Source organism: Pelomonas dachongensis, from assembly GCF_043555865.1.
GTDB classification, from domain to species: Bacteria; Pseudomonadota; Gammaproteobacteria; order Burkholderiales; family Burkholderiaceae_C; genus Pelomonas; species Pelomonas dachongensis.
The window spans coordinates 937,864-1,038,579 of sequence record NZ_JBIGHY010000001.1; the positions used below are offsets into that span (position 1 = coordinate 937,864).

Genomic DNA, 100,716 nt, shown 5'->3' on the forward strand with positions numbered 1-100,716 from the left:
GCGCTTCATGCTGCAGAAGGCCGAGCCGGCCAAGGCCCTGACACCGTTCGGCGTCGGGCAGGCGCTGCGCTTGGTGGGCCGCTCGGCGGACGGCATCGAGAAGCGCGTCACCGTTACGCTGCTCGACGAACACCCCGGCGTGGCGCTGATGGACATCAGCTACACGAACACCGGTAGCAAGCCCGTCGCCGTGGATGCGTGGGTCACCGCGGCCCACCGTCTCGCGGCCGCGCCACGCCATGCCGGTGGCTACTGGACATACTCCGGCGCCAGCCATGCCGACCGCCGCGACTGGGTGCAGCCCGTCAGGCGTGGCTATGGGCAGCGCAACTTCATGGGCATGAATGCGTCGGACTACGGCGGCGGCACGCCCGTCGTCGACGTCTGGCGCCGTGATGTCGGCCTGGCCGTCGGCCACCTGGCCCTTCAAGCGCAGCTCGTCGCGCTGCCCGTGAAGGCCATCGGCGACCAGGTCGACATCTCGCTGCGTGGCGACACGCCGCAGACGCTGGCGCCCGGTGCCACTTTGACGACGCCGCGCAGCTTCATCGCCGTGCATCGTGGCGACTTCTACGTGCCGTTGGACCGCTACCGCCGCCTGATGGCCGCGCAGGGCCTGGTTGCGCCTGAGCCGCCTTCGAGCGCCTACGAGGCACAGTGGTGCGCGTGGGGCTACGAACGGGACTTCTCGCTGGAGTTTGTCCGCGCCACGCTGCCCAAGGTGCAGGAGCTGGGCTTCAAGTGGGCCGTGCTTGACGACGGCTGGCAAGTAAAGACTGGCGACTGGACGCCCGACCTCGCCAAGTTCCCGCGCGGTGCCGACGACATGAAGGCGCTGGTGGCCGACATCCACGCCCGCGGCATGAAGGCCCGGCTGTGGATCGCGCCGCTGGCCGTCGCACCGGGCAGCGATGAGCTGCACGACCACACCGACCTGCTGCTGCTGAATCAGGACGGTGCGGTGCAGGACGTGACCTGGTGGAACGCCTTCTACCTGTGCCCCGCGTACGAGAAAACGCAGACGCGCCTGGCCGCGACGATCAAGATGATCATCGGCGACTGGGGCTTCGATGGCCTAAAGGTCGATGGCCAACACCTGAACGGCGTGGCGCCGTGCTTCAACCCGAAGCACAAGCATGGGCGGCCGGAAGAATCCGTTGAAGCGGTCTCGGCGTTCTACAAGGTCATGCATGAAGTGGCCCACGCGGCCAACCCGGAAGCGGTGGTGGAGGTCTGCCCCTGCGGCACCAGCTACGCCTTCCACAACATGCCGTTCATGGACCAGGCGCCGTCGTCCGACCCCTTGTCCAGCTGGCAGGTGCGCCACAAGGGCAAGACGCTGAAGGCGCTGATGGGCCCGTGGTCTGCCTACGCGGGCGATCACGTGGAGCTGAGCACCGGCGGGCAGGACTTCGCGTCCAGCGTCGGCATCGGCGCCGTCGTGGCCACCAAGTTCACGTGGCCGGTGGACCCCAAGCCCAAGGACTCTTTCCTGTTGACGCCCGAGCGCGAAGCGCACTGGCGCCAGTGGGTGGACCTCTACAACAAGCAGCGCCTCGCCGAAGGCCGCTACCGCGGCGAGCTGTATGACCTGGGTTTCGACAAGCCCGAGACCCATGTCGTGGAGCGCAGCGGTGCGCTGCACTACGCCTTCTACGCCGAGCGCTGGGAAGGCCCGCTCACGCTGCGCGGCTTGGGCGCCGGAAGCTGGACGGTGCGCGAATCGCTGACAGGCAAGGCATTGGGCAAGGTGACCGCTGACAAGCCCACGCTGCCCGTGCGCTTCACGCACAGCCTGCTAATCGAGGCCCGGCCCGACGCCGCTGACACGCTGCCCGTCGCCTTCGCCGGCCAGGTCGCGCAGGTCGGCGCCGATGGCTTCCCGTTGGCGTCGCAATGGGCTGACGCACCCACCACCTTCTTCCGCCACGACTGGAAGGGCAATGCGCTGGGCGGGCCGCAGTCCACCCGCGTGCAACTGTTGCGCGGCGCGGGCCAGCTCTACCTGCGCTTCATCTGCAAGTACGAGGCGCTGCGCACCTACGAGCGCGCGGCTTCCGCGACCGACATCTGGCCGCTGTGGGAGCGCGACGTCGTCGAGGTTTTCCTGCAGGCGCCGGACCGCGTGGGGCTGAAGAGCTACCGCGAGGTGGAGGTGTCGCCCAACGGCCTGCTGCTGGAGATTGCCGTCGAGGCCTCTGGCAAGAAGCGAATCGCCGGTGAGAGCCGCGCGAAGGCGCACGTCGATGCGAAGAACAAGGTCTGGACTGCTGAGTTGGCGGTGCCCATGCGAGGTGAGGAAGACGGCTGGCGCCTGAACCTGTTCCGCGTTGAAGGGCAAGGCGCGGGCCGCGTCTACTCAGCCTGGAGCCCGACAAAGACCGCCGCTCCAGATTTCCACGTCCCGGCCGCCTTTGGCCGACTGCTGCCCGCCGCATGAAATTGCTCGCTCTTTCCCTGCTCGTCGCGTTCTCCGCGCAAGCCCAGCAATCGTTGAACGCTACGGGTCTCTGGCAGCACCAACCGGTCGGCACGTCGCCCACGCCGCCAATGGGCTGGTCGAGCTGGAACGCCTTCCGTGTCGACATCACCGAGCAGAAGGTGCTGGACTCGGCGCAGGTCATCGTCGACTCGGGCCTGGCCAAGGCCGGCTACCGCAACATCAACGTCGACGACGGCTGGTGGCTGAAGCGCCGCACCAGCGACGGCCGCTTGCTGGTGCGCACGGGGCTGTTTCCGAGCGCCAACGTCGGTGCGGGCAAGGACTCGTCGCTGCGGCCCTTCACCGACCGGATCCATGAGATGGGCCTGAAGGCGGGCCTGTACACCGACATCGGCCGCAACGCCTGTTCGCAGGCCTACGACGCCGACAGCCCCAACCTGCCCGAAGGCACACACGCCGAGCGCGAAGTGGGGCTGATGGGCTTCATGAAACTGGACGTTGAGCTGTTCTTCAAGGAGTGGAACTTCGACTACCTGAAGGTGGATGGCTGCGGGCTGTCGTCGTACGGCCGCGACCGGCCGCATGTCGCCTCGGGCCAATACCGCGAGTACAAGCCCACCATCGTCGAAGGCAGCATCAACCAGTCCGACATCGAGGGCGCCAAGAAGCTATACGGCGAGCTGAAACAGGCGCTGCGCGACGTGCGCCCGCGCGGCGACTACATGCTTTCGGTCTGCCTGTGGGGCACGGTCAATGTGCGCTCCTGGGGCCAGGACTACGGCACGCTGTGGCGCAGCAGCCGCGACATCTGGAAGGGTTTTGCTCAGATGGTGCACAACTTCGACACCGTCGCCACGCGCGAGTTCTACGCCGGCCCCGGCCGCTGGAACGACCCTGACATGCTGGAGATCGGCAACGGCGACTTCGGCGACAGCCACCTGCTGGAGGCGCGCACGCACATGGGCCTGTGGGCCATCATGGCCGCGCCGCTGATGATCGGCACCGACCTGTCCAAGGCGTCGCCCGCCATCATCGACATCCTGAAGGCGCCCGAGGTCGTCGCCATCAACCAGGACCCGGCCGGCCATCAAGGCGTGCTCGCCTATGCCGACAGCGACCGACAGATCGTCGTGAAGACACTGGCTGATGGCCGGAAGGCGGTGCTGCTGTTCAACCGCACCGGCGCAGCCGCGAAGTTCACGCTGACCGCCGAGCACCTGAAGATGGATGCAACCGCGCCCATCGTGCTGCGCGACGCGTGGGCGCGTACCGACGTGGGCAAGTTCACGGCCAAGCGCGAGTTCGAACTGAAGCCCCGCGAGGCGCTGCTGTTCACCGCGACCGGCAAGCATGTGCTGCCGCGCGGCTACTTCGTGTCCGAGCGGCCCGGCAGCGTCTACGTGGCGCGCGACGGCATCCGCGCGCTGGAGCAGGATCCCGTCGTCTACCGCGCGCTGGCGTCGTGGTCCACCACCGACAACGGCGGCACCCGCCCCGCCTATGCCGGCTGGGGTGGGCCGCGCGCCGATTCGACGCCCTACGACCAGGCCCTCAGCGTGCAGCGCCAGGCCTTCCGCCACGGCGTGGGCGTGCTGGCCGACTCGCGGCTGCAGGTCAAGGTGCCAGGCGGCTCGCAGCGCTTCACGGCTCGCGTGGGCGTAGACGACTCGACGCGCGGCAAGACCGCCGTCGTCAGCTTCGAGGTCTGGGGCGACGGCCGCAAGCTCGCGACCACCGCACCGATGAAGTTCAACCAGCCTGCGCGCGAGCTCAGCGCCGACCTGCGCGGCGCCACGCTGATCGAGCTGATTGCGCGCCAGCACGGGGCCGACACAGCAGGCCCCGTCGTCGTGACCTGGGGCGAGGCGCGCATCGAGTAGCGCCTGGCCTCCTGCGCCGTCCATCCCGATGGCACCGGTCGCGCCGGCGCCCTGGTCTCGTTCGCGCTGACGCGACCAGGTTCGTCTGCTCAGCGCGCTGTGCACATCCACCTGCGGGCCTGACGCCCGACTTCACAAGGAGAACCCGATGCTCTACATGCGTCCCTGCCCCTTGCCTCGCACCCTGGCCGGCGCCTTCGGTTCGATGCTGCTTGCCGCGCTGCCCGCCACCGCGACCGCGGTGCCGCTGGTGTCCAACCTGTCCGGCGCCTGTCTGGAGGCGAAGGTGGACACTTGGGACATCCGCCTGGCGACGTGTAACGCCAGCGCGCTGCAGGACTTCACGCTTACACCGGTCGGCTCGGGCGGCAACATCGTGACCCTCAAGAACGCGCAGGCCAATCTGTGCGTCGCCGCAACTGGCACCAGTGGCGGCTCGTTCGTGGAGCTGGGCACCTGCCAGTCCACGCAGACGGGCCAGCGCTTCCAGGCCGTGGCGCTGGCCGGCGGCGCGACGTCGCAGCTGAAGCTCGCCGCCAACAACTTGTGCCTGACCGCGCCGGCGACGGTCGGCCAGGTCGGCTTCTCGGTCGCGACCTGCAACACCGCCAACGCCAACCAGGCCTGGCGCCTCGGTGGCGCCACACCGCCGCCGGCGCCGCCCGCGGCGGGCACGGTGGAGACCAGCTTCACCGTCAGCACCGCCGAGATCGCCAACCCCGAGCGCGGCATGTACGTCTGGGCCGCCGACAACCTGCTGCTGTGGACGCAGGCCGAGGCCGACTCGCAGTTCCAGGAGGGCTATCGCGTCGTCTATGCGCCTGTGCGGCTGGATGCCTACGCCACCACCACGCTGCCCGCCAGCCTGTTGACGCAACTGTCGGAGCGCTTCGCGATCGCGCGCCGAGCCGGCCTGAAGCTGGTGCCGCGCTTCCTCTACAACTACCCCGAGAACGAGACCGAGTACCGCAACGTCAAGGACGCGCCGCTGGCCCGCGTGCTGAGCCACATCGACCAGCTCAAGCCCGTGCTGGCGGCGAACGCCGACGTCATCGCCTATCTGCAGGCAGGCTTCATCGGCGCCTGGGGCGAGTGGCACACATCGTCCAACAACCTGACCGCCGTTTCGCCGCGCACGCAGATCCGCGATGCACTGCTGGCCGCGCTGCCGACCGAACGCTTCCTGCAGCTGCGCTACCCGGCCTACCTGATGGCGTGGGCGCCGCAGGTGCCGAGCTGGCGCGACGGGTCGGCGGCGTCGCGTATCGGCGCGCACAACGACTGCTTCCTTGCGTCCACCACGGACGTCGGCACCTACAGCGACAACACCACGACGCGCCAGACCGAGCGCAACTACATCGCCGCGCTGTCGCGCGTGGCGCCGTTCGGCGGAGAGACCTGCAACCCGGCCGACGAGCAAAACCCGACGCCGCGTACCAGTTGCGCCGACATCCTGGCCGAGGGGCGCCAGTTCAACCTGACCTACCTGAACAACAGCTACTACCGCGAGATCTTCCACACCCGCTGGGAGCAGCAGGGCTGCCTGGCCGAGGTCAGGCGCAGCCTGGGCTACCGCTTCGAGCTGGCCACCCTGCGGCACACCGCAGCGGTGACGGCCGGGCAGTCGGGAGAACTGCTGCTGACGGTGAAGAACAGCGGCTGGGCACGCGCCTTCAACCCACGCGCGGTGCAGCTGCTGCTCAAGCACAAGACCAGCGGCGCGGTGGTGCGCATCGCGCTGCCGGCGGTCGACCCGCGCAGCTGGCTGCCCACCACCACCAGCACCGTGTCGGCCGGATTCACCGTGCCGGTGGGCACGCCGACCGGTGCTTACGACGTGCTGCTGGCACTGCCGGACGGCGCCGTCTCTCTGAGCGGCGACGTGCGCTACAGCGTTCGCCTTGCCAATGCAGACGACACGGCCAGGGCGCAGAACTGGGATGCGGCGCTCGGCGCCTTCCGCGCGGGCACGACGCTGACGGTGCGCTGAGCAGGCGCCGCACCAGCAGGCCGCATCGAGAGCGCCTTGCAAACGCAAGGCGCTCTCTGGGCGGTATCGGTCAGATCGGGTTAGGGATCAGCACCTTGTCGATCACGTGGATGACGCCGTTGCTGGCGCGCACGTCGGTCGCCGTGATGCGCGCGCTGACCGTCGTCGAATCGCGGATGGTGGGCGGCGTGCCGGCGTTGATCGTGATCTGCTGGCCCAGCACCGTCGGCACCGCCGTGCCGAACGGGATGCCCGCCGCCAGTACCTGGCCTGCCAGGACGTGATAGGTCAGCACGTTGGCCAGCTGCGCATTGCTCAGCGTGGCCGTGACCGACGCCACCGCGTTGAACGCGTCACGGGTGGGCGCGAAGACGGTGAACGGGCCGGCGCCGCTGAGCGTGCCCTGCAGGTTGGCCTTGACGACTGCGGCTACCAGCGGCTCGAACAGCGTGTTGACCTGCGCCATCTGCACGATGTTCAGCACGCCGGGCGGCACCAGCACCTTGTCGACGACGTGCACGACGCCGTTGCGTGCCTGCACATCCGCGGTAACGACGCGCGCGCTGGTCAGTGCCGCATCCTGCAGGGTTACGCCGCCGGTGGTGCCCACCGTCAGCGTCGCCGGTGCATTGCCGAAGCTGTAGAGCGTGGCCTGCGTGCCGGCCGACAGGTCCGCCGCCATCTTCTTGGAGCCCAGCACGTGGTAGCGCAGGAGGCTGGCGAGCGCATCGGCGGGCAGCGCGGTGACCATCGCGTCAGCGCTGGCAAAGCCCAGCTGCGTGGCCAGCGTGCCGAACGCGGCGTTGGTGGGGGCGAACACGGTGAGCTGCGCCGACGGGTCGGCCAGCGTGGTGGACAGGCCGGCCTTGGTAGAGGCCGCCAGCAACGCGGTGAAGCCCTGTTGCTGGGCCACTTCGGCGATGGTGGGTGGCGGCGGGTCGTCGTCATCGCCGCCGCCACAGGCGGCCAGGAGCAGCGACATCGTGGTGGCTCCGACGAGCCATTTCATCAGGCGAATCATCTGTGTCTCCAAAGCGGGGTGAAGGGGACCACTGGCGCGCCTGCAGCAGCAAGCGAGGCCGGCAGTGCAGCTCTTACGTGCCCGCCGCCACGGCGGATCAATGCCATCACGCGGTGTTACACGCCGCACGGCGCCGCTGCGCCAGATGACGTGTGGCTTCGGTCAGTGCGGGCGTCATGAGGCCCCAGCCGATGGCCAGCACGAGCAGCGCCCGCGAGTCATGTGGAAAGCTGCCCGCCCCCAGGCGAACGGCCGCGAGGTAGGACAGCGGCCCACCCACGGCGCCCATCAGCGCGGCCAGCAGTGGCCTGCCTTGCAGCCACGCCAGCGGCCCACTTAGCAGCGTTGCGAACAGCGCCCAAAGCGCCAGGATCCACGGCGGCGCCAGCGCCGGCAGCGGCCCGGGCGATGCGTAGACGAGCAGCCCCAGCTGCAGCATGGCTGTGTCCCAGACCAGGCCCAGCAGCAGCGCCAGCGCGGTCAGCCGCAGCTCGTCGCTGCGGGCGTTGCTGGCGGCCCAGGTCAGCGCGACCACTGCCGCCACGGCCAGCACGCCCCAGCGGCTGTGCCCGTGCGCTGCGCCCAGCACGCAGGCGAACCATGCGGCCTGGAACAGCGCGAACCAGGCCAGGCCCAGCAGCAACTGGCCCGCCTTGGAAGATGGAGAAAGCAGCGGCATGGAGGAGGGCGCGGTGGCGAAGCCTTCTTTTACGCAGCGCGGGCCGGCGCGGACCACTGCGGCATCGACGGCGACGGGCTTTCGTCGCCACAATGCCGCCGCCGATGAACCTGCGACCGCTTCTTGCTGCCCTGACCCTGGCCTGCGGGCTGGGCCTGCTGCTGTGGGCGTGGTGGCCCGAAGTCGCGCCGTCGGAGCAGCCCCAGCCCCAGTCCCAACCGGGGCCGGGCCTGAAGCCGCCGGTCTTGCTGGCGCTGGGCGGCGCGGCAGCCGAGGCCGGCGCAACGGCCGTGCAGCCGCTTGAGGCGGACACGACCTGTGCCGCCGCCGCGCCGCTGCCGCCGCATGAGGAGGCGCTGGCGATGCAGCGCGCCGGGGCCGCGCTGGCGAGCGCGTCGGGCGGCGACGCCGTGATCGCGCTGCTGCTGCAGAAGCCCGCCGCGCAGGACCGCGCCGCGCAGCCGGCGTGGGCCCTGCAGGTGCGCGACGCGGCGCTGCGCTCGGGCGACGTGACCGCGCTGCGCTGGGCCGCCGGCGCCTGCGCCGAGCTGCCTGACGCGACCGCCTGCCGCCGCGAGCTGTTGCAGCAGAGGCTGCGGCTGGAGCCGGACAACGGCCTGCACTGGCTGGAGTGGCTGCACGAGGACCCGGCCGCCGCCGACGAGGCCTGGGCAGGCCTGGCCGCGTCGCAGCACTGGCTGGAGCGCCCCGCCGCCTGGCGCGAGCGGCTGGACCGTGTGCTGCCGGCCACGCTGCCTGCGGCCCAGCGCCAGGTCTTGCTCGCGCGGCTGTCGGCGCAGCAGGCCGGCACGGTGCCGCCGCCGCCCGACGACCTCGGCCAGGTCTGCGGCCATTGGGGGCCAGGTCATGCCCGGGGCGCGGCCTGTCGCCACGCCATCACGCTGATGTTGACCGACGCCGATTCGCCGCGCGCGCGCCAGCAGGGCGAGCAGTTGGCGCAGTTGACCGGCCAGCACGTGCCGCCAGCGCCCGCCGCCGCGGCCCCGCCGCCGCCCCTGTCGGCCTGCATGCAATCAAGCCTCTGAGTGATTGCGCCGCCTAGGTAGCTCGCCTGAGTGCGTGCGCCGGCGCGCTTCCTAGACTGGTTGTCGACCGCACCGGGCAGCACAGGCGCGGCAGCGCGGAGCCTCTGCATCGCCCCGCGCATCCCAACGACTGGAGACAACCTCAATGTTCACTTCCCGTTCGAGCGGGCGCGCCAGCGCGCTCCGCCTGGCTGCGGCCGCCTGCCTGTCCCTCAGCTCTTCGGCCTGGGCCGCGTGGGGCATCACCGACGCCAGCGGCGTGCTGACCGTGGACAGCGGCGCCGGCCTCGTGTTCAAGGTCAACAAGAGCAGCGGCGACATCACGTCCATCAAGCTCAACAACGGCGCCGAACTGCAGGGCCAGACCAAGTTCTCCCACATCAGCTCTGGCCTGGGCGCGCCGGCCACTTACGCGTTCTCGCCGTCAGGCACCACGGCCATCATCACGATTACGGCGGCCACGCTGAAGCACTACCTGGTCGTGCGCCGCAACGAGAACACCATCTACATGGCCACGCACATCACGGCCGAGCCGGCGGTGGGCGAGCTGCGCTGGATCACGCGGCTGAACGGCAGCGTGTTCACTGGCGTGCCGACCGAGTCCAACCTGCGCAACAACACCGGGGCGATCGAGAGCAGCGACGTGTTCGGCATGAGCGGCGGCACCACGCGCTCCAAGTACTACGGCAACCAGCGCGCCAAGGACATGACCGTGCGCGGCGTGACCGGCAGCGGCGTGGGCGTGTTCATGGTCTACGGCAACCGCGAGAGCGCGTCGGGCGGCCCGTTCTTCCGTGACATCCAGAACCAGAGCGGTGCCGACACCGAGGTCTACAACTATATGAACTCGGGCCACAACCAGACCGAACCCTTCCGTATGGGCCTGCACGGCCCATACGCGCTGGTGTTCACGACCGGCTCCACGCCGGCCGCGCCTGACATGAGCTGGATGTCCGGCCTCGGGTTGCAGGGCTGGGTTGGCGGGCGCGGCAAGGTGGTGCTGAACGGCCTGTCGGGCATGGACTCCGCCTACGCCTACACGGTCGGCTTCGCGAACGCGACGGCGCAGTACTGGGGCACCACCTCCGGCAGCGGTGCGGTGACGGTGGCCAACATGAAGCCCGGCACCTACACGATGACGGTCTACAAGGGGGAGCTGGGCGTGTTCACCGAACAGGTTTCGGTCAGCAGCGGCGGCACGACGACGCTGAACACGCGCAGCATCACGGCCGACCCGGCGGCGCAGGGCGTGCTGTGGCGCGTGGGCCAATGGGACGGCACGCCGCTGGAGTTCCTGAACGGCCAGACGCTCAACGTGCGTCACCCGTCCGACACACGCAACCCGTCCTGGGGACCGGTCACCTACGCGGTCGGCAGCGCCACCAACCGCTTCCCCGGCGCCATCTGGAAAGGCGTCAACAGCGGCACCCAGATCACCTTCAACCTGACCAGCGCGCAGCTCGCAGCCCGCACCGTGCGCATCGGCATCACCGCGGCTTACGCCAATGCGCGGCCGCAGATCAGCGTGAACAGCTGGACCTCGGCCGTGCCCAGCCCGTCGGTCCAGCCGGACTCGCGCTCGCTGACCATCGGCACCTACCGCGGCAACAACACGACCTTCACCTATGCCGTGCCGGCCAGCGCGTTCGTGGTGGGAACCAACACGGTGACCATCAACGCTGCTTCGGGCAGCGGCAGCGCCGCCTACCTCAGCGCGGGGTTCGCGGTGGATGCTGTGGACATGTACTGACGAAGCATAGGGCGGGCGGCCAGGCCAGGCGCCGCCCTGTTTTACGTCCGGCTGTGCTGCGGCGCCTCTGCGCCGCATCGTCATCCCTTGGGCTTCTTCTTGGTGCCCGGCAGAACACCCAATGCGGTGCCGCCGATGGCCAGAATCAGCGCCCCAATCAGCAAATGACTGCTGTACTTCTGTGCAAACTCGGCGCCGGCCGTGTGGCCCGCTTCCTTGCCCAGGTCGAAGCCTTCCGACAGGCTGCTCGGCTTGACCTGGGCGCCGGCAATGCCGCCCGCGATGGCGCCGCCGATGATGACGCTGCCGAACCAGAACACGACGAACCAGACGATGCCGAAGATGGTGCGCTTCATGTATTCCTCCCTTGTTGCGCTTTGATGCTCGTGATTAGCGGGCCGCATGTTGCCGGGCCTACCTGTCAAGGCCAATGCCAGCAAACCCTGCGTGCCCGCGCCTGAACGTGAGCGCGCTGATTCAGCCCGTCAGTCCGACCAGGGCGTGCCGCACAGCGGACAGCCCATCGGCTTGTCGCCCAGCCGCAGGCGCAGGGTCACGTCGCCTTCACATGCCGTGCACAGACCGTCGTCGGGCACGTGGCCCAGCAGCGCGTCGCGACGCAGGATGCGCGCTCGCTGGGCTGCGGTCCGGCGGGTCTTGGACGCGGCCTCGTCTTCCAGAAGTTTCAGCGTCGGACGCTTGAGCGACCGCAGCTCGCGCAGCGCCTCCTGCTCCAACCCCGGGCTGCCGAAATACAGGTGGCCGCTGGAAGGCGACGTCACCTCGATGACCAACTGGTTTTTGCGCGCGTCGTCGTCGACATCCACGCGGTACAGGCCGCGGCAGGTCACAGCTGCAGCATGCTCAGCGGCGAGGCTGCGGGGCTTGGTGGCCAGGTCGTTGAAGAAGCGCTCCAGATCGCGCCGGGCCAGGCGCAGCCTGCCGATGCAGCCCTGCTGCCCTGTGGCGCGAATGACGACGATGCCGGCCTCCAGCGCGATGACGAAGCATTTGCCGATCACGGCGCCGGGCGCGGGCAGCCCCGCGGTCTCGAACAGGTCGGCATAGATGCCGCCGGGCTTGCGCGCCGCGGCCCGGGACTGGGCGCCGCCGGTGTCCTGATCGGCCGCGACGTAGGCGTCCAGCAGCTGGCCGAGAAATTCGCCGTGGCCCTGCAGCAGCGGAGCCAGCCCCTGCGATTCCCTGAGCAGGCCCGGCGCATGACGGTGGATCAGCTCGGCGACTTCGCGCGTGTCCGCCAGCTGCTTGCCCACGCCGCCCTGCTGGCCGTGCAGCAACTGCTCGTAGGCCGTCATGCGCGCCATCTTCTGGGCGTACAGGGCCTTGGCCTGGGCCTGGCCGTGCGCATGCCCCAGCCGCCAGGATTGCGCGCTCGCCTGGGCCTGGGACTGGCGCTGCAACACCAGCAACAGCGCCAGCAAGGCGCACAGCATCAGCAGCGCCGCGTACACCGCGATCTCAAACATTCACCTTCCTGGATTCGGGTCGGGTTCTCACGTGCGCGGATTCTGGGGGCCGGCCGGCGTGGCACCGCCCGGGTTTGCGGGGTCCGAGTGAACGATGCCACGTTGCCTGCGTTTGACTTGGAATAAGGCCTGGCAACCCGTCGGGTTGCCAGGCCTGCGCGCCCGAGGGCTCAGGCGGCCAACATCACGCGAGCCGGCCTCTCGGCGTGGTGGTCCAGCTGCATCGTGAACTGGGCCCGACCCGAGCTGAGCGCACGCAGCTGGCCGATGTAGCCGAACATCCGCTCCAGCGGCACATGCGCCGTCACGACGACCGCGTTGCCGCGTGCGTCCTGGCCCTGCACCTGGCCGCGTCGGCGCAGCAGGTCGCCGATGACGTCGCCCAGCGCTTCAGCCGGCGTGATGACCTCGACGGCCATCACCGGCTCCAGCACCACGGGCGCCGCCTTCAGCACGGCCTCGCGCAGTGCGGTTGCCGCGGCCAGCTCGAAGGCCAGCGCAGACGAGTCGCGCACGTGGGCGCTGCCGTCCACCACCTGGGCCTCGAAGTCGACCAGCGGGTGGCCCGCGAACGGGCCGGCCTGCGCGGCCTTGCGGATGCCGGCCTCCACCGCCGGGATGAACTCGCGCGGGATGGCGCCGCCCACCACGGTGTTTGTGAAACGGAAGCCCTCGCCGCGCGGCAGCGGCGCGATGCGCAGCGTCAGCTCGGCGAACTGGCCGGGGCCGCCGCTCTGCTTCCTGTGCACGTGGCGCAGCTCGGCCGGGACCGTGATGGTTTCACGGTAGGCCACCTGCGGGCGGCCGACCTGCACGTTGACGCCGAAGCGTGTGCGCAGCTTCTCCACGGCCACTTCCAGCTGCAGCTCGCCCATGCCGGACAGCAGCGTCTGGCCCGAGTCGGCGTCCTGACGCAGACGCAACGACGGGTCTTCGCGCACGAGCACGCCCAAGCCCTTCGCGAGGGCCGTGGCATCGGCCTGCTGACGCGGCTCGATGGCGACGTCGATGACGGCCTCGGGCACGACGATGTTTTCCAGGACGGCCGCGTCCCTGGTGGCCGCCAGCGTGTGGCCGGTCAGCACGTCTTTCAGGCCCACGACGCCCGCGATGTCGCCCGCGACGAGTTCGTCGCGCTCGACGCGCCGGTCGGCGTGGATCTCGTACAGCCGCGACACGCGCTCCGGCTTGCCGGTGCTGGCGTTGAAGACCGTGTCGCCGCGCCTGAGCGTGCCGCTGTAGACGCGCACGAACACCATCGCGCCGTGGTCGTCGGCGGTCAGCTTGAACGCGAGGGCAGACAGCGGGGCGTCCGTGGAGACGGCGCCGGGCGCTTCACCCGGCGCGGGAAGATAGGCCACGACAGCGTCCAGCAGCGGCTCCACGCCGCGGTTGCGGAAGGCGGAGCCGGCCAGCACGGGCACGAAGGCGCCCGAGAGCGTGCCGCGCCGCAGTGCCGCACGCAGGTCGTCCAGCGACGGCTCATCGGCGCGCAGCCAGGCCTCCAGCAGCGCGTCGTCCTGTTCGGCGGCGGCTTCCAGCAGGCGCGCACGGGCGGCCTGGGCGGCGGGCAGCAGCTCGGGAGGGATGGCGTCCAGGCGCGGCGGCGCCTTGGCGTCGTCGCGGTCCCAGACGAGGGCCTGCATCGTCAGCAAGTCCACCATGCCGCGGAAGTCGCCTTCCGCGCCGATGGGTAGCTGCAGCGGCAGTGCGCGCACGCCCAGGCGGTCTTGCAGGGACGAGACTACACGGCCGAAGTCCGCGCCCGTGCGGTCCAGCTTGTTGACGAAGGCGAGGCGGGGCACGCGGTATTCGTCTGCGAGGCGCCAGTTGGTCTCAGTCTGCGGCTCCACGCCGGCCACGCCGTCGAACACGACGACGGCGCCGTCCAGCACGCGCAGAGAACGGCGCACCTCGAGGTTGAAGTCGATGTGTCCGGGCGTGTCGATCAGGTTGATCTGCGTGCCGCGCCAGTGCACGGTGGTCGCCGCGCTGTGGATGGTGATGCCGCGCGCGCGTTCCTGCGGGTCGAAGTCCATCGTCGTGGCGCCGTCGTGGACTTCGCCGATGCGGTGGTTCTCGCCCGTGTAGAACAGGATGCGTTCGGTGGTGGTGGTCTTGCCGGCGTCGACGTGTGCGATGACGCCGATGTTGCGCAGCTTGCGGAAGGTGGGGGTGTTCGAGTTCATGGCGATTCCTGATAGGGGTGCAATTGCCAACCCCGGCGGAATCGCAGGGGTCAGCGCAAGGGCAGGACGCCGAAGCGCAGACGCGACAAAGCCGCGCTCCGGCGCTCGGGAATCGTGGCGATCAGCTTGTCGAAGGTGCGGGTGCGCATGGTTGAACTCAGGTCAGCAAAAACAAAACCCCGGGAGGGACGAGCCTGCCGGGGTTGGGTTTGACCGGAAGGCGGGGCGCCTCCCGAACACGGTCGAGGGGCGATCAGCGGTTGAGGCGGGCTTGGATCGTGTGGTTGATCTTCATGATGGGCGTGATTGTGGGCTGTCGCGTAATCTAGGGCGGGCCGTGGGGCTTTCAACGCTAGGCTGACGGATGAAGGAGAGACGCATGGAGCGATTCACCGGTGGCTGCCTGTGCGGCGCCGTTCGCATCGAAGCCGCGGGCCGTCCCTGGCGCGTGGGGCTGTGCCACTGCCTGGACTGCCGCAAGCACCACGGTGCGCTGTTCCATGCTTCGGCGATCTTTGCGCAGGATGCCGTGTGCATCACCGGCGAGACGCGCGACTACCGCGGCCGTTATTTTTGCCCGCGCTGCGGCTCGCCAGTGTTCGGGCGAAGCGGCGACGAGGTGGAGGTGAATCTGGGCGCTCTGGACGCGCCGGACCAGCTCACGCCGACCTACGAGCTGTGGACCGTGCGCCGCGAGTCCTGGCTGCCGCCGTTTCCGCACGCCAAGCGCTACGAGCGTGACCGGGAAGGCGGCGGGCGGACCGAACCCTAGATCTTCAGTGGCGTGGCCGCCAGCTGCGCCGTCGTCGCGTGGCGGTAGGGCGCGCACAGCTGCTCCACGTAGGCCTGGTGCGACGGCAGCGCCGCCACGGTGCGGGCGACCTTCAGGTGGATGTCGCCGAGGAAGTTGCCCAGCTCGGCCTGGCCCATCAGGTCGGCCACGGGGTGGTAGCTCTGCGGCGTGATGCCCTGGCCCATCATGACCTGGATCCACGAGTTCAGCGCGAACAGCTCGTCGCTCTGGTGGAACACGCGCGCGCTCTCGCGGAACAGCGCAATGCGGTGCTGCAGCGAGGCCGGCACGTCCATCGTGCGCACGTGGTTCCACAGCGCGGAGTCGCGCCGCTCCGTCACGTGGTAGTGCAGGATGACGAAGTCGCGGATGTGGGCCAGTTCGCGTTCGCACTGCTGGTTGAACTCGTCCACGTCGGCCGGGTTGATGCCGCGGCTGGGGAACAGCTGCATCAGCCGGATGGCCGAGCGCTGGATGAGGTGGATGCTGGTGGACTCCAGCGGCTCGATGAAGCCGCTGGCCAGGCCCAAGGCGATGCAGTTGCGGTGCCAGACCTTGTGGCGCTGGCCCGGCGTGAACTTGATGACGCGGGGCTGGATCAGCAACTCGCCCTCGACGTTGGCCTTCAGCACCTCGGGCGCGTCGGCATCGGCCAGTTCCTTGCTGCTGTAGACCAGGCCGTTGCCGACGCGGTGTTGCAGCGGGATGCGCCACTGCCAACCGAAGGGGTGGGCAATGGAGCGGGTGTAGGGCCATGCCTCGCGCACGGACGCGGTCTGCACGGCGACGGCGCGGTCGCAGGGCAGCCAGTGAGTCCAGTCCTCGTAGCCCACGCCCAGCGCCTCGCCGAGCAGCAGCGAACGGAAGCCCGTGCAGTCTATGAACAGGTCGCCGTCGATGCGCGTGCCGTCCTGCATCTGCAGCGCGGTGATGTCGCCGTCACGCCCCGCGGGGCCGTCCATCAGCACAGTGCCGATCTTGCCCTCGATGCGCTGCACGCCGTGCTGCTCGCTCATCGCGCGCAGAAACTTGGCATAGCGGCCGGCGTCCAGGTGGTAGGCGTAGTTCAGCCCGTTGCGCGGCAGGTGGGCGAAGCGGTCCGCATAGGCGGCGACCGTCTCGGTGTTGTAGTCGGTGTAGGTCTTGGCGATGCCTTCTGCCTGCCCCTTCAGCCAGAAGTGCTGGAAGCCGGCGCTCCAGTGGTCGGTGCCGGTGGTGCCGAACGAGTGGAAGTAGTCCAGCCCGACTTCTTTCCAGCCCTCGAACTTGATGCCCAGCTTGAAGGTCGCGTTGGTCGCGGCCATGAACTCGGCTTCGTTGATGCCCAGCAGGTTGTGGAAGGTGTGCAGCGCGGGAATGGTGGCCTCGCCCACGCCTACGGTGCCGATCTCCTCGGACTCGACCAGCTGGATGTCCAGCTGCCGGCCCATCAGCTTGCTCATCAGCGCGGCCATCATCCAGCCGGCCGTGCCGCCGCCGGCAATGACGACGCGGCGGATGGGGGTGGGGGAGGTCGTGTTCATCATCGTTTCAGTTGGGTCAGCAGTTGGGCACGGGCTTTACGCATCGTGACTTCGTCACCCGGCTCCAGCAGGCCGCGGGCGGCCTCCGGGAGGTGGGCCCAGGTGTCGGCATCGGCCTCGAAGACGAAGTGCTGGAAGTGGTGCTGCCAGATGCGGCGCTCCTGCGCCGGCAGGCTGCGGATGGTCATCAGCGCCAGGTGCAGCGCGCTGACGGGCGAGTCCATGTACGCGGGCGTCTGGCGCCACCAGGCGTTGATCAGCAGGTTGACCGGCGACAGGCCCTCGATGTGGTGCAACCACATGCTGGGGATGAACAGCGCGTCGCCGGGGGCCAGCTCGGCCACGAAGCCTGCGTCCAGCGCCTGGCGGAAGCGCGGGAAGCGCTCGAAATCCGGCGCAGTGAAGTCGACGAGGCTGATGGGCTGGCCGGCCGGCGTCGGGTCCAGCGGGCCCATGTAGAGGTTGTCGATCTGCTCGGGTGGGAACAGCGTGAAGCGGCGGCGCCCGGCGGCCACCACGGCCAGGTTGTCCGGCAGGTCGTAGTGCGCGGCCACGCGGCTGCGGTTGCCCAGCCACAGGCTGACCAGCGCATCGCGCTCGCCCATGCCCAGGCGGTTCGCGTCCAGAAAGCCCGGCAACACGGCGTCCACCGTGGTGGAGCCGACGTACAGCGACGGCGCCACGTCGGCGCCGGCCAATCCCAGCAGGCCGGCCAGCACCTGGTCCAGCGTCGCGTGGTGGCGCGTGAAGTTGAAGCGGGTGAGCGTGTCGTCCGCGTAGAACGCGCGGCCGCCAGCTTCCGGCGGGATCTGGAACAGGCCGATGCCCATGCCGCGGTAGAAGCCCATCAGGTAGCGCGCCAGCGCGTCGTCGGACTGCTGCGCAGCCTGCACCACCGGCCAGCGCGCGAAGCCGCCGCGCACGACCACTGGCCGCTCGCCGGCCAGCAGCTCGGCGGGCAGCGCGTCAGGGTCGAACGCGCCAGACCAGACCGGGATCTCGCGCATGGTCAGCGGCCCTGGCGCGTGTGCCGCTCCAGCAGCGTCGGCAGCTGCGCCAGCGACGCCAGCTGCATGTAGATGGGCAGCAGGTGGCCTTCGCGCTGCAGCGCCTCCAGTGCGGCGCCGGACAGCGCGGCCAGGCGTTCCTCGTGGATGGTGTACAGGCCCGAGATGCGGCCCTGCTCGCCGCCGGGCAGCTCGATGTCCAGCGCGAACGGCTCCAGCAGTTGGTGACGCGTCAGCGCGCCGATGAAGGAAGGCAGCTGCTGGGCCTGCGCGTGCAGGTGCTCCAGCAGGCTGACGACATGGTCCAGATAGTCGCTGTGGCCGCCGTGCGGCATGAAAATCGCCGTGCCGGATTCGGTGTCGCCCTCGGCCACGATGCGCGGGCTGTCCAGGTCGATGTGCAGCTGCAGGTCGTCGCCGTGGCGGCCGATCATGAACGGGTCGCGTTGCAGCGCCATCGGCACCACAGGGGCGTCCCAGCCGTGTTCGGTCAGGTACAGGTTCTGGCCTTCCTCCAAACCCATCAACGCGATGGGCTGGAATCCAGCGTCGCCGTCGACATGCTGGAACACGAGGGGAAAGTGCGCCTGCAGCTGGCGGAACTCGGCCGGCAGGGCCAGCACGGACTGGCGCGCATCGCCCAAGGCGGCAGCGCGCTCGGTGCGCACGCGCAGGTGGCGGTGTTGGACGTTGTTGAGGGCGGTGGGGCGGGTCATGTCGGCAGGCCGTGCTGGAGGATGTGCTGGATCAGCGCGCGGTGGCTGGGCAGGGCGGGCACGAGGCGGCGCACTTGGCGGGCGGCCTCGTCGAAACAGGCGCGGCCCGCCTGCAGTGTGGCGGCGGCGGCCGGGGCCGCGTCAGGGCGAAAACCCATACCGTAGAGGATGTACTGGTAGCTGGCGGCGGGGAAGACCTCGTCGATGCGGCCGAAGTCGTGCCGCGCGGGTGGGCGCAGCCGCCACAGCGGCAACTGGTCGCGCAGGCTCTGCGGCCACGAGGCCGGATCGCGGTGCGCGCGCCAGTAGTCGCTGTCGTCCCTTTGGCTGAGCGCGTAGTGCAGCTTCAGGAAGTCGATGACGCGGCCCCAGCGGTAGCCGAAGTCGTCGTTGAACCGGCGGGCGACGGCGTCCATGCCCGCGCGTGTCATGGGCAGCTCGTCGCACAGGCGCTGGGCAGACAGTTCCACCAGCGCCAGCGCCGACGCTTCCAGCGGCTCGATGAAACCCGAGGACAGGCCGATGGCCAGGCAGTTGCGCACCCAGAAGCGCTCGCGGTAGCCCGGGTCGAAGCAGATGGGCCGCGGCGTGCCGCGCTCGGCCGGCGCGCCGGTGCGGTCCAGGTAGGCCTGCAGCGCGGCGTGCGCCTCGTCGTCGCTGGCGTGGGCGCGCGAGTAGACGGCGCCAACGCCGCGGCGACTCGGCAGGCCGATGTCCCAGATCCAGCCCTTGGCCCAGGCGGTGGCGATGGTGACAGGGGCCAGCGGCGCTTCGGGCTGCGCGTAGGGCACCTGCAGCGCCAGCGCGGCGTCGTTGAACAGCACGGCGCGCTCGCTCTTCAGCGGCACCCCGAAATGCTGGCCGATCAGGCGCGAGGCGATGCCGGAGCAGTCGATGAACAGGTCGGCCGAGACGGCGCCGTGGTCGCGCGTCTGCAGGGACACGATGTCGCCGTTGTCCTGGGTCAGCACCGCCTCGACATGGTCCGCGATGTGGCGCACGCCCAGCTTCTGCACGGCGTGTTCGCGCAGCGCCTGCCCGAACAGGCCGGCGTCGAAGTGGTACGCGTAGTTGGCGACGGCGCCGAACTCGGGCGTCTGCGGCTGCTTGGGTGCGCGGCCCGCATCGCACAGCTGCGGCGACGGGCTTACGGCATCGGCGAACGCGATGGCCGGCTCGGCGGCCAGCCAGGCTGGCACGGGGTCGACGTCGCCATGGCCTACCGGCAGCATGAAGGGGTGATAGTAGTGCTCGCCGGCCGCACCGGTCGCCCAGCCGTCGAAGCGCGAGCCCTGTTTGAACGACATCTGGCAGCGGCGCACGAACTCGGTCTCGGACAGCCCGATGCGGCGCAGCGTGTCGCGCATGGACGGCCACGTGCCTTCGCCGACGCCGATGGGCGGCTGCTCGCTCGACTCGATCAGCGTGATGTGCAGCCCGGGGTGCTCGGCCGCCAGCAGCGCCGCCACCAGCCAGCCGGCGGAGCCGCCGCCGAGCACGAGGATGTGTTGCAGTCGGTCGTTCATCGCGTGTCTTTCAGCCTGGGGAGTGGCCGAGCGCCGGGCCGCTCCCAAGCCGGCCTCTGGGGGAACGACCAGCTTAGCCCGCGTTCCGCGGTGCTGAGCTGGACGAGGGGCCAACAAAAAAAGCCGCTTGCGCGGCCTCGCCCATCGGCGAACAAAGAGCGGCGCCCCAACAGAACGCGAGCGCCGCCGAACCAGACTTCAGAACTTGTAGCGCGCGCCCAGCATGAAGCGGCGGCCCAGCTGGGTCACGCCACCCAGTTGTTGCTCGGTCCGCATGTGGGTGCGGGTGTACTCGTCCGTCGCGTTGACGACCTCGACCTGGAAGCGCAGGTGCTTGTTGAAGTTGTACCCCGCGCTCAGATCCCACTGGCCGTAAGCCTCCACATACAGCGGCTGCGCGCCTTCCGCGCCACCGAAGTTGGCAACGAGGAACTTGCCGCGCCAGTTGTAGGCCGCACGGACATTGAAGGTCTCGTTCTCGTAGAAGCCCACCAAGTTGCCCGAGTCGCCCATGCCTACCAGCACGTCCGTCTGGCCGCCCTTCTTGGCGAGGTCGTAGTCCAGGTCGGAGCGCACCTTGGTGAAGTTGGCCGACACGCCGAAGCCGTTGCTGAACGTGTGCTGCGCGTTCAGCTCGATGCCGTTGATGGTCGCGCGGCGCGTGTTGTTGACGTAGTTGGCGCGCTTGAAAACCAGCAGCGGATCGGTGGCCTGCGCGGTGATGGTGCCGGCGGACGGGCTGAGGTCGGGCCGTGCGGCAACGCCAGGGGCATTGGCCCGGTTGGCGAAGATCCAGCGGCGGATGCAGTCCGTGTTGTTCGCGCAGCTACCTGCCGTGTTGGCTTCGTTGTACAGCGCGCCGCCGATGGGGGTGCGCAGGTCGAACAGCGAGATGTTCTCGACGACGCCCTCGTTGTAGTCCTTCAGGTTCTTGCGGAAGTAGCTGGCGGCGACGTAGCTGCTCTTGGCGTAGTAGTGCTCCGCCGAGAAGTCCAGATTTCGTGAATGCAGCGGCCGCAGGTTGGGGTTGCCGACGGAGGCTTCGCCGCCGTCCACGCGCGCCAGCTGGTTGATGCGCTGACCGCCCTGGATGGCGTTCCAGCCAGGGCGGCCGATAGAGTGGCCGTAACTGAGGCGCAGCTTGGTGTCGCTGGTCACATCGGCGCTCAGGTCGATGGAGGGCAGCACGTAGTCGTACTTTCCGTCCTTGGACGCGGAGCGGGTGCCAGAGAAGCTGATCGGTACTTCGTTGTCCGCCACCCAGGCGACCGAGACGGGGATCTTCTCGATGGACGGCGAGTTCACCTTGGTGCGCTCGTAGCGCACGCCGACGGCGGCGTCCATCGGCACGCCCCATTCCCAGGCCAGGTTGTACTGGCCGAACACGGCTTCCGACTTCTCTTTCGTGCGGAAGTCGTCGTTGAAGTCCCACGAGGCCTTCAGCAGCGCGTCGGAGCCCAGTTGCTTGATGGCCGCGGTGCGCAGGTCCTCGAAGTTGAAGTTGAACATCTGGTTGAACATCCGCGAGTCCCCCGAGCCCGGAATGCGGCCGAAGTACTGGCTGATGGAGTCCAGCTTGAAGATGTCGTCCGGCATCGCGGCGGGACCGCCGGCGATGTTGGAGCCCCAAGTGTCGCGTTGCACGTTGGAGAAGGCCGAGCGGTTGTTCACCTCGGTCAGCGTCAGCCCGAAATCCAGGCTGCTGTCGTCGTTGATCTTCCAGTTGCCGCGGGCCTGGGCCTGCGTGACCTGGTTGCGGTGGTAGCTGTTGCCGAACACCGAGCCTTGCAGTTCCATGCTGGCCGGGTTCAGCGTGCCGGTGCCGGCGATGTTCATCACCGGGAACTTGTTGCTGAAGTCGACGTAGGTGTTGCCGCGCACGAAGGCGGCGGTGCCCAGCGTGACGGCCGTGCCGAGGTCGTCCGCCGCGCCCGAGGTGGCGGTGGAACGATGGGCGTCGAAATCGAAGCTCAGCGCGTTGCTGGCCTTCCACTTCAGGTTCAGACCGACAGAGCGGTTCTTGTTCTTGGTGTTGATGCGCGAGGCACCCATCGCCAGGTCGGCGTTGTTGAACGGCTCGCCATAGATCAGCGGCGACGACGGCGAGCCCTGGCTGAATTCGCCGAACTGGCCGCCGTAGTTGAACCAGGCCGAGATGTCGTTGCGGCGCTGCGTGAACTTCTGCTCCGACATGACGAAGTCCAGCGTTGCGGTCAGGTCCTTCACGGGCCGGGCCTGCAGCACCAACTGGCCGTTCAGGCGCTCGCGATGGATGCCGGTGAACGAGTAGTTGATGTTCTGCGGAACGCTGTACAGGTCGGTCGGACCCGGGCGGTTCTTGATGGTGGTCGACGGGCCGGCGGGCAGCGCGCCCCAGCCGCCTTCGTCGCCGACAAAGCTCTTCCAGCCGTCCGGCACGCGGGCCTGGGTGTAGCCGGAGTCGCGCTCCTGGTACGTGCCGATCAGCGCCACGCCGAACATGCCATCGGCGGTCTGCGTGCTATAGATGCCGTTCAGCTCTGGCGTGGCGGTCTTGCCCTTCTGCTCGCCCGGCAGGCGGCGAGCGGAGTCGTCGCTGACCATCTTCACGCCGATCTGGGCAATGGTCTCGCGCGTGTCGAACGGGCGGGGCGTGCGCACGTTGATGGTCGCGCCCATGCCGCCGGTGGGGCTGGCGGCGCGGCTGGTCTTGTAAACCTCCAGTGCAGCAACGCCGTCGGAGGCGAGGTTGGAGAAGTCGAACGAGCGCGAGGCCGGTGCGCTGCTGTCGATGCTGGCGCCGGGCATCTGGCGGCCGTTCAGCAGCACCAGGTTGAAGTCGGGGCCCATGCCGCGCACGGTGATCTTGGTGCCTTCGCCGTTGTTGCGTTCGATGGACACGCCGCTGATGCGGCTCAGCGATTCAGCGAGGTTGGTGTCGGGGAACTTGCCGATGTCCTCGGCCACGATGCCGTCAACCAGTCCGGAGGCCTGGCGCTTCAGGTTGACGGACGTTTCCAGCGAACGGCGGATGCCGGTGACGACCACCGTTTCCAGCTGCGTGGTGCTGGCCATCGCTTGCGGCGCGACCGTGCCGACGGTCGGCGCGTTCTGGGCGGGGGCGGCGCCGGCGAACAGCAGGCCGCTGGCAGCGGCCAGGCCCGTGAGGCGCAGGGCGGGGCGACGTTGTTTCATTCACTGTCTCCTGAGTTGTGATCTTGTCGTGATGTCCTCAATGGGACTGAAAGCGCTTTCAACAATACTTGAATGGCAGCGCTTTCAAACTAGGCAACACCCTTGGTCCGAGGTCTGCAGGCAACAGTCAGGGACCGGCAGCTCGCGCGATACAGCAGTGACGCACAGCGGCTTCCACATGGGGCGAAACCTCGTTCCAGTCATCTGCCGAGCGACGCGCAGCCAGGCGAAAAGCGAGCTCTTATGAAAGCGCTTTCAGTAAATCATGGCAACGAACGCGTCTGGCGACCACATGGTTTTCCCCAGCCGCACGACAGCGGTGATCGGGGGCGTCGCTCCCGCGTCGGAGCCGCGATGCGTGCGCGCTCAGCGCAGCAGGCGCCGCGTGCTCTCGCGCACGATGAGCTCGGGGCCGGGCGGCTGGGCGCTGGGCTTGTCGCCACGCAGCATTGCCAGCATGGCCGTCGCGGCCTCGCTGCCGATCTCGTACACCGACTGCCGCACGGTGGTCAGCGGGGGCATGGTGTAGCGCGCCATGACGACATCGTCGAAGCCGACCAGGGAGACGTCGTCCGGTACGCGCAGGTTGCGGCGGTGCAGGCCCAGGCAGGCGCCCATCGCCATCTCGTCGTTGGAGATGAACAGCGCCGTGAACGACGCGTTGCGCTCCAGCAGCCGGCTGACGGCCAGCATGCCACCGGCCGCCGTGAAGTCGCTCTGCACGATGAGGTCGGGGTCCACCGGTAGGCCGGCCGCAGCCATCGCGTCCAGAAAGCCGTTCTGGCGCTCGACGGCGTCGTCGTGCATCAGGTCGCCGGCGATGAACGCTATGCGCCGGTGGCCCTGCTCGATCAGGTGCTGCGTGGCCAGACGGGCGCCCAGCCGGTTGTCGAAGCCGAAGCTGTAGAGCTGTGGCCCGGTGACCTGGCGGCCCACGACGACCGTGGGCAGGCCGCCCGCCAGTCTGACCAGCTGCTCGTCCGGCAGGCGGCCGGCCAGCACGATGATGCCGTCTACGCGGCGCGACAGCAGCGCCTCGATGGCCTTGCGCTCGTCGTCCTCATGCCAGTTTCCCGACACGAACAGCGGCACGTAGCCGGCCCGCTCCAGCTCGCGCTCGATGCCCAGCAGCGCCTCGCCGTAGAACGGGCTGGAGATGATCTGCGTGACGACGCCGATGGACATCGTGCGCCCCCCGGCCAGGCCGCGCGCCACCGGGTTGGGGCGGAAGCCCAGCGTCTGGATGGCGGTCTGCACCGCCTCCTTCTTGGCCTCGCTGACCGCAGCCGTGCCGTTCAGGATGCGCGACACGGTGCTGGGCGACACGCCGGCCAGCTCCGCCACCTGTTCCAGCGTGACGACGCCGTCAGGGCGGCTTGAATGCGCTTTCTTGGCGGGGGGCGTCTTGTCTTTCATCGGCGGTCCGGCGGGGGTGGCCGAGTGTAGGCGCGCTCCGGCACGGCTCTTCGCGCGGGCTGCGCGCACGGCCGCTCCCCATACGCCCTGCGGGTAGTGGGCGCGTGGCGCCATGCCACGCGCATCGTCGAGCGCCGGGAGCCAAAGCGCTCAGAGCTTGGTGAACTTGATCCAGTTGATGTTCCAGCCGCCCTGGGCGGCGAAAACACCGACGTTGTAGGTGCCGGCTGTGAGGTTCACCGTGTGCGACACCGTGGCCCAGTTCTGCCAGCCGCCGGTGTTGGGCACACCGACCTGGCCCAGCGGGACGCTGCCGGCGTTCAGGTCCAGCGACAGCGTGCCTCCGCCCGGGCTGGCCACGCGGTACTCGACGCGGTAGCTGCCGCTGGTGGGGAAGCTGATGCCGTTGTAGGCCATCCAGTCGCCGGTCTCGATCCAGCCGACGTTCTGGCCGCCCTCGGTGCTGGCCTCAGTCTGCACGCCAGCCTGGGCGCTGAAGGCCTCGGCCTCGACCTGACGCGACCAGCCTGCGCCAGCTCGGGAGACGACGAGCGATGTGGCGCGGTCGTTGAAGCCCTGGTCCACCAAACAGCCGCTGTCGGCCGTGCGCGTCACGCTGGCGCCGCCGAAGTTGTCGCTGTCGAACAGCTGCACCTGCCAGCCTGCGCTCACGCGCAGCGACGACAGGTCGTTGTCGCCGACGCCCCGGGCCTGCAGCTGGGCGCGCGTGTAGCTGCCCTCGGGCAGGGACGCCGCATAGCCGCCGTAGTTGCAGTGCTGGTAGGCCGTGGCGACGCCGCCGGCCGCGGGGGCATACACCCGCACATAGTCCACGTGCATCTTGGCCGGCAGCGCGGCGGTGTTGACGTTGAAGCCCGGCCAGTTGCCACCGATGGCAAAGTTCAGCAGCAGGAAGAAGTCGTTGTGGAACTCGCTGGTGCCGTTGACGCCGTTGGCGATGCTGGCCTCGTGGTACTTGACGCCGTCCACGTACCAGCGGATGGCGCTGGCGTCCCACTCCACGGCGTAGACGTGCCAGTCGGTCACGCTGGTGGCCACGTTGCCGCTGTACTGCGCGTACTGGCCGGTGTGGTCCTGCCAGTGGATGGTGCCGTAGACCTTCTGCTCGTCGTTGATCTTCTCCATCACGTCGATCTCGCCGGAGGCCGGCCAGCCCACCTGCGGCAGGTTGGCGCCGAGCATCCAGAAGGCCGGCCACGCGCCGAGGAAGCTGGGGAGCTTCATGCGGGCCTCGATGCGGCCGTACTTGAAGGTCTTGACGCCTTGCGTCTTCATGCGGGCGGAGGTGTAGGCCATGCCGCCGAAGTTCTCGCGCCGCGCCGTGATGACCAGCGCGTTGTTCTCGATGCTGGCGTTCTCGCGCCGGTAGTACTGCAGCTCGTTGTTGCCCCAGCCATTGGCGCCGGTGCCAGTCTCGAAGACCCACTCGGGGCCGATGCTGCCGTTGAACTCGTCGCTCCAGACGAGTTGCCACTGCGCATGGGCCAGACCGGCTGCCGTGGCCAGCAATGCCGCCAGCGCGGGGCGAAAGAGGGATCTGAACAGTTTCATTGGTGTCTCCAACAGGGTGATGCCCGCCGCCTGTATCGGCGACTTGAAAGCGCTTTCAGTTTTGCGTGCTTGAAAGCCCCGAGCAACGGGTGGCTGTGGCCGAAGTGAGGGACGGGCGGACCCGCACCCCTGCGAGCGATCGACCAGATGCGCGAGCCATGCCGCCGGCAGGGGAGCGTCGCCAACCCGGCCGATGGCTGGGCTGGCGGCGGTGATGAACGCTCGAAGGGCGGCCGGTGCGGGGCAACCGGCGACCTTCAGCGCACGCTGCGAGTCAGCAGTCGCTCACTTCCAGGGCGCGTTCTGCAGCGCCGGGTCGTCCACCAGACCCAGGCTGCCCGCAGCCTTGCGGCCGATGGTGCCCGGCGAGGCCAGCGTCGCGCTGCCGCAGGCGCCGTTGGCGGTCTTCAGCGCCTGCCACAGCATCGCGCCGTCACGTGGGTTGCGGTTCGCCAGCGTGCTGGTGGTGACGGCGTTCAGGTAGCGCTCGACCGAGTAGGGCTGGTTGATGGTCTGGCCGTAGCTGTTCTTCAGGATGACCGAGCCCGTGCACTGCGCATCGGCGTTGTTCACCACCAGCTGGCCACCCGCCCAGCCCTCCGGCGCAGTCTCGAAACCGATGGACACGATGGTGCTGCTCGGGAACAGCTGGCGGTACTGCTTCCAGGCCGTCACGCCGTCGTAGTTCTCGTAGCGCGCGTCGTAGCTCATGATGTTGACGAGGTTGAACGCGGTCTTCAGCGCGGGGTAGGCGTTGACCAGCTGGCGCTCCAGGCCGGCCTTGCCACCCCAGTAGCTGACGCCGACGCCCGTGCACTGCGGATCGTTCTGCGTGGCGCCGGTGCAGTCCGCGCCGGTGGACCAGCCGGCCACGCTGAGGATGCGGCCTCCGCCGGCCAGGTCCACGGCCTTGCGCATCGCCTTCACGGCACCCGCGTAGCCGTCCAGCCCTTCGATTTCGTAGTCCACGTCCAGGCCGTCGAAGCCGACGTCCTTCATCAGGGTGGCCAGCGCCGTGATGGTCGGCCCGCTGCCGGCATGGCCCTCGGCTGACAGCTGGCTCCAGCTGTTGTAGGTGGCGCCGCCCACGGCCAGGATGACCTTGATGTTCCGGGCGTGCAGCACGTCGATGGCGGCCTTGATGTCTGACGGCCGGCCGTTGAAGTTGATGCCCGTGCCGGACCAGTTGTTGGCCGCCATGCCGCCCCAGGTGAAGTTGGGCTGCGCGAACGCGACGACCACATGCGTGTAGTTGGCCGGAATGCGCGCGAAGTTGCTGACCTGGAAGACCTGGTTCAGCGTCTTGCCGCTGGCATCGAACCAGTTGTCGCTCCAGGTCGGGTAATAGACCGTGTAGGCGCGGCCGTTCTGCGTGGCGGAGCGCGCGGCCGGGTCGGTCAGGTCGGGCGACGGCGCCGGACCCGGCGAGGGTGCCGGGCCAGGCGAGGGCGCTGGGCCGGGGGAGGGAGCCGGGCCCGTGTTGCAGGCGCCCTGCGACGTCCACGGCTGGCCGCTGCCGACTGGGCCGCTGTTGCTGGCGGGGTCGTTGCCCTGCGTCCACCAGTTGGCCTTGTAGTTGGTGCTGCCCTTGCTGGCGATGGCGCCGCCGCCGTAGGCGGTGGCGGCGACCCAGGTCGGCGCACAGCTGCCGCTGGGCGCGGGGGCAGGTGTCGGCGCCGGCGTGGGAGATGGCGTCGGTGAGGGTGTCGGAGCAGGCGTCGGCGCGGGCGATGGTGACGGGCCCGACGAGGTGCCGATGTCGGTCCACAGCGACGCGTTGGTTGGGTTCCAGCCCGTGGACGCGTAGTCGGTCTGGTTGACCGTCGCGCGGTAGAGGCGGCCCTGGTAGGTCACGACGGTGCCCGCCGTGTAGTAGGTGTCCGGCGTCCAGGCGGGATAGGTCTGGGCGTGCGCGCCGAGTGCGAAGGCGGCGGCCGTGATGACCGCCAAGCGGCGCAGCTGGTGCGCCGTAATGCCGTGTGAGGCTTGCTTCATGGGAGAAGTCCTGTGTTTTGAGTGCTCGTGGTGGGCGCCGGCCGCCCGGGTGTGCTGCGGCCACGCCGGCGATGGGCCTGCCGCTCCGTGCAGGCTCTGGAGCTGGCTTCAACTGGTATTCATCCAGTTTGCGACTTCTGCCACCTCCTAAATACCACTTTGCAAACCGGCGACGGTGGCGTCACGGGTGGAAACCCAGGGTTCGGGTCACAAAACGTTGCGGCCCTCGGCCATCCTTCGTGTCCGGTGGGCCTAGGGTTTGTGCGGCTTGGGGTCGGGGGTGGCGTTGGCACACAATCTTGAAAGCGCTTTCAAACCATGTCAGTTCCCAACGATCTCTCTCGCCGACACCTGCTAGCAGCTGCTATGGGCGGTGCGTCAGCATCCTGGTTGGGCGTCAGCCCGGCCCAGGCCGGCGCCGTCGGCCAGCCGCTCACGGTGGCGGCCTTCCCGCTGGTGGACGTCATCGCCAAAGATCTGCTGAAGGACTGGCAGCGCAGTCACCCCGGCGTGCGCACCCAGGTCATCAGCCGCCAATACGACGACCACCACACCGCCATGACGACGGCGCTGTCCACCTCGGGTCACCTGCCCGACGTCATCGCGCTGGAAACCAGCTATCTGGGCCGCTTCTCGCTGGGCGCGGGGCTGGAAGACCTGTCCGCGCCGGCGTTTGGCGCCGAGCGCTTCAAGGATCGCTTCGTGCCGTTCGCCATCGAGACCGCGCGCAACCGCCAGGGCGTCATCGTGGCCATGCCCAGCGACATCGGTCCCGGCTCGCTGTTCTACCGCTCCGACCTGCTGGCCCAGGCGGGCCTGAAGGAAGACGACCTGACGCGCTCCTGGGACAGCTATGTCGATGCCGGTCGGCAGCTCAAGGCCAGGACCGGCGCCTACCTGATCGGCGACGTGCGGCTGCTGAAGGACATCATCGTGCGCGCCGGCACGCCGCCGGGCGAGGGGCAGTTCTTCGACCAGCAGCAGCGCCCGCAGATCACGTCGCCGCGCTTCGTGCGCGCGTTCGAGCTGGCACGCCAGGTGCGCCAGCGGGGCCTGGACGCGCGCGTGGAGGTCTGGCAGAACGACTGGGCCGAGATGCTCAAGCGCGGCCGCCTGGCCACCGAAATGTCGGGTGCTTGGATGGCCGGCCAGATGGCCAACTGGGTGGCGCCCGGTACGGCCGGCAAGTGGCGCGTGGCGCAGTTGCCGGAGAACAGCTACTGCTCCTACGGCGGCACCTACTACGCCATCCCGCGCCGCTCGGCGCCCGAACGCAAGCAGCTGGCCTGGCAGCTCATCCAGGAACTGACGCTCAGCCCGCAGCGCCAGTTCGAGGCCTTCAAGTCGCAGGACGCGTTTCCGGCGCTGCTGGCCGCGCAGCAGGGCGACTTCTTCGACCAGCCGCTGCCCTTCCTCGGCGGTCAGAAGGCCCGTCAGCTGTGGCGCGACGCGGCCCGGCGAATCCCCGTCGTCAAGATGCACAAGCAGCAGAAGTTCGCCGACGAAGTCATCAACGCGGAGCTGGACAACGTGCTGGAGTACGGCAAGCCCATCCCCAAGGCGCTGGAAGACGCGCAAGCCCTGCTGCTGCACCGCGCCAACCGCTGATCATGAAATACCGCATCCCCGCCCGCTGGGCGCCCTACCTGCTGGTCAGCCCGTTCCTGATCCTGTTCGCGGTGTTCGGGCTGTTCCCGCTGTTGTTTTCCGCGTGGCTGGCGTTCCAGTCGTGGGAGCCCACCAGCGGCATCGAGTCCATGACGTTCGTGGGTGTCGACAACTTCGTCTTCGCGCTGACCGACCGCTGGTTCTGGAAGTCGCTCTACAACACGATGTGGCTGGCCGTCGTGGCGGGCCTGCCGCAGCACTTGGTGGCGTTGCCGCTGGCGGTGTTCCTGCACCAGGCCTTCGGCCGCTGGCGCGGGCTGTTCTCGGGCGCGTACTTCCTGCCCTACATCACGTCCACGGTGGCCATCTCGATGCTGTTCGGCTCGCTGTTCTCCACGGACTACGGCCTCGTCAACCAGGCGCTGCACGCGCTGTTCGGCACCGAGAACATCAACTGGATGCGATCGCCGGACGCCATCAAGCCGGCCGTCGCAATGGTGGTGTTCTGGCGCTACGTGGGCTTCAACCTCGTGCTGTACCTGGCCGCGCTGCAGACCCTTCCCAAGGATCTCTACCAAGCCGCCACGCTGGACGGCGCCGGCCCCTGGCAGCAGTTCTGGCGCATCACGCTGCCAGGCATCAAGCCCATGATCCTGTTCGGCGTGACGCTGTCCATCATCGGCGGGCTGCAGCTGTTCGAGGAGCCCTTCATCCTGACCAACGGCAAGGGCGGTGCCGACCAGGCGGCGATGACGGTGGGCATGTACCTCTACCGCCTGGCCTTCGACTTCAGCGACTTCGGTGGCGCCAGCGCCCTGGCCTGGATCATGTTCGGCGTCATCGCGCTGCTGACCTGGCTGACCAACCAGGCGTTCGCTGACCGGCAGGTGAAGGCATGAACAAGACCTCCAAGCTGCTGGCCTACGCCATCGTGGGCATCGGTGCGTTGATCATGCTGGCGCCGTTCTATTTCATGTTCGTGTTCGCGACGCAGTCGCGCACGGACATCTTCAACGTGCCGCCGCCGCTGTTCTTCAGCACGGAGCTGCTGAACAACCTGCAGATCCTGACGACGCGGCTGCCGTTCTGGAAGAACGTCGGCTGGAGCCTGTACGTGGGCCTGATGTCCACGGGTCTCACGCTGCTGTTCTGCTCCATGGCCGGCTATGCGTTCGCGATGCTGGAGTTTCGCTTCAAGAAGACGCTGTTCGCGCTCGTCATGGGGACCATGATGGTGCCGGCGTTCATGAACATGATCCCCAGCTTCATGGTGATGGACGCGCTGGGCTGGATCGACACGCACCGCGCGCTGTACCTGCCCGGCGCGGCCAGCGCGTTCGGCATCTTCCTGATGCGCCAGTTCGCGGCCAGCACGGTGCCCAAGGAGCTGCTGAGCGCCGCGCGCATCGACGGCGCCAGCGAGCTGGGCATCTACTGGCGCATCGCGCTGCCGCTGATGAAGCCGGCGCTGGGCACGCTGGGCCTCATCACCTTCATCAGTTCATGGAACAACTTCATGAACCCGCTGATCGTCATGCGCACGGCCGAGAACTACACGCTGCCCCTGGCGCTGCGCAGCCTGTTCAGCACCACGTCCACCGAGTGGGGGGCACTGATGGCCGGCTCAGCCATCGCCACGCTGCCGCTCATCGTCCTGTTCGTCATCTCCTCGCGCCAGCTGATCGCGGGCCTCACCGCCGGCGCGGTCAAGTAAAGCAACAACAGCCCTGCTCATGTCACAAGTTCCCCTGCACCGCCCGCTGCATCAGCACTTTGCGCCCGACTTCGTCTGGGGTGTGGCCACCAGTAGCTTCCAGATCGAGGGCGCTGCCTTCGAGGACGGCAAGGGCGAGTCCATCTGGGACCGGTTCTGCCAGCAGCCCGGTGCCATCGCCGACGCCAGCAACGGCCACGTCGCCTGCGACCATTACCACCGGCTCGACGAAGACCTGGACCTGATCGCGTCGCTGGGCGTCAACGCCTACCGCTTCTCCATCGCCTGGCCGCGCGTGCAGCCCGCTGGCCATGGCGAGTTCAACCCCCAGGGCCTGGACTTCTACGAGCGCCTGGTCGATGGCTTGAAGCGCCGGGGCATCCAGGCCTGGGCCACGTTGAACCACTGGGACCTGCCGCAAGGGCTGCAGGACCGTGGCGGCTGGAACGACCGCGACACGGTGCACCGCTTCGTCGACTACGCGCGCCACGTGCAGGCGCGCCTCGGTGACCGCATCGACGGCCTGACCACGCACAACGAGCCCTGGGTCGTCGCCACGCTGGGCCATGAACAGGGCGTCTTCGCGCCCGGCATCAAGAACCGAAAGATCGCCACGCAGGTGGCGCACCACCTGCTGCTGAGCCACGGCCTGGCCCTGCAGGCGCTGCGGGCCGACGGCGCGCAACGTTCGAACAAGTGCCAGCTGGGCATCGTGCTCAACCTCAGCTCCTGGGTACCGGCCACCGCCATGCCGGCCGACATCGCTGCCGCTCGCCTGGCCGACGCGCATGGCCGCCGCTGGTACACCGACCCGCTGTTCAAGGGCAGCTATCCCGACGATGCGCTGGCCGACCTGGGCGCCGACGCGCCGGTCGTGCAGGCCGGCGACATGCAGGCCATCGCGCAGCCCATGGACTACCTGGGCGTCAATTACTACACCCGCGCCGTCATGTCGGCCAGCGGCGAGGCCTGGGATGCGAAGGCGCGCGGCCTTCCCGTGTCGGACATGGACTGGGAGATCTACCCCCAGGGCCTGACCGACCTGTTGGTGGGCCTGAAGCACGACTACGCCGACCTGCCGCCGGTCTACATCACCGAGAACGGCGGCGCCTTCAAGGACGACCAGCTGCAGGCCGGCCGCGTGCAGGATGATGACCGCATCGCCTACCTGCGCGAGCACATCGCCGCCGTGGCCAGTGCCATGCAACTGGGCGTGCCGATGGCCGGCTACATGGTGTGGAGCCTGCTGGACAACTTCGAGTGGGCCAGCGGCTACCTGAAGCGCTTCGGTATCGTGCATGTGGATTACGACACGCAGGTCCGCACCCCCAAGGCCAGCGCCGACTGGTACCGCCAGTTCCTGCGCGACTGGCGAGGCTGATCCCATAGCGACAACCGGAGACGACGACATGAAAGACATCACCCCCGCACCCAGTCCCTGGCGAGGCCTGCTGCCCGTCATCGCCGCCGCACTGACCGCCTGCGGCGGGGGCGGCGCTGCCGTCGCCGCACCCACTTCCGCCCCCGCGTCGGCAACGGCTGCCGGCAAGTGGACGCTGGTCTGGAGCGACGAGTTCAACGACGCGGCCGGCACCGTGCCCAAGGCCGCGACCTGGAACTACGACCTTGGCAACGCCGAGAACAACGGCTGGGGCAACCGCGAGTTCCAGTACTACACGAAGGATGCGCGCAACGCGCAGACCGACGGCAATGGCTTGCTGGTCATCAGCGCCGAGAAGGCCACCAACCCCGGCCCGTGCTGGAACGGCAAGCCGTGCGAGTACACGTCGGCACGCATCCACACCAACAACAAGGTCAGCTTCACCTACGGCAAGGTCGAGGCGCGCATGAAGCTGCCCACCGGCAAGGGCGTCTGGCCGGCCTTCTGGACGCTGGGCACCGACATCGCCACCAACCCGTGGCCGGCGTCGGGTGAGATCGACATCATGGAGTTCGTGCCGCAGACGCCGAACTCGACCTACGGCACGCTGCACGGCCCCGGCTATTCGGGCGCGAAGGGCATCGGCAAGCCGGTCGACCTCGGCGCGCCGGTGGTCAACGACTTCCACACCTACACCATCATCAAACGGCCCAACGAGATCGTTTGGTACGTCGATGGCAAGGAGTACCACCGCCTGACGCCGGCCCAGCTGCCGGCGGGCGGCACCTGGGTGTTCGAGAAGCCCTTCTTCGTCATCCTGAACCTGGCCATCGGCGGGGACTGGCCCGGTGCGCCGGATGCGACCACCCCGCTGCCCGCCAAGATGCTCGTGGACTGGGTGCGGATCTACAAGGAAAACTGAGCCCTCGTTCGGGATTCGGGCCGAGCACCGGGCCGCTCCCCGGCCGGCCCGCTTGGGCGATGCTTGCGGCTCGATGCCGCAAGCATCGCCGGCCCCTTGGGGGCGCAGATCAGGCCCGCCGCGTTAAGCGCGGCAGACCTGGGCGAGGGGCACGTCGTCAGACGCCGTCCAGCTTCACCGTCACGCCGTTGGCCCTATATGTCGTCGTGACCTTGCTGTAGCCGCTCACCGTCACCGTTACGAAGCGACCACCGCGCTGGCCGCTGGTGGATAGCACCGTCAGCGTGTCGCCCACGGCGGGCTTGAAGCCGGGCGCGAACGCGATGTTCAGCGCGCCGTTCACGATGACCGCGTTACCGCTGACCTTCAGGCTGCCGTTCGTCGCGCTGCCCATCACCAGCTGCAGCGCGCCGCCGTTGAGCGTGAACGCACCGCCGATGTTCAGCGTGCCGGGCGCGGCACTCTCCAGCGTGCCACCCTTCACGTAGACGTCGCCGTTGCCGAAAGCGCTCGCCGAGTCGGCCGCCAGCGTGCCTGCCGACACCAGCGTGCCGCCGCTGTACGTGTTGGCGCCGGCGAGCCGCAGCATGCCCGTGCCGAGCTTGTTGAGCCGGCCCTTGCCGGCGATGTCGTTGCGCCAGCTGTCGCGCGCCGCGAAGCCGCCCAGGGCCGCGTCCATCGTCACGGCCACGTCGCCGTTGAATGCGCCGTAGCCGTCAGCCGCGGCGAACAGGTTCAGGCGGCCCCAGCCTTCGCCGTCGTTGCCCAGCGGATAGCCGGAGTCCAACGCGGTGGTCTTCAGCACCACGCGGCGCTGCTCGGCGCTGAGGTAGGGCAGGCGCGTTTCCAGAAGCACCTCCGCACCCTTGGGCACGGTGGCCGCCACGCCGGCGGCCCCGGTGCGCGGCAGGCCGTAGCTCAGGCGCTGCGTGTAGGCCGTCTTGTTGGCCGCGCGGTCGGCGAAACGGTCGAAGTCCGCGTTGGCCGCGTCCGTCGTCTTCACGGTGTGGGCGTAGGTGTTCAGCGCGTTGAAGTCGCTGACGCCGGCCTGCTTCGTCAGCCACGCCTGCGCCTGCTGGTAGGCCGAGTTCTTCACGGCCGGCGTGTAATAGGCGGCGCTGTTCAGGCTGTAGGCGACTACGGCGGTGGCCTGCACGCGGCCGCCCATCACGTCTAGCGGCGAGTGCATGCCCGCCAAGATGCGGTTCTCGCCCATCTCCATCGCGCGGGTGATGAGTTCCTGGTAGCGCTGCGGCACCAAGTAGGCCATGGCCAGCGTGTTGCGCCAGGCCTCGGCTGTGTGGCCGCTCGGGAAGCCGCCGTCGGTCGTGGGTGTGCCGCTCTTGGCCGACTCCAGCGCCGGCACCACCTTCACGTCCGTGCTCCAGCGGTAGGGCCGGGCGTACTTGTAGAAGCGCTTGGCCGGCTCGGTGGAGCCGTCGGCGATGTTGGCGACGAAGTCCACCGCCAGGCCCAGGTTCGCGTTGGCGGCGCTGCCCACGCCGAGGTTGTTGCCGCCCTCGTTGACCGCTGTGGGCAGCAGCTGGTTGGCATCGATGCTGGCGATGGTGCTCGCCTGCTGAGCGCCGGCGCGCCAGGCGCTGGTCAGCGGGCCCATGCCGTCAGCCACGCTGTAGCCCTTGCCGCGGCGGTCGTCCAGGTAGGCGGCCAGCGCCTGCGCGGCGGTGCGCGACTGCGTCACCGTCTTCACGTAACCGATGTTGCCCGCATGCACGGCGGCGTTCTTGACCTGGCCGTCCGTCGCGTCACCGGGGATGCCGCTCCAAGTCGATGCGGTGACGGCGGCGCAGCCATTGGCAGCGGCCAGCGTCACGCCCGCGTCGACCTTCTGCGTGGACGGCGTCCACACATCCAGGAAACCCTGCAGTACCCGCACGCCTGCGTTGGCGTCCAGCGTCACCTGGCAGGGGTTGTTGCGCTGGTTGCTTGCGCCGGTGTCCACGTAGGCCGCGGTGGCCGGCGGCGCGGCGCTGTCCGTCTGCCCCAGGCCGGCGGGCTCGGCGGCGGCGGGAACGATGGGGTCGGTGTCGTCGCCACCACCGCAGCCCGGCAAAGCCAGGGCCGTCAGGACGGCCAGCGTGAGTGAACTGAGCGAAAAATGGAGGGAACTGCGCATGGAAGGAATCCGGGGGACTGCAAAAAAGCCGCGATTCTTCGCAGCGCAGGTGACGCTGGCGTGTCAATGCGTGCCGCCGCGTGGGGACAATGGCCGCCTCTCACCGCCCCGGAGTCTGGCCATGTCGCCATCCACCGCTTCCAGCTTCGTGCCGTTCGATGGCACGCCGCAGGACTGTGAGGCCTGCGCCCGTGGCGAACGGCTGGGCTTCCTGTTCGACTTCGCCTACCAGCCCATCGTGGACCTGGCTCAGCGCCGCCTCTACGGTCACGAGGCCCTGGTGCGCGGCCCGGCCGGCGAGTCGGCCGGCCAGGTGCTGGCCCAGGTCAACGAGGCCAGCCGCTACCGCTTCGACCAGGCCTGCCGCGTCAAGGCCATCAAGGGCGCTGCCGAACTGGGCCTCGCGGAGCGGCTGTCGATCAACTTTCTGCCCAACGCGATCTACCGGCCCGAGATCTGCATTCGCACCACGCTGGAAGCGGCGCGCACGCATGGTTTTCCGGTGGAGCGCATCATCTTCGAGGTGACCGAAGGCGAGCGGGTGGAGGACGGCCCGTGGTTCGCGGCCATCCTGCGCGAGTACCAGCGCATCGGCTTCCTGACCGCCATCGACGACTTCGGGGCCGGCTATGCGGGGCTCAAGCTGCTGTCGGACTTCCAGCCCGACCTGATCAAGCTCGACATGGATCTGATCCGCGGCATCGATGCGGACGCACCGCGCCGCCACATCGTCAACCACCTGGTGCGCCTGTGCGCCGACCTCGGCGTCACCGTCATCGCCGAGGGCGTGGAGACCGTGCTTGAGCGCGATGCGCTGATTGATCTCGGCATCACGCTGATGCAGGGCTATCTGTTCGCCCGGCCACAGTTCCGCGGCGGTGCGGCGGTGGACTGGGCCACCGCGAGCCGCTGACGCGCGCGGAGGGCCATGCGCGCGCACGCCGTTGCTCGCGCACCTGGCCGAGCCGGTGGCTGAGGCAGCCGCGGGCTGATCGAAAAAAGACCCACCCCGGCGGGGTGGGCCAAGAGGAACGCGGCGGGATGGTTCCGCGCACCTAGGAGCGTTGTCGCGGGCTCAGAAGCTGTGGCGGATGCCGGCCACGAACTCGGTCAGGTTGCGGTCGTTCGCGTCGGTCAGGCCCACCGGGATGGTGCCGGCCGCGCGGCTGACGTAGCCCACGCCGTCGTTCTTGAAGCGCGTCACCGAGCTGTACAGCGCGGTGCGCTTGGACAGGTCGTACTGGTAGCCCACGCCGAAGGCCTGGGTCTTGCCGTCCACCAGCGCGCCGTCGTTCTTGCTTTCGACGTACTGGCCCTTGAACTGGTGCTGGCCCAGGCGGTAACTGGCGCCCAGCCAGTAGCCCTGACCGTCGCGATCGCCGATGCCGCGGTCGTCGACCTGCATCACGCCGCCGTTGAAGCGCAAGTTGTTCCAGTCGTAGACCGCTGCGGCCGACACGGTGCGCAGGTGCTGGCCCAGCGCGTCAGCCTTGTCGTCGACGACGGACACCATCGCATCCACACCGTGGCCGGTGTAGCGGCCGTAGATGTCGGCGACACGGTTGTCGGCGGTGCCGCCGGCCACTTCGCCCATGCCCCACAGCGCGCCGGCGCTGAAGCCGCCGTAGCTGGCGCTCTCCAGCTTCACCGAGTTGTTGACGCGCGCCGGACCGCCGTTGCCGGTGGCCGAGCCGTCGCTGCCGCGCACGGGCTCATAGCCGCCGAAGCCGCCGATGACGGCCGTGCTGGCGCCGCTGCCCACGTTGGAGAACTGGCTGAACTCATTCGTCAGCGTGTAGACGCTGCCGTACTGGCGGCCCAGCGAGACCTTGCCGTAGGGCGTGGCGAGGCCAACGAAGGCCTGGCGACCCCAGAACGCGTTCTGGCCGTAGGTGCCATCGTCGACGTTGATGCCGGACTCCAGCGTGAAGAAGGCCTTCAGGCCACCGCCGAGGTCTTCGCTGCCACGCAGGCCGAAGCGCGAACCGGACAGGCCGCCGGACTGAACGCGGGTCTGGCGCGCAGCGCCGTCGAGCACCTGCACGTTGGCATCAAGGATGCCGTACAGCGTCACCTGCGAGCCCGAGGAAGGGGCTGCGGATTGGGCGAACACTGCGGAGCTGGCGGCCAGCGCCAGTGCGGAGAGAGCAAAGGTCTTGTACTTCATGGTCTCGTCTTTCGATGTCTGTCGGGCCGCCGGTGGGGCCCCCGGTGTGCTGGCGTCCTCTGATGGCCTTCGCACAGGACGACACATCAGGGTTCACACGGAGATCAAAAGACGCAGACGATGGAACGGACTGTTCCAGATTTATCTTCAATGGGGCCGTGGCGGCGCGGTAAGTTCCAAGCGTCCCGCCACGCGGGCTCAATCGCTGCGAAAGGCGATGTCCACGTCCGCCGTGCGTGCCTGCGGCAGCGGTGCGAACTGCCATTGCAGGATGGCCTCGGTGGCAGGTCTTGCCAGGCGGCGCGGCACGCCTGCCGCTGCTTCGGCGCCGCTGACGCTGCCGTCGGGGCGGACCGTAAGGCGCACTCGCACATGGCGCGAGCCCGCGCCAAGCGTGGCCTGCACGGCAGGCGGCAGCACCGGGGGCACGAAATGCTGCAGCGTCAGCGGCGCCTCCTCCGGCTCGTCAGGCTCTTCGCCGCCGGCATCGGTTTCCACCGGCGCCGCCGGCATCGTGGCAGGTCCCTCGCTCGGTGCCGCGGTGGGCGGTGCCTGCCAGGCGCTGGGTGCGGTCTGCGGGGCGAGTGGCGTAGGGGTGCTCGCGTCCGCGAGGGTGGGGCGAGGCGCGGCGGGCTCGGCGCCTTGCGTGGCAACGGCGGGCTCTACCGGTGCAGCGGCAGCGGGGCGATTCGCGCGCGCAGCAGGTGTCGCGGGCGCCGTGACCGGTGTGAGCCGGCGGGGCTTGCTGGTGCCCGCCTCAGCCGCCGGCTTGCTACGAATGGTGTGGAACCTGATGACGCTGAACACCCGCTCCGCTTCGCGCTGCGCCCGCTCCTGCGCGGCCGCGAGGTCGGCGGGGCTGATCTGTGCCAGTGCCGTCAGTGGCAGGGTCAGGCACAGGGCGGCCAGCAGGTGCGAGGCGAGGGTAGGGCGTCGGGGCATGGGCTTGGTGTTCGGCCGGGGCGGCGATTGCAGCAGCTTTTCATGACAGCCTTGCAAGTGCCGTGCCGGCCGCGCGCCTCAAGCCTCCAGGCGGCCTCCGGCGGCGTCGAACCACAAGGTCTTCGCCGCGTCGAAGCCGAACTCGACCCGGGCGCCGTCCGTCACCTCGGGCTGGCCCGGCAGCACGGCGGACACCGTCGTGCCGGCGCAGTTCATCCAGACGACGTGCTGGTTGCCCAGCGGCTCCACCAGCTGGATCTCGGCCGTGAAGGGCAGGCCGGTGCCCAGCTGCACGTTCTCTGGCCGCACTGCCAGCGTCAGCACCTCGCCCTGCGGGCGCGCCGCCAGCGCGGCGGGCAGCGGCAGCGTCAACGTTGGTGACACGAAGCGCCCGCCTTCGCCCACCTGACCCTCGATGCGGTTGATTGCCGGCGAACCGACGAAGCCCGCCACCAGCAGGTTCTTCGGCCGCTCGTAGACCTCGGCCGGCGTGCCGATCTGCTGGATGACGCCCTGGTGCATGACGACGATGCGCGTGGCCAGCGTCATCGCCTCGACCTGGTCGTGCGTCACGTAAATCATCGTGTTGCCCAGCCGCGTGTGCAGCAGCTTCAGCTCACGGCGCAGGTCGGTGCGCAGCTTGGCGTCGAGATTGGACAGCGGCTCGTCCAGCAGCAGCACCTTGGCTTCGCGCACCACCGCCCGGCCGATGGCGACGCGCTGGCGCTGGCCGCCGGACAGCTGGCTGGGCCGGCGGTCCAGCAAGGGGGCCAGTTGCAACATGTCGGCCGCGGCGGCCACGCGTTTCTCCAGCTCGGCCTTGGGCGTCTTGGCCATCTTCAGCGGGAAGGCGAGGTTCTCCTTCACCGTCATCGTCGGGTACAGCGCATAGCTCTGGAACACCATGCCCACGCCGCGCTGGCTGGGCTCGGCGTGCGTCGCGTCCTGTTCGCCGATGTAGATGCTGCCGCCGCTGACCGGGTTCAGCCCCGCGATGGTGTGCAGCAGCGTGGACTTGCCGCAGCCCGACGGCCCCAGCAGCACGAGGAACTCGCCGCTGTGGACGTCCAGGTCGAGGTGCTTGATGACGTCGTGCGTGCCGAAGCGGATGCTGAGGTCCTGGATGTGAACGCGGGTCAAGGGAGTCTCCTTTGTTGCTTGTCGAGCAGGATGCCGGCGAGCGACTGCTGCGCCGTCTGTGCGGGGATGTCGCGATTCCAGTAGTCGCTGACGGCACGTTCGAGCGCCGTCAGCTGCTCGGGCGTCAGCAGCATCTCGGTGTTGGCGACCAGCCGGCCGGCGTCGCGCAGCGCCGCAGCACCAAGCTGCGCGCAGGCGTCGAGCGTGCGCGTGTCCAGGTCGGTGCGCACCGGCACCGAACCCTTGCGTGCGCTGAAGGCGAGCTGCGTGGCCGGCGCGGTGGCCACGCGGGCGAGCAGTTGCTGCGCCGGCGTGGCGCTGTCGTCGTGGTCGGCGCTGGATTTCGGGAACACCAGCACGTCGCCGTCGACGATGTAGGGCGAGCGTGGTGACAGACCCGGCAGGCAGCCAAAGTCGCGGCCAGGCTGCTGGCCGGCCTGCAGGAACTCGCCCTTGGCCCAGTCGCCCATGAACTGCAGGCCGGCGCGGCCGCTGGTAAGCAGCGCGGTGCTGGCAGCCCAGCTGCGGCCCGGTGAAGCGGCATCGACATAACGGCGCAGCTTCTTGTAGTCGACCAGCACCTGGCGCAGCGCGTCGCCGTGCAGCGCTGCGGCGTCGCGGTCGCGCAGCACGGCCAGGTATAGCTCGCGGCCGCCGTGGTTGGCGAGGATGGCGGTGAACAGGTTCAGGTCCTGCCAGGGCTGGCCGCCGTGCGCCAGCGGGATCAGCCCCGCGGCCTGCAGCTTTTCGAGCGCCGCGAACAGCTCGTCCATGCTGCGCGGCTCCTGCTTCACGCCAGCGCGGGCCAGCGCGGCCTTGGAGCTCCACAGCCAGGCCGACATGTGCAGGCTGACAGGCGCGCCGTAGATGTGGCCGTCCACGCGCACCGCGTCCAGCAGCACGGCGGGCAGCACCTGCGCCCAGCGGCCGGCGCGTGCCACCTCGTCCAGCGCGTTGAGCCGGCCGTTCCGCGCCAGCTGCTGGAGGCGGCGCGACGGGTTGAACTGCGCCGCCATCGGCGGGTTGCCTGCGGCGATGCGCTGCTGCACCGCGTCGCGCGCCTGCTCGCTCGCGGTGACGGCCAGGTCGCGCCACTCGCCACCTGCGGCGCGGTAGGCGTCGGCCAGTGCGCGCATGGCGGCGGTCTCGCCGGGCGAGGTCCACCAGTGCACGACGTCCGCAGGCGGCCCGGCCTGCGCCGTGGCCGCAGCGAACAGGACGGGAACCAGCAGGCGCGCACGGAGCATGCCCGCATCATTACCGATTATTAAAAATATTAATATCGGATTAACCATGAGCGCCGCCAACGCAAAATCGCGCCCATGAACCTGCTGCTTGCCGAAGACGATCCCGTGTTGGCTGACGCGTTGCAGCAGCAATTGCTTAAGGCCGCGTTTAAGGTGGAGTGGGCCGAGAACGGCGCCGTGGCGGAGTACCTGCTGCGCAAGCAGGATTTCGACGTCGCCATCCTGGACCTGGGCCTGCCGCTGGTGGACGGCATGACCGTGCTGAAGCGCGTGCGCGAGGCCGGCCGCACGCTGCCCATCCTGGTGTTGACGGCGCTGGACGCGCTGGAGCACCGCGTGGCGGGGCTGCAGGCCGGTGCCGACGACTACCTGACCAAGCCTTTCGACTTTCCCGAGCTGGAGGCGCGGCTGCAGGCGCTGCTGCGCCGCAGCCGGCCGGCCTCGCAGACGCAGCAGTTGCGCCAGCTGACGCTGGACCGCGCCGCGCGCCGCGCCAGCGTGGCCGGCCAGGCGCTGGAGCTGAGCCCGCGCGAATGGGCATTGCTGGAGCTGCTGGTGGCCGAGCGCGACCGCGTCGTCACCAAGGCGCAGATCGTGCAGACCTGGAGCGGCGACGGCGACGAGGCTGGCGGCGGCTCCATCGAGGTCTACATCCACCGCCTGCGCAAGAAGCTCGAGGGCTCGGGCCTGGCCGTGCGCACGGTGCGCGGGCTGGGTTACCTGCTCGAAGCTGCCGCGTCGTGAGCGCCCTGGCCGGGCGTTCACTGCACCGCCAGCTGCTGCTGTGGCTGCTGCTGCCGCAACTGGTGCTGTGGGGCGTGGCCGCGTTCGGCGCCTACCGGCTGGCCGCCACGCATGCCGACGAGCTGGTGGACGCCAGCCTGCTGCAGGCCGCACGTGCGCTGGCGCGGCAGATCAAGCCCACCGCCAGCGGCCTGTTCGTGGACCTGCCGCCGTCGGCGCAGGACATCCTGGCTGCCGATCCCGAGGATCGCGTGATGTACATGGTCAGCTCGCCGCCGGGCCAGTTGCTGCTGGGCGACGCGCGCATGCCGCCCGAGCCCAACAGCGCGCCGCTGGGCGAGCCGCTGTTCTTCGACGCCACTGTGCCGGAGCCCATGCGCGTCGTGTCGCTGGACCTCCACCTGGCCGCGGCCGGCGCGACCGACGCGACGCTGCGCGTGCAGATCGCCCGCTCCAGCGCGCCGCGTGAGCTGCTGGCGCGGCGCATGCTGCTGGACACGGCGCTGCCGCTGTCGCTGCTCGTCGCGGCGATGAGCTGGGTCGTCTGGGTCGGGATCCGCCGGGGCCTGCGGCCACTGGCCGAGCTGCAGGCGCAGATGCAGGGCCGCCGGGCCGACGCGCTGGACCCCGTGCAGCTGCAGGCCGCGCCGCCCGAGGTGGGCGCGCTGGCCGGCGCCGTCAACGAGCTGCTGGCGCAGGTGCAGCAGAACCTGAGCGCGCAGCGCCGCTTCATCAGCGACGCGGCTCACCAGCTGCGCACACCGCTGGCCGGCCTGAAGAGCCAGACTGAGCTGGCGCTTGAAGAGACGGCCGACCCGGCGCTGCGCCAGCGGCTGGCGCGCGTGCACGAGAGCGCCGTGCGTGGCGCACGGCTGGTGTCGCAGCTGCTGGTGCTGGCGCGCGCCGAGCCCGAGGCTGTCGCCGCGCAAGGCTGGGCGGCGGTCGACTGCGCGCAGCTGGTGCAGGAAGTGGCGGCCGACCAAGTGCCGCGTGCGCTGGCCGCCGGCAGCGACCTGGGCGTGGACATCGCCGACGACGGACTGCAGGTGCAGGGCGTCGAGCTGCTGCTGCGCGAGGCGCTGGTCAACCTGATCGACAACGCGGTGCGCTACGCCGGCGCGGGCGCCACCCTCACGGTGCGGCTGCGCCGAGCGGGCGACGACGTGTGGCTGGACGTGGAGGACAACGGCCCCGGCCTGCTGCCCGACCTGCGCGAGCGCGCGTTCGAGCGCTTCGTGCGCGGCGCCGCGCACGGCGAAGGCTGCGGCCTGGGCCTGGCCATCGTGCGCGAGATCGCCGAGCGCCACGGTGGCAGCGCGCAGCTGCTGCCGGCCGCGCCGCGCGGTTGCATCGCGCGGCTGACGCTGCCAGCCGCGTGACCCGTCAGCGCATCAGCGCCTGGTAGGTCAGGTTGCGCACGCGGAAGTTCAGCGTCGAGCCGCCGGCCGGGCGCAGCTGCGTCATCAGCAGGATGACCAGGCGCTCCTTCGGGTCCACCGTGTATTGCGGGAAGTAGGCGCTGCCCCAGCCGAACGCGCCTTCGCTGCCCAGCTCCTTGAAGCCGCCGGTCTTCACGTTGACCCAGAAGCCCAGGCCGAAGCCGTCGCCGTCGCCGCGGTACTTGTCGCCCAGGTGGTTGGCCGTCATCAGCGCCACCGTCTTGGGCGCCAGCAGACGCTGGCCGTCCAGTTCGCCCTGGTTCAGAAGCATCTGCAGGAAGCGCGCGTAGTCGCCCGCGGTGCTCAGTAGGCCGGCGCCGCCTGAGAACAGCTTGCGCGGGCCGTTGACGAAATCGCTCCTGGCCGGCGTCTCCATCAGCTTCAGCTGGCCGCCCTCCAGGCCGTAGACATTGGCCAGCCGGCCGGCCTTCTCGGGCGGCAGGAAGAAGCTGGTGTCCGGCATGCGCAGCGGGTCGGTGATGCGCGTTTTGATGAACTGGTCCAGCGGCTGGCCCGAGATCACCTCCACCAGCCGGCCCAGCACGTCGGTGGCATATCCGTAGGTGAAGGACTCGCCGGGTTGGCCCTGCAGCGGCAGCGCGGCCAGGCGGTCGGTCCAAGCGCTGAGCGTCTCGTCATGGCCCACCAGGTACCAGTCCTTCATCCCCGCGGCGGCGTAGGCGGCCTTTGCCGGGCCGGCACCGTAGCTCATGCCGGCGGTGTGGGTCAGCAGGTCGTGGATGGTCAGCGGGCGGCGCGCTTTCTCGGTGCCGCCATCGGCCGTGGCCACCTGCAGGTTGGCGAACGCCGGCAGGTACCTGGCGACCGGGTCCTTCAGCTGGAAGCGGCCTTCCTCGTACAGCATCATGACCGCTACCGAGGTCAGCGCCTTGGTCATGGACGCGATGCGGAAGATCGTGTCCGTGCGCATGGGCTTGCCGGCCTCGATGTCCTGCTGGCCGTAGGCCTTGAACACCACCGGCTTGCCGTCGCGCATGACGACCATGACGCCGCCGGCCAGCTGCTGGCGAGCGATCTCGTCGTTGATGACGTGGTCCAGCCGCTGCAGGCGCTCGGCCGAGAAACCGGCGACCAGCGCGGGCTTGGGCGGGGCCGCCGTCGTGATGGGAGCGTGGAAGAGCGCGGCGCAGGCCAGCGCCACGGCAAGAGCGGTTGTTTTCATGTGGGATTCAGTCGCCGAGGGGGCGTTGCTGCGTGAAGCCGGGGCTGGTTGCGACGCGGAACTGCTCCGGCGCGGGCGGTTGCGCTGGCGAGATGGTGCCCAGATCGTCGCGCAGCTGCGCGGCCACCGGCACGCGGGCTTCCCGGAGACCCAGTGCAATCAAACGGGCCAACTGCATGGCGCCGTAGTTGTTGTGGTGGGTGTTGTCCAGCTTGCCGTTGTTCATCGGGTGCGCGGCCTGTGAGCGCTCGGGGCCCAGCGCCTCGTAGAACTGGATGCTCATGGCGTTCAGGTCGATGAAGGCCAGCTTCATGTCCTGCGCCACGGCGCGGGCCGCGTTCGAGTACTCGGTCAGGCTGGGTCGCAGCTTGGCCGTGGCCGGGTCGAAGTTGCGGCGCTCCATGGACGACACGACGACCGGCACGCCGCCGCGCGCCAGGACGCGCTCGGCGTGTGTGCGCAGCTCGGCCTGGTAGGTCTCGGCGTTGCCGCTGCCGTCCTTCTGCTGCTTCTGGTCGTTGTGGCCGAACTGCAGCAGCACCGTGTCGCCGGGTTGCAGCGCGGACAGGATCTTGTCGATGCGCCGGCGGGCCAGCGAGTCGCGGAACGTCTCGCCGGACTCGGCGTGGTTGGACACGGCCACCGTGTTCTTGAACAGCACGGGCAGCATCTGGCCCCAGCTGGCGTAGGGCTCTCCGTGCTGGTCGGCCACCGTGGAGTCGCCCAGCAGGTAGACGGTGGGCACCTTGACGGGCTCGATCACCAGGTGCGTCAGCGCGGGCTGCGCGCCGTTGATCTCCAGCGTCAGGCGACGGTCCCAGGCCCAGGCCTCGCTGACGATCTCGCGCTCCTTCAGCTTGACCCGGCCGGCCTCGATTCCGGGTGCAGCCGCGATGTTGGCCGTGCGCACGTTGACGATGAAGCTGTGCGTCTCGCGCTTGCCGGCGGGCAGCTTGACGCTGTCCAGCACCAGGCGGCGCAACTCGGCCTTGACGGTCGTGTCGCTGGCCGCCGCGCCGCCCAGCGTGGCGGTGACGCGGTAGTTGCCATCGGGCAGGTCCACCGAGAAGAAGTAGGGCTGGCCGGCCGCGTTGCGCTTGTCGTCGGCCTCGAAGCCGTAGGTGCGCTCGCGGGAGTAGGCGGTATCGGTGGACACGGCCACCTCGCCGGCAGCAGGCTTGCCGTCGAAGGCAAAGCGCAGCGGTTGTTGCGCCCAGGCGGGGGCGGCCAGCAGGCTCGCGGCCAGCAGCAGATACTTCATGTTCAGTCCTTCAGATGCTCGCCCACCAGGGCCAGGTTCTGGATGGCCGCCAGGCCCCATTGCGCGGTGTCGTTGGTGCTGATCCACGGCGCTTCTTCCACCGGGTTCAACACCAGCGGGCCGGCGATGCGCGTGGTCTTCAACGGCCGGGCGCCGAAGCGTTGGTCGGCCAGGAATTCGCCCCAGGCGCGCTTGGCGAGGGCCCGGTCCTGCTTCTGCGCCGCGGCGTAGGCGCTCAGGCGCGAGTGGCCCACGCTCAGCACCGTGCCGCCGCCGTGCGGCGCGCCCAGCGCCTTGACTTGCTCGTCGCGCGGCGCGTTGTACAGCTCGCAGTACTGCACCCAGGCCGCCTTGAAAGCCGGCTCGTCGATCAGCTCCACCAGCTCCGTCATCATCTCCATGCCGCCGAAGACAGCGCTGAGGTGGCTGGCCGACAGCTTGTTGCCGCTGACGTTGTGCAGTGCGCCTTCGTTGGGGCCGGTGGGCTCGTAGCCGCCACTGCCGGTGAAGAAGCCGTGCGGCATGGCCGCGATGCCCTTCATGCCGCGCAGCAGCTTGTTGCGCCAGCGGACGTCGCCAGTGCGCTCCCACTCGGTCATGAAGTTGGCGACCAGCGAGCCCCAGTCGGTGCCGAAGCCGATGCGCGCGGGCCAGGGGCCCTTGTCGACACGGCCGGCGATCTTGCGCACGGGATCGACCTTGTCGAGCTTCTGGTCGACGTCCAGCACCTCGCGCATGACGTCGCCGATGCGCTCATCGCCGGTCAGGTAGTAGTAGAAGCGGCGGTTGGCCGACGTGGAGATGCGCGCCTGCTTGGCGCTGCAGCCCCAGTGCTGCACGTTGTGCCGCGTGCCCAGGCCTTTGAAGCGGCCGGCGTGATAGATGTCCACCTCGGCCGTGTGGCGCACCATGGCCTCGGCAAAGCGGAAGATGTCGGCACGGCCACTGCGCAGGAAGCTGTACCAGAGCCAGATGTCGGGTGACAGCTCAGAGTTGTCCCAGGCATAACCGCCGACGTCGTAGCGCCACTCATGGCGGTCGGCGTCATAGGTGTGGCGGATGTCGCCGTAGTCCCAGAAGCCGTACCAGTGGCGCTGCTCGACCTCACGCGCATAGAACGCGAACAGGAAGTCCAGCCGGTCCTCGATCTTCTGGCGCGTGGGCGTGCTGCGGTCGGGCAGGCTCCACAGCTTGCCGAACACGCCGGCCTGCAGATAACGCGACGGGTGTGCGGCCAGCTGCGGCGGCGTCTGCACGGCCGCGGCCATCTGCACGAGGCGTTCGCGCGTCGGCGTGGCGGCCAGCACCCACAGCGTGATCTCGCTGCTGCGCGCGATGCCCGCCGGCGTGCCAAAGCCCTTCTCGTAGTCCTCGTACGTGATCTCCAGGCCTTCCAGCTCCTGCTGGTGGGTCTCCATGCCCAGGCCATCGTGATAGAAGCGCAGGTCCATGGCGGGCGCTTCAGGCGAGTGCATCCACAGCGTGACCTGCGCCGCGTCGGTGTGCGCGTTGCGGATGTCCAGCTGTGTCGGGTGGCGCTGCCAGAAGTCGCGCAGGCCGAAGGCCACGCCGCCGGTGGCGCCGCCGATGTAGCCCGAGCCCGGCGCGCGGCGGCCGAAGGCGGCCGGGATCCAGCCGTGGCCGGCCTTGGTGCGCTTCCTGATCTGGAAACCGTCGGCGCTGAGCTGGCTCAGCGTGTAGTCGCCCCAGGCCGGGATGCGGTGTTGCAGCTTGCACACCTGTGGGCCCCATTGCTCCAGCGGCGGCGTGGCGCGGCCGGCCAGCTGTGCCTCGCGCACGGCGGCGCCAGGCTCGCGGCGCAGGCCTGTCAGGTTGCGCACGCCCTCGGCCCACAGGCCGCGGCTGCCGCCTTCCGCCTCGCCGGCGAAGCGCACGTGGCGGTCATACAGCTCGTCGCGCATCGGCACGTCGAAGCGCAGGCCGATGCCGCGCAGGAAGTCCTGCTGGTCGTCACCGTCGAACACGAAGGTGTGCATGACGCGCACGGACTCGGCGCCGGCGTAGAAGTACAAGCGCACCGAGAACGGCAGCCATTCGCGGCCGGCCGCGCTGCGGTGCTGGCCATCGACCTTGACGACGGCGCGCACGGGGCCGGTCTGCTCGACGGTGAGCTGGGTCGTGCGGCTCTGGAAATGCGTGTGCGTGATGGCGCCGCCCGACTCGGCATCGGGCTTGTCGTCGGTCTGCGCGACGAGCGTGCACGAGCTCAGCAGCTCGCGGCCGTCGCGTTCGATGCTGTGGATGAGCTGGGCGCCCTGGCGCGGCAGGCGCGCGCGGATGATGCCGGTGTCGACCTCGATGAAGTCGGGCTGCTCCTTGACGCTGACCTTCATGCTCGCCACCGCCGCGCCCTTGCCGGGGTGCACGACAGGCGCGGTGCCGATGTCGACGCCGGCAGGTAAGGCATGCGCCGTCCACTTCAGCGAACCGTCGGGCCAAGTGGCCAGCGGCCAGGTCTGCAGCGGCAGCGGTCGACCTTGCGTGTCGACCGCGTGGAAGTCCTGGGTCTTCTGGTGCTGGCCTCGGGGCCAGGGCAGGCCCAGCGTCGCGCCCAGCTGCAGCGCGGGGGCGTCACCATCCAGCCAGCGCAGCGCCGCGGTGTTGGTGCTGGTCGCCGCCGCGGGCTTCGCCACCGTTTCCGTCGCGCCGGCCAGGCCGGCCAGGCCACCGATGCCACCGACCGGCAGCGCGGCGGTCTTGAAGAAGCTGCGGCGGCTGAAGTCTGTCATGACCGTGCGATGTTGTCAGGCGGCGTGTGCAGCGTGGAGTCGGCCGCATGGCCGCTGCCGCGGCCCCACAACTGGTCGTAGGACCAGCCGGTCAGGTCTTCGACGACCTGGCGGTTTTCGTCGCTCTCGGCCTCGGTCGCGCCATTGCGCAGGCGCTCGACCTCGTGCACCAGCACGGCATGCGTCTTCGCATTGAGGCGGAAGTTCCAGGCCGCGATGAGGCCGAACAGCATCATCAGCAGCGGCCCGCCCACCATCAGCAGCGTGATGGTCTGGATGGCCTCGGGGCTTTGCACGATGACCTCGCCGGGGCGGGTCTTGGGCGAGATGTAGCCGCCCAGGTCGATGATCCAGCCGGTGGCGATGATGGCGCCGGACTGCGCGACCTTGCGCACCAGCGTCATCACGCCGGCGAAGATGCCTTCGCGGCGCTGGCCGGTGACGGCCTCGTCGATGTCGGGCAGGTAGTTGTAGACCGACCAGGGCACGAAATTCAGCGTGCCGCGGCCCAGGCCCGCCAGGATGATGGGCGCGAAGATCCAGAATAGCAGCGCCGGGCTGAACTCGGTGCGGGTCGGGTCGAAGGCCGAGAACAGGTTGGCGCCCAGCGCCTGGAAGCCGGCCTGGAAGCCTTCGGGCTGCGCCGCGTAGAAGCCGAAGTACAGCAGCAGCGCGGCGCCGAACAGCGAGATCGCGATGCGGTAGGCCAGCACGGGGCCAGTCTTGATGACGATCTGGATGGCGATCATCACGGAGATCAGCTGGGCCACGTACATGACCGTCATCAGCTGCGAGATGACGAGCGTGGCGCCCATCAGCACCGTCGCCACGAAGATCGGGAAGGCGGTGTTGAAGATGTCCTGCGACAGGTAGCCACCCAGGTAGATGGACAGGTGCTGACGGAACGCGCGGATCTTCAGCGTGGAAAACAGGTCACGGAACATCTTGACTGGGATGCTCAGGATGACCGACCACTTCACGCCGCCGTAGGTCTGCGACAGCACGGCCTGCTCGCGCGGGCCGTAGGGCCGCTCCCAGCTCGTCAGCACGACGATGGTGACCACCACCGAGAAGATGACGCCGAAGATGGCCGCCATCCAGAAGAAGGTGTCGGGCGAGTCCTTGCCGCCGAACTGGTTGATCAGCAGCGTGGGCAGGTAGGACGCCAGGATGGCCGAGCTCTGCGCGACGATCATGCGCGCGCCGGCGAACTTGGCCTTCTCCTTGTAGTCCTTCGTCATCTCGGCCGCCAGCGTCTCCCAGGGGATGAGAAACATCGTGTACAGCAGCTCGAAGAAGATGAACGTGAGCAGGTAGTACGTGAAGTCGTGGCCGGTGCGGAAGATCAGCGCGAAGCTGGGCAGCAGCGGGATGGTGATCAGCAGGAAGAGCTTGCGCCGGCCGATCTTGCGGCCCACCCAGGTGTGTCGCAGGTTGTCCGACACGTAGCCGATCAGCGGGCAGGTGATGGCTTCCAGCAGACGCGGCAGACCGAGGATCAGGCCCGCCTCCACGGCCGAAAGGCCGCAGAAAGTCGTGAAAAAATAGAACAGCCAGCCGGTGATGACGGCCTGCGCGCCGGCGCCGAGCATGTCGCCCGAGCCCCAGCCCCAGTAGTTGATCCAGGTCGGCTGCCGCGCGGCGGGGTGCAAGTTCTTCTGCATCGCCGGGCCTTAGATGAAGCGGACCAGCAGCTCGCCCATGGCCAGCAGCGCCATCGCCTGGCCGAAGGGCATGGACGTCAGCGGGATGTCCTTGTATTCCTGCAGCGTGTTGAACACCGGCGTGCCGAAGCTCACCTGCGTCAGCTCGCCGGCGTCGTTGATGTGCTTGCGCACCGCCAGTGCGGCCTTCACGCCGAAGGCCTCGTACTCCTTGGAGATGTAGCCCTTGCGAACAGCCTTCAGGATGCCGTAGGCGAAGCCGGCCGAAGCGGCAGCCTCGTCGTAGGAGGTCGGGTCGTCCAGCAGCGTGGGCCACAGGCCGGACGGCGATTGGAATTGCGCCAGGGCCTTGACCTGCGCCTCCAGCGTGGACACCAGGTGCTGGCGGAAAGCATCGCCCTCGGGCAGGTTCAGCAGTTCGAGGAACTCGGGGATGACGATGGTGACCCACGAGTTGCCGCGCGCCCACAGGGCGTTGGCGAAGTTGTGGCGGCCGTCGAAGGTCCAGCCGTGGAACCACAGGCCGGTCTTGCGATCCGTCAGGTACTTGATGTGGACGAGGAATTGGCGCTTGGCTTCCTCGACGTAGTGCGGGCGGTTCAGCAACAGCCCGAACTTGGCCAGCGGCAGCACCGACATCATCAGCGTGTCGTCCCACAGCTGCTGGTTGTTGACGCTGTTGTAGACGATGTGCTGGAAGCCGCCTTCCTCGGTGCGCGGCATGTCGTTGTAGACCCACTCGGCCCAGCGGTCGATGTAGGGCAGGTACCGGCGGTCGCCGGTGCGGTCGAACAGGTAGGCCAGCGTCAGGAAGGGCGCCACCGTGTTGATGTTGCGGCTGGGCATGCCTTCCTTGAAGCGCGCCTCGAACCAGCTGGTCATGATGTCCCAGGCCTTGGGGTCGCCCGTCAACTCCCAGACCTTGTAGACGCCGTACAGGCCCACGCCGTGTGTCCACTCGAAGCCGTTCCAGCCCTTGGTGTCCAGCACGCGGCCGTCGTCCAGGCGCAGCAGGAACTTGCCGTCCTTGTCCTCGATGTTGATCAGGTTATGGATCAGCCGGTCGATGGCGCCGCGGATGTCGTCACGGTCCGCGCCGAGGTGGGCCGTGTGGTGGGCCAGCAGCGGGTGGATCTTGGAGGAGTCGACGGGCTTGAGGATCTGGTTGGACATGGTGTTGTCTCTCTCGGGTACTGCTTGGGTAAAGAGGATCAGCGTGCCAGGGTGCGTGGCTGCGGCACCGGTTCGAGCGGCACGCCGCCGCGCGCCACGGCCAGCGGCACCAGCTTCACGGGCTCGAGCGCGTTGGCGGCGTCGCCATCAGTCGTGACGGCCAGCGTCAGCGTGTTGTCGCCGTTGGGGTTCAGGATGCCCGGCGGCAGCACGAACACGCGCTGCGGGCCGATGTGGGCGATGAACTGGCCCAGGTTCCAGCCGTTCACGAAGATCAGCGCGCGGTTCTCGCGGTCCGAGCGCGGCTTGGTGGTGTCGCCGAACGCCAGGCCTAGTTGCACGTCGTGGCCTTGCGGCATGTCCAGCTTGAAGTTGGTGCGCAGCCAGTAGGTGCCGGGGGCCGACGGGGCGGCGCCAGGTTGCGTCGCGTCCCACCCAGCCTGCGGCTTGCTCGCATCGACCGGCAGGTGCCAGCCCATGCGCTCGCCGTGCAGGCCGCCGTTGTTCATCGGACCGCGCACCAGGTCGGCGATGTCCTCGCCGCCCTTGTTTCCCTGGATCTTCCACGCGATGGGCGTGCCGAAGCGCTGGCCGCCCTTGGGCGTGAGGGACGCCGAGATCAGCCCGCGCGCTTCCTTGTGCACGTCATCGGCGAACAGGTCCCAGTTGTGCGAGTTGTTGCGCACGACGACGGCGATGACGTGCTCACCAGCGCTCAGGCCTTGCAGCGTGCGGTGGAAGGTGTCGGTGGTCTCGGGGAAGGGGCGGCCGGTGTCTAGGTCCTGCTGGCCGATGAACTTGCCATCGACCCAGACCTGGATGACGCCCGCACCGCCGCCGCCAAAGAACAGCTCCAGCTTCAGCGGCTGGGCATCCGTCGTCGTGAAGCGGCCGCGATACCAGACGTCGCCGTGATGGAAGCCGTAGTCGCTCATCGCCAGCACCGGCTGGCCCTTGTCGGTGGCGGTGTAGACGTTGGCGGCGGACACCGGCGCGTCGGTCTTGCGCCAGGCGCTGTCGTCGAACTTGGGGTCGGCTTCCAGCGAGTCGAAGCGGCGCGTCCACATGGCCTTCATCAGGTCGGGCAGCTGGACGGCCTCGGGGCCGGGCAGCGTGGCGCGGGCGACAAGGCTGTTGTCCTGCGCGCTGGCGGCGAGGGCCTGGCCGTTGAAGCTCAGCGCGCTGATGCCGTCCGGCACCCAGGCGCGCAGCGAGCTGGGCGCGGTGGTGTCACCGGTCAGCGCCAGCGTCTTGCCGTTGACGGCTGCGGTGCGCACCAGTGCCGGGCTGCGCACCAGCACAGTCTGGTCGCCGGCCTTCAGGCGCCAGAACTCCCAGCCGGTCTTCTCGTCGGCCAGCAGCAGCAACAGCGGGGCGCGGCTACCGCCGCTGATGAGCACCTCGATCAAGCCCTTGTGCGCGTAGTTCAGGCGAAGGTCGCCGCTCTTGGCGTCCCAGGTCACTTGCGCGCTGCCGCGCAGGAACTTCACGGTCGGCTGGGTCGAATAGCGCAGCACGGTCTCGCCGTCGTCGCCGTCGCGGCCGTACAGCAGCGCCACGTCGCGCGCGCCCTGCTGCAGCTGCGATTGCAGCTCGCTGGTGCTGTAGACCAGGTGCTGGCGCTCCAGCGCATACGAGGCCAGCAGCATCTTGGCGTCCTGGCCCGTCAGCGTCAGCTTGCCGGCCTGCGGGATCTGGTAGCTGCCGTCCTTGGTCTGCAGCTTGAAGCCGAACTGGGCCGTGCCCGACAGGTGGTTGTGCTGGGCCAGCAGCACGTGGCTGCCCAGCGCCTTGTTGACGTTGTGATAGAGCCGGATCTTGGCATTACCCGGATCGATGACCTCGCCCTTGTCCTGCGCCGCCAGTACTGCGTTGGCGGACTGCACGAGGCCGCCCATTTGCTTGAGCACCATCGCCTTGTCGCGCAGCGCGCGGCTTTCGTTGATGGGCGAGCCGTAGTCGTAGCTGGTGTAGACCACCGGCCCCGCCAGCCAGCCCCAGCTGGTGCCGCCAAACGCCATGTAGATGGAATGGATGGTCAGCGAGTTGATCAGGCTGGAGCCGTAGAACACGCGCTGGTAGCCCGGGCCCTGGCGCTTGGCCGTGCACTCATACGTGCCGTTGGAGCCCCAGTAGTCGAACCAGCCCGCGCCGATCTCGGCGACGAAGCCCGGCGTGTTGGGCGAGGCAAGAGACCCGACCTTGGGGAAGTTCTTGCCGTAGATGCCCCAGTCCGGCGCCGGTGCCGGCGTGCCCGGCTGGCCGAACACGTCGCAGACGCCGCCGGGATAGCCGTCGAACGCGTAGATGTCCGTCGGGCCGGGATTGGCGAAGGGTGCGGTGGAGGTCTTGGGCGTCCAGTCAGGCAGGCGCGACGCGGCGTTGTGGAACAGCGGCACGGTGATGCCGTCGGCGCGCGCCTTGTCCGCCAAGTGCTGCATGTGGCGGATGTTCTTGGGGTTCACCGCGAACAGCTCGTTCTCCAGCTGGTAGGCGATGACGTTGCCGCCGCCGTTGGTCAACTGGTGGCGCGCCAGGATGGCGTTGATCTGCGTCATCCACTCGTCGGTGGCCGCCTGGTACTCGGCGGCATCGGTGCGCGCCTCGGCGCGTTGGCGCAGCAGCCAGCCGGGGAAGCCGCCGGCCGTCAGTTCGGCGTTCACGTACGGGCCCATGCGCGCGATCACGTACATGCCCTCTTCCTTGGCGATCTCCAGCGCGCGCTCGACGTTGCGGATGCCCGTGAAGTCGTAGTGGCCCGGCTTGGCCGAGTGGTAGCCCCAGGCAAAGTAGAAGGCCACGGTATTCAGGCCGGACGCCTTCATCTTCTGCAGCACGTCGCGCCACAGCGCCGGCGAGGGCAGGCGGAACGGGTGGAATTCGCCGCCGAAGATCATCTCGCGCTTGCCGTCGATGATCAGCGAATGGCGGTCCCAGGCGATGGTCTTGGGCTTGCTCTTCGGTGCGGTGGCGCGCTCCAGCTGCGCGGTGTCTTCCGAGATGACGGTGAAGTGACGCACCGTGCCCGACACGCCGCCCAGCTCCTTCTTGGGCGTCCAGGTCTGGAAGTCGTCGAAGCTGTCGGAGTACCAGTAGCGCTTGGTCGTGTATTCGTCGAAGTAGATGCGCCAGCCCGGCTTGCCGTCCGCGCCCTTGATGGGCACCAGCGCCTGGCCTTCCGTCCAGTTGCCCCAGCCGGCCCAATCGCCGGTCTTCTGCAGCGTCCAGGGGCCGTTCAGCGACGGGGCGGTGGCCAGCTCGATGACCTTGGTGGTCTCGTTCTTGACGAACGCGGTATAGCGGCCGCCGTCGAGCACGACGAAGGTGTCGATGTAGTTTTTGTCCAGGCCGGCCATGGGCACGGGGTCGGCGAACTTGGTGAAGCCGGCGTCCAGCGCCTTCACGGTGTAGGCCGCGAACGGTCCCTTGGTGCCGCCCTTGGACAGGCTCATCACCAGATGCAGGCTGCCATCGGCGTCGCGGAACCATTCGGGCGCCCAGACGTTCGTCACGCCGGGCAGCTTGACCGTCACGTCGCCCACGTGCGACCACGTCTTCAGGTCGGCCGACTTGGCGATGCCGAAGGTCGAGCCGTCCCAGTTGGTGGTGTAGGCGATGTAGTAGAGGCCGTCCGCCCCGCGGATGATGGAAGGGTCGCGCAGCAGGTCTTTCGGCGGCTGGTAGGCCTCCGACGCCAGCGACGTGAACGTAACGCCATCGGTGGACGAGAACAGGCTCAGCTTGTTCTGCGACGTGGCCATGAAGGCCGACATCAGGAAGGTCTTCTCGCCCTTGACGACGGGCTTCACCGGCAGTGACGGCGTGCTGACGGCGGTGGGCGCCTGCTGGCCCGGCAGGTCCTGAGCGCCGGCGGTGGCGCACATCAGCAGCGCGGCGAACCAGACGGCGGTTCGGTTCGTCAGGGCGGGAGGCAGGACAGCAGACATGGGCAGACCGGGAGTGCGTGGATCCTCGGTCAGTGTCCCCTTGTTTATGGACGGCAAACGATCACGCGATTGCGAGAAGTTCGCGAGAAAGGGGGCGGCGCCAGTCCCGGCGAAAATGCCGCTCATGTTCAGTTTCTTCAAGAAGTCGGCCCCGGCCCCCGCGCCCGCCGAAGGGCCCACACTGTTGTCAGAGGGGTGGACCGTCAAGCCGGCCAGTTCACCCGTGCCAGCGCCCGTGCCCGCGCCCGCCCCCGAAGCGTCCGCGAGTCTGCCTGCGCCGGTGCCTCCGCAGGCTGCAGCGCCCCTGGCGACAGTGGCGGCCCCGACGCCGGCGCCGGTGGTGGTGCGGCCAGCGGTGCCCGCGCCGCCGCCGCCACCGGCTCCAGCGACCGCACCTGCGGCCGCTCCGGTGGCTGTCACCATGCCACCGCCTGCCGCGCCGCCGCGCCAGAGCTGGATGGAGCGCCTGCGCGCCGGCCTGCGCAAGACCGGCGGCAGCATCGCCGGTGTCTTCACCGGCACCAAAATCGACGACCAGCTCTACGACGAGCTGGAAGAGGTGCTGCTGCTGGCCGACACCGGTGTGAAGGCCACCCAGTTCCTGCTGGATGACCTGAGGCGCCGCGTCAAGGAGGCCAAGGCCACCGACCCGCAAGCCGTGCGCGGCCTGCTCGTGGACGCGTTGGCCGAGCTGCTCAAGCCGCTGGAGAAGGGCCTGGAGGTGGGCCGCTACACGCCCACCGTGGTGATGGTCGTGGGCGTCAATGGCGCCGGCAAGACCACCAGCATCGGCAAGCTGACCCGGCACCTCGCCGAGGCCAACCAGAAGGTGCTGCTGGCTGCGGCCGACACCTTCCGCGCCGCCGCGCGCGAGCAGCTGGGCGTGTGGGCCGACCGCGCGCAGGTCGAGATCATCAGCCAGGAGGGCGGCGACCCGGCGGCCGTGTCCTTCGATGCGGTGAACGCGGGCCGTGCGCGCGGTGCCGACGTGGTCATCGCCGACACGGCGGGCCGGCTGCCGACGCAGATCCACCTGATGGAGGAGCTGAAGAAGATCAAGCGCGTCATCACCAAGGCGCAGGCCGACGGGCCGCACGAGGTGCTGCTGGTGGTGGACGGCAACACCGGCCAGAACGCGCTGAACCAGGTCCGTGCCTTTGACGACGCGCTGGGGCTGACCGGCCTCATCGTCACCAAGCTGGACGGCACGGCCAAGGGCGGCGTGCTGGCCGCCATCGCGCGCGAGCGGCCGGTGCCGGTCTATTTCATCGGTGTGGGCGAGAAGCTGGAAGACCTGGAGACCTTCAGCGCGCGCGAGTTCGCGCGGGCGCTGCTGGAATAAACGCCGGGCCCGGCGAGGCGTCAATGCGCCTGCGGCGTGTCGCTGTAGTAGCCGGCGCCGCGCGGCTTGGGGAACACCGCGGCGCGCAGCTTGCCGATGTCATCGCCATGCCAGTCGCGCTCCCACAGCGCCACCGGCAGGTCGGTCGCGGCCAGCACGCGCAGCAGCCGCTCGCGCTTGATCTGCTGACGCGGCTGGTCGTCCGGCACCGGCATCAGCACCACCGCTCGCACATAGCCGTGCTCGTCGCACAGCGCGAAGTCCGCGGTCAGCAGGCCGGTGCGCGACAGCCACTCGCGGTAGGAGTGCTTGCGCGGCACGCGCACGACCCGGTGCAGTGGCAGCTGGGCCAGCAGGAAACCCTTGGGGTGCTCCAGTGCCAGCGCCTGGGCCAGCGATTTGTAGGCATGCCGCTCCGCGCTCGCCAGCACGCGCGCCGGCGTGGGCGGCCAGCGCATCACGGTGTCCGAGATGTCCGTTGGCGGATCGATGTCCTGGCCGGCCAGGCGGTTCAGCCAAGCGCCCATGGCGCGGGGGAGGTGAAGATTCAGCATGCGCTGCACACTAGCGGCGGCGCCGGGTCTTGACCATGCGCGCGTGTCCCACGAACCTGGGGGTAAGTGTGTACGCATGTGTCGCGCTCCGCAGCAACCCTTAAGGGCAGTCCTTGGTGCGCGCACCCTGACCGATGGCATGGGCCGCGGGACTGCCTATGCTGCGGGTCTTTCCATTCGACCGAGGCCCGCATGTCACGCCCCCCGCTCCTGCTTCCGCTGACCCTGGCGCTCGCCGCCGTGTTGCCGACCGCCGCGCATGCTGCCGATGCCCGCAAGGCGGCCATCACCGTTGGCGACACGCCGTTGATCCCGCGCACCGCGCTGTTCGGCAACCCGGTCAAGGCGGGCGCGCAGCTGAGCCCGGACGGCCAATGGCTGTCGTGGATGGCGCCGGTGAACGGCGTGATGAACGTCTGGGTGGCGCCGGCCGACAAGCCCGACGCCGCCAAGGCCGTCACGGACTCCAAGGACCGCCCCATCCCTGGCCATTTCTGGTCGGGCAACAGCGAGCAACTGCTGTTCGTCAAGGACAACGCGGGCGACGAGAACTTCCGCCTCTACGGCGTGGACGTTAAGACCGGTGCGCAGCGCGACTACACACCGTTCGACAAGGTGCGCGTGCGCATGATCGGCGGTTCGCGCAAGCGCGTGGACGAAGTGCTGGTAGGCATCAACAACCGCGATCCGCGCTGGCACGACGTGCACCAGCTGAACCTGAAGACCGGCGAGCTGAAGCTGGTCATGAAGGGCGACGGCTTCGCCGGTTTCGAGACCGACGACGACCTGCAGGTGCGCCTGGGCGCGCGCCCCAACGCCGCTGGCGGCACTGACTATTTCCAGGTCAAGGACGGCGCGGTCGCCGACAAGCCGTTCCTGAGCACCAGTCTGGAAGACAACGCGACCGGCCCCATCGGCTACACCGCCGACGGCAAGACCTTGTACTGGCGCGACTCGCGCGACCGCGACACCACGGCCGTGTTTGCCGAAGACACCGCCACCGGCAAGCGCACGCTGATCGCACAGGACGCCCGCGCCGACCTCGGGCAGACGCTGCGCAACACCGCCACCGGCGAGGTGCAGGCCTATGCGGTCGACTACCTGACCACGGAGTGGCACTTCGTCGACAAGACCTTGAAGGCCGACTTCGACTGGTTGCAGAAGCAACTGGGCAAGGGCGAGGTTTTCGTCAGCAGCCGCACGCGCGCCGACGACAAGTGGATCGTCGGCATCGACCCGGTGTCCAAGGTCTCCGCCACCTACCTGTACGACCGCAAAGCCAAGAAGCTGTCGCCGCTGTACGTCGCGCGGCCCGAGCTGCAGAACGCGCCGCTGGTGCCGATGCACGCGGTCGAGATCACGTCGCGCGACGGCCTGACGCTGCCCAGCTACCTGACGCTGCCGTCAGGCGCCGACAAGAACGCCGACGGCAAGGCCGAGCAGGCCGTGCCGATGGTGCTGCTGGTGCACGGCGGACCCTGGGGACGCGACGGCTACGGCTACAACGGCACGCACCAGTGGCTGGCCAACCGCGGCTACGCGGTGCTGTCGGTGAACTTCCGCGCCTCCACGGGCTTCGGCAAGAAATTCCTGAATGCGGGCAACAAGCAGTGGGGCCTGGCCATGCACGACGACCTGATCGACGCCGTGAACTGGGCGGTCAAGCAGGGCGTCACCAGCGCCGACAAGGTTGCCATCATGGGCGGCAGCTACGGCGGCTACGCGGCGCTGGCCGGGCTGACCTTCACACCCACCACCTTCGCCTGCGCGGTGGACATCGTCGGCCCGTCCAACCTGGAGACGCTGCTGGGCACCATCCCGCCGTACTGGGAGGCCGGCAAGAAGCAGATGTACAGCCGCATGGGCGACCCGACGACGGACGATGGCAAGGCCATCCTGCGCGCCGCGTCGCCGCTGTACAAGGCCGACCAGATCGTGCGCCCGCTGCTGATCGGCCAGGGCGCCAACGACCCGCGCGTGAAGCAGGCGGAAAGTGACCAGATCGTGCAGGCCATGCAGGCCAAGAACATCCCGGTCACCTACGTGCTGTACCCGGACGAGGGCCACGGCTTTGCCAAGCCGAACAACCGCATCGGCTTCAACGCAATCGCCGAGACCTTCCTGGGCAACTGCCTGGGCGGCCGCGTCGAACCGCTGGGCGAAACGGTGCGGGCGTCGACGGCGCAGATCGCGCACGGCGCCGACTTCCTGCCGGGCCTGAAGGCAGCGGCCGAGAAGAAGTAGGCATCCCATCGGATGACAGAGGCCGCAAGGCCGACTCATCCAGCAGCAGCCGTGGAACCGGCTTTGCCTGGCCACTGGCTGCGCCCCCTTTAGGGGGGGCGCATCAAGCGCCTCGGCGGTGGGCTACATCCCGGGCAGGCCGCCCTTCATGCCGCCGAGCTTCTTCATCATCTTCATGAGGCCGCCGCCCTTCATCTTCTTCATCATGCCCTGCATCTGGTCGTACTGGTTCAGCAGGCGGTTCACCTCCTGGACCTGCACGCCGGCGCCAGCGGCAATGCGGCGCTTGCGGCTGGCCTTGGTCTTGCCGTCCATCAGCAGGGCAGGGTGGGCGCGCTCCTTGGCACTCATCGCGCGCAGGATGCCTTCCATGCGCTTCATGTCGCGCTCGGCGCGGTCCATGTCGGCCTGGCCGGGCTGCTTGTTGCCCATCATGTTGGTGGGCAGCTTGTCCATCAGGCCACCCAGGCCGCCCATCTTCTTCATCTGCGCAATCTGCTGCAGGAAGTCGTTCAGGTCGAAGCCGCTGCCGTCCTTCAGCTTCTGAGCAAAGGCCTGCGCGTCCGCCAGGTCCACGCTCTGCGTGACCTGCTCCACCAGTGCGACGATGTCGCCCATGCCCAGCACGCGGCCGGCATGGCGCTCGGCGTCGAACACCTCCAGGCCGTCGATCTTTTCTGACACGCCGGCGAACTTGATCGGCGCGCCAGTGATCTGGCGCACCGACAGCGCCGCGCCGCCGCGCGAGTCGCCGTCCAGCTTGGTCAGGATGACGCCGGTCAGCGGCAGCGCTTCCTTGAACGCCTTGGCCGTGTTGATCGCATCCTGGCCCTGCATCGCGTCGACGACGAACAGCGTCTCGACCGGGTTGATGGCCGCGTGCAGCTCCTTGATCTCGGCCATCAAGGCCTCGTCGATGGCCAGGCGGCCGGCGGTGTCGACCAGCAGCACGTCGAAGTAGTGACGGCGGGCGTGGTCCAGTGCGGCCAGCGCGATGTCGCGCGGCTTCTGGCCGGGGTCGGATGGGAACCACTCGCCGCCGGCCTGCTTGGTCACCGTCTTCAACTGCTCGATGGCGGCCGGGCGGTAGACGTCGGCGGAGACCGTCAGCACCTTCTTCTTGCGCTTATCGATCAGGTGCTTGGTCAGCTTGGCGGTCGTGGTCGTCTTGCCGGCGCCTTGCAAGCCGGCCATGAGGATGACGGCGGGCGGCTGGGCGGCCAGGTTGATGTCGGCCACACCCTCGCCCATGGTGGCGGCGAGTTCCTTGTGGACGACCGAGACCAGCACCTGGCCCGGGTTCAGCGACCCGACGACCTCCTGGCCTAGCGCCTTGTCCTTCACGCGGGCGATGAAGTCGCGCACCACGGGCAGGGCCACGTCCGCTTCGAGCAGAGCCATGCGCACCTCGCGCAGCATGTCCTGGACGTTGCTCTCGGTGATGCGGGCCTGGCCGCGCATCGTCTTGACGAGGCGACTCAGGCGGTCGGTGAGGTTGGATGCCATGGGTTTCGGAGGGGCCGGGTCGCCAGAACGGCGTGAGGCCAAAAGTACACTGCGTGCCATGAGTTTATCGCCCGCCCCCCTCGGAGACGCCGTTGCCTTTGCTGGCAGCCCCGGGCCGAGCGTGGCGCTCGCGGTGGCCAGCGGGCTGGCGCTGCTGGGCTATGTGTGGGTGGGCCTGTTGCGCGCCCGCGCGTCCGAGGGCGATGCCATCGTGCGCCGCCCGCTGCGCTCCGTGCCGCCGATGGCGCTGGCCTGGACTGCGCATTTCATCGCGCTGTTCATCGACATCAGTGGCTATGGCCTGGCCACGCCTGGCGCGCGCTTCGGCTTTGCGCCGGCGCTGTCGATGACGGCCTGGCTGGTGCTGACCGTCTATCTGATCGAAAGCCGCTTCCTGCCACTGCACAGCGTGCGCCGCGTGCTGGCCTGGCTGGCGGCGGTGGCCGTGCTGCTGGCCTGGAGTTTTCCCGGCGAGAGCCGGCCACAGGCGGCCTCGCCCTGGGCGCCGCTGCACTGGGTGCTGGGTCTAGCGTCCTACGGCCTGTTCGGCGTGGCCGTGCTGCATGCGGCCCTGATGAACCGTGCCGAGCTGCAGCTGCGCCGCAAGCAGTCCACGCCCGGCGGGTTGCCGCTGCTGCAGCTGGAGCGGCTGACCTTCAATTTCGTCGCGGCCGGCGTGGGCGTGCTGTCGCTTGCCATCGTGCTGGGGTGGTGGTTCACGCCGCACTGGAAGTGGGATCACAAGAACCTGCTGGCGGTGCTGGGCTGGCTGGTGCTGGCCGGGCTGCTGGTGGGCCGGCGCATCTACGGCTGGCGCGGCCGGCGCGCGACACGCTGGCTGTACGCCGGCGCTGCGCTGTTGCTGCTGTCCTATGCCGGGTCGCGCTTCGTGCTGGAAGTAGTGCTGCAGCGGGGAGCTGGCGCATGAAGTACGTGCTGCTGCTGGCGGTGCTCGCAATTCTCTTCTTCGTGCTGGGCGCCAAGCGCGCCAGGGGCGCGAAGGAGCGTGAGCCCGAGGCCCGCAGGCCCGCCGAACCGGCGCGGCCGAAGGCGATGCTTAGCTGTGCCGAATGCGGCATGCACCTGCCGGCCGACGAGACGCTGCCGGGCAAGGGCGGCGTGTTCTGCAGCGCGGCGCACCGGGCCAGCTTCGAGTCCCGCCAGGGGCCTGCTTGAGCCCGGACTCGACGCTGAACTCCCAGCTCGATCCGGCCTCCGGGCGCGACAGCTGGTTCGTCGAGTCGGCGCCGGCGGAGCATGCTGACAGCAGCACGACCTTCGAGCGGCTTTACCGCGCCTTTCTCGCGGCCCGGGCCGCGCTGGGCCTGGCGCTGATCGCGGCCCAGTTGGTGGCCGCTGCGCTGGGCACGCCGCCGGCCTCGTCGACGCTGACGCTGAGCGCGTCGTATGCGTTCGCGGCCGTGGCGTTGTGGTTGTTGCCGCCGCTGCGCCGCGGCGTGACGGCGCGCAGCATGGCGCGTGTCAGCAGCCCGCACTGGTGGGCTGCCATCGGCGTGGACCTGGTGCTGTTCGGCGTGCTGCAGGCGTTGGACCCGAGCGGCGTGAACTACGGCGCGCTGTTCGTCATGCCGGTGCTGATGGCGGCGGTGCTGAGCCCGCGCTTGCTGGCGCTGGCGACGGCGGCGGTGGCGACGCTGGCGCTGTTGGCGGCGTCGAGCTGGTCGCTGCTGCTGCTCGGCGTGGATGTTGGCCTGAAGACGACGCAGGCCGGGCTGGTGGGCGGCGGCCTGTTCGCCGTCAGCCTGCTGGCCGGCGAGCTGAGCGCGCGGCTGGCCCGCGAGGAACGGGCCGCGCGCGGCAGCCTGGCGCTGGCCCGCCAGCAGGAGCAGCTGAACCGCCTGGTCATCGACGAGATGCAGGAAGGCGTGCTGGTGGTAGACCGCCGTGGCCGCGTGCGCGCCAGCAACCCGGCGTCGCGAACCTTGCTGGGCGCGGATGGCGGTGAGTTGAGCTGGCAACTGCGTGGCCGGCCCGACTGGCAGCCGCTGGCGCTGGCGCTGGAGGAGGCCTACGCCGGCGGCCGCGGTGCCGAGCTGGACGTGGCGCTGCCGCTGCCTGGCGGCATCAGCCGAAGCCTGCGCCTGCGGCTGCGCTTCACCCGCCAGCGTGAGGGCAGCGAGGAGCTATGCGTGATGTTCGTGGAGGACAACCGCGAGCTGCTGGCTCGCACGCGCCAGGAGAAGCTGGCCGCGATGGGCCGCGTGTCGGCCGGCATCGCGCACGAGATCCGCAACCCGCTGGCGGCGATTGCCCAGGCCAATGCGCTGATCGCCGAGGACGTGGCGGGCATGCGCGCCGAGGAGCTGACGCGGATGGTGGCGTCCAACGTGCAGCGGCTCAAGCGCCTTGTGGACGACGTGACCGAGGTGGCGCCCGGCGTGCAGCCCGACACGCTGGCGCTGGACGCCAGCGCGCTGGTGCACGAAACCTGCGTGGACTGGGCGCTGGTCAACGGCATCGAGGCCGGTCCGCAGAGCCGCTTCAGGCTGCAGGTGGCCGCGCCCGATTTGGTCGCGCTGTTCGACGCCGAGCACCTGCGCCGCATCCTGGTCAACCTGCTGGACAACGCGCTGCGGCACGCGCAGGACGGGCCCGACACGGTTGGCGTGCGGCTGGCGCGCCAGGGCGATGCGCTGGAGCTGACGGTGCGCAGCGCCGGCCTGCCGGTGGCGCCCGAGGTCGAGCGCCACCTGTTCGAGCCGTTCTTCTCGACGCGCAGCCGTGGCACGGGGCTGGGCCTCTATATTTGCCGTGAGCTGTGCGAGCGCCACGGCGCGCGCATCGATTTCCGCCGCGCCAGCGATGCGGCGGCCAACGAGTTCTGCGTGCGTCTGCGCATGCCCGGCATCTGACCCCGCCCGAGATGAGCAAATCCCCCACCGAGCGCCTGCTGGTCATCGACGACGAGCCGGACCTGCGCACGCTCTACGAGCTGACCCTGATGCGCGAGGGCTACGAGATCGACAGTGCCGGCTCCGTGGCCGAGGCGCTGGAGCATCTGCAGGGGCGCAGTTATGGCGCCGTCATCACCGACATGAAGCTGCCCGACGGGTCGGGTCTCGCGGTGCTGCGCTGGCTGGAGCAGGCGGCGCGACCGGAGCGGGCGATCGTCATCACGGCCTTTGGTTCCGCCGAGAACGCGGTGGAGGCTTTGAAGGCCGGCGCGTTTGATTACCTGACCAAGCCGGTCGACCTGCGCCAGTTCCGCCAGGTGGTCGGTTCCGCGCTGGGCCGCCAGCCAGCGAGCAGGGCGCCCGAGCCGCAGGCGCGTGCGGCGGCCAGCGTCGTGGCGGCGGTGGCCGCGACAGCGTTGCGCCTGGTGGGTGAGTCGCCCGCCATCCGCGCGGTGCGCGCGCTGATCGACAAGGTCGCGCGCAGCATGGCGCCGGTGCTGGTGCACGGCGAGTCGGGCACCGGCAAGGAGTTGGTGGCGCGCGCCATCCACGACCACGGCACGCGCGCCAGCCAGCGTTTCGTCGCCGTGAACTGCGGCGCCATTCCCGAGAACCTGTTGGAGGCCGAGTTCTTTGGCTACCGCAAGGGCGCGTTCACCGGCGCGAACGAAGACCGGGAGGGATTCTTCCAGGCGGCCGACGGCGGCACGCTGTTCCTCGACGAGATCGGCGACCTGCCGCTGGCGATGCAGAGCAAGCTGCTGCGCGTGATCCAGGAGCGCTCGGTGCGCCCGGTCGGCGCGACGGCCGAGACGCCGATCAACGTGCGCATCCTCAGCGCCACGCACAAGGATTTGAGCGCGGAGGTCGCGGCGGGGCGCTTCCGGCAGGATTTGTTCTACCGGCTCAATGTCATCCAGATCCGCGTGCCGCCGCTGCGCGAGCGGCTGGAGGATCTGGGTCTGATCAGCGACCGCGTGCTCGCCCGCATCGCGCAAGACGCCGGCGTGTCGCCCACGCCGCGACTGACGCCCGGCGCGCTGCAGACGCTGTCGCGCTATGCCTTCCCCGGCAATGTGCGTGAGCTGGAGAACCTGCTGCACCGCGCGCTGGCGCTGGCCGGCGGTGAATGGATAGGCGCCGAGGACCTGGGGCTGCCCGACACGCTGCTGGACGATGGCGGCAGCGTGTCGCAGTTCGGCACGCTGGAAACGGCGGACGAGGCGCCAGGTCCGGGGGCGTCGGTCGTCGAAGGGCTGTCGTTGCCCGAGCAGCTACCTGACGACCTGGCGCTCTATCTCGACGAGGTCGAGCGCGCCATCCTGTTGCGGGCGCTGGAGCAGCACCGCTTCAACCGCACGGCGGCGGCGGCGAGCCTGGGGCTGTCGCTGCGGCAGATCCGCTACCGCATGGCACGGCTGGCGATTGCAGACCCGGCGCCCGGCGCGCCACGCTGAGGCTCGGCCTCGGGATTTGCCCTGCTTGAATCCCGCGCGCAGCGCGCTGCGGTCACCGACGCCGCCGCGCAAACCCAGCAACGGTGCGGGCTGGCGCGGCCTTCCGGCGCGCTGCCCAATGCTCATGCGGGTTGCGGTGCGCGTGACCCGTGTTGATCGGGCTCGGCGCCGGAATGGCCGTTTTCTAGGGGGTGCGAGTCACGGGTTTTCACACTATCTGTAGTGCTTGAGGGGGCGGGGTGCCACATATATAGTGTTCTCTCGTGTTATTCTGCCGACCCAGTCGATACCCCATGAACCCCTCCCTGGAAGCGCTGTTTGACGTGGCTTGCTGCCAGTTGCGTCACCCCCAGCGACACCCCAGCGAGCCGCGCCGCGAAGCCGGCCTCGTCATGGTGAGACCGGGACGCGATTCCGCTTTGGAAACCGCGTGGTCCCCGTTTGAAACCCCTCACGATGCGCTGACCCTCCGCCGCCAGGTCGGAGTCGCGCATCGCATTGCAGTCTCTCGATAAAGGATTCCGTCATGCAACAAACCGTCTCCGGCCAGGCACCCGCCACCGCCGCACCGGTCGCGTTTGAATCCGGCGCGCCCACCACCAAGGTTGCCCAGCCGTCGCCGTCGACCTACCAGGCTTACCAGATCCTGCGCCGCAACGGCGCCGTGGTCTCGTTCGAGCCGAGCAAGATCGCCGTGGCGTTGATGAAGGCGTTCCTGGCGGTGCACGGCACGAGCGGTGCGGCTTCGGCCAGCGTGCGCGAGACGGTCGAGCAGCTGACGCAGAACGTCGTGCGTGCGCTGCTGCGCTCGCGCCCGAGCGGCGGCACCTTCCACATCGAGGATGTGCAGGACCAGGTCGAGCTGGGCCTGATGCGCAGCGGTCAGCATGACGTGGCCCGCGCCTACGTGCTGTACCGCGAGCGCCGTGCGCAGGAACGCGCGTCGCAGGGGGAAGCCGCGCGTGTGGCCGAGCCGTCGCTGATGGTCATCGACGGTGGCGAGCGCCGCCCGCTGGACCTGGGCCAGCTGAAGTCGCTGATCGCCTCGGCCTGCGAGAACCTCGGCGCCGACGTGAAGCCGGATCCCGTGCTGGCCGAGACCCAGCGCAACCTGTACGACGGCGTGCCCATCGACGAGGTCTACAAGGCTGCCATCCTGGCCGCGCGCACGCTGATCGAGAAGGACCCCGGCTACAGCCGCGCCACGGCCCGGCTGCTGCTGCACACCATCCGCCGCGAGATCATCGGTGGCGAGGTCATGCAGTCTGAAATGCAGACGCGCTACGCCGAGTACTTCCCCGGCTACATCAAGAAGGGCATCGCGGCCGAGCTGCTGGACGAGAAGCTGGGCCAGTTCGACCTGGTCCGCCTCGGCGCCGCGCTGAAGGCCGAACGCGACCTGCAGTTCGACTACCTCGGCCTGCAGACGCTGTATGACCGCTACTTCCTGCACATCGAAGACACCCGCATCGAGATGCCGCAGGCGTTCTTCATGCGAGTGGCCATGGGCCTGGCGCTGGGCGAGATCGACCGCGAGGCGCGCGCCATCGAGTTCTACGAAGTGCTGTCCAGCTTCGACTTCATGTCCAGCACGCCGACGCTGTTCAACGCCGGCACGCGCCGCTCGCAGCTGTCCAGCTGCTACCTGACGACGGTCAGCGACGACCTGGACGGCATCTACGAGGCGCTGAAGGAAAACGCGCTGCTGAGCAAGTTCGCCGGCGGCCTGGGCAACGATTGGACGCCGGTGCGTGCGCTGGGCTCACACATCAAGGGCACCAACGGCAAGAGCCAAGGCGTCGTGCCCTTCCTGAAGGTCGTCAACGACACGGCCGTGGCCGTGAACCAGGGTGGCAAGCGCAAGGGCGCCGTCTGCGCCTACCTGGAAACCTGGCACCTGGACATCGAAGAGTTCTTGGACCTGCGCAAGAACACCGGCGACGACCGCCGCCGCACGCACGACATGAACACCGCGAACTGGATTCCCGACCTGTTCATGCGCCGTGTGCTGGAAGGCGGCGACTGGACGCTGTTCAGCCCGTCCACCTGCCCGGACCTGCACGACAAGTTCGGCAAGGCTTTCGAGGAAGCCTATGTGGGTTATGAGCGCAAGGCGGATCGCGGCGAGCTGAAGCTATTCAAGCGCATGCCCGCCAAGGACCTGTGGCGCAAGATGCTGTCGATGCTGTTCGAGACGGGCCACCCCTGGATCACGTTCAAGGACGCCTGCAACGTGCGCAGTCCGCAGCAGCACGTCGGCGTGGTGCACTCGTCCAACCTGTGCACCGAGATCACGCTGAACACCAACGACAGCGAGATCGCCGTCTGCAATCTGGGCTCGGTCAACCTGGCTCAGCACATCAAGGATGGCGAGATCGACCAGGTCAAGCTGAAGAGGACCACGCGCACCGCGATGCGGATGCTCGACAACGTCATCGACATCAACTACTACGCCGTCAAGAAGGCGCGTGACTCCAACCTGCGCCACCGCCCGGTGGGCCTGGGCATCATGGGCTTCCAGGACGCGCTGTACCAGCTGCGCACGCCGTATGCGTCGCAGGCTGCTGTCGAGTTCGCCGACCGCTCGATGGAGGCCGTCTGCTACCACGCCTACTGGGCCTCGACCGAACTGGCCGAAGAGCGTGGCCGCTATTCCTCGTACAAGGGCTCGCTGTGGGATCGCGGCATCCTGCCGATCGATTCGCTGGATCTGCTTGCCGAAGCCCGCGGTGGCTATGTCGACGTGGACCGCTCGACGACGCTGGACTGGGACGCGCTGCGCGGGCGCATCGCCGCGCACGGCATGCGCAACAGCAACTGCGTCGCCATCGCCCCGACCGCGACCATCTCCAACATCATCGGCGTGGACGCGTCCATCGAGCCCTGCTTCGGCAACCTGTCGGTCAAGTCCAACCTGTCCGGCGAGTTCACCGTCATCAACGAATCCCTGGTGCGTGACCTGAAGGCGCTGGGCCTGTGGGACGACGTGATGGTCATGGACCTCAAGCACTTCGACGGTTCGCTGCGCCGCATCGACCGCGTGCCCGAGGACATCAAGGCGCTGTATGCGACCGCCTTCGAGGTGGATACGTCGTGGCTGATCGAAGCCGGCGCGCGCCGCCAGAAGTGGATCGACCAGGCGCAGAGCCTGAACATCTACATGGCCGGTGCGTCGGGCAAGAAGCTGGACGAGACCTACAAGCTCGCATGGCAGCGCGGCCTGAAGACGACCTACTACCTGCGCACCATCAGCGCGACGCAGGCGGAGAAGAGCACGGTCACGCGCTCTGGCCAGCTGAACGCGGTGTCGTCCGGCGTTGCGCCGGTGATGGCTGCACCGGCTGCGCCTGTCGCTGCCGTGGAGCCCGAACTTCCGGCCACCGACATGAAGTTCTGCGCCATCGACGACCCCGGTTGCGAGGCCTGCCAGTAAATGAAGCAGCAGCGCGCACTTGTATAGACAAGTGCGCGCTGCTTGTTTTCGATGCCCTCGCGCAACAAAGTTCGCGCGATTGATGCAAATAGCAGTGGCGGGTTCTTGTTGAACCCCGCAAGCACTGCCGATAATTCGAAGCGATAGGAAGCACACCATGCTGGATTGGGACGAAGACCTGAAGTCCACTGATACCCAAGCCGCGAACACTCTCGCGGCCCTGCCATCGACATCACTTTCGGCGACGTCTGCTTCGGTGTCTGTGCGCGAAGCTGCCAGCGTCTCCATTCCTGCGCCCCAGTTGTCTGGCGAAGCCACCACGGCACGTCGCGTGAAGGCGGCCGACAAGCGCATCATCAACGGCCAGACCGACGTCAATCAGCTGGTGCCGTTCAAGTACAAGTGGGCGTGGGAGAAGTACCTCGCCACCTGCGCCAACCACTGGATGCCGCAGGAAGTGAACATGAGCCGCGACATCGCGCTCTGGAAAGATCCCAACGGCCTGACCGACGACGAGCGCCGCATCATCAAGCGCAACCTCGGCTTCTTCGTCACTGCCGACTCGCTGGCCGCCAACAACATCGTGCTGGGCACCTACCGCCACATCACGGCGCCCGAGGCCCGCCAGTTCCTGCTGCGCCAGGCCTTCGAGGAGGCGATCCACACGCACGCCTACCAGTACATCGTGGAGTCGCTGGGTCTCGACGAGAGCGAGATCTTCAACGCCTACAACGAGGTGCAGTCGATCCGCGACAAGGACGAGTTCCTGATCCCCTTCATCGAGGCGATCATGAAGCCGGACTTCGTCACCGGCACACCCGCGGCCGACCAGACGCTGCTGAAGTCGCTGATCGTGTTCGCGTGCCTGATGGAAGGCCTGTTCTTCTACGTCGGCTTCACGCAGATCCTGGCGATGGGCCGCCAGAACAAGATGACCGGTGCGGCCGAGCAGTACCAGTACATCCTGCGCGACGAGTCCATGCACTGCAACTTCGGCATCGACCTGATCAACCAGATCAAGCTCGAGAACCCGCACCTGTGGACTGCCGAGTTCAAGGCCGAGATCAAGGCGCTGTTCCTGAAGGCCGTCGAGCTCGAGTACCGCTACGCCGAGGACACCATGCCGCGTGGCGTGCTGGGCCTTAACGCGTCGATGTTCAAGGGCTACCTGCGCTTCATCGCAAACCGCCGTGCGGTGCAGATCGGCCTTGAAGCGCTGTTCCCGAACGAAGAAAACCCCTTCCCGTGGATGAGCGAGATGATCGACTTGAAGAAGGAACGCAACTTCTTCGAGACTCGCGTCATCGAGTACCAGTCGGGCGGGGCACTGAGCTGGGACTGAAGTCCCAGCCACCACCCGATCAAGACCTGGCCAATGCAGTCACCGAGCGAAACCCGCATCAACACGCAAGACGTGGCGGGACTGCATGGCGATCCCATTCACCGTACCGAGGCGTTCCTCCTGAGCGACTCTCGGACGGTGAATAGCCGTATCTGCACGGACCGGTCCGTGCAGGGCGGCGTTTCTGTCCCTTGATCAAGGAGAAAACCATGGCAACTGCGAAGAAAGCTCCGGCCAAGAAGGCCGCTGCAACCCCGGTGAAGAAGGCTGCCGCCAAGAAGGCTGCTGCTCCGGCGAAGAAGGCCGCTCCGGCCAAGAAGGCCGCTGCTCCGGCGAAGAAGGCCGCTCCGGCCAAGAAGGCCGCTGCTCCGGCGAAGAAGGCCGCTCCGGCCAAGAAGGCTGCTGCTCCGGCGAAGAAGGCCGCTCCGGCCAAAAAGGCCGCTGCTCCGGCGAAGAAGGCCGCTCCGGCCAAGAAGGCTGCTGCTCCGGCGAAGAAGGCCGCTCCGGCCAAGAAGGCTGCTGCTCCTAAGAAGGCTGCCGCTCCGGCCAAGAAGGCTGCTGCTCCTAAGAAGGCTGCCGCTCCTGCCAAGAAGGCTGCTGCGCCCAAGAAGGCCGCTGCTCCGGCAAAGAAGGCTGCTGCCCCCAAGAAGGCCGCTGCCAAGCCCGCGGCGAAGCCTGCTGCCAAGCCGGCCGCGAAGAAGGCTGCAGCGCCGAAGAAGGCGGCTGCCAAGCCTGCCCCTGCGGCCAAGCCTGCTGCTGCTGCACCCGCCCCCGCGGCCAAGACCGCGCTGAGCCCGCAAGCCGCCTGGCCCTTCCCCACCGGCAACAAGCCCTAAGCGCTTGTCTGAGCGGGCGGTACGCCGCCCGTTTCGAGCAAACGCAAAACCCGGCCCGCTCACGCGGTGCCGGGTTTTTTCTTGTCAGGCGCGCATTCGCCCTGCGGGCCGGATCAGGGGTAGAAGACGTTGACGCTGTAGCCGCTGACCCGCTTGCCGCCGGTGCTGAAGCTGAATGACAGCGCATGCTCCGACTCCGCGCCGACCTGCTTCAACTGCGGCTGCAGCGCCTCGGGCGCGACGACACGGCGCGCGAATGGCGCGCCGTTGGCGTCGGTCAGGCTGAGTTCTATCCACGGGGCCGCCACACTCACGCCGGTTTTGTTGCGCAGGGACAGGTTGAGCTTGTAGCCGCTGCCGCCGCCCATCAGACTCAGCGATGTGGCTTCGATGCTGATGGCTTCGATGCGCCGCCAGGGCTGCACCTCGCAGCCCAGCGCGCTGCACAAACCTTGCAGCGCGCCGCGCAACGGCGGATGCAGTGCGGCCAGCGCATCGCGGAAGTGCAGCGTGACCTGCAGCAGCAACAGTAGCGCGAGAAGCAGCGACGATGCACTGAGCATCACCCGCATGCCCGGGCGATTCCAACGGGCGCTGTTCTGCGCCATGCGCATGAACTCGGGCACGACGGGAGTCGAGGGCGAAGTCGGCTCGGCGACCAACGTTGGTGCCGGTTCGATGACGGGCTGGGGTACGGGTGCGGGGGGCAGGTGGGCCAGGGGCTCGTCCTCCACCCAGCGCGGTTCCTGCCGCGCGGGAGCGGCCGTGGCGGTGAAGCGCGGCGGCGTTTCCAGCTGCGGTTCGGGATCGGCGACCGGCTGCGGAATCCAGGCCGGCTCGGGTTCCGGCTCGGGTTCCGGCTCGGGCGCCGGCGCCGGGGGCGGCAGCGGGTGCGGTGTGGGGGGCGATGGCGGTTCATCCGCGAACCCCGGTGCCGGCGTGAACGCTGCTGGCCACGGTGGCGGTGCCTCACGCTCAATGTCGAACAGCAGCTCGCGCGCGTCAAAAATCTCGGAACACCGGCCGCAGCGCACCCAACCGTCGGACACGCGCAACTGGTCTTCCACGATTCTGAAGACCGTGCCGCAGGCGGTGCAGCGCGTCGCGAGGCTCATGGGTGCACCCTTCGGCCTTCAGCCTTGCCTGTCCGACGGATCGGCCAGGCGCTCACCAGTCTTGAGATGCCCTCATCGCCTCTCAAGTCCGGACTCACTCCCGCCAGGCGGGAGCGAGCTTGTTGGGGGCGGCCCGACACTGCGCTCATGCGGGCCGCTGCGCCGTCATGAGGATCCAGCCGTCTTCTTCATCGCCGACCGACAGCGACAGCCACGGCTCATAGGCCGCTTTCAGCTCGTCGGCCTGGCGCGACAGGATGCCCGCCAGGATCAGATGGCCGCCGGCCGCGACGTGCGCGCACAGCAGCGGCGCCAGCAGCTTCAGCGGCGTTGCCAGGATGTTAGCGATGACCAGTGGGTACTGGCCCTGGGCCAGCTCGGGCATGCCGGTGTTCAGCGTCACGCCGTTGGCGGCCGCATTGTCCCGTGACGAGGTGATCGCGGCCGGGTCGATGTCCACCGCGTCGATGCTGCGGGCGCCGTGCAGTGCCGCACCGATGGCCAGGATGCCGGAGCCGCAGCCGTAGTCCAGCACGCGATCCCACGACTGGTTGCGGGTCGCGATCCAGCGCAGGCACATGCGTGTGGTCGGGTGGGTGCCGGTGCCGAACGCCAGTCCGGGGTCCAGCCGCATGACGCGCTGGGCCTGCGGCGGCGCCTCGTGCCAGCTCGGCACGATCCAGAACTCGGGCGTGATCTCGACCGGCGCGAACTGGCTTTGCGTGAGGCGCACCCAGTCCTGCTCGGGCACCGCCTGGATGGCCTGCACGTGCACGTCCGCAGCCCACTGCTGGGCCAGGATCAGCGTCGCGGCTTCGGTGGCTTCAGGCTCGGAAGGGAAGAGCGCCTTCACCACCGAGCGCTCCCAGCCCGCGGCCGGGGCGGGCATGCCGGGCTCGCCGAACAGCGCGTGTTCGGCCTCGGTGTCGGCATCGGCGTCTTCGACGGACACCGCGAGGGCGTCGATCTCCATCAGCGCATCGCTGACGGTCTCGACGTCGGCCTCGCGGCAGACCAGGGCCAGTTCAAAAAGATGACTCATGCCCGCATTGTCCTGCGTCATGAGGCGCCTTCAGCGCTTGTGCGCCGCCATCCAGCCTTCCAGGTAATGAATGCTGGTGCCGCCCTCGATGAACTTGGCATCCGCCATCAGCTCGCGATGCAGCGGGATGTTGGTCTGGATGCCTTCGACCACCGTCTCGCTTAGCGCGATGCGCATGCGCGCTAGCGCCTGCTCGCGCGTGTCGCCATGGACGATGATCTTGCCGATCATGGAGTCGTAATTGGGCGGCACGAAGTAGTTCGTGTACGCATGCGAGTCCACACGCACGCCGGGGCCGCCGGGTGCGTGCCACATCGTGATGCGGCCGGGCGACGGGATGAACTTGACCGGGTCTTCCGCGTTGATGCGGCACTCGATCGCGTGGCCGCGCATCTCGATCTGGCGCTGCGTGAACGGCAGCTTCTCGCCAGCCGCAATCTTGATCTGCTGCTGCACGATGTCGATGCCCGTCACCATCTCCGTGACCGGGTGCTCCACCTGCACGCGCGTGTTCATCTCGATGAAGTAGAACTCGCCGTTCTCGTACAGGAACTCGAACGTGCCGGCGCCGCGGTAGCCCATCTTCTTGCAGGCGGCGGCGCAGCGGTCGCCCACCTTTTCAATGGCGCGACGCGGAATGCCGGGGGCCGGAGCTTCCTCGATGATCTTCTGATGGCGGCGCTGCATGGAGCAATCGCGCTCGCCCAGCCACACGGCATTCTTGTGCGTGTCAGCCAGGATCTGGATCTCCACATGGCGCGGGTTCTCGAGGAACTTCTCCATGTAGACCTCGGGGTTGCCGAAGGCTGCACCGGCTTCGGCGCGCGTGGTCTGCACCGCGTGCACCAGGGCCGCCTCCGTGTGCACGACGCGCATGCCGCGCCCGCCGCCGCCGCCTGCCGCCTTGATGATGACCGGGTAGCCGACCGAGCGGGCGATCTTGATGATCTCCTTCGGGTCTTCGGGCAGCGCGCCCTCGGAGCCGGGCACGCAGGGCACGCCGGCACGGATCATGGCCTGCTTGGCCGAGACCTTGTCGCCCATCAGGCGAATCGATTCGGGCGTCGGGCCGATGAAGGTGAAGCCGCTGCGCTCCACGCGTTCGGCGAAGTCGGCGTTCTCGCTGAGGAAGCCGTAGCCCGGGTGAATGGCCTCGGCGTCAGTCACCTCGGCCGTCGCGATGATGGCCGGCATGCTGAGATAGCTCTGCGCGGAAGGCGCCGGCCCGATGCAGACGGCCTCGTCGGCCAGGCGCACGTACTTAGCGTCGCGGTCGGCCTCGGAATAAACGACGACGGACTTGATGCCGAGCTCTCGGCATGCCCTTTGAATCCGGAGCGCGATCTCGCCCCGGTTGGCGATGAGGACCTTCTTGAACATCAGAAGTCCTTGTTTACTCGATGACGAAAAGCGGCTGTCCGAACTCGACGGCCTGGCCGTTCTCGCACAGGATCTTCGTGATCGTGCCGGACTTGTCGGCCTCGATCTCGTTCATGATCTTCATGGCCTCGATGATGCAGATGGCCTCGCCCTCCTTGATTGGCTGGCCCACCTCGGCAAAAGCCTTGGCGTTGGGGCTGGAGGCGCGGTAGAACGTGCCCACCATGGGCGACTTCACGACGTGGCCGGTCTCGACCGCGGGGGCTGGCGCCGCTACAGGCCCCGCTGCGGCGGCCACCGGCGCGGCGGCGGCCGTCACCGGCGCTGCCGGGGCGGCGTAGACCGGCTGGGCGGCCAGCGCCGCCGCAGGGTCGGCCTTGACGATGCGGACCTTGCCGTCCGCCTCGGTGATTTCCAGTTCGGAGATATTGGATTCCGAGACCAGGTCGATCAGGGTTTTGAGCTTGCGCAGGTCCATGATGGGTGGCTCCAGGCGATGTAGTTGTTGTGAGTGAGGACGGGCAAGACCGGTGCCTGTCAGGCGCCGGTCCCCAACGATTCGAGGGCGTGACGCAGCGCCAGCCGGTAGCCGTTGGCGCCGAGCCCGCAGATGACACCCACCGCCAGATCGCTCAGGTAGCTGTGGTGGCGGAAGGCCTCGCGGCGGTGGATGTTGGATAGGTGGACTTCGATGAAGGGCAGGGCGACGCCGGCCAGGGCGTCGCGGATAGCGACGCTGGTGTGGGTGTAGGCCGCCGGATTGATGATGATGACGCGCGTGCCGTCGCTGCGCGCGGCCTGGATGCGGTCGACCAGCGCACCTTCGTGATTGCTTTGGAAGGTGATCAGAGTCGCGCCGGCTTCAGTCGCGATCGTGCTCAGTTCGGCATCGATCTGAGCCAGGGTCTGCGTGCCATAGACCTCGGGCTCGCGGGTGCCGAGCAGATTGAGGTTGGGGCCATGCAGGACGAGAACTTGCATCAAACGCGCGACGGGTCCGCATCCCTGAAGGTCTAGGGAGCCGTCACTAAATTGAGGAAGGGCGAACTTTACGCGTTTTGGGGCCGATTTCCCGCGCGATTGGGGAAATTCTGGGGATCATCCCCCGGCGCGGCCCGTTGAGCTCAGCTTCGCGCCAGATCTCGCAGTTCCTGCAGGTGCGTGACCCCCATGCGCCGCCAGCTGATCTCGCCACGTTCGTCAAAGATGACGGAAAACGGCAGCCCCCCGGCCGCGTTGCCCAGGTCACGCACCAGCGCCAGGCCGTCGGGCCCGCCCAGCGCCACCGGAAAGTCCAGTGGCGTCTTCTGCAGAAAGGCCTTCACCGGCTCGGCCTTGTCGATGGCCAGGCCCAGCACCTGCCAGCCCTTGCTGCGGGCTTCGTTGTAGAACTGGTTGATCTCCGGGAGTTCCTTCACGCAGGGCGGGCACCACGTGGCCCAGAAGTTGACGAGTAGCGGCTGGCCGCGCCAACGGGCAACGTCCAGTTCGGCGCCGTCCAGGCCGGGAAAGCGGCGCGCCCAGAACGCCTGGGCGACCGGGGACGGGGCAGGCGCAGATGCAGGTGCAGGTGCAGGCTGCCGGCGCCAGGCGAACGAGGCGCCCAGCGCGGCAGCGCCGAGGCCGGCGCCGGTGAGAAGGAGACGACGGGAAAGAGGTTTCATGCGGGGGGCAATTCTTCCAGCAACGCCTGCAGCGCGCTCAGGTCACCGCGATCCGTCCTGCCGCGGGCATCGGGTTTCAGGGCGCCGCGCAGGTCGTCGAAGTCCAGCACGCTCAGGCACAGCGTGACCCGTTCCTGCAACGCCGGGCAGGGCACGTCCAGCACCAGCATGTCCACGGCGCGCCCGCGCGGGCCGGTGGTCTCGGCGACGTCGAAGTCCAGCCCGCGGTCCAGCAGCGCGATCTCGGCGGCCTTGCTGTCGTCGCAGTAGAGCTGCAGGTGGACGTTGGACAGCTTGGTGGCCGTGCCGCGCCAGACGGCGCCGGTCAGGTGCGGCCGGAAGTCGGCAAGCCGCGCCATCCACTGCGCCGCCAGCTCGCGCAGGGCGCGCAGCTCGCCCGGTTGCGTGTCGGCGTGAAAGATCGCGATGTGCTCGCGCACGGCTTCTTCCACCTCGTCATTGCCGGGCAGCGCGGCGCGCGCCGCGCCCGCATCGCGCGCGGCGCGCTGCTTGGCGGCGCCCCAGTCCATGCCCTCTTCGACGATGAGGCGGGCCGCGGCGGCGGCGATCTCTTCGGTGATGTCGCTCATGGCAACTGCGCGCTGGGCATGCGGCCGACGATGAGGGCGGCGCGACCCATCACATAGGCCGAGCCGGGCTGGCGTTCAAAGCGCTTGGGCGCCGGCAGCATGACGGCCAGCCGCGCGGCTTCAAACGCGCCCAGCCGCGACGCATCGGTGCGGAAGTAGTGCCGTGCCGCCGCCTGAGCGCCGAACAGGCCCTCGCCCCACTCCACGCTGTTCAGGTAGATCTCCAGGATGCGCTGCTTGCTCAGCAGGCCTTCCAGCATCAGCGTCAGCACCAGCTCCTGACCTTTGCGCAGCAGCGTGCGCTCGCCGGACAGGAACAGGTTCTTGGCCAACTGCTGGGTGATCGTCGAGCCGCCGATGACCTTGGGGGGCTTCTTGGTCTTGCGGGCCTCGGCGCGCGCCTGCGCCTTCTCGTTCTTCTGCCAGGCGCCCTTGAGCGCATCCCAATCGACGCCGCCGTGCTCGGCGAAGCCGTCGTCCTCGCTGGCGATGACTGCGCGCTTCAGCGTGCCTGGCAGCCGGTCGTTGTCGACCCAGGATTGCGCCCACGCCACCTGCTGCCTGTCCTTCAGCAGGCGTAGCGCCTCGCTGCGCTGGAAGCTGGTGGACTGCGGCGCGAGCACGTTCATCAGCGCGATGCGGCCGGCGAACCACAGTTGCAGGCACAGCACGGCCAGCGCCAGCACGGCGATCAACCGGCCGATGTGGCGGATCACAGCGTGGCCCTCACGGCCTTCAGCACCGGTGCCGTGTCGGGCCGCACGCCGCGCCAGAAAAAGAAGGCCTCGGCCGCCTGCTCGACCAGCATGCCCAGTCCGTCGCGCGGCTCGGCGCCGTGCGCGGCGGCCCAGTCCAGAAAGCTCTGTGCCTTCGGGCCGTACATCATGTCCAGCGCCAGGCCGCCGGCCTTCAGCACGCGGGCATCCACCGGCGCCGCGGCGCCGGCCAGGCTGGTGCTGGTGGCGTTGATGACGAGGTCCTGCGCGGCCGGCGCATCGGCCAGCGTCGCGGCAACGAGCGGCACGCCGAGGTGGCCGTGGCTGGCGACCAGCGCCTGCGCCTTGTCCACGCTGCGGTTCACGATCGTGATGCGCGCCGGCTTCGCCGCGATGAGGCTGGCCAGCACGCCCGCGCCGGCGCCCCCCGCGCCGACCAGCAGCACCTGCAGACCCGTGAGCGGCCGGCCGGCGTTCTTCTGCAGGTCGTTGACCAGGCCGGCGCCATCGGTGTTGTCGCCGGTCCAGCCGTCGGAGTCGAAGCGCAGCGCATTGACGGCGCCACCCAGTTGCGCGCGCTCGGTGCGCTTCGCGGCCAGCGCGAACGCGTCGAACTTGAACGGCACGGTGATGTTGCATCCCTTGGCGCCGGCCGCGGCGAAGTCGCGCAGCGTGGCTTCAAAGCCGTCCAGCGGTGCCAGCAGGCGTTCGTAGGCCACGGCCTCGCCGGTCTGTTCGGCGAACATTGCGTGGATGGTCGGCGAGCGGCTGTGCTCGACGGGGTTGCCCACCACTGCATATCGATCTGTCATTCAAGCACCCTTCGCGCTTCGCGCTGTCCCGCCAAGCGGGCGTTTAGCCCTTTCGGGCGGCCGGGCAGGGCTCATGGGTTCTGTCCGGTCAAGGTCGTTTCCAGTCCCTCGTCGCGCGTGAAGCGAAAGCGCGACGTGATGACCAGCACCTCGGCGCCCTTCAGCATCTCCTTGCTGAAGTTGCCGAAGGGCGAGGCCGCCTGCACGATGGCCACCGAGCGGCGATCCAGCGTGGCGTTGCCGCTGGAGGCCAGGATCTCGGTCTCCAGCACGCGGCCCTTGTGGTCGATGTGGATGTTCATGGTCAGCTCGCCGTAGAGCTTGCGACCGCGGTACTGCGGAAAGTCGCGCGTGCCGCGCTCCTCGATTCGTCGGCGCAGGCCGTCGTAGTACTGCGCGTAGACCACCTCGCGCGTGGCCGGGCTCACATAGCGCTTGCGCGGCCGGGCGCTTTCTTCGTTGACGCGCTTCTCGATTTCGGCGAGCAGCTCCACCAGCTGGCGGCGCTTCTCGGCCTGGGCGCGCTCGCGGGCGTCGGTTTTCTCGCGCTTCGGGTCGGGCGGCGGCAGCAGCGCCAGTTCGCGTCGCACCTGGGCCAGCAAGTGCTGCTGCTGCTGCTGCAACTGGGTGATCTGCGAGCTCTGCGACTCGGCGGCCTCGCCCGTCTCGCGGCGGCGCGCGGGCGGCAGCGGCGACGTGGCACGGCCAGTCTCGACGTTGCCGCCGCCTGCGAGGTTGGCCTGCGCCAGCGCGGCAGCCTTGGCGGGCGGCTCGCTGGAGCGGGTGTTGACCAGGACCACCTCCAGCGGCGTGTCCTTGAAAATGCGATTGAACGCGTCGGGCGAGGCGATGCGCAGGCTCAGCAACACCGCGTGCACGCCCAGCGAGAACGCGAGTGCGATCTGCAGCGTGCTGAGCTTGCGCATCTCAGGCCTGGGCCGTCGGCTCGGCTGCGCCGTCGCCGTCGTTCAGGTCAATGGCCAGCGAGATGGGCGCGGCGGCGGCAGCCAGCTCCTCGTCGTCGCCCTCTGACTCATCGGCCGCGGCGGCCACGGCGGCTTCGTCCAGGCGCTCGATCAGGGTCGCATGCACGTCCAGCGTCATCTCGTCCAGGCCGGTGATGCGCACCTTGACGTGGCTGCCGCGCGGCAGCGGCTCGCAGCCCAGCGCCTTGAAGACCAGCGGCAGGTCGTCGGCGCGCACCAGGCCTTCCTTCATGACGGTGGCTGTCAACTCGGTCGTGCCGTTCTGCTGCAGCCAGCGCAGCGTCCAGAAGCGCTCGATGCCGTTCTGGAAGCCGTTGTAAGCGGCGTAGGCGGCCTCGAAGCCCGAGATGATGGAGAACAGCGCTGCGTCCTTGGGCTTGAAGGGCGCGACCAGCGCGGCCGTCTTGCCGTGGCGGGCCGCCGCGATGATCTGCCACTGGTTGACCAAGTCCACGTAGCGGCGCAGCGGCGAGCTGGCCCAGGTGTAGCTGGCCACGCCCATGCCGGCGTGCGGCAGCGCCTTGGTGCCCATGCGCACCTTGATGCCGGGCGCCAGGCTGGCTTGGCTGCGGTAGATGCCGGGCAGGCCCAGCTCGGCCAGCCAGCCGCCCCAGGCCGAGTTGGCCAGGATCATGGCCTCGGCCACGATCAGGTCCAGCGAGCTGCCGCGCGCCCGCACCGAGATCTCGACGGATTCGCTGCCGTTGGGCGGCTCCATGCGCTCGCCAGCCAGGCGGAAGTTGTAGTCCGGGCGGTTGAAGTTCTCGGGCTTGCCCCGCACCACCTCGCGCTGCGCCTTCAGGCTCTTGGCCAGGCGCCAGCAGAAGGCCAGTTCGGGCGCGAAGGCGTAGTCGGCCGGCGCCTCGCCCGACAGCGTGGCGTCGGTGACGATGCCGTCCAGCTTGTCGTGGCGCAGGTTGGCGGCGATGTGCACGCGCTCGAGCTTGGTCTCGCGCGCCGTGATCGCCAGCGTGGCCTCGTCCATCGTGAAGTAGATGGACACGGCCGGGCAGTCGCGGCCCTCGATCAGCGTGTACGTCTGCACGACCTCGTCGGGCAACATCGTGATCTTCCAGCCCGGCATGTAGACGGTGGACAGGCGCTCGCGGGCGACCTTGTCGACGACCGAGTCCGGCGTGATCGCCAGGCCGGGTGCCGCGATGTGCACGCCGAAGGTGACCGTGCCGGTGCCCAGGCCTTGAACGGACAGCGCGTCGTCGATCTCGGTGGTCTGCGAGTCGTCGATGGAGAAGGCTTGCACCGGGCTCAGCGCCAGGTCGTCCTTGATCTCAGGCGCCGACAGCGCGGGGAACCCCACGCCCTTGGCGAAGTTCTCGAACAGGAAGCGCTTCCAGTGGAACTGGTAGGGGCTGGTGATGGCCCCGGCGCCCTGCAGCAGTTCCAGCGGCGCCTTGTGCGCCTTCTTGCTGGCCTCGACCACGGCTTTGTACTCGGGGCCGTTCTTGTCGGGCTTGAAAAGAATCTTGTAAATCTGGTCCTGGATGGGCGGCGGGCAGGTGCCGGCCACCAGCTCCTGCGCCCAGGCCTCGATCTGCAAGGTCTGCTGGCGCTTGCGCTCGATGCCCAGCAGCGCGGCCTTGACCGTCTCCTCGGGCGCCTTCTTGAACTGACCTTTGCCGGCACGGCGGAAGTAGTGCGGTGCGTCGTACAGGCGGAACAGCGCCGCGGCCTGCTGGACGACACCGGCCTTGGCGTCGAAGTAGTCCTTGGCCAGGTCGACGAAGCCGAACTCGCCTTCGGGCGCGAATTCCCAGGCCAGGTCCAGGTCGATGTCGTCGGCCAGCTTGCGGGCTTCAAGCAGCAGCACGGCGGGTGCCGGCTGCTCGAACTTCAGCAGCACGTTGGCGGCCTTGACCTTGACCCGCTTGCCGGAGTCCAGCTCCACCTGAAGCGAGGCATCGGCCTCGCTCATCACACGGCCGGCGAGGAATTTACCGGCGTCATCAAACAGCGCAAAGGTCACAGACATAGGAGCAGGATTGTCCCTCAGCGCGTCAGGTGTTCGAGGACGCCGGGCAGGTGCTCCTCGAAGTCGGTCAGGCCGTGGTCGCTGCCCTCCAGCACCTGCCCGTCGCAGCCGGCGTAGCGCGCCAGCATCTCGCGCCAGTCCAGCAGTTCGTCGCCCTTGGCGATCAGCGCGTAGTAGCGCGTCGGCGCCGTCAGCCGCGGTGGCGCCAGCGCGGCCAGCTCGGCCACGTGCTGGGCGGTGAACTCGAACTGCAGCTGCGGGTCGTGCCAGGCGGACAGCGTGCCGATGTGGGCGCCGAGGTCGCGCGCCGGGTCCACGGCCGGGTTCAGCACGGCCACGCGCCAGCGGCGGTGCGCCGGCTGCTCAGCCAGCGAGGTCCCGTAGAAGCCGCCCAGCGAGCTGCCGATGACGGCCGCGCCTTCGGCGGGCCAGCCGGCGACGACACCGGTGGCCAGCGCCATGGCCTCGCGCGGCGACGGCGGCAGCTGCGGGCAGACGAAGGTGAGGCCGGCCTGGCTGGCCGCCCAGGCGGCCATGCGGCGCGCCTTGGCAGACGCCGGCGACGAGCGGAAGCCGTGCAGATAAAGCAGATGGGTCAACGGCATGACGGAAGTTTTTGCGTGAACTTCTGCAACCTCGCTACGGAGGGCAGCATCGGATGGGACGCGAGTGTCGCCGGCCTTAAAGTGGTCGACTTTTCGTTTCCTTCGGACACATCTCATGACCCCGATGTCGCGTTCCGTACTGGCCTCCGCCGCGCTACTCGCGCTGGCGGCCGTCGCCCAGGCCCAGACCCCGCCCGCCGCCGCATCCAGCCCCTCGATCGCCGCCTCCGGCGCTGCGCCCGCCCGTCCGCCGGTGGAGCCCGGCGCGCCCAAGCCTTTTGCCGACGTCATCAAGGGCGCCAAGGAACAGCCGGGCCTGTTCCCGGTCTGGCGCAAGGACGAGAAGGTCTGGATCGAGATCCCGAGGGAGCAGTTCAACAAGCCTTTCCTGCTGAGCGTCAACGTCGCCAACTCCATCGGCGAGCGCGGCCTTTACGCCAGCCAGATGCTGGGTGACGAGATGGTGGAGTGGCGCCGCATCGGCAACTACGTGCAGCTGATCGCGCTGAACACCAAGTTCCGCTCCTCCCAAGCCGACAGCAAGCTGGTGCTGGAGCAGGCCTTCTCGCCCAGCCTGGTCACGGCCGGCCCCGTGGCCAGCGCCGACCACCCGGACCGCAAGTCCGCGCTGGTGGATGCCAGCGCGCTGCTGCTGGGAGACATCCCCGGCTACTCCACGCGGCTGGAACAGGCCTTCCGCCTGCCGTACGCACCCGACCGCGCCAACTCCTTCATCGAGGCCACGCGTGCCGATGCGCAGGTCACCACGTTGACCTCACGCGTGCACTTCGCGACGCCGCGCATTCCGGCGCCGCCGCTGGTGCCCGCGCCCGTGGCCGTGCCGACGCCGCCGCAGGCCACGCCGGACCCGCGTTCGATGTTCTTCAGCTTCGTCTACAGCTTCCGTGCCTTGCCGGAGCAGCCGGCCGCCATCCGCCATGCCGACCCGCGTCTGGGGCACTTCATGGAGAGCTACAGCAACCTCGGCGACGACACCAAGGCCAATACGCGCGTGCACATGGTGAACCGCTGGCGTCTGGAGAAGAAGGACCCGGCTGCCGCGCTGTCCGAGCCCGTGCAGCCCATCACCTACTGGATGGACAAGAACATCCCGGCCAAGTACCGCGAAGCCGTCAAGGCCGGCATCCTCGAGTGGAACAAGGCCTTCGAGAAGATCGGCTTCAAGGACGCCGTCGTCGCCAAGCAGCAGCCCGACGACGCCGACTGGGACAACATGGACTCGACGCACGCGTCCATCCGCTGGTTCACCGGCTCGGACGTCGGCTTCGCCATCGGCCCCAGCAACAAGGACCCGCGCACCGGCGAGATCCTGGACGCCGACATCGGCATGAGCGACGTGTTCGGCCGCGGCTCGCGCCGCCTGGCGTCGGACGACGTGGCGGGCCATTCGCACGCCGACCACTCGCATGGCGCCAGCTGGATGGGCGAGCGCAGCCGTGCGCTGATCGAGCAGCTGTGCACCTACGCCGCCGACCAGTCCTCCGAGTTTGGCTTTGCGCTGGACCTGCTGGCGCTTCGCGACGGGCTGGACATGAACGGCCCCGAGGCCGAAGCGCTCGCGCAGGCGGTGGTGAAGGACGTCGTCATGCACGAGGTCGGCCACACGCTGGGCCTCAAGCACAACTTCCGCTCGTCTACCACCGTCACGCAGGCGCAGCTGAAGGACAAGGCCTGGACCGAAGCCAACGGCATCTCCAACTCGGTGATGGACTACAACGCCTACAACCTGCCGCTGAAGGGCGAGGCCCGCTCCACGCTGACCAACACGACGCTGGGCGCCTACGACTACTGGGCCATCGAGTACGCGTACAAGCCTTTTGCGCAAGGAACCTCGGCCGAGCAGGAGGCGGCCGAGCTGGCCCGCATCGCCGCGCGCTCCACCGAGCCGCTGCTGGCCTACGGCGACGACTTCGACCAGGGCGTCGGTGGCCCGTACGACGGCTTCGACCCGCGCACCAACCAGCGCGACCTGGGCGATGACCCGCTGGCCTACGCCCGGAAGCGCCTCAAGCTCAGCCAGGAGCTGTGGGAGCGCGTGCAGACCCGCAAGCCCGAGCCCGGCGAGGACCCGCTGCGCAGCCGCCGCTCGGTGTTGGAATCGTTCCGCCAGCTGGGCATGACGGCCAACAACGTCAGCAAATACGTGGGTGGCCTGCAGGCCGAGCGCATCGTGCCGGGCGTCACGCCGGGCCAGGCGTTCAAGCCGGTCGACACCGCGCAGCAGCGCGAGGCGCTGCGATTCATCGCTAGCGGCCTGCTGTCCAGCGACTCGTTCAAGTTCAAGCCCGAGTTCCTCGTCACGCAGACGCTGGACTACAACGAGTGGGACCGCGGCCTGCCGCTGTCCATCCCGGACAGCGTGGCCACGCTGCAGGGCCGCGTGCTGGACCGCCTGATGTCGCCCAACACGGCGCGCCGGCTGATCGAGCAGGGCAGCTACCTTCCGGAGGGCCAGCGCAAGGGCGCCGTGTCGCTGAGCGAGGTGTACGCGACGCTGCAGGGCGCCGTCTTCAGCGAGCTGAAGAGCGGCGGCGAGATCGACCGCATGCGCCGCAGCCTGCAGCGCGAGTACCTGAAGCGCCTGCAGGCCCAGCTGAATCGCTCCACCAACGGCGCCACGGTCTACGCCGACGCGTTCTCGATGGCGCGCTGGCACGCCAGCCAGCTGGCCGGCGAGTTGCGCGCGGCCTCGGCCCGGCCGGGCCTGTCGGTCGAGACGCGGGCGCACCTGGCCGAGTCGCTGGACCTGCTGAACGGCATGCTCAAGGCGACGATGACGCGCACCTGATCGCGCGCTTTGCACAAGACGAAGAGGTCGGCAGGGATGCCGGCCTTTTTTCGTCGCCATTACGATGGCCTGCCATCAAGAACAGAGAGGTCGAATGCCAGACAGTGCGAAATTCAACGAGGTCGGTGCCGGCAAGCTGCCGGGCCTGCTGGGCATCGTCATCACGCAGGTGGAAGGCAGCGAGGTGCACGGCGAACTGCCGGTGCGCACTGAGCTGATGGCTCCCAACGGCTTCCTGCACGCGGGCAGCATCGTCACGCTGGCCGACACCTGCGCCGGCTACGGCTGCGTGGCCCACCTGCCGCCGGGGGCGAGCGGCTTCACGACGGTGGAGCTGAAGTCCAACCACCTGGGCACCGCCCGAGAGGGCACCCTCAGCTGCGTGGCCCGCGCGGTGCACCTGGGCAAGACCACGCAGGTCTGGGATGCCGTCGTCAAGCACAAGGACAGCGGCAAGACGCTGGCACTCTTCCGTTGCACGCAGATGGTGCTGTACCCCAAGTGAGGGGTCAGGCGCGGCGCTGTCCCTTGTTCTAGGGCCGGCAGTGCGCGTGCGGGAAGGCAGACTCGCGCTCATGAGAAAACTGGTCCTGCTCGCCCTTCCCGCGGCCGCTGCGCTGCTGCTCGCCAGCTGCGGCAAGTCGTCCACCTCGCTGGGCGAGGGCGGCTCGGTCATCAGCGGCTCGGCCGGGCCAGCCGGCGCCGCCAAGGCCAGCCGCGAGTTGGTCAAGTGCGACGCACCGGTGGCGACGCTGGCGCTGATCGAGAACCCCAACGGCTACGCCTATTCCAGCAGCTACCACCTGCCGTCCAGTCCCGTGCCGCTGGTGCGGCTGCTGGCGCAGCAAAGCGGCTGCTTCCGCGTGGTGGACCGCTCGGCCGGCCTGAAGGCCACCGTGCGCGAGCAGGAGCTGAAGGAGGCCGGCGTGTTGCGCCAACAGGGCAACACGGTGGGGAAGGGCAAGGGCTACGAGGCGCAGTACAGCCTGACGCCCAGCCTCACGTTCAGCGAGCAGGACGCCGGCCGGCAGATCGGCGGCATCTTGCAGGCCATTCCCTACCTGAACAAGCTCGTGGGCGCGGCCGAGCAGGTCAAGCTCAAGCAGGCACAGGCCGCGCTGCTGTTGACCGACAACGAGACCACCGAGCAGGTCGCTGCTTCCACCGGTTCGGTGGAGGTGGCCGACCTGGGCGTGGGCGGCGCGCTGGTGGGCAAGCTGGGCGGCGCGGCGGGTGCCGGCTGGAGCAATTCCAACGAGGGCAAGGTCATTGCGGCCGCCTTCATGGACGCGCATAACCAGCTGGTCACGCAGGTGCGCGAGCTGCAGGCCAAGGAGCTGCCGCCCGAGGTGGCCAAGCGCGCCCGCCAGGGCGGTTGAGGTCGCTATGCTTTGGCTATGCAGTTGGCCAAGCCCTTCAAGATTCCCGAATCGGTCCTCGTCGTCATCCACACCGCCGATCTGCAGGTCCTGCTGATCGAGCGTGCCGACCATCCCGGGTTCTGGCAGAGCGTGACGGGCTCCCGCGAGAGCCTCGACGAACCGCTGGCCGAGACTGCCCGGCGCGAAGTGCTGGAGGAGACCGGCTTCGCTGCCGACGCGCCCGGCAGCGAGCTGCGCGACTGGCAGCTCGCCAACGTCTACGAGATCTACCCGCGCTGGCGGCACCGTTATGCGCCGGGTGTCACGCACAACACCGAACACGTCTTCGGCCTACAAGTGCCTGCGGCGCTGGCGCCCATTTTGGCCCCGCGCGAGCACCTATCGTGGGTCTGGTTGCCCTGGCAGGAGGCGGCTGACCGCTGCTTCTCGCCGTCCAACGCGGAGGCCGTGCTGCAACTGCCCCGCTTCAGCCGCGCTCCGATGTCATGACCCCCGTTGCCCGTCCTACTCCCCATGCCCCCGGCGATGTGCTGCGGGTGGCCACCTACAACATCCACAAGGGTGTGCGTGGCCTCGGCCCCGCCAGGCGCCTGGAAATCCACAACCTGCAAATGGGCGTCGAGGCGCTGGACGCCGATATCGTCTGCCTGCAGGAGGTGCGGCTGTTCCACCACCGCGAGGCGGCTTACTTCGACCGCACCTGGTTCGGCTGGCCCGAGAAGGGTCAGGCCGACTTTCTGGCGCCCGATGGCTACGAAGTGGCCTACCGCACCAACGCGACGACCAAGTTCGGCGAGCATGGCAACGCGCTGCTGTCGCGCTGGCCCATCGGCGACATTGGCCACCACGACGTGTCCGACCATAAGTTCGAGCAGCGCGGCCTGCTGCATGTGCCCGTGCGCTGGCAGGGGCGGGAGGTGCATGTCGTCGTCGCGCACTTCGGCCTGATTCATTCCAGCCGACTGCGGCAGGTGGAGCGGCTGTCGACCTTCGTGCGCGAGCATGTGCCGGACGGCGCACCGGTGCTGGTGGCGGGTGACTTCAACGACTGGGGCGAACGCCTGGATGCGTCCATGCGCACGCACGGCTGGCGCCGCGCCGCTGCACCGAATGGCCGCGCCCGTGCGGCCACCTTCCCGTCGCGTCTGCCGGTGTTCACGCTGGACCGCGTCTACATGCGGGGCCTGCGCTGCACCGGCGTGCAGGTGCCGCGCGGCGCGAGCTGGGCGCGCATGTCCGACCACCTGCCGCTGGTGGTGGAGCTGGCGCTGGAATGAGCCGCGCACGGCGGCCCGAAGGGGTTCATCCTCGCTCGGCGGGGCGGCGCGCAACGCCTGGGGTCCTCTGGTGAGGCGTCTGGGTTCGCGGCGTCGCAGCCGCCACTCGGCCGCCGACGCCGGCTTCGTCGGGGGCAACCACATCGACCTGCTGCGCGGCGGCGGGCAGCTGTTCCCGCGCATGCACGAGGCCATCGCGCTGGCACGCCACGAGGTCTGGCTGGCCACCTACATCTTCCACAGCGACGAAACGTCGTTGGCGCTGGCCGATGCGCTGATCGCCGCCGACCAGCGGGGGGTGCGGGTGCGCGTCGTGGTGGACGGTTTCGGCAGCGGCGCCAGCCTGGCGGCGCTGCGGCAGCGCTTCGAGGGCACGGGCGTCGCGTTCGCGGTGTTCCGGCCGATGGACCGCTGGTGGCGTTGGTTCCAGCGCGGCCAGCTGCGCCGGTTGCACCAGAAACTGTGCGTGGTGGATGGCGAGGTCGCGTTCGTCGGCGGCATCAACGTCATTGACGACCTCTGCGACCTGCGCCACGGTGTCTGCGAGCAACCGCGGCTGGACTATGCGGTGGCCGTGCGCGGCGGGCTGGTGGATGCGGTGAGCCAGTGCGTGCGCGCCATCTGGTCGCGCGCGTGGCTGGGGCGCGATCTCAACGATGCGCTGCTGGACTACGTGCCGCTGCGCCGCCGCTTCAGCCTGTGGCTGACGCAGATCTGGCGCGGCCCGCAGCGGCTGCCAGCCAGCGTGCCGCACCTGCCGCCGGTCTGCGCGGCCTTCGTCATGCGCGACAACGTGCGCCGCCGCCGCACCATCGAGCACGCCTATGCCGATGCCATCCGCGCGGCGCGGCAGAGCGTGGACATCATCTGCCCCTACTTCTACCCGGGCCAGCGGCTGCGCGCGGCGCTGCGCGGAGCGGCACGGCGCGGTGTGCGCGTGCGGCTGCTGCTGCAGGGCAAGCTGGACTACCGCATCGCCGGCTGGGCCGCCGAGGCGCTGTATGCCGACCTGCTGCGCCACGGTATCGAGGTCTACGAGTACACGCCGGCCTTCCTGCACGCCAAGGTCGCAGTCGTCGACGACCACTGGGCCACCGTGGGCAGCTCCAACATCGACCCGCTGTCGCTGCTAGTCAACCTGGAAGCCAACGTCGTCGTGCTGGACCGCCCCTTCGCGACGCGTTTGGCCGGCGAGATCGACATGGCCATCGCCGCGTCCGAGCGCGTCGGCGACCGCCGCGGCACCGGCTGGCGCGCGCTGCTGCACCGCGCGGTGGTGGTGTGGTTCGCCTACGTGTTCCTGCGCGTGGCGGGCGCCGCAGGTCGTTACTGAGCGAAACACGGGGCGTGCTCTGCACGCAGCTGGCCTGCCTGCACCAACGCCGCTGCGCGCTCGATGTCCGGCGCCAGGTAGTGGTCGGCCGGCATGCTGGCGCAGTCGGCGCGCAGGCGCCGATGCAGCGCCTCCACCGGAGCCGAACTGGTCAGCGGACGCAGGAAGTCGATGCCCTGCGCTGCGGCCAGCAGCTCGATGGCGACGATGTGCGACGTGTTGTCGAGCATCGCGTGCAGGCGGCGCGCGGCGAAGGTGGCCATCGACACGTGGTCTTCCTGGTTGGCGCTGGTCGGCAGGCTGTCCACGCTGGCCGGGTGGGCCAGGCTCTTGTTCTCGCTGGCCAGCGCAGCCGCGGTCACGTGGGCGATCATGAAGCCGCTGTGCAGGCCGGCGTCGGCCGTCAGGAAGGGCGGCAGGCGCGAGATGCCTGGATCGATCAGCATCGCGATGCGGCGCTCGGCGATGGCGCCGACCTCGGCGATGGCCAGCGCGAGGTCGTCGGCCGCGAACGCGACGGGCTCGGCGTGGAAGTTGCCACCGGAGATCATGACGTCGTCGAAGACGAGCGGGTTGTCGGTCACGGCGTTGGCCTCGCGCACCAGCACCTCGGCGCTGTGCCGCGCCTGGTCCAGGCAGGCGCCCATGACCTGCGGCTGGCAGCGCAGGCAGTACGGGTCCTGCACGCGCTCGTCGCCTTCGCGGTGGGACTGGCGGATGACGCTGCCGGCAAGCAGCTCGCGGTAGACCGCGGCGACCTCGATCTGCCCCGGCTGCCCGCGCACCGCGTGGATGCGCGCATCGAACGGGCCGTCGCTACCACGTGCAGCGTCCAGCGTCATCGCGCCGCTGGCGAGCGCGGTCGCAAACAAGCCTTCGAAACGCAGCAGCGCGTGCAGCGCCAGTGCGGTGCTGGCCTGCGTGCCGTTGATGAGGGCCAGGCCCTCCTTGGCGGCCAGCGTCAGCGGCGGCAGGCCCAGCCGGGCCAGCTCGTCGCGCGCCGGCACGCGCTGGCCGGCCACCAGGGCCTCGCCTTCGCCCATCAGCGCCAGCGTCAGGTGGGCCAGCGGCGCCAGGTCGCCGCTGGCGCCCACCGAGCCCTGCGCGGGCACGTAGGGCACGAAGCCGGCGTTCAACGCATCCAGCAGCGACTGCACGACCACGCCGCGCACGCCCGAGAAGCCTCGCGCCAGACTGCCGGCCTTGGTGGCTAGCATCAGCCGCACGACCTCGGGTGACATCGGCGCGCCGACGCCCACCGCGTGGCTGCGGATCAGGTTGAGCTGCAGTTGCGCGAGCTGGTCCTTGGCAATGCGCGTGCTGGCGAGCTTGCCGAAGCCGGTGTTGACGCCATAGACCGGCGCATCGCCCGCAGCGGCGGCGGCCACCAGCGCCGCGCTGGCGTCCACGGCGGACCAGTCATCGAGCTGCAACCGGGTGCGGCCTGCGGCGATGTCGGCCAGTTGGGCCAGCGTGAGTTGTCCGGGAATCAGTTTCATAGCGAAGGCAGGTTCAGTTCGTTCTCGCGGGCGCAGGCGACGGCCGTGTCGTAGCCGGCGTCGGCATGGCGCATGACGCCGGTGGCGGGGTCGTTCCACAACACGCGCGAGAGTCGCCGGGCGGCGGCGGCGGTGCCATCGGCCACGATAACGACGCCCGAATGCTGCGAGTAGCCCATGCCCACGCCGCCGCCGTGGTGCAGGCTGACCCAGGTGGCGCCGCCGGCGGTGTTCAGCAGCGCGTTCAGCAGCGGCCAGTCGGACACGGCATCCGAGCCGTCGCGCATGCCCTCGGTCTCGCGGTTGGGTGATGCGACGGAGCCGCTGTCCAGGTGGTCGCGGCCGATGGCGACGGGTGCCTTCAACTCGCCATTCTTCACCATCTCGTTGAACGCCAGGCCGGCGAGGTGGCGCTCGCCCAGACCCAGCCAGCAGATGCGGGCCGGCAGGCCCTGGAAGGCGATGCGTTCCGCGGCCATGCTCAGCCAGCGATGCAGCGCCACATGCTGCGGGAACAGCTCCTTCAGCTTCGCATCGGTCTTGTGGATGTCCTCCGGGTCACCTGACAGCGCCACCCAGCGGAACGGGCCTTTGCCCTCGCAGAACAGCGGCCGCACGTAGGCGGGCACGAACCCGGGGAAGTCGAAGGCGTTGGCCACGCCCTGGTCCTTGGCGACCTGGCGGATGTTGTTGCCGTAGTCCACCGTCGGGATCCCTTGCGTCTTGAACGCCAGCATGGCCTGCACGTGCGTGGCACAGCCGGTGGCAGCGGCGGCGCGCAGTTCGGCATGGCGGGCCGGATCGGCGCCAGCCGCCTTCCACTGCTCGACGCTCCAGCCCGGCGGGCAGTAGCCGTGGATGAGGTCATGAGCGCTGGTCTGGTCGGTCACCAGGTCGGGCCGAATTTGTCCATTTGCGCCGCGCTTCACCAGCTCGGGCAGGATCTCGGCCGCGTTGCCCAGCAGCGCGATGGACTTGGCCTCGCCGGTCGCCGTGTACTTGGCGATGCGGGCCAGCGCGTCGCCAAGATCCGTGGCTTGCTCATCCACGTAGCGCGTCTTCAGGCGGAAATCGATGCGCGACTGCTGGCATTCGATGGTCAGCGAACAGAAGCCCGCAAACGTGGCCGCCAGCGGCTGCGCGCCGCCCATGCCACCGAGGCCGGCCGTCAGAATCCAGCGGCCGGCGGCCACGCCGCCGTAGTGCTGGCGCGCCGCCTCGGCGAAGGTCTCGAACGTGCCCTGCACGATGCCCTGGCTGCCGATGTAGATCCAGCTGCCAGCTGTCATCTGGCCGTACATCATCAGACCCTTGCGGTCCAGCTCGTGGAAGTGTTCCCACGTGGCCCAGGCCGGCACCAGGTTGGAGTTGGCCAGCAGCACGCGCGGCGCATCGGCATGCGTGCGGAATACACCCACCGGCTTGCCGGACTGGATCAGCAATGTCTCGTCGTCGCCCAGCTCTCGCAAGGCCTTGCAGATGGCGTCAAACGCCTCCCAGCTGCGCGCTGCCTTGCCAATGCCGCCGTAGACGACCAACGCGTCCGGGTTCTCGGCCACGGCAGGGTCGAGGTTGTTCTGCAGCATGCGGTAGGCGGCCTCCGTGAGCCAGCTCTTGCAGTGCAGCTGCGTGCCGGTGGGCGCCTGAACGGGACGTGACGCGGGGCAGGGCAGGGTGGTCATGGGGTCTCCTGGAACTGCGGCGCACTCTAGTTGTCTATACAAGTCAAGTCAACTAGCATGCGGCCATGCCACGCACCGCCCGCACGTCCACAACAAGTCCAGAGCCACAGTACCTCAAGGTCAAGAACCACCTGCGCGAAGGCATCGCCAGCAGCCACTGGGTAGCGGGTGACCTGCTGCCCAGCGAGGGCGCGTTGGTGGCGCAGTTCGAGGTCAGCCGCATGACGGTGAACCGCGCGCTGCGCGAGCTGGTGCAGGACGGGCTGATCGAGCGCGTGCAGGGCGTGGGCAGCTTCGTCGCGCAGCTGCACCGCATCTCGTCGACGCTGAACGTGCGCGACGTGCATGAGGAGATCGTCGAGCGCGGCGGCCAGCACGAGGCGCGCGTGCATGCGCTCGTCAAGGGCAGGGCCACGCCGCAGCAGGCTGCCGAGCTGGGCCTGAAGCGTGGCGCGCCGGTGTTCCTGAGCCTCATCGTGCACCTGGAGAACGGCCAGCCCATTCAATGCGAGGAGCGCGCCGTCAACCCGGCCTGCGCGCCGGACTACCTGGCGCAGGACTTCTCGCGCATCACGCCCACGCACTACCTGCTGAACGTGGCGCCGCTGTCGGAGGCGCGCTACATGATCGAGGCCGCGCTGCCCGGAGAGGTGGAGGCCAAGTTGCTGGGAATTCACCGGCGCGACCCGTGCCTGGTGGTTAAGCGCATCACTTACAGCCGCGGCGTGGCCGTCACCAGCGTCAAGCTGACCCACCCCGGCTCTCGTTACCAATTGCAAGGGAGCTTCTCGGCATGAGGAAACCCGCCCTGAGCTGCGGAAAATGCGCAGCTCGCCAGCCGGCGGAACTCAAGCAGTGCGAGGTTAGAACATGAGTTGGAGCAAGGTCAGCGCGGCAGACGTGCAGCCGCAGGCCTGGAAGAACGAGGGCGGGACCACCCGTGAGCTGCTCGCCTGGCCGCACGCGCACGACTGGGCGCTGCGCGTCAGCGTCGCCAGCGTCGAGCGCGACGGGCCGTTCTCGGCCTTCCCCGGCGTGCACCGCTGGCTGGCGGTCATCCGTGGCGCGGGCCTGCGGCTGTTCGACTGGCCGCAGAGCATCGGCGACGACCCGTTGCGTTTCGAAGGTGGCCTGGCGCCATCGGCGGAGCTGATCAAGGGCCGCACCGAGGTGCTGAACATCATGGAGCGCCGTGGCAACCTGGAGGTCGAGCCGGCCAGCCACGTGCTGATGCCGCGCACATCCTGGGTGGGGCTGTTCACGGTCGAGGGCGGGCTGCTGGAGCATGGCGCCCGCGCGATGCCGCTGGCGCCGCTGACACTGGCATGGTGCGAGGCGCCGGCCATCCAGAGCTGCGTGTTCACCGGCCCTGATGCCAGCGGCAGCCACGCCTGGTGGCTGAGCTGGAGCGATGAATGACGCTGTGGCGTGGTGGCCGCCTGGCCACGCTGGCGGGTGACAGGGGCTGGGGACTGATCGACGACGGCGCGCTGCTGGTCGACGGCGGCCTGCTCCGCTGGGTGGGGCCGAGCGCCGAGGCGCCCGCGGCCGACGAAGTGGTGGAGCTGCAGGGCGCGCTGGTCACGCCGGGCTTCGTCGACTGCCACACGCATTTGGTCTACGGCGGCAACCGCGCGAACGAGTTCGAGCAGCGCCTGCTGGGCGCCAGCTACGCCGACATCGCCCAGGCCGGCGGCGGCATCCGTGCCACGGTGGCCGCCACGCGCGCGGCCAGCGAGGCCGAACTGCTGGCCGGCGCCGCGCAGCGCGCCCGCGCGCTGATGCGCGAAGGCGTGACGACGCTTGAGGTCAAGAGCGGCTATGGCCTCGACGCCGACACCGAGGCGCGCATGCTGCGCGTCGCGCGGCAACTTGGTGCGCTGGGCGTGGACGTGCGCACCACCTACCTCGCGGCGCACGCGCTGCCGCCCGAGGCCGCGTCCGCGGACGACTACATCGACGCCGCCTGCCGCTGGCTGCCCGCGCTGCAGGCGGCCGGTCTGGTCGATGCCGTCGATGCCTTCTGCGAGCACATCGCGTTCAGCCCCGCCCAGGTGGCCCGCGTGTTCGACGCCGCGCGCTCACTGGGCCTGCCGGTCAAGCTGCATGCCGAGCAGTTGAGCGACCAGGGCGGCGCCGCGCTAGCGGCCGGCTACCGCGCGCTGAGCTGCGACCACCTCGAGTTCCTGAGCCCCGCCGGCATCCAGGCCATGGCGGCGTCTGGCACGGTGGCGGTGCTGCTGCCCGGCGCCTTCTACGCGCTGCGCGAGACGCAGCTGCCGCCCATCCAGGCGCTGCGCGACGCGGGCGTGCCCATCGCCATCGCGACGGACCACAACCCCGGCAGCTCGCCCACGCTGTCGCCGCTGCTGATGCTGAACATGGCCTGTGTGCTGTTCCGCCTCACGCCCGAGGAGGCGTTGCGCGGTCTGACCGTGAGTGGCGCACGCGCGCTGGGCCTGGCCGACCGTGGCCGGCTGGTGGCGGGGCAGCGAGCCGACTTCTGCATCTGGGATGGCGGCCACCCGCGCGAGCTGGCAGCATGCTTTGGCCACAACCCGTTGATCGCACGGGTGTTCCAGGGCGTTCAGGGAGAGTCATGAGCACCGCACGGCCGCCCGAAGGGGCTCATTCCCGCCTAGCGGGACAGCACGAAGCGCGAAGGGTGCATCGATGAGCGTGTTCCAACTGCAGCAGGGCCGCGTGCCGCTGCTGATCAGCCTGCCGCATGTCGGCACGGACATTCCGGCCGACATCGGCGAACGGCTGGTGCCGCGCGCGCTGGCCAGTGAAGACAGCGACTGGCACCTGGAGCGCCTGTACCGCCCGCTGGCCGACAAGCTCGGCGCCAGCCTCATCGTGCCGCGCTACAGCCGCTACGTCATCGACCTGAACCGCCCGCCGGACGACCAGCCGCTGTACCCCGGCGCGTCCGGCGGCACCGGCCTGGTGCCCACCCGCTTCTTCACCGACGACCCGCTGTACCGCGACGGCGTCGAGCCGCATGCGACCGAGGTGTCCGTGCGCCGCGAGGCCTACTGGCGGCCGTACCACGACGCACTAGCCGCCGAGCTGGCGCGGCTTCGCGCCGCGCACGGCCATGCGCTGCTGTTCGACGGCCACAGCATCCGCTCCGAGCTGCCCTGGCTGTTCGAGGGTCGGCTGCCCGCGCTGAACCTCGGCACCGCCGATGGAGCGTCGTGCGCGCCGGCCATCACCGAGCGTCTGGCGGCGCTGCTGGCCGGCCAGGCGGAGTTCAGCCAGGTGGTGAACGGCCGCTTCAAGGGCGGCTACATCACGCGCCACTACGGTCGGCCCACGCAAGGTTGGCATGCAGTGCAGCTGGAGATGTGCCAGCGCTGCTACATGGACGAGGCCTGCGTTCCGCGCGAGGCCTATGACGAAACGTTCGCCGCGGCCGTCGCGCCGTTGATCGAGAAGATGCTCCAGGAGATGCTTGCGTGCCGGCCCTGAAACGACTGCATGCCCCGCTGGCCTGGATCGACGGGCGCTGGCAGCGCGACGTGCTGCTGACGGTGGACGCTACCGGCCACTGGTCCGAGATCACCGTCAACCTGCCGGCTCCCGGCGATGCCGAGAAGCTGGCCGGCCCGGTCATTCCCAGCCTCGTCAACGCGCACAGCCATGCGTTTCAGCGCGCCTTCGTGGGCTTGGCCGAGCGGCGCGACGCGGGCCAGGACGACTTCTGGAGCTGGCGCGACCGCATGTATGCGCTGGCGCTGCGCATCTCGCCGCAGCAGCTGCGCGCGGTGGCCGGCCAGCTCTACGCCGAGCTGCTGCGCGGCGGCTACACGCAGGTGTGCGAGTTCCACTACCTGCACCACGCAGCGCAGGGCCAGCAATTCGACGACGAGCTGGACATGGCCTGGGCGCTGGCCGAGGCGGCCGAGGACGTGGGCATCGGCCTGACGCTGCTGCCGGTTGTCTACACGCGCAGCGGCTTCAACGCCGCCGGGCTGCGGCCCGACCAGTACCGCTTCGCCGCCGATGCCGACTGGGCCTGGCGCGCCTGCCAGCGCGTACTGGCCGCAGGTCTGCCGCGCGTCAACGCCGGCGTGGCGCTGCATTCGCTGCGCGGCGCGTCGCCGGGCGACATCGCGCGGCTGCAACAGCTGGTGGGCGCGGCCGACCTGCCGATCCACATTCACGTGGCCGAGCAGATGGCCGAGGTCAACGACTGCCTGGCCGCCACCGGCATGCGCCCGCTGCAGTGGCTGGCCGAGGCGGGTCATCTGGACCCGCGCTGGCAGCTGGTGCACGCCACGCATGCCGAGAGGTGGGAGATCGAGGCGGTGGCGGGCAGCGGTGCCGGCATCGTCATCTGCCCGGGCACCGAGGCCAACCTGGGCGATGGACTGACGGACCTGCCCCGCTGGCTGTCCGGCGGCGTGCCGTTGACCGTGGGCTCGGACAGCCAGGTCACGCGCGGCTGGGTGGAGGAGCTGCGCTGGCTGGAGTACGGCCAGCGGCTGGCCGCCCAGCAGCGCAACATCGCAGCGCTGCCGGGCGCGCAGCCGTCCAGCGCCGCGCGCCTGTTCGAGGCTGCCGTGCAAGGGGGCGCCCGTGCCGCCGGCTTCACGGCCTGGGGCCTGACGCCCGGGGCCCGTGCTGATGCGCTGGTGCTGAACGTGGCAGCCGACGGACTGCGCGGCCTGCCGGACGACGCGCTGCTGGACGCGGTGGTGTTCGGCAGCAACGGCGCGCCGTGGCAGTCCGTCTGGGTGGCCGGCCGCGCGCGGCCCTGGCAGCCAGCACAGCGTGTCGGCGACGCATTCGAGGCGGCGATGCGCACGTTGTGGCAGCCCGACGACCCTTTGTCGGCGTTGTCAGCTTGAGGCTTGGCGTCTGCCCGCCAAAGGGCTAGCCTCCTGCCCATCTGCAAGATGGTGGGAGGTGGGGATGAAGCTCAGCGACTACACGATCAAGGCCCGGCTGCTCGCACTGGCCGCCCTCGCGGTGCTGGCGATGCTGGTGGTGGGTTTGCAGGGGCTGCGCAGCCTGGCGCAGTCCAAGGCCGCGTTCACCCACTTCGTCGCCCATGACGTCGAGGCGCTGAGTCAGCTGGCCGGCGTGCGCGCCGGCGTCGGCAACCTGCGCCGCTACGAGAAGGACCTGCTGATCAACCTGACTGACACACGGGCCGTCGAGCGTTACCGCAAGGACTGGGTCGAGACGTTCGACAAGGTCGCCGTCAGCCTGGACAAGATCGGCACGCTGGACGTGCCGGACGAGATCAGGCGCATGCCGGCCGAGCTGAAGACCGCGCTGCAGGACTACCGCGGCGGCTTCGGAGCCATCCTGGAGCGCTTGGCCAAGGGCGAGTTCGCCGACACCGCCGCCGCCAACCAGGCTATGGAGCCGGTCAAGGGCCCGGTGCGCAGCCTGGACAAGGCACTCGCCGACATGACCGACAGCATCGACCGCAACGCGGCCCGCCAGGTGGCGCTGCTGGACGAGCACGAGCAGGCCATCCGCCGCAACCTGACGCTGGTGGTCATCGCCGCGGTGCTGCTGCTGGTGGGCTACACGGTCGTCAACACGCGCTCCATCCTGGCGCCGCTGGCGCTGGCGGTGAAGACCACCGAGCGCATCGCCGGCCATGACCTCAGCGAGCCGGTGCGCGTGGAAGGCCGCGACGAGACCGCCGCCGTCATGCGCGGCGTGCAGGGCATGCAGGACTCGCTGGTCGAGGTCGTCTCCGGCGTGCGCCAGGGAACCGACAGCATCGCCACCGCATCGCGCCAGGTGGCCGTGGGCAGCCAGGACCTGAGCGCGCGCACCGAGCAGGCCGCGTCCAACCTGCAGCAGACGGCGTCGGCGATGGAGGAGCTGACCGCCAGCGTCACGCACAACGCCGAGTCCGCGGTGCGGGCCAACCAGCTGGCATCCGACGCCGCGGCGGTCGCGCGGCGCGGCGGTGGCGTGGTGGACGAGGTGGTCACGACCATGCAGCGCATCAGCGCCTCGTCCGCCAAGATCGCCGACATCATCTCGGTCATCGACGGCATTGCGTTCCAGACCAACATCCTGGCGCTGAATGCCGCGGTGGAGGCGGCGCGCGCGGGCGAGCAGGGCCGCGGCTTCGCGGTGGTGGCCGGCGAGGTGCGCACGCTGGCGCAGCGCTCGGCCGAGGCCGCCAAGGAGATCAAGGCGCTGATCCTCCAGAGCGGCGAGAACGTCGACAGCGGTGCGGCGCTGGTGGCCCAGGCCGGTCAGACCATGCACGAGATCATCGATGCGATCGCGCGTGTCAGCAGCATCGTGTCCGAGATCAGCCATGCCACCGGCGAGCAGAGCACCGGTATCGGCCAGATCGGCCAGGCCATTGCGGGGCTGGACCAGATGACGCAGCAGAACGCCGCGCTGGTGGAGGAGTCCGCCGCGGCGGCGGTCAGCCTGCAGCAGCAGGCGGACGAGCTGGCACGCTCGGTCGCCGTGTTCCGGCTCAGCTGAGTGTGAAGGCCGGGCGCAGCGCGCCCACCTCGGTGCCGCGCCAGTTGCGCAACACCGCGTGGCTGTAGTCGCGCAGCACCGGCGCTTCGGTCTTCAGCAGCCACTGTGCGACGGCGGCGAACGCGGCCTCCGCGGCGCGCGCGGCGCCGTCGTCGATCTTCAGCGCCACGCCCAGGCCCAGTTCGGGCAGCGCCGCGCAGTACACGCCCTCGGCGCCGATCTTGCAGAACAGCTGCTCGCCGAACGCCTCCATCACGCGCGTGTCGAAGCGGTCCGTGCCGCCCACCATGAACGGTGCAGCTGCCACGGCACGGCGCAGCCGTCGTGCAGCGCGGGCGTTGGCGTCCGACAGGCCCTGGCCGGTGCCGCAGCGCGCGAACGCCAGCGCCAGCGCGCGCAGCGGCAGTGCAAAGGTCGGGATGGAGCAGCCGTCGATGCCGCGTGGTGCACGCTCAGCATCGATGCCGGTGGTGGCCGACAGCGCCGCAGTGACCTCGCGCATGACCGGGTGCGCCGCCGCGACGTAGCCGCGCGCGAACTCGGCTGGGTGGGTGCCCGCGTTGCGTGCCATCACGCAGGCCACGCAGACAAAGCCGCTGTGCTTGCCCGAGCAGTTGTTGTGTAGCGGCGTCGCGACCTCGCCACGTGCCGCCATCGCACGCAGCACGGGCTCGCGACCGGGCCATTGCGTGCCGCATTCCAGCGCGTCGGCGTCAAGCCCCAGCTTGGCGAGCATGCCGGCGGCGGTCGCCACATGCTCGGGCTCGCCGCTGTGCGATGCGCAGGCGATGGACAGCTCGGCGTCGGTCAGCTGGAACGCGTCCGTCGCGCCGCTGGCCACCAGCGGCAGCGCCTGCAACAGCTTGACGGCCGAGCGCGGAAAGATGGGCCGGTCCACATCGCCCAACGCGGTGTGCACGTGGCCGGATGCATCGACGATGGCGAGCGCGCCGGCATGGCGCGATTCGACGGCGGCGCCGCGCAGGACTTCAATGAGGACGGGATTCATGGGTGCAAGTTTGCAGTCTCCAGGCGAGACGGGGCTAGCGGTAACTGACAACTCCGACGCATGGTGCGCGTCGCCAGGGGGGGGGCGAATCCACGTGCACTCGGAAGGCGCCACAAGTGGATTGTTGCGGCTGCGGGTTTTTAGTCAGACCTGCAAAATCCATTTCCAGGCAACTCGCTGTGGGCACGGCTCCGGCGACCAGCGGCGGGTCATGTCTGGTGAAGCACCGGCTGACGCGATAGTTCGGGATTGAAGTTCATGGCGCTGTTGAATCCCGCCATAGCCGCTGTCAGCAAGGCCGCCCATACGGCGGTCAAGGCCAAGTAAACGTGCTTTAGGCCGCCGGCCTGCAGCTGGCGCCGCAGCGCCCGCAGCAGCCAGCGGATGTTGAAGCCGGCTGCGCACAGCACCGCGTGCAGAGCGTCGCCCTCGCTGCCCTTGAGCCAGCACTTGTCCATCCGGTGGTCGTGCTTGGTGTGGCCGATGGTCGGCTCGATCGCCTGGCGGCGCTTGAGCCAGCGCCTTTGCTGCGCATTCAAGGACTTGTACTTGCCCCGGTGGATGAGCTCCACCGGGGTGATGTCGGCATCGACACCGCGGTAGCCCAGGTCGACGACGGCTACCTTGGGCTTGACGCCGAGATCCTGCATCAAGGTGCTCGTCTGCTCGAGCTGGGCGCTGAGTGTGTGGCCATCGAACGGGTTGCCGGGGAAGCTGCGGGCACCCACGATCAGGCCGCTCTTGTGCGCCACGGCCAAGCTGACCTTGACGCCGAACTCGTAGGGCTTGCGGGCCTTGCCCTTGCCGATGCATTCAACTTCCGGCGCGTGCAGGGCGTACAGCTTGTTCTTGTCGTGAGGGCGCTGGCTGCGGATGCGCTCGGCACGCTCCAGCCAGGGCTTGAGCTGGTCCTGCACGGACTGAGCGAGCGTCGTCATCTTGCGCTGCACCTCGCGCAGCAGCACACCCAGGATCGTGCGCTGGCGGCGCACCACCTGGCGCAGCCGCTTGAACTGCTTGGCATGGGCGTAGCCACCGGCGCGGCGACGCAAGCTCTGGCCCTCCCGCTCGTGCGTCATCTTGAGCTTGAGGCCCG

77 protein-coding genes (1 of these 77 only partly in view) are annotated in these 100,716 nt (G+C 69.0%); 35 read left to right on the top strand and 42 right to left on the bottom strand.

Features of this window, described 5'->3' with window-relative positions; genetic code table 11:
- From ACG02S_RS04410 to ACG02S_RS04420, 3 genes are all read left to right on the top strand, one after another.
- Nucleotides 1-2,440, top strand: the 3' portion of a protein-coding gene (locus ACG02S_RS04410; RefSeq protein WP_394469213.1) for an alpha-galactosidase. The gene continues 236 nt to the left of window position 1, outside the view; only the last 2,440 of its 2,676 coding nucleotides appear in the window; its start codon lies beyond the left edge, outside the window; it ends in the stop codon at nt 2,438-2,440.
- Nucleotides 2,437-4,323: an NPCBM/NEW2 domain-containing protein gene (locus tag ACG02S_RS04415; RefSeq protein WP_394469214.1), complete on the top strand. Its 1,887-nt coding sequence runs from the start codon at nt 2,437-2,439 to the stop codon at nt 4,321-4,323. The genes ACG02S_RS04410 and ACG02S_RS04415 overlap by 4 nt, the downstream gene beginning before the upstream one ends.
- 148 nt (nt 4,324-4,471) lie before the next feature.
- Nucleotides 4,472-6,313 (top strand): DUF4832 domain-containing protein, encoded by a 1,842-nt coding sequence (locus tag ACG02S_RS04420; RefSeq protein WP_394469215.1) that lies wholly within the window; start codon nt 4,472-4,474, stop codon nt 6,311-6,313.
- Nucleotides 6,314-6,383: 70 nt separating this feature from the next.
- On the opposite strand, the gene ACG02S_RS04425 is transcribed toward ACG02S_RS04420, so the two are convergent.
- Together ACG02S_RS04425 and ACG02S_RS04430 are read right to left on the bottom strand one after the other, a co-directional pair.
- Nucleotides 6,384-7,295 (bottom strand): fasciclin domain-containing protein, encoded by a 912-nt coding sequence (locus ACG02S_RS04425; protein ID WP_394469216.1) that lies wholly within the window; start codon nt 7,293-7,295, stop codon nt 6,384-6,386.
- 145 nt (nt 7,296-7,440) lie between these two features.
- Nucleotides 7,441-8,013 carry a DUF2878 domain-containing protein gene (locus ACG02S_RS04430; RefSeq protein WP_394469217.1) on the bottom strand — a complete coding sequence of 191 codons (573 nt, stop codon included), beginning with the start codon at nt 8,011-8,013 and terminating at the stop codon, nt 7,441-7,443.
- Between the two features lie 104 nt (nt 8,014-8,117).
- Here ACG02S_RS04430 and ACG02S_RS04435 point away from each other — a divergent pair, with 104 nt between their 5' ends.
- Both ACG02S_RS04435 and ACG02S_RS04440 read left to right on the top strand, forming a co-directional pair.
- Nucleotides 8,118-9,059, top strand: coding sequence for a hypothetical protein (locus ACG02S_RS04435; RefSeq protein WP_394469218.1), 942 nt, complete (start codon nt 8,118-8,120; stop codon nt 9,057-9,059).
- Between the two features lie 145 nt (nt 9,060-9,204).
- Entirely contained in the window at nt 9,205-10,809 is a 1,605-nt protein-coding gene (locus tag ACG02S_RS04440) for a rhamnogalacturonan lyase B N-terminal domain-containing protein (RefSeq protein WP_394469219.1), read from the top strand.
- An 80-nt stretch (nt 10,810-10,889) separates the two neighbouring features.
- Here the strand turns inward: ACG02S_RS04440 and ACG02S_RS04445 are convergent, their stop codons facing one another.
- From ACG02S_RS04445 to fusA, 3 genes are all read right to left on the bottom strand, one after another.
- Complete coding sequence (locus ACG02S_RS04445) at nt 10,890-11,165, bottom strand: hypothetical protein (RefSeq protein WP_394469220.1); 276 nt, start codon at nt 11,163-11,165, stop codon at nt 10,890-10,892.
- A 129-nt stretch (nt 11,166-11,294) separates the two neighbouring features.
- Nucleotides 11,295-12,296, bottom strand: a complete 1,002-nt coding sequence (locus ACG02S_RS04450) for a hypothetical protein (RefSeq protein WP_394469221.1) — start codon at nt 12,294-12,296, stop codon at nt 11,295-11,297.
- A gap of 170 nt (nt 12,297-12,466) precedes the next feature.
- A complete protein-coding gene (fusA, locus tag ACG02S_RS04455; RefSeq protein WP_394469222.1) occupies nt 12,467-14,485 on the bottom strand; it encodes an elongation factor G in 2,019 nt (672 codons plus the stop codon).
- Between the two features lie 379 nt (nt 14,486-14,864).
- On the opposite strand from fusA, the gene ACG02S_RS04460 reads away from it, so the two are divergent.
- Nucleotides 14,865-15,257, top strand: coding sequence for a GFA family protein (locus ACG02S_RS04460; protein WP_394469223.1), 393 nt, complete (start codon nt 14,865-14,867; stop codon nt 15,255-15,257).
- Here ACG02S_RS04460 and ACG02S_RS04465 read toward each other — a convergent pair.
- The 8 genes from ACG02S_RS04465 to ACG02S_RS04500 form a co-directional block, all read right to left on the bottom strand.
- Nucleotides 15,254-16,801: a tryptophan halogenase family protein gene (locus ACG02S_RS04465; RefSeq protein ID WP_394469224.1), complete on the bottom strand. Its 1,548-nt coding sequence runs from the start codon at nt 16,799-16,801 to the stop codon at nt 15,254-15,256. The genes ACG02S_RS04460 and ACG02S_RS04465 overlap by 4 nt on opposite strands.
- Nucleotides 16,801-17,808, bottom strand: coding sequence for a cupin-like domain-containing protein (locus ACG02S_RS04470; RefSeq protein ID WP_394469225.1), 1,008 nt, complete (start codon nt 17,806-17,808; stop codon nt 16,801-16,803). The genes ACG02S_RS04465 and ACG02S_RS04470 overlap by 1 nt, the downstream gene beginning before the upstream one ends.
- Before the next feature lie 2 nt (nt 17,809-17,810).
- Nucleotides 17,811-18,524 carry a SapC family protein gene (locus tag ACG02S_RS04475; protein WP_394469226.1) on the bottom strand — a complete coding sequence of 238 codons (714 nt, stop codon included), beginning with the start codon at nt 18,522-18,524 and terminating at the stop codon, nt 17,811-17,813.
- Nucleotides 18,521-20,050 (bottom strand): tryptophan halogenase family protein, encoded by a 1,530-nt coding sequence (locus ACG02S_RS04480; RefSeq protein ID WP_394469227.1) that lies wholly within the window; start codon nt 20,048-20,050, stop codon nt 18,521-18,523. Before ACG02S_RS04480 ends, ACG02S_RS04475 begins: the two co-directional genes overlap by 4 nt.
- A 198-nt stretch (nt 20,051-20,248) precedes the next feature.
- Nucleotides 20,249-23,224, bottom strand: a complete 2,976-nt coding sequence (locus ACG02S_RS04485) for a TonB-dependent receptor (RefSeq protein ID WP_394469228.1) — start codon at nt 23,222-23,224, stop codon at nt 20,249-20,251.
- Between the two features lie 366 nt (nt 23,225-23,590).
- Complete coding sequence (locus ACG02S_RS04490) at nt 23,591-24,640, bottom strand: LacI family DNA-binding transcriptional regulator (RefSeq protein WP_394469229.1); 1,050 nt, start codon at nt 24,638-24,640, stop codon at nt 23,591-23,593.
- Nucleotides 24,641-24,790: 150 nt separating this feature from the next.
- Complete coding sequence (locus ACG02S_RS04495; protein ID WP_394469230.1) at nt 24,791-26,212, bottom strand: carbohydrate-binding protein; 1,422 nt, start codon at nt 26,210-26,212, stop codon at nt 24,791-24,793.
- A gap of 285 nt (nt 26,213-26,497) precedes the next feature.
- The gene (locus ACG02S_RS04500) at nt 26,498-28,207 is read right to left on the bottom strand and encodes a glycosyl hydrolase family 18 protein (protein WP_394469231.1); all 1,710 of its coding nucleotides are present in this window, start codon (nt 28,205-28,207) and stop codon (nt 26,498-26,500) included.
- A gap of 390 nt (nt 28,208-28,597) precedes the next feature.
- On the opposite strand from ACG02S_RS04500, the gene ACG02S_RS04505 reads away from it, so the two are divergent.
- From ACG02S_RS04505 to ACG02S_RS04525, 5 genes are read left to right on the top strand one after another with little or no spacing between them, the layout of a single operon-like run.
- Nucleotides 28,598-29,815 (top strand): ABC transporter substrate-binding protein, encoded by a 1,218-nt coding sequence (locus ACG02S_RS04505; protein WP_394469232.1) that lies wholly within the window; start codon nt 28,598-28,600, stop codon nt 29,813-29,815.
- Nucleotides 29,816-29,817: 2 nt separating this feature from the next.
- Nucleotides 29,818-30,714, top strand: a complete 897-nt coding sequence (locus ACG02S_RS04510; protein WP_394469233.1) for a carbohydrate ABC transporter permease — start codon at nt 29,818-29,820, stop codon at nt 30,712-30,714.
- Nucleotides 30,711-31,529 (top strand): carbohydrate ABC transporter permease, encoded by an 819-nt coding sequence (locus ACG02S_RS04515; protein WP_394469234.1) that lies wholly within the window; start codon nt 30,711-30,713, stop codon nt 31,527-31,529. Before ACG02S_RS04510 ends, ACG02S_RS04515 begins: the two co-directional genes overlap by 4 nt.
- A 19-nt stretch (nt 31,530-31,548) precedes the next feature.
- Nucleotides 31,549-32,910, top strand: coding sequence for a GH1 family beta-glucosidase (locus tag ACG02S_RS04520; RefSeq protein WP_394469235.1), 1,362 nt, complete (start codon nt 31,549-31,551; stop codon nt 32,908-32,910).
- Nucleotides 32,911-32,938: 28 nt separating this feature from the next.
- Nucleotides 32,939-33,832: a glycoside hydrolase family 16 protein gene (locus tag ACG02S_RS04525; RefSeq protein ID WP_394469236.1), complete on the top strand. Its 894-nt coding sequence runs from the start codon at nt 32,939-32,941 to the stop codon at nt 33,830-33,832.
- A gap of 157 nt (nt 33,833-33,989) precedes the next feature.
- Here the strand turns inward: ACG02S_RS04525 and ACG02S_RS04530 are convergent, their stop codons facing one another.
- Entirely contained in the window at nt 33,990-35,969 is a 1,980-nt protein-coding gene (locus tag ACG02S_RS04530; protein ID WP_394469237.1) for an acid phosphatase, read from the bottom strand.
- Between the two features lie 121 nt (nt 35,970-36,090).
- On the opposite strand from ACG02S_RS04530, the gene ACG02S_RS04535 reads away from it, so the two are divergent.
- Nucleotides 36,091-36,882, top strand: a complete 792-nt coding sequence (locus ACG02S_RS04535) for an EAL domain-containing protein (RefSeq protein ID WP_394469238.1) — start codon at nt 36,091-36,093, stop codon at nt 36,880-36,882.
- Nucleotides 36,883-37,044: 162 nt separating this feature from the next.
- Here ACG02S_RS04535 and ACG02S_RS04540 read toward each other — a convergent pair whose 3' ends face one another.
- The 4 genes from ACG02S_RS04540 to ACG02S_RS04555 all read right to left on the bottom strand — a co-directional run bounded on the left by ACG02S_RS04540 (nt 37,045) and on the right by ACG02S_RS04555 (nt 41,465).
- Entirely contained in the window at nt 37,045-38,136 is a 1,092-nt protein-coding gene (locus ACG02S_RS04540) for a porin (RefSeq protein WP_394469239.1), read from the bottom strand.
- 198 nt (nt 38,137-38,334) lie between these two features.
- On the bottom strand, nt 38,335-39,078 hold the full coding sequence (locus tag ACG02S_RS04545) for an energy transducer TonB (protein ID WP_394469240.1): 744 nt from the start codon (nt 39,076-39,078) through the stop codon (nt 38,335-38,337).
- 78 nt (nt 39,079-39,156) lie between these two features.
- Nucleotides 39,157-40,218 (bottom strand): ABC transporter ATP-binding protein, encoded by a 1,062-nt coding sequence (locus ACG02S_RS04550; protein WP_394469241.1) that lies wholly within the window; start codon nt 40,216-40,218, stop codon nt 39,157-39,159.
- Complete coding sequence (locus tag ACG02S_RS04555) at nt 40,215-41,465, bottom strand: ABC transporter substrate-binding protein (protein ID WP_394469242.1); 1,251 nt, start codon at nt 41,463-41,465, stop codon at nt 40,215-40,217. The genes ACG02S_RS04550 and ACG02S_RS04555 overlap by 4 nt, the downstream gene beginning before the upstream one ends.
- Before the next feature lie 75 nt (nt 41,466-41,540).
- Here ACG02S_RS04555 and ACG02S_RS04560 point away from each other — a divergent pair, with 75 nt between their 5' ends.
- Both ACG02S_RS04560 and ACG02S_RS04565 read left to right on the top strand, forming a co-directional pair.
- Nucleotides 41,541-42,209, top strand: coding sequence for a response regulator transcription factor (locus tag ACG02S_RS04560; protein WP_394469243.1), 669 nt, complete (start codon nt 41,541-41,543; stop codon nt 42,207-42,209).
- Nucleotides 42,206-43,588 (top strand): sensor histidine kinase, encoded by a 1,383-nt coding sequence (locus tag ACG02S_RS04565; protein ID WP_394469244.1) that lies wholly within the window; start codon nt 42,206-42,208, stop codon nt 43,586-43,588. The genes ACG02S_RS04560 and ACG02S_RS04565 overlap by 4 nt, the downstream gene beginning before the upstream one ends.
- Before the next feature lie 4 nt (nt 43,589-43,592).
- On the opposite strand, the gene ACG02S_RS04570 is transcribed toward ACG02S_RS04565, so the two are convergent.
- Genes ACG02S_RS04570 through ACG02S_RS04595 form a run of 6 tightly spaced genes read right to left on the bottom strand, consistent with a single transcriptional unit; the run spans nt 43,593 to nt 55,626 of the window.
- Entirely contained in the window at nt 43,593-44,831 is a 1,239-nt protein-coding gene (locus tag ACG02S_RS04570) for a serine hydrolase domain-containing protein (RefSeq protein ID WP_394469245.1), read from the bottom strand.
- A 7-nt stretch (nt 44,832-44,838) separates the two neighbouring features.
- Nucleotides 44,839-46,092, bottom strand: a complete 1,254-nt coding sequence (locus tag ACG02S_RS04575) for a rhamnogalacturonan acetylesterase (RefSeq protein WP_394469246.1) — start codon at nt 46,090-46,092, stop codon at nt 44,839-44,841.
- A 2-nt stretch (nt 46,093-46,094) separates the two neighbouring features.
- The gene (locus ACG02S_RS04580; RefSeq protein ID WP_394469247.1) at nt 46,095-48,842 is read right to left on the bottom strand and encodes an exo-rhamnogalacturonan lyase family protein; all 2,748 of its coding nucleotides are present in this window, start codon (nt 48,840-48,842) and stop codon (nt 46,095-46,097) included.
- Entirely contained in the window at nt 48,839-50,506 is a 1,668-nt protein-coding gene (locus ACG02S_RS04585) for an MFS transporter (protein WP_394469248.1), read from the bottom strand. Before ACG02S_RS04585 ends, ACG02S_RS04580 begins: the two co-directional genes overlap by 4 nt.
- 9 nt (nt 50,507-50,515) lie before the next feature.
- On the bottom strand, nt 50,516-51,679 hold the full coding sequence (gene bglB, locus ACG02S_RS04590) for a beta-galactosidase BglB (RefSeq protein WP_394469249.1): 1,164 nt from the start codon (nt 51,677-51,679) through the stop codon (nt 50,516-50,518).
- A gap of 38 nt (nt 51,680-51,717) precedes the next feature.
- Entirely contained in the window at nt 51,718-55,626 is a 3,909-nt protein-coding gene (locus tag ACG02S_RS04595; protein ID WP_394469250.1) for a beta-galactosidase, read from the bottom strand.
- 124 nt (nt 55,627-55,750) lie between these two features.
- Here ACG02S_RS04595 and ftsY point away from each other — a divergent pair, with 124 nt between their 5' ends.
- The gene (gene ftsY, locus ACG02S_RS04600) at nt 55,751-56,968 is read left to right on the top strand and encodes a signal recognition particle-docking protein FtsY (RefSeq protein WP_394469251.1); all 1,218 of its coding nucleotides are present in this window, start codon (nt 55,751-55,753) and stop codon (nt 56,966-56,968) included.
- A gap of 20 nt (nt 56,969-56,988) precedes the next feature.
- On the opposite strand, the gene ACG02S_RS04605 is transcribed toward ftsY, so the two are convergent.
- A complete protein-coding gene (locus tag ACG02S_RS04605; protein ID WP_394469252.1) occupies nt 56,989-57,495 on the bottom strand; it encodes a hypothetical protein in 507 nt (168 codons plus the stop codon).
- Between the two features lie 219 nt (nt 57,496-57,714).
- Between ACG02S_RS04605 and ACG02S_RS04610 the strand changes: the two genes are divergently transcribed.
- The gene (locus tag ACG02S_RS04610; RefSeq protein ID WP_394469253.1) at nt 57,715-59,766 is read left to right on the top strand and encodes a S9 family peptidase; all 2,052 of its coding nucleotides are present in this window, start codon (nt 57,715-57,717) and stop codon (nt 59,764-59,766) included.
- A 123-nt stretch (nt 59,767-59,889) separates the two neighbouring features.
- Here ACG02S_RS04610 and ffh read toward each other — a convergent pair whose 3' ends face one another.
- Complete coding sequence (ffh, locus tag ACG02S_RS04615; protein WP_394469254.1) at nt 59,890-61,272, bottom strand: signal recognition particle protein; 1,383 nt, start codon at nt 61,270-61,272, stop codon at nt 59,890-59,892.
- A gap of 58 nt (nt 61,273-61,330) precedes the next feature.
- On the opposite strand from ffh, the gene ACG02S_RS04620 reads away from it, so the two are divergent.
- The 7 genes from ACG02S_RS04620 (at nt 61,331) to ACG02S_RS04650 (ending at nt 71,255) form a co-directional block, all read left to right on the top strand.
- Nucleotides 61,331-62,200, top strand: coding sequence for a cytochrome C assembly family protein (locus ACG02S_RS04620; RefSeq protein WP_394469255.1), 870 nt, complete (start codon nt 61,331-61,333; stop codon nt 62,198-62,200).
- Entirely contained in the window at nt 62,197-62,448 is a 252-nt protein-coding gene (locus ACG02S_RS04625; protein ID WP_394469256.1) for a PP0621 family protein, read from the top strand. The genes ACG02S_RS04620 and ACG02S_RS04625 overlap by 4 nt, the downstream gene beginning before the upstream one ends.
- Nucleotides 62,445-64,145 carry a sensor histidine kinase gene (locus ACG02S_RS04630; protein ID WP_394469257.1) on the top strand — a complete coding sequence of 567 codons (1,701 nt, stop codon included), beginning with the start codon at nt 62,445-62,447 and terminating at the stop codon, nt 64,143-64,145. Before ACG02S_RS04625 ends, ACG02S_RS04630 begins: the two co-directional genes overlap by 4 nt.
- 11 nt (nt 64,146-64,156) lie before the next feature.
- Nucleotides 64,157-65,644, top strand: a complete 1,488-nt coding sequence (locus tag ACG02S_RS04635) for a sigma-54-dependent transcriptional regulator (protein WP_394469258.1) — start codon at nt 64,157-64,159, stop codon at nt 65,642-65,644.
- 526 nt (nt 65,645-66,170) lie between these two features.
- Nucleotides 66,171-69,077 carry a ribonucleoside-diphosphate reductase subunit alpha gene (locus tag ACG02S_RS04640; protein WP_394469259.1) on the top strand — a complete coding sequence of 969 codons (2,907 nt, stop codon included), beginning with the start codon at nt 66,171-66,173 and terminating at the stop codon, nt 69,075-69,077.
- A 157-nt stretch (nt 69,078-69,234) separates the two neighbouring features.
- A complete protein-coding gene (locus ACG02S_RS04645; protein WP_394469260.1) occupies nt 69,235-70,419 on the top strand; it encodes a ribonucleotide-diphosphate reductase subunit beta in 1,185 nt (394 codons plus the stop codon).
- 209 nt (nt 70,420-70,628) lie between these two features.
- On the top strand, nt 70,629-71,255 hold the full coding sequence (locus tag ACG02S_RS04650; protein WP_394469261.1) for a histone: 627 nt from the start codon (nt 70,629-70,631) through the stop codon (nt 71,253-71,255).
- Nucleotides 71,256-71,368: 113 nt separating this feature from the next.
- On the opposite strand, the gene ACG02S_RS04655 is transcribed toward ACG02S_RS04650, so the two are convergent.
- The 12 genes from ACG02S_RS04655 to ACG02S_RS04710 all read right to left on the bottom strand — a co-directional run bounded on the left by ACG02S_RS04655 (nt 71,369) and on the right by ACG02S_RS04710 (nt 82,155).
- Complete coding sequence (locus ACG02S_RS04655; RefSeq protein WP_394469262.1) at nt 71,369-72,370, bottom strand: zinc-ribbon and DUF3426 domain-containing protein; 1,002 nt, start codon at nt 72,368-72,370, stop codon at nt 71,369-71,371.
- Between the two features lie 145 nt (nt 72,371-72,515).
- Nucleotides 72,516-73,412, bottom strand: coding sequence for a 50S ribosomal protein L11 methyltransferase (prmA, locus tag ACG02S_RS04660; protein WP_394469263.1), 897 nt, complete (start codon nt 73,410-73,412; stop codon nt 72,516-72,518).
- 30 nt (nt 73,413-73,442) lie between these two features.
- A complete protein-coding gene (gene accC / locus ACG02S_RS04665; protein ID WP_394469264.1) occupies nt 73,443-74,792 on the bottom strand; it encodes an acetyl-CoA carboxylase biotin carboxylase subunit in 1,350 nt (449 codons plus the stop codon).
- A 13-nt stretch (nt 74,793-74,805) separates the two neighbouring features.
- Nucleotides 74,806-75,270 (bottom strand): acetyl-CoA carboxylase biotin carboxyl carrier protein, encoded by a 465-nt coding sequence (gene accB, locus ACG02S_RS04670; RefSeq protein ID WP_394469265.1) that lies wholly within the window; start codon nt 75,268-75,270, stop codon nt 74,806-74,808.
- Between the two features lie 59 nt (nt 75,271-75,329).
- Entirely contained in the window at nt 75,330-75,776 is a 447-nt protein-coding gene (aroQ, locus tag ACG02S_RS04675) for a type II 3-dehydroquinate dehydratase (RefSeq protein WP_394469266.1), read from the bottom strand.
- 140 nt (nt 75,777-75,916) lie between these two features.
- Nucleotides 75,917-76,456, bottom strand: coding sequence for a TlpA disulfide reductase family protein (locus ACG02S_RS04680; protein WP_394469267.1), 540 nt, complete (start codon nt 76,454-76,456; stop codon nt 75,917-75,919).
- A complete protein-coding gene (locus ACG02S_RS04685) occupies nt 76,453-77,046 on the bottom strand; it encodes a hypothetical protein (protein WP_394469268.1) in 594 nt (197 codons plus the stop codon). Before ACG02S_RS04685 ends, ACG02S_RS04680 begins: the two co-directional genes overlap by 4 nt.
- Nucleotides 77,043-77,759 carry a monofunctional biosynthetic peptidoglycan transglycosylase gene (gene mtgA, locus ACG02S_RS04690; RefSeq protein ID WP_394469303.1) on the bottom strand — a complete coding sequence of 239 codons (717 nt, stop codon included), beginning with the start codon at nt 77,757-77,759 and terminating at the stop codon, nt 77,043-77,045. Before mtgA ends, ACG02S_RS04685 begins: the two co-directional genes overlap by 4 nt.
- Nucleotides 77,759-78,574: a shikimate dehydrogenase gene (aroE, locus tag ACG02S_RS04695; RefSeq protein ID WP_394469269.1), complete on the bottom strand. Its 816-nt coding sequence runs from the start codon at nt 78,572-78,574 to the stop codon at nt 77,759-77,761. Before aroE ends, mtgA begins: the two co-directional genes overlap by 1 nt.
- 71 nt (nt 78,575-78,645) lie before the next feature.
- Nucleotides 78,646-79,500, bottom strand: coding sequence for an energy transducer TonB (locus ACG02S_RS04700; RefSeq protein ID WP_394469270.1), 855 nt, complete (start codon nt 79,498-79,500; stop codon nt 78,646-78,648).
- Between the two features lies 1 nt (nt 79,501).
- On the bottom strand, nt 79,502-81,550 hold the full coding sequence (locus ACG02S_RS04705; RefSeq protein WP_394469271.1) for a ribonuclease catalytic domain-containing protein: 2,049 nt from the start codon (nt 81,548-81,550) through the stop codon (nt 79,502-79,504).
- Between the two features lie 17 nt (nt 81,551-81,567).
- Nucleotides 81,568-82,155, bottom strand: coding sequence for a YqiA/YcfP family alpha/beta fold hydrolase (locus ACG02S_RS04710; RefSeq protein WP_394469272.1), 588 nt, complete (start codon nt 82,153-82,155; stop codon nt 81,568-81,570).
- Between the two features lie 124 nt (nt 82,156-82,279).
- Between ACG02S_RS04710 and ACG02S_RS04715 the strand changes: the two genes are divergently transcribed.
- From ACG02S_RS04715 to clsB, 6 genes are all read left to right on the top strand, one after another.
- Nucleotides 82,280-84,964, top strand: a complete 2,685-nt coding sequence (locus ACG02S_RS04715; RefSeq protein WP_394469273.1) for a zinc-dependent metalloprotease — start codon at nt 82,280-82,282, stop codon at nt 84,962-84,964.
- A gap of 94 nt (nt 84,965-85,058) precedes the next feature.
- Nucleotides 85,059-85,469 carry a PaaI family thioesterase gene (locus ACG02S_RS04720; RefSeq protein WP_394469274.1) on the top strand — a complete coding sequence of 137 codons (411 nt, stop codon included), beginning with the start codon at nt 85,059-85,061 and terminating at the stop codon, nt 85,467-85,469.
- Between the two features lie 70 nt (nt 85,470-85,539).
- Nucleotides 85,540-86,343 (top strand): CsgG/HfaB family protein, encoded by an 804-nt coding sequence (locus ACG02S_RS04725; protein WP_394469275.1) that lies wholly within the window; start codon nt 85,540-85,542, stop codon nt 86,341-86,343.
- 18 nt (nt 86,344-86,361) lie between these two features.
- Complete coding sequence (nudB, locus tag ACG02S_RS04730) at nt 86,362-86,835, top strand: dihydroneopterin triphosphate diphosphatase (RefSeq protein ID WP_394469276.1); 474 nt, start codon at nt 86,362-86,364, stop codon at nt 86,833-86,835.
- Entirely contained in the window at nt 86,832-87,623 is a 792-nt protein-coding gene (locus ACG02S_RS04735) for an endonuclease/exonuclease/phosphatase family protein (protein WP_394469277.1), read from the top strand. The genes nudB and ACG02S_RS04735 overlap by 4 nt, the downstream gene beginning before the upstream one ends.
- A 70-nt stretch (nt 87,624-87,693) precedes the next feature.
- Complete coding sequence (gene clsB / locus ACG02S_RS04740) at nt 87,694-88,956, top strand: cardiolipin synthase ClsB (RefSeq protein WP_394469278.1); 1,263 nt, start codon at nt 87,694-87,696, stop codon at nt 88,954-88,956.
- Here the strand turns inward: clsB and hutH are convergent.
- Nucleotides 88,950-90,455 (bottom strand): histidine ammonia-lyase, encoded by a 1,506-nt coding sequence (hutH, locus tag ACG02S_RS04745; RefSeq protein WP_394469279.1) that lies wholly within the window; start codon nt 90,453-90,455, stop codon nt 88,950-88,952. The genes clsB and hutH overlap by 7 nt on opposite strands.
- Nucleotides 90,452-92,137, bottom strand: a complete 1,686-nt coding sequence (gene hutU, locus ACG02S_RS04750; protein WP_394469280.1) for a urocanate hydratase — start codon at nt 92,135-92,137, stop codon at nt 90,452-90,454. Before hutU ends, hutH begins: the two co-directional genes overlap by 4 nt.
- A 65-nt stretch (nt 92,138-92,202) precedes the next feature.
- On the opposite strand from hutU, the gene hutC reads away from it, so the two are divergent.
- From hutC to ACG02S_RS04780, 6 genes are all read left to right on the top strand, one after another.
- Complete coding sequence (hutC, locus tag ACG02S_RS04755) at nt 92,203-92,934, top strand: histidine utilization repressor (RefSeq protein ID WP_394469281.1); 732 nt, start codon at nt 92,203-92,205, stop codon at nt 92,932-92,934.
- Nucleotides 92,935-93,007: 73 nt separating this feature from the next.
- Complete coding sequence (locus tag ACG02S_RS04760) at nt 93,008-93,556, top strand: HutD/Ves family protein (RefSeq protein ID WP_394469282.1); 549 nt, start codon at nt 93,008-93,010, stop codon at nt 93,554-93,556.
- The gene (hutI, locus tag ACG02S_RS04765; protein ID WP_394469283.1) at nt 93,553-94,740 is read left to right on the top strand and encodes an imidazolonepropionase; all 1,188 of its coding nucleotides are present in this window, start codon (nt 93,553-93,555) and stop codon (nt 94,738-94,740) included. The genes ACG02S_RS04760 and hutI overlap by 4 nt, the downstream gene beginning before the upstream one ends.
- A 70-nt stretch (nt 94,741-94,810) precedes the next feature.
- Entirely contained in the window at nt 94,811-95,611 is an 801-nt protein-coding gene (gene hutG / locus ACG02S_RS04770; RefSeq protein WP_394469284.1) for an N-formylglutamate deformylase, read from the top strand.
- Entirely contained in the window at nt 95,599-96,993 is a 1,395-nt protein-coding gene (gene hutF, locus ACG02S_RS04775; protein ID WP_394469285.1) for a formimidoylglutamate deiminase, read from the top strand. Before hutG ends, hutF begins: the two co-directional genes overlap by 13 nt.
- 64 nt (nt 96,994-97,057) lie before the next feature.
- Nucleotides 97,058-98,611 carry a methyl-accepting chemotaxis protein gene (locus ACG02S_RS04780; RefSeq protein ID WP_394469286.1) on the top strand — a complete coding sequence of 518 codons (1,554 nt, stop codon included), beginning with the start codon at nt 97,058-97,060 and terminating at the stop codon, nt 98,609-98,611.
- Here the strand turns inward: ACG02S_RS04780 and ACG02S_RS04785 are convergent.
- Both ACG02S_RS04785 and ACG02S_RS04790 read right to left on the bottom strand, forming a co-directional pair.
- The gene (locus ACG02S_RS04785; RefSeq protein WP_394469287.1) at nt 98,604-99,620 is read right to left on the bottom strand and encodes an asparaginase; all 1,017 of its coding nucleotides are present in this window, start codon (nt 99,618-99,620) and stop codon (nt 98,604-98,606) included. The two genes, ACG02S_RS04780 and ACG02S_RS04785, sit on opposite strands and share 8 nt — an antisense overlap.
- A gap of 209 nt (nt 99,621-99,829) precedes the next feature.
- Nucleotides 99,830-100,716 (bottom strand): IS5 family transposase (locus ACG02S_RS04790; protein WP_394469288.1); only part of this gene is annotated, 887 nt, incomplete at its 5' end.

What these genes read in the sequence shown, in the direction of transcription:
- ACG02S_RS04760 (WP_394469282.1), top strand. Translation starts at nt 93,008, where the DNA reads ATGAGTTGGAGCAAGGTCAGCGCGGCAGACGTGCAGCCGCAGGCCTGG.
- ACG02S_RS04450 (WP_394469221.1), bottom strand. Translation starts at nt 12,296, where the DNA reads ATGTTTGAGATCGCGGTGTACGCGGCGCTGCTGATGCTGTGCGCCTTG.
- hutH (WP_394469279.1), bottom strand. Translation starts at nt 90,455, where the DNA reads ATGAAACTGATTCCCGGACAACTCACGCTGGCCCAACTGGCCGACATC.
- ACG02S_RS04715 (WP_394469273.1), top strand. Translation starts at nt 82,280, where the DNA reads ATGTCGCGTTCCGTACTGGCCTCCGCCGCGCTACTCGCGCTGGCGGCC.
- ffh (WP_394469254.1), bottom strand. Translation starts at nt 61,272, where the DNA reads ATGGCATCCAACCTCACCGACCGCCTGAGTCGCCTCGTCAAGACGATG.
- ACG02S_RS04540 (WP_394469239.1), bottom strand. Translation starts at nt 38,136, where the DNA reads ATGAAGTACAAGACCTTTGCTCTCTCCGCACTGGCGCTGGCCGCCAGC.
- ACG02S_RS04560 (WP_394469243.1), top strand. Translation starts at nt 41,541, where the DNA reads ATGAACCTGCTGCTTGCCGAAGACGATCCCGTGTTGGCTGACGCGTTG.
- ACG02S_RS04460 (WP_394469223.1), top strand. Translation starts at nt 14,865, where the DNA reads ATGGAGCGATTCACCGGTGGCTGCCTGTGCGGCGCCGTTCGCATCGAA.
- ACG02S_RS04490 (WP_394469229.1), bottom strand. Translation starts at nt 24,640, where the DNA reads ATGAAAGACAAGACGCCCCCCGCCAAGAAAGCGCATTCAAGCCGCCCT.
- ACG02S_RS04485 (WP_394469228.1), bottom strand. Translation starts at nt 23,224, where the DNA reads ATGAAACAACGTCGCCCCGCCCTGCGCCTCACGGGCCTGGCCGCTGCC.
- ACG02S_RS04465 (WP_394469224.1), bottom strand. Translation starts at nt 16,801, where the DNA reads ATGAACACGACCTCCCCCACCCCCATCCGCCGCGTCGTCATTGCCGGC.
- ACG02S_RS04635 (WP_394469258.1), top strand. Translation starts at nt 64,157, where the DNA reads ATGAGCAAATCCCCCACCGAGCGCCTGCTGGTCATCGACGACGAGCCG.
- ACG02S_RS04445 (WP_394469220.1), bottom strand. Translation starts at nt 11,165, where the DNA reads ATGAAGCGCACCATCTTCGGCATCGTCTGGTTCGTCGTGTTCTGGTTC.
- ACG02S_RS04625 (WP_394469256.1), top strand. Translation starts at nt 62,197, where the DNA reads ATGAAGTACGTGCTGCTGCTGGCGGTGCTCGCAATTCTCTTCTTCGTG.
- bglB (WP_394469249.1), bottom strand. Translation starts at nt 51,679, where the DNA reads ATGTCCAACCAGATCCTCAAGCCCGTCGACTCCTCCAAGATCCACCCG.
- ACG02S_RS04475 (WP_394469226.1), bottom strand. Translation starts at nt 18,524, where the DNA reads ATGACCCGCCCCACCGCCCTCAACAACGTCCAACACCGCCACCTGCGC.
- prmA (WP_394469263.1), bottom strand. Translation starts at nt 73,412, where the DNA reads ATGAGTCATCTTTTTGAACTGGCCCTGGTCTGCCGCGAGGCCGACGTC.
- hutU (WP_394469280.1), bottom strand. Translation starts at nt 92,137, where the DNA reads ATGACCACCCTGCCCTGCCCCGCGTCACGTCCCGTTCAGGCGCCCACC.
- ACG02S_RS04535 (WP_394469238.1), top strand. Translation starts at nt 36,091, where the DNA reads ATGTCGCCATCCACCGCTTCCAGCTTCGTGCCGTTCGATGGCACGCCG.
- accB (WP_394469265.1), bottom strand. Translation starts at nt 75,270, where the DNA reads ATGGACCTGCGCAAGCTCAAAACCCTGATCGACCTGGTCTCGGAATCC.
- ACG02S_RS04525 (WP_394469236.1), top strand. Translation starts at nt 32,939, where the DNA reads ATGAAAGACATCACCCCCGCACCCAGTCCCTGGCGAGGCCTGCTGCCC.
- ACG02S_RS04585 (WP_394469248.1), bottom strand. Translation starts at nt 50,506, where the DNA reads ATGCAGAAGAACTTGCACCCCGCCGCGCGGCAGCCGACCTGGATCAAC.
- ACG02S_RS04555 (WP_394469242.1), bottom strand. Translation starts at nt 41,465, where the DNA reads ATGCTCCGTGCGCGCCTGCTGGTTCCCGTCCTGTTCGCTGCGGCCACG.
- ACG02S_RS04580 (WP_394469247.1), bottom strand. Translation starts at nt 48,842, where the DNA reads ATGACAGACTTCAGCCGCCGCAGCTTCTTCAAGACCGCCGCGCTGCCG.
- ACG02S_RS04640 (WP_394469259.1), top strand. Translation starts at nt 66,171, where the DNA reads ATGCAACAAACCGTCTCCGGCCAGGCACCCGCCACCGCCGCACCGGTC.
- ACG02S_RS04735 (WP_394469277.1), top strand. Translation starts at nt 86,832, where the DNA reads ATGACCCCCGTTGCCCGTCCTACTCCCCATGCCCCCGGCGATGTGCTG.
- ACG02S_RS04655 (WP_394469262.1), bottom strand. Translation starts at nt 72,370, where the DNA reads ATGAGCCTCGCGACGCGCTGCACCGCCTGCGGCACGGTCTTCAGAATC.
- ACG02S_RS04570 (WP_394469245.1), bottom strand. Translation starts at nt 44,831, where the DNA reads ATGAAAACAACCGCTCTTGCCGTGGCGCTGGCCTGCGCCGCGCTCTTC.
- ACG02S_RS04575 (WP_394469246.1), bottom strand. Translation starts at nt 46,092, where the DNA reads ATGAAGTATCTGCTGCTGGCCGCGAGCCTGCTGGCCGCCCCCGCCTGG.
- ACG02S_RS04420 (WP_394469215.1), top strand. Translation starts at nt 4,472, where the DNA reads ATGCTCTACATGCGTCCCTGCCCCTTGCCTCGCACCCTGGCCGGCGCC.
- ACG02S_RS04620 (WP_394469255.1), top strand. Translation starts at nt 61,331, where the DNA reads ATGAGTTTATCGCCCGCCCCCCTCGGAGACGCCGTTGCCTTTGCTGGC.
- ACG02S_RS04700 (WP_394469270.1), bottom strand. Translation starts at nt 79,500, where the DNA reads ATGCGCAAGCTCAGCACGCTGCAGATCGCACTCGCGTTCTCGCTGGGC.
- ACG02S_RS04440 (WP_394469219.1), top strand. Translation starts at nt 9,205, where the DNA reads ATGTTCACTTCCCGTTCGAGCGGGCGCGCCAGCGCGCTCCGCCTGGCT.
- ACG02S_RS04720 (WP_394469274.1), top strand. Translation starts at nt 85,059, where the DNA reads ATGCCAGACAGTGCGAAATTCAACGAGGTCGGTGCCGGCAAGCTGCCG.
- ACG02S_RS04515 (WP_394469234.1), top strand. Translation starts at nt 30,711, where the DNA reads ATGAACAAGACCTCCAAGCTGCTGGCCTACGCCATCGTGGGCATCGGT.
- ACG02S_RS04495 (WP_394469230.1), bottom strand. Translation starts at nt 26,212, where the DNA reads ATGAAACTGTTCAGATCCCTCTTTCGCCCCGCGCTGGCGGCATTGCTG.
- ACG02S_RS04780 (WP_394469286.1), top strand. Translation starts at nt 97,058, where the DNA reads ATGAAGCTCAGCGACTACACGATCAAGGCCCGGCTGCTCGCACTGGCC.
- ACG02S_RS04705 (WP_394469271.1), bottom strand. Translation starts at nt 81,550, where the DNA reads ATGTCTGTGACCTTTGCGCTGTTTGATGACGCCGGTAAATTCCTCGCC.
- ACG02S_RS04710 (WP_394469272.1), bottom strand. Translation starts at nt 82,155, where the DNA reads ATGCCGTTGACCCATCTGCTTTATCTGCACGGCTTCCGCTCGTCGCCG.
- ACG02S_RS04435 (WP_394469218.1), top strand. Translation starts at nt 8,118, where the DNA reads ATGAACCTGCGACCGCTTCTTGCTGCCCTGACCCTGGCCTGCGGGCTG.
- ACG02S_RS04685 (WP_394469268.1), bottom strand. Translation starts at nt 77,046, where the DNA reads ATGAGCGACATCACCGAAGAGATCGCCGCCGCCGCGGCCCGCCTCATC.
- ACG02S_RS04520 (WP_394469235.1), top strand. Translation starts at nt 31,549, where the DNA reads ATGTCACAAGTTCCCCTGCACCGCCCGCTGCATCAGCACTTTGCGCCC.
- ACG02S_RS04425 (WP_394469216.1), bottom strand. Translation starts at nt 7,295, where the DNA reads ATGTCGCTGCTCCTGGCCGCCTGTGGCGGCGGCGATGACGACGACCCG.
- aroE (WP_394469269.1), bottom strand. Translation starts at nt 78,574, where the DNA reads ATGACAGATCGATATGCAGTGGTGGGCAACCCCGTCGAGCACAGCCGC.
- ACG02S_RS04785 (WP_394469287.1), bottom strand. Translation starts at nt 99,620, where the DNA reads ATGAATCCCGTCCTCATTGAAGTCCTGCGCGGCGCCGCCGTCGAATCG.
- ACG02S_RS04645 (WP_394469260.1), top strand. Translation starts at nt 69,235, where the DNA reads ATGCTGGATTGGGACGAAGACCTGAAGTCCACTGATACCCAAGCCGCG.
- ACG02S_RS04650 (WP_394469261.1), top strand. Translation starts at nt 70,629, where the DNA reads ATGGCAACTGCGAAGAAAGCTCCGGCCAAGAAGGCCGCTGCAACCCCG.
- ACG02S_RS04725 (WP_394469275.1), top strand. Translation starts at nt 85,540, where the DNA reads ATGAGAAAACTGGTCCTGCTCGCCCTTCCCGCGGCCGCTGCGCTGCTG.
- hutC (WP_394469281.1), top strand. Translation starts at nt 92,203, where the DNA reads ATGCCACGCACCGCCCGCACGTCCACAACAAGTCCAGAGCCACAGTAC.
- ACG02S_RS04430 (WP_394469217.1), bottom strand. Translation starts at nt 8,013, where the DNA reads ATGCCGCTGCTTTCTCCATCTTCCAAGGCGGGCCAGTTGCTGCTGGGC.
- hutI (WP_394469283.1), top strand. Translation starts at nt 93,553, where the DNA reads ATGACGCTGTGGCGTGGTGGCCGCCTGGCCACGCTGGCGGGTGACAGG.
- hutG (WP_394469284.1), top strand. Translation starts at nt 94,811, where the DNA reads ATGAGCGTGTTCCAACTGCAGCAGGGCCGCGTGCCGCTGCTGATCAGC.
- ACG02S_RS04595 (WP_394469250.1), bottom strand. Translation starts at nt 55,626, where the DNA reads ATGTCTGCTGTCCTGCCTCCCGCCCTGACGAACCGAACCGCCGTCTGG.
- fusA (WP_394469222.1), bottom strand. Translation starts at nt 14,485, where the DNA reads ATGAACTCGAACACCCCCACCTTCCGCAAGCTGCGCAACATCGGCGTC.
- ftsY (WP_394469251.1), top strand. Translation starts at nt 55,751, where the DNA reads ATGTTCAGTTTCTTCAAGAAGTCGGCCCCGGCCCCCGCGCCCGCCGAA.
- ACG02S_RS04530 (WP_394469237.1), bottom strand. Translation starts at nt 35,969, where the DNA reads ATGCGCAGTTCCCTCCATTTTTCGCTCAGTTCACTCACGCTGGCCGTC.
- ACG02S_RS04605 (WP_394469252.1), bottom strand. Translation starts at nt 57,495, where the DNA reads ATGGGCGCTTGGCTGAACCGCCTGGCCGGCCAGGACATCGATCCGCCA.
- ACG02S_RS04500 (WP_394469231.1), bottom strand. Translation starts at nt 28,207, where the DNA reads ATGAAGCAAGCCTCACACGGCATTACGGCGCACCAGCTGCGCCGCTTG.
- ACG02S_RS04415 (WP_394469214.1), top strand. Translation starts at nt 2,437, where the DNA reads ATGAAATTGCTCGCTCTTTCCCTGCTCGTCGCGTTCTCCGCGCAAGCC.
- ACG02S_RS04545 (WP_394469240.1), bottom strand. Translation starts at nt 39,078, where the DNA reads ATGCCCCGACGCCCTACCCTCGCCTCGCACCTGCTGGCCGCCCTGTGC.
- ACG02S_RS04480 (WP_394469227.1), bottom strand. Translation starts at nt 20,050, where the DNA reads ATGAACGACCGACTGCAACACATCCTCGTGCTCGGCGGCGGCTCCGCC.
- ACG02S_RS04680 (WP_394469267.1), bottom strand. Translation starts at nt 76,456, where the DNA reads ATGAAACCTCTTTCCCGTCGTCTCCTTCTCACCGGCGCCGGCCTCGGC.
- ACG02S_RS04610 (WP_394469253.1), top strand. Translation starts at nt 57,715, where the DNA reads ATGTCACGCCCCCCGCTCCTGCTTCCGCTGACCCTGGCGCTCGCCGCC.
- accC (WP_394469264.1), bottom strand. Translation starts at nt 74,792, where the DNA reads ATGTTCAAGAAGGTCCTCATCGCCAACCGGGGCGAGATCGCGCTCCGG.
- ACG02S_RS04510 (WP_394469233.1), top strand. Translation starts at nt 29,818, where the DNA reads ATGAAATACCGCATCCCCGCCCGCTGGGCGCCCTACCTGCTGGTCAGC.
- nudB (WP_394469276.1), top strand. Translation starts at nt 86,362, where the DNA reads ATGCAGTTGGCCAAGCCCTTCAAGATTCCCGAATCGGTCCTCGTCGTC.
- ACG02S_RS04470 (WP_394469225.1), bottom strand. Translation starts at nt 17,808, where the DNA reads ATGCGCGAGATCCCGGTCTGGTCTGGCGCGTTCGACCCTGACGCGCTG.